This is a genomic window from Paracoccus alkanivorans (assembly GCF_003697785.1).
In the GTDB taxonomy this organism is placed as follows: Bacteria; Pseudomonadota; Alphaproteobacteria; order Rhodobacterales; family Rhodobacteraceae; genus Paracoccus; species Paracoccus alkanivorans.
In genome coordinates, this window is record NZ_QOKZ01000005.1 from 1 (window position 1) to 113,912 (window position 113,912).

Annotated in this window: 106 protein-coding genes, 2 tRNA genes, 1 other RNA gene and 2 pseudogenes (1 of these 111 running past the window's edge); 33 read left to right on the forward strand and 78 right to left on the reverse strand. The window is 62.6% G+C overall.

The annotated features are described in order from the left end of the window. From C9E81_RS13350 to C9E81_RS13400, 9 genes and pseudogenes are all read right to left on the reverse strand, one after another. Positions 1–98, reverse strand: a 98-nt coding sequence (locus C9E81_RS13350) for a helix-turn-helix domain-containing protein (RefSeq protein WP_147457598.1), incomplete at its 3' end; no start/stop codon positions are given. Positions 99–379: 281 nt separating this feature from the next. Continuing rightward, a complete protein-coding gene (gene bioB, locus C9E81_RS13360; protein ID WP_122112872.1) occupies positions 380–1,390 on the reverse strand; it encodes a biotin synthase BioB in 1,011 nt (336 codons plus the stop codon). Next, positions 1,387–1,962, reverse strand: a complete 576-nt coding sequence (locus tag C9E81_RS13365) for a biotin transporter BioY (RefSeq protein WP_122112873.1) — start codon at positions 1,960–1,962, stop codon at positions 1,387–1,389. Before C9E81_RS13365 ends, bioB begins: the two co-directional genes overlap by 4 nt. A 137-nt stretch (positions 1,963–2,099) precedes the next feature. Further along, positions 2,100–2,726, reverse strand: a complete 627-nt coding sequence (locus C9E81_RS13370) for a GntR family transcriptional regulator (protein WP_122112874.1) — start codon at positions 2,724–2,726, stop codon at positions 2,100–2,102. A 297-nt stretch (positions 2,727–3,023) separates the two neighbouring features. Further along, positions 3,024–3,256 (reverse strand): annotated as a pseudogene (locus C9E81_RS13375) (IS5/IS1182 family transposase); the annotation flags it as partial. Positions 3,257–3,423: 167 nt separating this feature from the next. Further along, complete coding sequence (locus C9E81_RS23680) at positions 3,424–3,606, reverse strand: M81 family metallopeptidase (protein ID WP_122112875.1); 183 nt, start codon at positions 3,604–3,606, stop codon at positions 3,424–3,426. A gap of 73 nt (positions 3,607–3,679) precedes the next feature. Beyond that, positions 3,680–3,874, reverse strand: a pseudogene (locus C9E81_RS23685) (M81 family metallopeptidase); the annotation flags it as partial. Between the two features lie 441 nt (positions 3,875–4,315). Continuing rightward, positions 4,316–4,392, reverse strand: a tRNA-Arg gene (locus C9E81_RS13395). Positions 4,393–4,492: 100 nt separating this feature from the next. Continuing rightward, a complete protein-coding gene (locus C9E81_RS13400; RefSeq protein ID WP_122112878.1) occupies positions 4,493–4,960 on the reverse strand; it encodes a MarR family winged helix-turn-helix transcriptional regulator in 468 nt (155 codons plus the stop codon). 173 nt (positions 4,961–5,133) lie between these two features. On the opposite strand from C9E81_RS13400, the gene C9E81_RS13405 reads away from it, so the two are divergent. Together C9E81_RS13405 and C9E81_RS13410 are read left to right on the forward strand one after the other, a co-directional pair. Beyond that, positions 5,134–6,744: an FAD-dependent oxidoreductase gene (locus C9E81_RS13405; protein ID WP_122112879.1), complete on the forward strand. Its 1,611-nt coding sequence runs from the start codon at positions 5,134–5,136 to the stop codon at positions 6,742–6,744. A gap of 3 nt (positions 6,745–6,747) precedes the next feature. Continuing rightward, a complete protein-coding gene (locus tag C9E81_RS13410) occupies positions 6,748–6,942 on the forward strand; it encodes a DUF2783 domain-containing protein (protein WP_122112880.1) in 195 nt (64 codons plus the stop codon). A gap of 114 nt (positions 6,943–7,056) precedes the next feature. On the opposite strand, the gene C9E81_RS13415 is transcribed toward C9E81_RS13410, so the two are convergent. From C9E81_RS13415 to C9E81_RS13440, 6 genes are all read right to left on the reverse strand, one after another. Then, positions 7,057–7,743: an ABC transporter ATP-binding protein gene (locus C9E81_RS13415; RefSeq protein WP_106691666.1), complete on the reverse strand. Its 687-nt coding sequence runs from the start codon at positions 7,741–7,743 to the stop codon at positions 7,057–7,059. Then, positions 7,743–8,501, reverse strand: a complete 759-nt coding sequence (locus tag C9E81_RS13420; RefSeq protein ID WP_122112881.1) for an ABC transporter ATP-binding protein — start codon at positions 8,499–8,501, stop codon at positions 7,743–7,745. The genes C9E81_RS13415 and C9E81_RS13420 overlap by 1 nt, the downstream gene beginning before the upstream one ends. Beyond that, entirely contained in the window at positions 8,498–9,442 is a 945-nt protein-coding gene (locus C9E81_RS13425; protein WP_122112882.1) for a branched-chain amino acid ABC transporter permease, read from the reverse strand. The genes C9E81_RS13420 and C9E81_RS13425 overlap by 4 nt, the downstream gene beginning before the upstream one ends. Further along, positions 9,439–10,356 (reverse strand): branched-chain amino acid ABC transporter permease, encoded by a 918-nt coding sequence (locus C9E81_RS13430; protein ID WP_122112883.1) that lies wholly within the window; start codon positions 10,354–10,356, stop codon positions 9,439–9,441. Before C9E81_RS13430 ends, C9E81_RS13425 begins: the two co-directional genes overlap by 4 nt. Positions 10,357–10,687: 331 nt before the next feature. After that, the gene (locus C9E81_RS13435) at positions 10,688–11,413 is read right to left on the reverse strand and encodes a MipA/OmpV family protein (RefSeq protein ID WP_122112884.1); all 726 of its coding nucleotides are present in this window, start codon (positions 11,411–11,413) and stop codon (positions 10,688–10,690) included. A 128-nt stretch (positions 11,414–11,541) separates the two neighbouring features. After that, positions 11,542–13,395: an ABC-F family ATP-binding cassette domain-containing protein gene (locus C9E81_RS13440; RefSeq protein ID WP_122113153.1), complete on the reverse strand. Its 1,854-nt coding sequence runs from the start codon at positions 13,393–13,395 to the stop codon at positions 11,542–11,544. Positions 13,396–13,542: 147 nt separating this feature from the next. On the opposite strand from C9E81_RS13440, the gene C9E81_RS13445 reads away from it, so the two are divergent. Genes C9E81_RS13445 through C9E81_RS13455 form a run of 3 tightly spaced genes read left to right on the forward strand, consistent with a single transcriptional unit; the run spans position 13,543 to position 15,655 of the window. Next, entirely contained in the window at positions 13,543–14,766 is a 1,224-nt protein-coding gene (locus C9E81_RS13445; protein ID WP_122112885.1) for a GTP-binding protein, read from the forward strand. Next, the gene (locus tag C9E81_RS13450; protein ID WP_122112886.1) at positions 14,763–15,383 is read left to right on the forward strand and encodes a DUF1826 domain-containing protein; all 621 of its coding nucleotides are present in this window, start codon (positions 14,763–14,765) and stop codon (positions 15,381–15,383) included. The genes C9E81_RS13445 and C9E81_RS13450 overlap by 4 nt, the downstream gene beginning before the upstream one ends. Then, positions 15,377–15,655, forward strand: coding sequence for a DUF6525 family protein (locus C9E81_RS13455; protein ID WP_243698653.1), 279 nt, complete (start codon positions 15,377–15,379; stop codon positions 15,653–15,655). The genes C9E81_RS13450 and C9E81_RS13455 overlap by 7 nt, the downstream gene beginning before the upstream one ends. 202 nt (positions 15,656–15,857) lie before the next feature. On the opposite strand, the gene C9E81_RS13460 is transcribed toward C9E81_RS13455, so the two are convergent. The 5 genes from C9E81_RS13460 to C9E81_RS13480 all read right to left on the reverse strand — a co-directional run bounded on the left by C9E81_RS13460 (position 15,858) and on the right by C9E81_RS13480 (position 23,267). Further along, entirely contained in the window at positions 15,858–19,505 is a 3,648-nt protein-coding gene (locus C9E81_RS13460) for a vitamin B12-dependent ribonucleotide reductase (RefSeq protein ID WP_122112887.1), read from the reverse strand. Positions 19,506–19,978: 473 nt separating this feature from the next. Then, the gene (locus C9E81_RS13465; RefSeq protein ID WP_122112888.1) at positions 19,979–20,539 is read right to left on the reverse strand and encodes a 5-formyltetrahydrofolate cyclo-ligase; all 561 of its coding nucleotides are present in this window, start codon (positions 20,537–20,539) and stop codon (positions 19,979–19,981) included. Further along, the gene (gene mgtE / locus C9E81_RS13470) at positions 20,536–21,948 is read right to left on the reverse strand and encodes a magnesium transporter (RefSeq protein ID WP_122112889.1); all 1,413 of its coding nucleotides are present in this window, start codon (positions 21,946–21,948) and stop codon (positions 20,536–20,538) included. Before mgtE ends, C9E81_RS13465 begins: the two co-directional genes overlap by 4 nt. Before the next feature lie 55 nt (positions 21,949–22,003). Further along, on the reverse strand, positions 22,004–22,789 hold the full coding sequence (gene hisN, locus C9E81_RS13475) for a histidinol-phosphatase (protein WP_122112890.1): 786 nt from the start codon (positions 22,787–22,789) through the stop codon (positions 22,004–22,006). A gap of 121 nt (positions 22,790–22,910) precedes the next feature. Next, on the reverse strand, positions 22,911–23,267 hold the full coding sequence (locus C9E81_RS13480; RefSeq protein ID WP_122112891.1) for a helix-turn-helix domain-containing protein: 357 nt from the start codon (positions 23,265–23,267) through the stop codon (positions 22,911–22,913). A gap of 177 nt (positions 23,268–23,444) precedes the next feature. On the opposite strand from C9E81_RS13480, the gene C9E81_RS13485 reads away from it, so the two are divergent. Together C9E81_RS13485 and C9E81_RS13490 are read left to right on the forward strand one after the other, a co-directional pair. Continuing rightward, complete coding sequence (locus C9E81_RS13485) at positions 23,445–24,413, forward strand: NADPH:quinone oxidoreductase family protein (protein WP_122112892.1); 969 nt, start codon at positions 23,445–23,447, stop codon at positions 24,411–24,413. A 97-nt stretch (positions 24,414–24,510) separates the two neighbouring features. Beyond that, the gene (locus tag C9E81_RS13490; protein WP_122112893.1) at positions 24,511–25,257 is read left to right on the forward strand and encodes a Bax inhibitor-1/YccA family protein; all 747 of its coding nucleotides are present in this window, start codon (positions 24,511–24,513) and stop codon (positions 25,255–25,257) included. Between the two features lie 197 nt (positions 25,258–25,454). On the opposite strand, the gene lpdA is transcribed toward C9E81_RS13490, so the two are convergent. The 3 genes from lpdA to queA all read right to left on the reverse strand — a co-directional run bounded on the left by lpdA (position 25,455) and on the right by queA (position 29,373). Continuing rightward, on the reverse strand, positions 25,455–26,846 hold the full coding sequence (gene lpdA / locus C9E81_RS13495) for a dihydrolipoyl dehydrogenase (RefSeq protein WP_122112894.1): 1,392 nt from the start codon (positions 26,844–26,846) through the stop codon (positions 25,455–25,457). A gap of 81 nt (positions 26,847–26,927) precedes the next feature. After that, a complete protein-coding gene (locus C9E81_RS13500) occupies positions 26,928–28,238 on the reverse strand; it encodes an MFS transporter (protein WP_122112895.1) in 1,311 nt (436 codons plus the stop codon). A gap of 88 nt (positions 28,239–28,326) precedes the next feature. Beyond that, positions 28,327–29,373 (reverse strand): tRNA preQ1(34) S-adenosylmethionine ribosyltransferase-isomerase QueA, encoded by a 1,047-nt coding sequence (queA, locus tag C9E81_RS13505; protein WP_122112896.1) that lies wholly within the window; start codon positions 29,371–29,373, stop codon positions 28,327–28,329. A gap of 148 nt (positions 29,374–29,521) precedes the next feature. On the opposite strand from queA, the gene C9E81_RS13510 reads away from it, so the two are divergent. Together C9E81_RS13510 and bfr are read left to right on the forward strand one after the other, a co-directional pair. After that, a complete protein-coding gene (locus C9E81_RS13510; protein WP_122112897.1) occupies positions 29,522–29,815 on the forward strand; it encodes a (2Fe-2S)-binding protein in 294 nt (97 codons plus the stop codon). After that, positions 29,763–30,248 carry a bacterioferritin gene (bfr, locus tag C9E81_RS13515; protein ID WP_122112898.1) on the forward strand — a complete coding sequence of 162 codons (486 nt, stop codon included), beginning with the start codon at positions 29,763–29,765 and terminating at the stop codon, positions 30,246–30,248. Before C9E81_RS13510 ends, bfr begins: the two co-directional genes overlap by 53 nt. An 85-nt stretch (positions 30,249–30,333) precedes the next feature. Here the strand turns inward: bfr and C9E81_RS13520 are convergent, their stop codons facing one another. Together C9E81_RS13520 and C9E81_RS13525 are read right to left on the reverse strand one after the other, a co-directional pair. Beyond that, positions 30,334–30,660, reverse strand: a complete 327-nt coding sequence (locus C9E81_RS13520; RefSeq protein WP_122112899.1) for a hypothetical protein — start codon at positions 30,658–30,660, stop codon at positions 30,334–30,336. A gap of 122 nt (positions 30,661–30,782) precedes the next feature. Further along, on the reverse strand, positions 30,783–31,793 hold the full coding sequence (locus tag C9E81_RS13525; protein WP_122112900.1) for a TRAP transporter substrate-binding protein: 1,011 nt from the start codon (positions 31,791–31,793) through the stop codon (positions 30,783–30,785). Between the two features lie 104 nt (positions 31,794–31,897). Between C9E81_RS13525 and C9E81_RS13530 the strand changes: the two genes are divergently transcribed. Together C9E81_RS13530 and C9E81_RS13535 are read left to right on the forward strand one after the other, a co-directional pair. Beyond that, the gene (locus tag C9E81_RS13530) at positions 31,898–33,904 is read left to right on the forward strand and encodes a sensor histidine kinase (RefSeq protein ID WP_243698656.1); all 2,007 of its coding nucleotides are present in this window, start codon (positions 31,898–31,900) and stop codon (positions 33,902–33,904) included. Beyond that, positions 33,892–34,494, forward strand: a complete 603-nt coding sequence (locus C9E81_RS13535; protein WP_122112901.1) for a response regulator transcription factor — start codon at positions 33,892–33,894, stop codon at positions 34,492–34,494. Before C9E81_RS13530 ends, C9E81_RS13535 begins: the two co-directional genes overlap by 13 nt. Before the next feature lie 207 nt (positions 34,495–34,701). Here C9E81_RS13535 and C9E81_RS13540 read toward each other — a convergent pair whose 3' ends face one another. From C9E81_RS13540 to C9E81_RS13595, 12 genes are all read right to left on the reverse strand, one after another. Continuing rightward, positions 34,702–35,802, reverse strand: a complete 1,101-nt coding sequence (locus tag C9E81_RS13540; protein WP_122112902.1) for a flagellar basal body P-ring protein FlgI — start codon at positions 35,800–35,802, stop codon at positions 34,702–34,704. Then, positions 35,799–36,800, reverse strand: a complete 1,002-nt coding sequence (locus C9E81_RS13545) for a flagellin (protein ID WP_122112903.1) — start codon at positions 36,798–36,800, stop codon at positions 35,799–35,801. The genes C9E81_RS13540 and C9E81_RS13545 overlap by 4 nt, the downstream gene beginning before the upstream one ends. A gap of 2 nt (positions 36,801–36,802) precedes the next feature. Continuing rightward, complete coding sequence (gene flgK, locus C9E81_RS13550; RefSeq protein WP_122112904.1) at positions 36,803–38,248, reverse strand: flagellar hook-associated protein FlgK; 1,446 nt, start codon at positions 38,246–38,248, stop codon at positions 36,803–36,805. Positions 38,249–38,286: 38 nt separating this feature from the next. Further along, on the reverse strand, positions 38,287–39,612 hold the full coding sequence (locus tag C9E81_RS13555; RefSeq protein ID WP_122112905.1) for a flagellar hook protein FlgE: 1,326 nt from the start codon (positions 39,610–39,612) through the stop codon (positions 38,287–38,289). An 83-nt stretch (positions 39,613–39,695) separates the two neighbouring features. Beyond that, entirely contained in the window at positions 39,696–40,457 is a 762-nt protein-coding gene (locus C9E81_RS13560) for a flagellar motor protein MotB (RefSeq protein ID WP_122112906.1), read from the reverse strand. 96 nt (positions 40,458–40,553) lie between these two features. Further along, the gene (locus tag C9E81_RS13565) at positions 40,554–41,774 is read right to left on the reverse strand and encodes a phenylacetate--CoA ligase family protein (protein ID WP_122112907.1); all 1,221 of its coding nucleotides are present in this window, start codon (positions 41,772–41,774) and stop codon (positions 40,554–40,556) included. 9 nt (positions 41,775–41,783) lie between these two features. Next, a complete protein-coding gene (locus C9E81_RS13570; RefSeq protein ID WP_122112908.1) occupies positions 41,784–42,605 on the reverse strand; it encodes an ABC transporter ATP-binding protein in 822 nt (273 codons plus the stop codon). A gap of 56 nt (positions 42,606–42,661) precedes the next feature. Beyond that, the gene (locus tag C9E81_RS13575; RefSeq protein ID WP_122112909.1) at positions 42,662–43,945 is read right to left on the reverse strand and encodes an ABC transporter substrate-binding protein; all 1,284 of its coding nucleotides are present in this window, start codon (positions 43,943–43,945) and stop codon (positions 42,662–42,664) included. Positions 43,946–44,000: 55 nt separating this feature from the next. Continuing rightward, positions 44,001–45,077 (reverse strand): branched-chain amino acid ABC transporter permease, encoded by a 1,077-nt coding sequence (locus tag C9E81_RS13580; RefSeq protein WP_122112910.1) that lies wholly within the window; start codon positions 45,075–45,077, stop codon positions 44,001–44,003. A 107-nt stretch (positions 45,078–45,184) separates the two neighbouring features. Next, on the reverse strand, positions 45,185–46,168 hold the full coding sequence (locus tag C9E81_RS13585; RefSeq protein WP_122113156.1) for a branched-chain amino acid ABC transporter permease: 984 nt from the start codon (positions 46,166–46,168) through the stop codon (positions 45,185–45,187). Positions 46,169–46,192: 24 nt separating this feature from the next. After that, complete coding sequence (locus C9E81_RS13590; RefSeq protein ID WP_122112911.1) at positions 46,193–47,005, reverse strand: ABC transporter ATP-binding protein; 813 nt, start codon at positions 47,003–47,005, stop codon at positions 46,193–46,195. After that, a complete protein-coding gene (locus tag C9E81_RS13595; protein ID WP_122112912.1) occupies positions 47,002–48,978 on the reverse strand; it encodes an AMP-binding protein in 1,977 nt (658 codons plus the stop codon). The genes C9E81_RS13590 and C9E81_RS13595 overlap by 4 nt, the downstream gene beginning before the upstream one ends. A gap of 208 nt (positions 48,979–49,186) precedes the next feature. On the opposite strand from C9E81_RS13595, the gene C9E81_RS13600 reads away from it, so the two are divergent. The 4 genes from C9E81_RS13600 to C9E81_RS13615 all read left to right on the forward strand — a co-directional run bounded on the left by C9E81_RS13600 (position 49,187) and on the right by C9E81_RS13615 (position 53,141). After that, positions 49,187–51,058 carry a PAS-domain containing protein gene (locus C9E81_RS13600; RefSeq protein WP_122112913.1) on the forward strand — a complete coding sequence of 624 codons (1,872 nt, stop codon included), beginning with the start codon at positions 49,187–49,189 and terminating at the stop codon, positions 51,056–51,058. Then, positions 51,055–51,756, forward strand: a complete 702-nt coding sequence (locus C9E81_RS13605) for a response regulator transcription factor (RefSeq protein ID WP_122112914.1) — start codon at positions 51,055–51,057, stop codon at positions 51,754–51,756. The genes C9E81_RS13600 and C9E81_RS13605 overlap by 4 nt, the downstream gene beginning before the upstream one ends. Before the next feature lie 139 nt (positions 51,757–51,895). Further along, positions 51,896–52,300, forward strand: a complete 405-nt coding sequence (locus C9E81_RS13610; protein WP_208021175.1) for a PaaI family thioesterase — start codon at positions 51,896–51,898, stop codon at positions 52,298–52,300. Between the two features lie 184 nt (positions 52,301–52,484). Then, positions 52,485–53,141, forward strand: a complete 657-nt coding sequence (locus tag C9E81_RS13615; RefSeq protein WP_122112916.1) for a peroxiredoxin — start codon at positions 52,485–52,487, stop codon at positions 53,139–53,141. A gap of 38 nt (positions 53,142–53,179) precedes the next feature. Here C9E81_RS13615 and C9E81_RS13620 read toward each other — a convergent pair whose 3' ends face one another. The 6 genes from C9E81_RS13620 to rpsO form a co-directional block, all read right to left on the reverse strand. Continuing rightward, the gene (locus C9E81_RS13620) at positions 53,180–54,007 is read right to left on the reverse strand and encodes a glycosyltransferase family 2 protein (RefSeq protein WP_122112917.1); all 828 of its coding nucleotides are present in this window, start codon (positions 54,005–54,007) and stop codon (positions 53,180–53,182) included. Beyond that, positions 54,004–54,783, reverse strand: coding sequence for a hypothetical protein (locus tag C9E81_RS13625; RefSeq protein ID WP_122112918.1), 780 nt, complete (start codon positions 54,781–54,783; stop codon positions 54,004–54,006). The genes C9E81_RS13620 and C9E81_RS13625 overlap by 4 nt, the downstream gene beginning before the upstream one ends. 61 nt (positions 54,784–54,844) lie before the next feature. Further along, positions 54,845–55,609, reverse strand: coding sequence for a hypothetical protein (locus C9E81_RS13630; RefSeq protein WP_122112919.1), 765 nt, complete (start codon positions 55,607–55,609; stop codon positions 54,845–54,847). An 81-nt stretch (positions 55,610–55,690) separates the two neighbouring features. Next, complete coding sequence (locus C9E81_RS13635; protein ID WP_122112920.1) at positions 55,691–56,440, reverse strand: glycosyltransferase family 25 protein; 750 nt, start codon at positions 56,438–56,440, stop codon at positions 55,691–55,693. 75 nt (positions 56,441–56,515) lie between these two features. Continuing rightward, on the reverse strand, positions 56,516–58,660 hold the full coding sequence (pnp, locus tag C9E81_RS13640; RefSeq protein ID WP_122113157.1) for a polyribonucleotide nucleotidyltransferase: 2,145 nt from the start codon (positions 58,658–58,660) through the stop codon (positions 56,516–56,518). A gap of 110 nt (positions 58,661–58,770) precedes the next feature. Then, the gene (gene rpsO / locus C9E81_RS13645; RefSeq protein ID WP_122112921.1) at positions 58,771–59,040 is read right to left on the reverse strand and encodes a 30S ribosomal protein S15; all 270 of its coding nucleotides are present in this window, start codon (positions 59,038–59,040) and stop codon (positions 58,771–58,773) included. 342 nt (positions 59,041–59,382) lie between these two features. On the opposite strand from rpsO, the gene C9E81_RS13650 reads away from it, so the two are divergent. After that, a complete protein-coding gene (locus C9E81_RS13650) occupies positions 59,383–59,682 on the forward strand; it encodes an I78 family peptidase inhibitor (RefSeq protein WP_122112922.1) in 300 nt (99 codons plus the stop codon). Positions 59,683–59,768: 86 nt separating this feature from the next. On the opposite strand, the gene C9E81_RS13655 is transcribed toward C9E81_RS13650, so the two are convergent. Beyond that, positions 59,769–60,461: a GntR family transcriptional regulator gene (locus tag C9E81_RS13655; RefSeq protein ID WP_166461911.1), complete on the reverse strand. Its 693-nt coding sequence runs from the start codon at positions 60,459–60,461 to the stop codon at positions 59,769–59,771. A gap of 157 nt (positions 60,462–60,618) precedes the next feature. Between C9E81_RS13655 and C9E81_RS13660 the strand changes: the two genes are divergently transcribed. Continuing rightward, complete coding sequence (locus tag C9E81_RS13660) at positions 60,619–61,263, forward strand: flavin reductase family protein (RefSeq protein WP_122112924.1); 645 nt, start codon at positions 60,619–60,621, stop codon at positions 61,261–61,263. A gap of 75 nt (positions 61,264–61,338) precedes the next feature. On the opposite strand, the gene selD is transcribed toward C9E81_RS13660, so the two are convergent. The 3 genes from selD to rpsA all read right to left on the reverse strand — a co-directional run bounded on the left by selD (position 61,339) and on the right by rpsA (position 64,927). Beyond that, positions 61,339–62,394 carry a selenide, water dikinase SelD gene (selD, locus tag C9E81_RS13665; RefSeq protein ID WP_122112925.1) on the reverse strand — a complete coding sequence of 352 codons (1,056 nt, stop codon included), beginning with the start codon at positions 62,392–62,394 and terminating at the stop codon, positions 61,339–61,341. 78 nt (positions 62,395–62,472) lie between these two features. Further along, a complete protein-coding gene (locus C9E81_RS13670; RefSeq protein ID WP_208021176.1) occupies positions 62,473–63,117 on the reverse strand; it encodes a LysE family translocator in 645 nt (214 codons plus the stop codon). Positions 63,118–63,247: 130 nt separating this feature from the next. After that, positions 63,248–64,927, reverse strand: coding sequence for a 30S ribosomal protein S1 (gene rpsA, locus C9E81_RS13675; protein ID WP_122112926.1), 1,680 nt, complete (start codon positions 64,925–64,927; stop codon positions 63,248–63,250). Positions 64,928–65,214: 287 nt separating this feature from the next. On the opposite strand from rpsA, the gene modA reads away from it, so the two are divergent. The 3 genes from modA to modC are packed head-to-tail and all read left to right on the forward strand — an operon-like array spanning position 65,215 to position 67,778. Further along, positions 65,215–65,979, forward strand: a complete 765-nt coding sequence (modA, locus tag C9E81_RS13680) for a molybdate ABC transporter substrate-binding protein (RefSeq protein WP_166461912.1) — start codon at positions 65,215–65,217, stop codon at positions 65,977–65,979. 3 nt (positions 65,980–65,982) lie between these two features. Next, positions 65,983–66,678, forward strand: coding sequence for a molybdate ABC transporter permease subunit (gene modB / locus C9E81_RS13685; protein WP_122112927.1), 696 nt, complete (start codon positions 65,983–65,985; stop codon positions 66,676–66,678). After that, entirely contained in the window at positions 66,675–67,778 is a 1,104-nt protein-coding gene (gene modC / locus C9E81_RS13690) for a molybdenum ABC transporter ATP-binding protein (RefSeq protein WP_122113160.1), read from the forward strand. Before modB ends, modC begins: the two co-directional genes overlap by 4 nt. Before the next feature lie 88 nt (positions 67,779–67,866). On the opposite strand, the gene C9E81_RS13695 is transcribed toward modC, so the two are convergent. The 6 genes from C9E81_RS13695 to xseA all read right to left on the reverse strand — a co-directional run bounded on the left by C9E81_RS13695 (position 67,867) and on the right by xseA (position 76,838). Continuing rightward, a complete protein-coding gene (locus C9E81_RS13695) occupies positions 67,867–68,652 on the reverse strand; it encodes a metallophosphoesterase family protein (RefSeq protein ID WP_122112928.1) in 786 nt (261 codons plus the stop codon). Further along, on the reverse strand, positions 68,649–69,596 hold the full coding sequence (locus C9E81_RS13700) for a diacylglycerol/lipid kinase family protein (protein WP_122112929.1): 948 nt from the start codon (positions 69,594–69,596) through the stop codon (positions 68,649–68,651). Before C9E81_RS13700 ends, C9E81_RS13695 begins: the two co-directional genes overlap by 4 nt. Before the next feature lie 120 nt (positions 69,597–69,716). Then, entirely contained in the window at positions 69,717–70,604 is an 888-nt protein-coding gene (locus tag C9E81_RS13705; RefSeq protein ID WP_122112930.1) for a LysR family transcriptional regulator, read from the reverse strand. A gap of 70 nt (positions 70,605–70,674) precedes the next feature. Further along, on the reverse strand, positions 70,675–73,803 hold the full coding sequence (locus tag C9E81_RS13710; protein ID WP_122112931.1) for an efflux RND transporter permease subunit: 3,129 nt from the start codon (positions 73,801–73,803) through the stop codon (positions 70,675–70,677). Positions 73,804–73,828: 25 nt separating this feature from the next. After that, positions 73,829–75,028 carry an efflux RND transporter periplasmic adaptor subunit gene (locus C9E81_RS13715; RefSeq protein WP_341802642.1) on the reverse strand — a complete coding sequence of 400 codons (1,200 nt, stop codon included), beginning with the start codon at positions 75,026–75,028 and terminating at the stop codon, positions 73,829–73,831. A gap of 247 nt (positions 75,029–75,275) precedes the next feature. Beyond that, the gene (gene xseA / locus C9E81_RS13720) at positions 75,276–76,838 is read right to left on the reverse strand and encodes an exodeoxyribonuclease VII large subunit (RefSeq protein ID WP_122112933.1); all 1,563 of its coding nucleotides are present in this window, start codon (positions 76,836–76,838) and stop codon (positions 75,276–75,278) included. A 62-nt stretch (positions 76,839–76,900) separates the two neighbouring features. Here xseA and purD point away from each other — a divergent pair, with 62 nt between their 5' ends. From purD to C9E81_RS13755, 7 genes are all read left to right on the forward strand, one after another. Next, positions 76,901–78,160, forward strand: a complete 1,260-nt coding sequence (gene purD, locus C9E81_RS13725) for a phosphoribosylamine--glycine ligase (protein ID WP_122112934.1) — start codon at positions 76,901–76,903, stop codon at positions 78,158–78,160. Between the two features lie 127 nt (positions 78,161–78,287). After that, on the forward strand, positions 78,288–80,102 hold the full coding sequence (locus C9E81_RS13730) for a M3 family oligoendopeptidase (protein WP_122112935.1): 1,815 nt from the start codon (positions 78,288–78,290) through the stop codon (positions 80,100–80,102). Continuing rightward, complete coding sequence (locus C9E81_RS13735) at positions 80,099–80,572, forward strand: GNAT family N-acetyltransferase (protein WP_122112936.1); 474 nt, start codon at positions 80,099–80,101, stop codon at positions 80,570–80,572. The genes C9E81_RS13730 and C9E81_RS13735 overlap by 4 nt, the downstream gene beginning before the upstream one ends. A gap of 313 nt (positions 80,573–80,885) precedes the next feature. Beyond that, positions 80,886–82,079, forward strand: coding sequence for a hypothetical protein (locus C9E81_RS13740; protein WP_122112937.1), 1,194 nt, complete (start codon positions 80,886–80,888; stop codon positions 82,077–82,079). Beyond that, positions 82,076–83,422, forward strand: a complete 1,347-nt coding sequence (locus C9E81_RS13745) for a cytochrome P450 (RefSeq protein ID WP_122112938.1) — start codon at positions 82,076–82,078, stop codon at positions 83,420–83,422. The genes C9E81_RS13740 and C9E81_RS13745 overlap by 4 nt, the downstream gene beginning before the upstream one ends. Next, on the forward strand, positions 83,419–83,754 hold the full coding sequence (locus tag C9E81_RS13750; RefSeq protein WP_122112939.1) for an MmcQ/YjbR family DNA-binding protein: 336 nt from the start codon (positions 83,419–83,421) through the stop codon (positions 83,752–83,754). The genes C9E81_RS13745 and C9E81_RS13750 overlap by 4 nt, the downstream gene beginning before the upstream one ends. Before the next feature lie 462 nt (positions 83,755–84,216). Next, on the forward strand, positions 84,217–85,191 hold the full coding sequence (locus tag C9E81_RS13755) for an invasion associated locus B family protein (protein WP_243698657.1): 975 nt from the start codon (positions 84,217–84,219) through the stop codon (positions 85,189–85,191). 83 nt (positions 85,192–85,274) lie between these two features. On the opposite strand, the gene C9E81_RS13760 is transcribed toward C9E81_RS13755, so the two are convergent. Genes C9E81_RS13760 through C9E81_RS13775 form a run of 4 tightly spaced genes read right to left on the reverse strand, consistent with a single transcriptional unit; the run spans position 85,275 to position 89,589 of the window. Next, positions 85,275–86,564, reverse strand: coding sequence for a beta-ketoacyl-[acyl-carrier-protein] synthase family protein (locus C9E81_RS13760; protein ID WP_122112940.1), 1,290 nt, complete (start codon positions 86,562–86,564; stop codon positions 85,275–85,277). Beyond that, positions 86,561–86,827, reverse strand: a complete 267-nt coding sequence (locus C9E81_RS13765) for an acyl carrier protein (protein ID WP_122112941.1) — start codon at positions 86,825–86,827, stop codon at positions 86,561–86,563. The genes C9E81_RS13760 and C9E81_RS13765 overlap by 4 nt, the downstream gene beginning before the upstream one ends. Positions 86,828–86,839: 12 nt before the next feature. Then, the gene (locus tag C9E81_RS13770; protein ID WP_122112942.1) at positions 86,840–87,940 is read right to left on the reverse strand and encodes a UDP-3-O-(3-hydroxymyristoyl)glucosamine N-acyltransferase; all 1,101 of its coding nucleotides are present in this window, start codon (positions 87,938–87,940) and stop codon (positions 86,840–86,842) included. A gap of 32 nt (positions 87,941–87,972) precedes the next feature. Continuing rightward, positions 87,973–89,589 carry a L,D-transpeptidase family protein gene (locus C9E81_RS13775; protein WP_166461913.1) on the reverse strand — a complete coding sequence of 539 codons (1,617 nt, stop codon included), beginning with the start codon at positions 89,587–89,589 and terminating at the stop codon, positions 87,973–87,975. A gap of 298 nt (positions 89,590–89,887) precedes the next feature. Between C9E81_RS13775 and mepK the strand changes: the two genes are divergently transcribed. Then, positions 89,888–90,448 carry a peptidoglycan L,D-endopeptidase MepK gene (mepK, locus tag C9E81_RS13780; RefSeq protein ID WP_122112944.1) on the forward strand — a complete coding sequence of 187 codons (561 nt, stop codon included), beginning with the start codon at positions 89,888–89,890 and terminating at the stop codon, positions 90,446–90,448. A gap of 195 nt (positions 90,449–90,643) precedes the next feature. Continuing rightward, the gene (locus C9E81_RS13785; protein ID WP_122112945.1) at positions 90,644–91,228 is read left to right on the forward strand and encodes a TetR/AcrR family transcriptional regulator; all 585 of its coding nucleotides are present in this window, start codon (positions 90,644–90,646) and stop codon (positions 91,226–91,228) included. Positions 91,229–91,256: 28 nt separating this feature from the next. On the opposite strand, the gene C9E81_RS13790 is transcribed toward C9E81_RS13785, so the two are convergent. From C9E81_RS13790 to gatC, 13 genes are all read right to left on the reverse strand, one after another. Beyond that, the gene (locus C9E81_RS13790; protein WP_122112946.1) at positions 91,257–91,763 is read right to left on the reverse strand and encodes an RNA pyrophosphohydrolase; all 507 of its coding nucleotides are present in this window, start codon (positions 91,761–91,763) and stop codon (positions 91,257–91,259) included. Beyond that, on the reverse strand, positions 91,760–93,184 hold the full coding sequence (locus C9E81_RS13795) for a S41 family peptidase (protein WP_122112947.1): 1,425 nt from the start codon (positions 93,182–93,184) through the stop codon (positions 91,760–91,762). Before C9E81_RS13795 ends, C9E81_RS13790 begins: the two co-directional genes overlap by 4 nt. Positions 93,185–93,200: 16 nt before the next feature. Then, complete coding sequence (locus tag C9E81_RS13800) at positions 93,201–94,379, reverse strand: murein hydrolase activator EnvC family protein (RefSeq protein ID WP_122112948.1); 1,179 nt, start codon at positions 94,377–94,379, stop codon at positions 93,201–93,203. Next, complete coding sequence (gene gpmI / locus C9E81_RS13805; protein ID WP_122112949.1) at positions 94,376–95,893, reverse strand: 2,3-bisphosphoglycerate-independent phosphoglycerate mutase; 1,518 nt, start codon at positions 95,891–95,893, stop codon at positions 94,376–94,378. Before gpmI ends, C9E81_RS13800 begins: the two co-directional genes overlap by 4 nt. A 127-nt stretch (positions 95,894–96,020) precedes the next feature. After that, positions 96,021–96,578: a nucleotidyltransferase family protein gene (locus C9E81_RS13810; protein WP_122112950.1), complete on the reverse strand. Its 558-nt coding sequence runs from the start codon at positions 96,576–96,578 to the stop codon at positions 96,021–96,023. Beyond that, entirely contained in the window at positions 96,575–97,426 is an 852-nt protein-coding gene (locus C9E81_RS13815; RefSeq protein ID WP_166461914.1) for an XdhC family protein, read from the reverse strand. Before C9E81_RS13815 ends, C9E81_RS13810 begins: the two co-directional genes overlap by 4 nt. 123 nt (positions 97,427–97,549) lie before the next feature. Beyond that, the gene (gene rpmG, locus C9E81_RS13820; RefSeq protein WP_122112952.1) at positions 97,550–97,717 is read right to left on the reverse strand and encodes a 50S ribosomal protein L33; all 168 of its coding nucleotides are present in this window, start codon (positions 97,715–97,717) and stop codon (positions 97,550–97,552) included. Between the two features lie 163 nt (positions 97,718–97,880). Next, positions 97,881–98,273, reverse strand: an RNA gene (rnpB, locus tag C9E81_RS13825) — RNase P RNA component class A. Positions 98,274–98,373: 100 nt separating this feature from the next. Further along, positions 98,374–98,799: a GFA family protein gene (locus tag C9E81_RS13830; protein WP_122112953.1), complete on the reverse strand. Its 426-nt coding sequence runs from the start codon at positions 98,797–98,799 to the stop codon at positions 98,374–98,376. Next, positions 98,789–99,454 carry an N-acetylmuramoyl-L-alanine amidase gene (locus C9E81_RS13835; RefSeq protein ID WP_279432716.1) on the reverse strand — a complete coding sequence of 222 codons (666 nt, stop codon included), beginning with the start codon at positions 99,452–99,454 and terminating at the stop codon, positions 98,789–98,791. Before C9E81_RS13835 ends, C9E81_RS13830 begins: the two co-directional genes overlap by 11 nt. After that, positions 99,451–100,032, reverse strand: a complete 582-nt coding sequence (locus tag C9E81_RS13840; protein ID WP_122112954.1) for a hypothetical protein — start codon at positions 100,030–100,032, stop codon at positions 99,451–99,453. The genes C9E81_RS13835 and C9E81_RS13840 overlap by 4 nt, the downstream gene beginning before the upstream one ends. 35 nt (positions 100,033–100,067) lie before the next feature. Beyond that, complete coding sequence (gene gatA / locus C9E81_RS13845) at positions 100,068–101,552, reverse strand: Asp-tRNA(Asn)/Glu-tRNA(Gln) amidotransferase subunit GatA (RefSeq protein WP_122112955.1); 1,485 nt, start codon at positions 101,550–101,552, stop codon at positions 100,068–100,070. Then, on the reverse strand, positions 101,549–101,836 hold the full coding sequence (gatC, locus tag C9E81_RS13850) for an Asp-tRNA(Asn)/Glu-tRNA(Gln) amidotransferase subunit GatC (protein WP_122112956.1): 288 nt from the start codon (positions 101,834–101,836) through the stop codon (positions 101,549–101,551). The genes gatA and gatC overlap by 4 nt, the downstream gene beginning before the upstream one ends. An 85-nt stretch (positions 101,837–101,921) precedes the next feature. Between gatC and C9E81_RS13855 the strand changes: the two genes are divergently transcribed. After that, positions 101,922–102,872 carry an AEC family transporter gene (locus tag C9E81_RS13855; protein ID WP_166461915.1) on the forward strand — a complete coding sequence of 317 codons (951 nt, stop codon included), beginning with the start codon at positions 101,922–101,924 and terminating at the stop codon, positions 102,870–102,872. A 113-nt stretch (positions 102,873–102,985) separates the two neighbouring features. Continuing rightward, positions 102,986–103,060, forward strand: a tRNA-Glu gene (locus tag C9E81_RS13860). A gap of 134 nt (positions 103,061–103,194) precedes the next feature. Here C9E81_RS13860 and C9E81_RS13865 read toward each other — a convergent pair. The 8 genes from C9E81_RS13865 to pyrH form a co-directional block, all read right to left on the reverse strand. Then, positions 103,195–103,878, reverse strand: coding sequence for an OmpH/Skp family outer membrane protein (locus C9E81_RS13865; protein WP_122112958.1), 684 nt, complete (start codon positions 103,876–103,878; stop codon positions 103,195–103,197). After that, positions 103,878–106,178: an outer membrane protein assembly factor BamA gene (gene bamA, locus C9E81_RS13870; protein ID WP_122112959.1), complete on the reverse strand. Its 2,301-nt coding sequence runs from the start codon at positions 106,176–106,178 to the stop codon at positions 103,878–103,880. The genes C9E81_RS13865 and bamA overlap by 1 nt, the downstream gene beginning before the upstream one ends. Positions 106,179–106,280: 102 nt before the next feature. After that, positions 106,281–107,612, reverse strand: coding sequence for an RIP metalloprotease RseP (rseP, locus tag C9E81_RS13875; RefSeq protein WP_122112960.1), 1,332 nt, complete (start codon positions 107,610–107,612; stop codon positions 106,281–106,283). Continuing rightward, positions 107,609–108,766 (reverse strand): 1-deoxy-D-xylulose-5-phosphate reductoisomerase, encoded by a 1,158-nt coding sequence (dxr, locus tag C9E81_RS13880; RefSeq protein WP_122112961.1) that lies wholly within the window; start codon positions 108,764–108,766, stop codon positions 107,609–107,611. The genes rseP and dxr overlap by 4 nt, the downstream gene beginning before the upstream one ends. Before the next feature lie 3 nt (positions 108,767–108,769). Beyond that, complete coding sequence (locus C9E81_RS13885; RefSeq protein ID WP_122112962.1) at positions 108,770–109,621, reverse strand: phosphatidate cytidylyltransferase; 852 nt, start codon at positions 109,619–109,621, stop codon at positions 108,770–108,772. Beyond that, positions 109,618–110,352: a polyprenyl diphosphate synthase gene (gene uppS / locus C9E81_RS13890; RefSeq protein WP_122112963.1), complete on the reverse strand. Its 735-nt coding sequence runs from the start codon at positions 110,350–110,352 to the stop codon at positions 109,618–109,620. The genes C9E81_RS13885 and uppS overlap by 4 nt, the downstream gene beginning before the upstream one ends. Positions 110,353–110,358: 6 nt before the next feature. Beyond that, positions 110,359–110,922 (reverse strand): ribosome recycling factor, encoded by a 564-nt coding sequence (gene frr, locus C9E81_RS13895; RefSeq protein WP_122112964.1) that lies wholly within the window; start codon positions 110,920–110,922, stop codon positions 110,359–110,361. Positions 110,923–111,043: 121 nt separating this feature from the next. Continuing rightward, complete coding sequence (gene pyrH / locus C9E81_RS13900) at positions 111,044–111,778, reverse strand: UMP kinase (protein ID WP_122112965.1); 735 nt, start codon at positions 111,776–111,778, stop codon at positions 111,044–111,046. A gap of 89 nt (positions 111,779–111,867) precedes the next feature. Between pyrH and miaA the strand changes: the two genes are divergently transcribed. Together miaA and C9E81_RS13910 are read left to right on the forward strand one after the other, a co-directional pair. Then, a complete protein-coding gene (gene miaA, locus C9E81_RS13905; RefSeq protein ID WP_122112966.1) occupies positions 111,868–112,767 on the forward strand; it encodes a tRNA (adenosine(37)-N6)-dimethylallyltransferase MiaA in 900 nt (299 codons plus the stop codon). A 106-nt stretch (positions 112,768–112,873) separates the two neighbouring features. Then, on the forward strand, positions 112,874–113,912 hold the 5' portion of the coding sequence (locus C9E81_RS13910) for a helix-turn-helix domain-containing protein (RefSeq protein ID WP_166461916.1). It continues 38 nt past the right edge of the window; 1,039 of the gene's 1,077 nt are visible here — the first part of the coding sequence; it begins with the start codon at positions 112,874–112,876; the stop codon falls past the right edge of the window.

Here is a 113,912-nt window from a genome sequence, read left to right on the forward strand (position 1 = left end):
TTCGCAACCGTATCGCGGGAGATGTTGAATTCCTTCGCCGCCTGACGCTGGCTCATGCCCGCCGCGCAGGCCTGACGCACCTTCAGATATAGTTCCACGCTGTAGATCCTCCCGCCCTCCCTGCAACCACAGAAAGGGAAAAGGTGGACGACTTTTACACCGCCCGCAGCAGCACCAAGCCGCCGCTTCCGTGGACTAATTTCGCACCGCCGTTCTCACGCTCCCTGCTCGAGGGAGCATCGGGTGTGGTCGAACACGGTGGCCGGAACAGGCCCGGGATCGACGAGGAGCAGGTGAAGGAGCTCATCAACCGAAATCGCTTGGATGTCCGGTGAAGCAGGGGCCAACTCACGTTCGGAGTTTCAGAAATTGTCATTCCTTATTTACCCTGTGACACGCGGCGGCTTGGTAGGCATGCGGGCACGCTGATGCGTTCCGGTTCACCTATTGCAGCGAACAATTCGGCATCCTCGCCGAGGCCGGCATTGGGCGTGGTCAGCAGCGTATCGCCGTAGAAGACCGAATTTGCGCCACCCACGAGACAAAGGATTTGTGCCTCGCGGTTGAGAGCGGAGCGTCCTGCCGAAAGGCGCACGGTCGAACCCGGCATCACGAGACGCGCGGTTGCCACCATTCGCACCAACTCCAGCGGATCGATGCGTGGCCGATCCGCCAGTGGCGTGCCTGCGACCGGGACAAGCGCATTGATGGGCACGCTTTCGGGATGGGGGGTCATCCCCGCCAGAACGTGCAGCATGGAGGCCCGGTCCCGGACAGTCTCGCCCATACCGATGATGCCGCCGCAGCACAGGTCGATGCCGAATGCGCGCACCGTGGCCAGCGTATCCAGCCGATCCTCATAGGTGCGGGTGGTGATGATCTGCCCGTAAAACTCCGGACTGGTGTCGAGATTGTGGTTGTAGGCCGTGAGGCCGGCGGCTGCGAGGCGTTCGGCCTGATGCGGTTTCAGCATGCCGAGCGTGACACAGGCTTCCATGTCAAGGGCGCGAACGCCCTTGACCATCTCGATCACCGCGTCGAATTCCCGACCGTCGCGGACCTGACGCCATGCCGCACCCATGCAGAAGCGTTCCGCCCCCGCCGCCTTCGCGGTCGCTGCCATGGCAATAACCTTTGTGGGGTCCATCAACCGATCACGGGTCAGATCGACCTCGCGGTGATGGGCCGACTGCGGACAATAGGCGCAGTTCTCCGGGCATCCGCCCGTCTTGATGGACAGTAGGCTCGCCTTCTGGACCTTGTTCGGATCGTGACGCTGGCGATGGACGGCATTGGCCCGCCCAACCAGCTCAAGCAACGGCAGCTCATACAGAGTGACGATCTCGTCGACTGTCCAGTCGTGCCGGATTTCCCCATCGGCCACCGTCATTCGACTTCGCCCCGAAGCCGGGCGAAGAAAGCCGGAAGAACTGAGCTACCCGCCGCCACGACGCCGATCTTGACCAGATCGCCCAGGAGGAAGGGCAGGACGCCGACGGCAAGAAGTTGACCGACAGGAACATAGACGGCGAGCCATGCCGTGCCGATTGCATAGATCGGCACCATTCCCGCCAGCATCGCGCCGACACGTCCGGGCGTGCCTTTGCCGGTCGCGAGCACGCCGACCAACCATGAGGCGATGAGATAGCCCAAGAGATAGCCCCCCGTTGGCCCGGCCAGGTAGACAAGGCCGATGCCGCGCTCCGGGGAGCCGGAGAAGACCGGGAGGCCCATGGCACCGGTCGCCAGATAGGCAAGGAAGATCGAGACGGCCATGCGTGGCCCGAACGCCACGGCGAAGCCCATGACAGCCAGGGTGTGCAGCGTCATCGGAACCGGCCAGAACGGAATCTGGATCTTGGCGGCAAGCGTCATCAGCGCCGTTCTGGCGATGATGGTCAACGTCATTCGCGCCAACATTGCGAATCGGGTTTCAATCGGTCTTGCGGCGACATCGTCCATGCTGTCTCTCCTTTAGCGCAGAATTATAGATAATTTCGTTATTCTATCGCCAAAGAAATCCACAAAAATACAATCATGGCAATAGCCAGATGCGCGACGACCACTTTGGGTCGGAGGTGAGGCAAACCAATGCTCTTCTATTGGGGGCTTTTTTGACCGATTGTCTGGACGTGCCGCGCGAGCACCGATGCCGCCGTCTCGGCCTGCCCAGCCCTCAACGCATCGAGGATTGCACGGTGATCCCGATCGGTCGGGGTCTCCCATTCGGTCCGCCAGCCCGAGAACAGGAACCGGGCACTGGCGGTATGCAGATCGTCGATCGCCTTAAGCAAGCGCGGCATCCCGCAAGGGGTCAGGATGATGCGGTGGAAGGTGCGATTGGCTTCTTCCCACGCCTGAACGTCACCCGCGCGATCTCCCGTCCGATTCGCTTCCTCTGCCTGATCAAGAATGGCCCTGGTCAGATGCGGAGCGGCATGGCGCAGCGCGAGAGCTTCGAGCGCAGCGCGCATCTCCGCGACCTCGCGCACCTCGTCGAGACTGAAGCCGGCGACGCGCACACCCCGACGCGGTTCACTGACCACTAACCCCTGCGACTCCAAACGTCGGAAAGCCTCGCGCACGGGGACATGGCTCGCGCCGAACTCCTCGGCGATGTGATCCTGCCGCAACTTCGCGCCAGCCTCGATCTCGCCCGCGATTATGCGATTGGCGAGCGTTCTACTGATCTGTGCTGCGATGGTGTCTGATCTGGCCGTCGTCATGATTTTATAGATAATTCGGATTGCGGGCGCTGTCGATCTGCGAAGTAGACATCACAGAAATCCCAAAATGGCGAGGAATCGGTCGCCCCTGAAACCCACGGCGAGCTTCTGTCGCAAGGGTCGGGGGGGCAAAGGTAGCTGAGATCCGAAGAGCTTTTGCGGCACCTGAAGACGGCTATGTAGTTCACGCTGAACAGGTATTTGCTATTGGGTCATAAGGTCGGTGGTTGGCCTTCATTGGATCGACAAGTGTTATAACGCACAGCATTGTGGCGCAGATTCCAGCCCAGAGAGCCCTATATGAGCGAGGATCTTGCGGATGTTGTAACCGCATCCGCACAGGACAGCGACGATGGCATCGCCGATCAGCCCCTTGAGCGGGCAACGCGCCAGGCGACCATCGGTTTTCATGTGCGCGATTTCCGGCTTGATGGCGCTATGTCGCCGGAGCAACCTGGCCAGTGTCTACGTCAGGCCCGGCGCATGCCGCTGATCAGCACGCGGGTGTTTGTGACATCGTGGCCCCGATAACTCCCGTTTCGCGCAGCGCAGTCAGTGTGAAGATACTGTCCCCGGTTCACCGCCGCCGGGGTTGTCGGCCAAATCCGCGATGACAATCAGTTGTTGTGCCTGTTGCCCCGCGAACAACGGCTTCAGCCAACGAAAAGTGTGTAATGCATGCACCTTCCCGTATATCCTAGAAACGTCTGACGATCCGGCGGGCCATAGTCTCGGCAAGTGCGGGATCGCCGTCAGAAATGCACCATGCACTTGCAGTCGCGCCGGCGACGTCGCCCCACGGGAACGCGTGCGCCAGCGACACTGACAGGACACCCGGTTCCTGCTTCAGCGCCCGCATATCCAGCACGAGCTGTCGCATGGGTCGTAATCCACAGACCCATGATCGGACAGGGTACGAAGCGCATGACCGGTCTGATCTCCGCTTCCAGCATTTTCTGGATCAGCGTGGAAACTTCGTACAGCCGAAGAATCAGATCAACATATGGGTATTCCTTGCAAGCAATCATGACATCGGCATTCGCCAGCATCAGATCGGTGATGTGACAATGCGAATCAAGTGTTACGCCGATAGGAACGGATGGGCCGACAACCTCACGGACGGCCGCAAGAAGATCGGGGCCTGCTATATCGTCGCGGAGAGGGCCAGAGGCGCACGAAGAAGCTGCAACCGGCTGCGCGCCTGCCGTCTCCGCCTACTTGCCCATTTGAAGCGCTGGCGGCGCATGGGGGCTGTGTGGGCCGTGGAATACCAGGGCGGACGATGCGGAGACATCAAGACAGCGTGGAAAGCGATATGCGAGGATGCCGGTCTGGATGACGTGACGCCCCACACCCTTCGGCATACGGCGATCACATGGGCGCTACAGCGTGGCGCGAGGACATGGGATGTCGCCGGCTATTTCGGGGTCAGCGTGAAGGTCATCGAGGAAGTCTACGGGCATCATTCGCCGGATCACCAAGAATCAGCGCGGGCCGCAATGGACACCAGATAGGGCGCAACTTGTGCCAGAACCTGTGCCGAAAGGCTCGCAAGCTCAGAGAAATGAAAGGCAAGTGATTGATATGATTGGCGCACCCGAGAGGATTCGAACCTCTGGCCTCTGCCTTCGGAGGGCAGCGCTCTATCCAGCTGAGCTACGGGTGCCTTGCCGGCTGAATAGCTCGCATGACCGGGTTGTGCAATGCCGAAATCAGCCCTGGCGCAACGGCCGCTACAATGGTGCCGCTGCATTCCGGTCCGGGGATCAGTCCTCCTCCGCGGCTCCGGTGCCCTGTGCGATCAGTGCTTTCAGCGTCGCATCGAGCTGCCCGGCCAAATCGGGGCCCAACCGGCTGCGAAGCGTCTGGTCATAGGTGATCGCGCGGCGGCCCAGCTTGCTGTAGGTCTCGGCGCCCTTGTCTGTCAGAGACAGTATCCCGGCGCGGCGATCCCGCGGATTGACCTCTCTGCTGAGATACCCTCCGGCCTCGAGCGCGGCAACGGCACGGCTGACCTTTGTCTTTTCGATATGGGAAATCCGGCAGATATCCCGCGCCGTCATCCTGCCGAACTTCCCCAGATTGGCCAGCACCCGCCATTGCGGGCGCGTGATACCGTAATCTTCCCTGTAAGTGGCATGAAAATTTCTGGAGGTGATCTCGGCCGCCTGATTGAGCAGGTAGGGCAGAAACTGCTCCAGATCGAACCCTTCCGAAACCGGCCTCGTATTCATGTCTGACTTTTGTCGCATCCGAATGCACCTGCCCCTTTCACGGGTCGCGACAATGGCACAGGCGCCGAATGCTGTCACGGGGCCGGTATCGTCCTCCTGCCTGACCGGGGCAAATCTTTCGGGGTTGATTTGGTTGCGATTGCAACTAAAATTGCAGATCAGGGGAGGGTGACATGACAGATCGCGACCAACAGGCATTCCGGCTTTACCCTTATGCCAGATCCCCCGATCAGGACCGCATGCCGCCCGCGCGCCATCCCGTGGTCGTGGCGGGGGCAGGTCCGGTCGGGCTTGCCGTAGCATTGGATCTTGGCCGACAGGGCATTCCGGTCCTGTTGCTGGACGAGTCCGAAGGCCCCGGCATCGGCAGCCGCGCCCTGTGCTTTGCCAAGCGCACGCTGGAGATCTGCGATCGGCTCGGCGCCGCCAAGGCGATGGTCGCCAAGGGGGTCGAGTGGAATCTCGGCAAGGTCTTCCATGACGACCGGCTGCTCTATGAATTCAACCTGCTGCCCGAAAGCGGCCATGCCTTTCCCGCCTTCATCAACCTGCAACAGCCCTGGTTCGAGAAATTCCTGCATGACGCCATCCGCGCCGCCCAGGCCGATGGCGCCCCGATCCGGATACGGGGCCGGAACCGGGTGGAGGCCGTTACCCCGGCCGGGGATCATGTTTCGGTAGAGATCTCCACCCCCGACGGCCCCTATCATGTCGAGGCGGATTGGCTGATCGCCTGCGACGGCGCGCGCAGCCCTGTCCGCCACATGCTTGGTCTCGGTTTCGAGGGAAGGGTATTCGAGGACAATTTCCTCATCGCCGACGTAAGGATGAAAGGCGATTTCCCGACCGAACGCTGGTTCTGGTTCGAGCCGCATTTCAAATCCGGCGACAGCGCCCTGCTGCACAGGCAGCCCGACGACATATGGCGCATCGATTTTCAACTGGGCTGGAATATCGACCGCGACAAGGAACTTGAGCCCGCCAATATCCGCGCCCGCGTCGATGCCATGCTGGGGCCGGATGTCGATTACGAGCTGGACTGGTGCTCGATCTATACGTTCCAATGCCGCCGGATGGAGAAATTCCGCCATGACCGGGTGATCTTCGCCGGAGATTCGGCGCATCAGCTCAGCCCATTCGGCGCGCGCGGCGCCAATTCCGGTATCCAGGACGCGGACAACCTGTGCTGGAAACTGAAACTGGTGCTGGAGGGCATCGCGCCCGAAACCCTGCTGGACAGCTACGAGGCCGAACGGATCCAGGCCGCTGATGAGAATATCCTGCACTCGACGCGATCGACCGATTTCATCACTCCGAAATCATCCGTCTCCAGGCTGTTCCGCAACGCGGTGCTGGATCTGGCCGAACACCTGCCCTTCGCCCGGGGCATGGTGAACTCGGGCCGGCTCTCGACCCCCTGCATCCATGACGGTTCCGCACTGAACGGGCCTGACCACCCTGCCATGCCGCCACGCAGCCGCCCCGGCAGCCCCTGCCCGGATGCTCCTGTCGAGACGGGCTGGCTGCTGCGGCAACTCGGCCCGGGCTTTACCCTCATGACCATCGATGCGGACGCGCCCGAAACCCTGTCCGCCCATGGATTGACATTTGCGCGGCTTGCGCTGACGGCCCGGGATAACGAGGCCCTGCGGGAACGTTATCTCGGCGAGGCCGCGTCTGCGGTCTACCTGATCCGCCCCGACCGGCATATCGCCGCCCGCTGGAAGAGTTTCGACGAATCCGCCATCGGCGCCGCGCTGGCCCGCGCCATCGCCAGGGAGTAAGAGATGCTGAACACCGATCCGAACCTGCCCGATCCCGACGAAGCCTATGCACGCCTCATCGCCGCCCATGACGGGCTGAGCGAGGCCGAGAGCCATGCGATGAACGCGCGGCTGGTGCTGATCCTGATGAACCATATCGGCGACAGGGCGGTGCTGGACGAGGCATTGCGGCTCGCGCGCGAAGGGCCCGGAAACTGAACCGAAAATCCCGCAAATTCAAGGGATAGCAGCTTCTTCTTTGTCTAAACACCTCCGGGGGGTCCGGGGGCAGGCAGCCCCCGGCCATCGCGGGACGCTGAAGCCTCCCCCCGTTCAGACATGCAGGAACCGCTCCTTCACCTCCGGCGCGGCGCGCAATTCGTCGCTGCTTCCGGTCCAGACCGTGCGTCCTTTCTCGATCACCACGTGGCGATCCGCGATCCGGGTCAGCGCGTCCACGTTCTTGTCGATGATCAGGATCGATTCGCCCGCCGCCTTCAACTGCGCAAGACAGTTCCAGATCTCGTCGCGGATCAGCGGGGCGAGGCCCTCCGTCGCCTCGTCCAGCACCAGCAGCCGCGGATTGGTCATCAGCGCACGGCCGATCGCCAGCATCTGCTGTTCGCCGCCCGAAAGCTGGTTGCCCATATGCCCCATCCGCTCGGCCAGGCGCGGGAACAGCGACAGCACCCGCTCCAGCACCCACTGGCCGGGCCGGGCCATGGCCACAAGGTTCTCGCGCACGCTCAGCGTCGGAAAGACCTGCCGCCCCTCGGGAACCAGCCCGAGACCCGCGCGGGCAATGCGATGCGGGGCGGCATTGGTCAGGTCTGCGCCATCGACGATCACCCTGCCCGCCCGCGCCTTCAGCAGCCCGAAGACCGTGTTCACCGTCGTCGTCTTGCCCATGCCGTTGCGGCCCAGAAGCGTGACCACCTCGCCCTCGCCGACCTCGAAGCCGATATCGTGCAGCACCTGGCTTTCGCCATAAGCGGCCTGGAGCGCCTCGACCTGCAGCATCACGCGCCCTCCTCTGCCGTCTCTTCGCCCAGATAGGCGGCGCGCACCTTGGGATCGGTCCGAACCTCGTCGGGCCTGCCGGTGGCGATGATCCGGCCATAGACCAGCACGCTGATCCGGTCCGCCAGCGAAAAGACCGCGTCCATGTCATGCTCGATCAGCACCAGCGTGACCTCGCCCTTGAGGCTGCGCATGACCTCGACCAGGCGCTCGGCCTCCTGCCCGCTGGTGCCGGCAAGGGGCTCGTCCAGCAGCAGGAGTTTCGGCGCGGTGGCCAGCGCGATGGCCAGTTCCAATTGCCGCTTTTCGCCATGGCTGAGACTGCCTGCGCGCATCGCCGCGCGCTCGGCGATACCAACGCGGGCCAGCGCCTCCATCGCGGTGTCGTTCAGCGCCCGCTCACCGGCCACCGGGGCAAAGAAGCGAAAACTGCTGCCCCGCCGCGCCTGCACCGCCGCCGCGACATTTTCCAGCACCGTGAAGCCCGGCAAGATCGAGGTGATCTGGAAACTGCGCGACATGCCTGCCCGCACCCGCGCATGCATCGGCTGGCCCATCATCTCGGCGCCATCGAAGCGCACCGAACCGGCATCCGATCCCGCCTGCCCGGAAAGCTGCGCGATCAGCGTGGATTTGCCCGCGCCATTGGGGCCGATGATGGCATGCAGTTCTCCCTTCTCGACGCTCAGGTTCAGGTCGTCGGTGACGTTCAGCGCCCCGTAGGCCTTGCGCAATCCCCGGACATCCAGAAGGCTCATGACCTGTTCCTCCGGAAAAACCCGCTCAGACCGTCGCGGGAATAAAGCACGACCAGCACCAGGATCAGGCCGAACAGGATCGGCCAATGCTTGGTCAGCAGCGCCAGCCATTCCTCCAGCAGCAGCGCGATGGTCGCCCCCGCCACCGCCCCCAGCAGGTTGCCGATACCGCCAAAGACCACCATCACCACCAACTCCCCCGAGCGGTGCCAGTCCATGTAGCTGGGCGAGACATAGCTGGCCTGGTTGGCCAGCATCACCCCGGCGATGGAGGCCATGCAGCCCGAGATCACATAGGCCGTCAATTGGTAGCGGAAGGGCGAAAAGCCGATAGCCTGCATCCGCAGCGGATTTTCGCGCGCGCCCGTCAGCACCCGGCCGAAACGCGAGCGGGTGATCGCCACGGCCAGCAGGTAAAGCCCGATCAGCAGCGCCAGCGCAGTATAGTAAAGCGCCGTGTTGTTCTCCAGCAGCGGCTGGCCGAAGACGGTCGAACGGGCGTTCAGCGTCACCCCGTCATCGCCGCCATAGGCCGAGAGCGAGACGAAGAAGAAATATCCCATCTGCGCGAAGGCGAGCGTGATCATGATGAAATAGATCCCCCGCGTCCGCAGCGAGATCGCCCCGGTGATCAGCGCGAAGACCGCCGCCACCGCGATGGCCGCCAGCATATGCGCGCCCAGGTCGGTGATGCCCGCACGGCCGAGGATCGCCACCGCATAGGCGCCGATCCCCAGATAGGCGGCATGGCCGAAGCTGACCATGCCGCCATAGCCAAGGATCAGGTCCAGCGCCAATGCGGCGATGGCATAGGCGAGGATCCGGGTTGCGATCACGATCAGATAGCTGTCGCCCAGGGCCTGCGCGATCATCGGCAAGATGGCAAAGGCGGCAAACAGGATCGTTGCGGCCCATGCCCGCGTAAGCGTCAGCCGGGTCATGTTTTCGCTCCGAACAGGCCGGAGGGCCGGACCGCGAGGATCACCGCCATCAGGATATAGACCAGCATCGGGGCCAGCACCCTGCCCGCCTGCCCCGCCGCGGCCGGCTCCATGACCGCGCGCAGCAGGATCGGGCCAAAGCTGCGCCCGAGCGTATCGACCAGCCCGACCAGCAGGGCGCCCGCGAAAGCGCCCCGGACCGAGCCGATGCCGCCGATCACGATCACGACGAAGGCGAGGATCAGCACCTGCTCTCCCATCCCCGGATCGACGGTCAGGACCGGCGCGACCATGGCGCCGGCGAATCCGGCCAACATCGCGCCGAAGGCAAAGATGACGGTGAACAGCTTGCCGATATCGACGCCGAGCGCCGCGACCATGGCCCGGTTGCTGGCCCCGGCCCGCAGCCGCATCCCGATCCGGGTATGGCCGATGACCAGGTAAAGCCCGAGCGCCGTCAGCAATCCGGCGGCGATGATTACCAGCCGAAAGACGGGATAGCGCATGGCGCCGATCAGCGGGACGGAACCCGACAGCAATTCCGGCATCGGCACCGACAAGGGCGCCGCGCCCCAGATGACCTGCACCCCTTCGGTGATGATCATCACCAGCCCGAAAGTCGCCAGCACCTGGTCCAGATGCGGCCGCTCATAGAGGCGCCGGAAGACCGACAGTTCCAGCACCAGCCCGACAAGCAGCGTGGCGGGCAGCGTAAGCAGCAGCCCAAGCCCATAGCTGCCGGTCAGCGAAGTGAAAGTCACTACCAGATAGGCCCCGACCATATAGACCACGCCATGGGCGAGATTGACGAAATCCATGATTCCGAAAACCAGCGTCAGGCCGGCGGCAATCAGGAACAAGAGGATGCCGAACTGCATCCCGTTGAGAAGCTGAAGGAGAAACAGATTGGTCATGAGCGGGGGCCTCGGCAGCGGGGCGCAGCCGGGGCCACGCCTTGCCTGCCCGATTCATACGGCATTCGGGGCTATCGGCCGGGACCCGTCCCACAGCCACTCTTCCGCAAAAGCGGCGAGACCGGAATGTGCAGGGGCCGGAACGATGATTTTCCGTGGATGGGTCATGGCTGTCTTCCTGTTGAAAAAGCCGCGTTGATCGCGGCGCGTTCTGTTCCACGCCAGAACGCCTCAACAAAAGGGCCAAAGTCAAGAAATTATTTCATGCTTGAAATAATCTTGCCGGTAACAAGAGCCAAGAGAACCCTGATTTACGGCATTAATCGGAAAATCAGAAGCCGAAGGAAAAGCGGCGGACGACACCCAACCGCAAGGATGGCTGCCACTCTTCCTGAACAACGGGCGAATCCCCGGCATCACCGATCAGCTTGCCGTATTCGACCTCGCCCAGGATCGCGGTCTTGTCATTGATAGCGTAACGAGCCTGGAACTTGACTGCCGCGGAAGTGAATCCCCCGCTCGGGTCATATTCGCGGTATTTGCTGGCGATCGCCTCTTCGGGCGAGACGCCGAAATAGGTGTCGGTATAGTCGGAATCGCCATAACCCAGTTCCAGCCCCGACCACAGGGTGACACGGTCGCTCAGATCGGTGCGGTATTTCGCCCCGATCTCGCCTGTCACGCCCTCATGCCCGTCGAAGCCCTTGCGCACCGAGCCATAAGCGGTCACCGGCCCGGCGCCATAGCTGACCTTGGCGCCGAGTTCATAGGCGCGGTCGATATCCTTCATGCCCGTCAGCGCGGCGTCATCCTCCGCCTTGCGCTCTCCGACAATATTGAAGGAGGGCGATACGGAAAAGCCCTGCTTGTCGCCCTCTCCCGCGGCGCCGAAACGGGCGTTGCGCCAGATCAGCCATGGCGTCGCCTCGGCATCCTCTGCGCCCGGATAGACCGGCTTGCCCGTCACGCCCAGCCCCAGATCGACCGAGAAATCCTGCGCAGCGGCGGCAGTAGCCAGCGGCATGGCAAGAAGAGCAATGGCAAGAAGTCGTTTCATGGGCGAATCCGGGGTTCGGGTAAAAGCGGCACTGGGCCCTCCTAGCGGCGAATCGGCGCGGCGCACAAGCCGTTGATGCGCCCCTTCATATCACAGTTTTGCGCGATGCGCATTTCGGCAACAGTTGCTCAGCCCTTTTCGGCCAGTTCAAGATTTTCCAGCGCCTCCATCCAGATAGCCTCGGCCCGCGCCATCGCTCCGACCGCCTCGGCATGCTTGCGTCCCCATTTCCGGGACTCCACCGGGTTCTCGTACACGTCCGGGTCAGCCAGTTTCTTGTCCAGCTTCTCCAGCATCTCGGTCAGTTTCTGCACCCGTTCCTCGGCCCGGCGCACCTCTGCGCGCAGATTCTGCAACTCGTCGCGGGACGGACGTTTCGGCGCGGGTTTCGGGGTCTCGGCCGGTTTCGGCTTTTGCGGCTGGTCGCCGTTCAGCAGAAAACGCCGGTAATCGTCCAGATCGCCCTCGTAGCCCGTCACAGCGCCGTCATTGACCAGCCATAACCGCTCGGCCACCAGCCCCAGAAGATGCATGTCATGGCTGACCAGAACCACGGCGCCGGTATAGTCGTTCAGCGCCTCGGACAGCGCCTCGCGGCTTTCGATGTCAAGGTGGTTGGTCGGCTCGTCCAGCACCAGCAGATGCGGCGCGTCGATGGTCGCGATCAACAGCGACAGCCGCGCCTTCTGACCGCCTGAAAGCCGCGCGACCCTGGTTTCGGCCTGCGCCTCCATCAGCCCGAAACCGGCCAGCCGGGCGCGCAGCCTTGCCGGCGCCTCGTCGGGACGCAGGCGGCGGACGTGATCCAGCGGGGTTTCGTTCAGCGACAGCTCGTCGACCTGATGCTGGGCAAAGTAACCGACGCGCAGCTTGCCCGCGGTGGTGACTTTGCCCTCCATTTCCGACAGCCGATTCGCCAACAGCTTGGAGAGCGTCGATTTCCCCTGCCCGTTCCGGCCCAGCAACGCAATCCGGTCGTCCTGATCGATGCGCAGGTTCAGCCGCCGCAGCACCGCCCGGTCGCCATAGCCCACCGCGACATTCTCCATGGCAATGATCGGCGGCGACAACTCTTCGGGCTGTGGAAAGCCGAAGCGATGGAACCTGGCCTCTTCCGGCGCGGTGATCGGCTCCATCTTGGCCAGCATCTTGATGCGCGCCTGCGCCTGCCGCGCCTTGGAGGCCTTGGCGCGGAACCGGTCCACGAAGCTTTGCAGATGCGCCCGCCGGTCCGCCTGTTTCTTGGCCTCGGCGGCTTGCAGCGCCCGCTTTTCAGCGCGCAGCCGGGCGAAATCGTCGTAGCCGCCGGTATAGAGCGTCAGCTTGCGGTGTTCGAGATGCAGGATATGGCCCACCGCCCGGTTCAGCAGCCCCCGGTCATGGCTGATGATGATGACCGTATGCGGATAGCGGGCCAGATAGGTCTCCAGCCACAATGCGCCTTCGAGGTCGAGATAGTTGGTCGGCTCGTCCAGCAGCAGCAGGTCGGGCTGCGAGAACAGAACCCCGGCCAGCGCCACGCGCATCCGCCAGCCGCCCGAGAAATCGCTGGTCGGGCGGGCCTGGTCCGCCGTCGAGAATCCCAGCCCGTCAAGGATCGAGGCGGCCCGCGCCTCGGCCGACCATGCGTCGATATCGGCCAGCCGCGTCTGGATCTCGGCGATCCGGTGCGCATCGGTGGCACTCTGGCTCTCGGCCATCAGCGCCGCGCGTTCCTTGTCCTCGGCCAGCACCGTGTCCAGCACGGAAACCGAGGTGCCCGGCGCCTCCTGCGCCACGCCGCCGATACGGGCGCGCGACGGCAGGGTGATCTCGCCGCCGTCCAGCGCAAGCTCGCCCCGGATCAGCCGGAACAATGTGGTCTTGCCCGCCCCGTTGGGTCCGACAAGGCCAACCTTGTGGCCCTCGGGAATGGTGGCCGAGGTGTGCTCGAACAGCGGGCGGCCCTGAATGGCGAAGTATATGTCATCGATACGCAGCATGTGCAGCGGCATGGCCCAAGCTGCATCCCGCGTCAATGGCCCGACCGAAGTCGCAGCAACACCGCAAGCCGGTTGCATTGTGTTATGTAATATTATAACAGTATTTACCGCAACGACTCCGACCCACAGCAAATGCAGGATGACGCCATGACCCAAGCCAACCGCCTTCCCGTGACCGTGCTTTCCGGCTTTCTGGGTGCGGGCAAGACCACGCTTCTGAACAATGTGCTGAACAACCGCGAGGGGCTGCGCGTCGCGGTGATCGTCAACGACATGTCCGAAGTGAATATCGATGCCGATCTCGTCCATTCCAACCTGGGCGGAACCGGCCTTGCCCGCACCGAGGAAACACTGGTCGAGATGACCAATGGCTGCATCTGCTGCACGCTGCGCGAGGACCTGCTGACCGAGGTGCGCAAGCTGGCCGAGGCTGGGCGCTTCGACTATCTGCTGATCGAATCCTCGGGGATTTCCGAACCCCTGCCGGTCGCCACCACTTTCGAATTCGCCGATCAGGACGGGCAGAGCCTGTCAGATGTGGCGCGGCTTGACACAATGGTCACGGTCGTGGACGCGGCGAACCTGCTGGCCGATTACTCCAGCCACGATTTCCTCGCCGACCGGGGAGAGGTGGCCGGTCCCGGCGATGATCGCAGCCTTGTCACCCTGCTGACCGAGCAGATCGAATTCGCCGATGTGGTAGTCCTGAACAAGATCACCGATGCCGGGCCCGAGCGCGTCGATGCCGCGCGCAAGATCATCCGCAGCCTGAATGCCGATGCCCGCATCATCGAGACCGATCATGCCCGCATCGCGCCCGGCGATATCCTGAATACCGGGCTGTTCGATTTCGACCGTGCGCATGAACACCCGATGTGGATGAAGGAGCTTTATGGTTTCGCCGAGCACACGCCCGAGACCGAGGAATACGGCGTCACCTCCTTTGTTTACCGTGCCCGCCGCCCCTTCGAGCCACGCAAGATATACGAGGTGCTCAACAGCCCCCTGCCCGGGGTGATCCGCGCCAAGGGGCATTTCTGGATCGCCACGCGCCCCGATTGGGTGGCCGAATTCTCGCTTGCCGGGGCGATGTCCAGTATCCGCCCGCTCGGGACATGGTGGGCCTCGGTTCCACACGACCGTTGGCCTGGACATGAGCAGGCGCGGGACTATCTGGCCCGGCACTGGGCCGAGCCATGGGGGGACCGGCGGCAGGAACTGGTCTTCATCGGCTCCGGCATGGACGAGGACCGTATTCGCCTGCGCCTCGAGGCCTGCCTGATCGGCGAAGAGGCCGGCGACGACCCGGCGCGATGGCGGGCCATGCCCGACCCTTTCCCCGCATGGCGCCGGGCCGAAGAGGCAGCATGACGATGTTGGTCAACCGTCCGGCAACCGCCATGAATACCTCATCCGATCCGCGCATATTGGGCTCGGTGGCCATGAGCGGCGTCGCGGTGGCGATCTGGCAACGGCAACCTTCCTGCGAGTTTCAGGAATGGCTGGACGGGCTGGACGCCGTGCGGTTGCCCCGCCTGCGTTGCCGCGCAACCCCGCCGCAGGTGCCTGACGCGATAATGCGGGCCTGCGTGGAGGCAGGCACTCCGCCCGGCCTGCAACGTGATCTGTTGATCGCCGATATCGCCGAACTGGCTCGCCATGCCGCCAATATCACCGAATCGCTGATGATCGATCTGCGACTGGACGTCAGCGACGGCCAGCCCTGCCCGAAATGGCATCTGGATGCGGTCCCGGCCCGGCTGTTATGCACGCTGCGCGGTGCGGGAACGCAATTCGGCCCGGCCCGCCCGGATGGCGAACCCGTCAATATTCAGCAAATGCACCCTGGCGATGTCGGCATGTTTCGCGGGCGGCTTTGGCCCGGAAACGAGATCTCGGGTATATTGCACCGCTCTCCTCCCGCCCGGGGCGGGCCAACCCGATTGCTGCTGGTGATCGACCCTGTCAGCGAGGCCGGCTCGTGCTGAACCGGCCTGACAGTTCCAAAAGCGGCAATCTTGGTGCGACCGCGCAGCGGATACGCCGCAGATCGGGCGATCCGATGGCCGGTTTCGATGCCCTGCCGCCGCCGCTCAGGCGATGGCTGACCGAAGCGGCCCTCCCCTGGTCTCCGATCTCCTGCCGGCGGCTATGGATGCGCAGGCGGCAGGCCGGCGCTTCGGTCGAAGAGGTACTGGCGGCGCTGGACCGGGCGGAGCGGCGGGCCTTGGAGCGCGAAACTGGCAACCCCGCCATCTGAGCGGGGCCGCCCGCCCGGGAGCCACTTTCCCTCGAAACAGAAACGCCCCCCGCATCGCCTGAACGCAACGCGGGGGGCTTTTGTCAGGCTGCGCCTCTTGCCGGGCGGCTGGCTGCTTCGATAGGGGCGCGGGCAACCCTGGAACCCGCGGCCTTCGCCTGACGTAGCACAGGGGGCCGGTTTGCCCGGCCCCGCCCATTCATCAACTGCAGCCGCTGGTGCCGCCGCAGGTGTTGCACTTCATGCAGGTGCCGTTGCGCACCAGCGTGTAATTGCCGCATTCGCCGCAAGGATCGCCCTCGTATCCCTGCATCCTGGCCTTGGTGCGGATATCGGGCTCACTCGCCGCAATCGCGACCGGGGCCACCTGATAGGATGCCGCGGTCTCGGCCATGCCGCTGGCGACCGCCCGGGGCGAGGCTCCGCCCTGCAGCACCATCAGTTCTTGCGGCAGGCGCTTGCGCAAGTAGCCCGCGCTGCTGATCTGTTTCAGCATGGTCAGTGACTTCAACTCGCTCTGGTCGCTGACCGGGGCGACATTGGCCTTGCCCTCGCCCTCACCGCCGCCAAGGTCGTCAAAGCTCGCGCCCTCGGGTTTCACATGCGCCAGATCCGTGCGGTCGAGATAGGAGACCGCCAGTTCCCGGAACACGTAATCGAGGATCGAGGTCGCGTTCTTGATGCTGTCATTGCCTTGCACCATGCCCGCCGGTTCAAAGCGGGTGAAGGTGAAGGCGTCCACGAACTCTTCCAGCGGCACGCCATATTGCAGGCCCACGGACACGGCGATGGCGAAATTGTTCATCATCGCCCGGAAGCCAGCCCCTTCCTTGTGCATGTCGATGAAGATCTCGCCCAAGGCACCGTCGTCATATTCGCCGGTGCGCAGATAGACCTTGTGCCCGCCGACGATGGCCTTTTGGGTATAGCCCTTGCGGCGCTGCGGCAGTTTCTCGCGATGGCTGCGCACGGCTTCCTTGACGATGATCTTCTCGACGATCTTCTCGGCGATGACCGTGGCCTTTTCCTGCGCGCTGCCGGTGGCCAGCACCTCTTCGGCCTCCTCGTCATCCTCGACCAGAGCCGAGGCCAGCGGCTGCGACAGTTTCGAGCCGTCGCGGTAAAGCGCATTGGCCTTGATGCCAAGCGACCATGACAGCTCATAGGCGGCCAGCGCGTCGGCGATGGTGGCGGTGTTGGGCATATTGATCGTCTTGCTGATCGCACCGGAGATGAAGCCCTGCGCCGCCGCCATCATCCTGATATGGCTTTCCACCGAGAGGTAACGCTTGCCCTTCTTGCCGCAGGCATTGGCGCAATCGAAGACCGACAGATGCTCGTCCTTCAGGAATGGCGCGCCCTCCAGCGTCATGGTGCCGCAGACATGGTCATTGGCGGCCTCGATCTGCGCGCGGGTAAAGCCCAGATGGCGCAGCAGGTCGAATGCCGGATCGTTCAGCTTGTCGGCGGGGATGCCAAGGGTCTCGCGGCAGAATTCCTCGCCGAGCGTCCACTGGTTGAAGACGAAACGGATATCGAATGCCGTGGCCAACGCGGCTTCGAGTTTCTCGATCTCGCGCGGGCCGAAACCATGGCCGGTCAGCGCGGTGTGGTTGATGCCGGGGCAATTGCCAAGCGAGCCGTGGCCGACCGCATAGGCGATGATCTCCTCGATCTGCGAAGAGGGATAGCCCAGCATTTCCAGCGCCGCCGGAACCGACTGGTTGATGATCTTGAAATAGCCGCCGCCGGCCAGTTTCTTGAACTTGACCAGGGCGAAGTCGGGCTCGATCCCGGTGGTGTCGCAATCCATGACCAGCCCGATGGTGCCGGTCGGTGCGATCACCGTGGCCTGCGCGTTGCGGAAACCGTGATCCTCGCCCAGGGTCAGCGCCTCGTCCCAGGCCTCGCGGGCAACGGCGACCAGCCGCTGATCGGGGCAGTTGTCGGCGTCGAGCGCGACCGGCTTGACGTTGACCCCGTGATAGGCGTCGGTGCCGAAGGCTGCGGCGCGGTGATTGCGGATCACCCGCAGCATATGCTCGGCATTGCGCTTGTAGCCGGGGAAGGCACCCAGTTCCGAGGCCATCTCGGCCGAGGTGGCATAGCCCACGCCGGTCATGATCGCGGTCAGCGCACCGCAAAGCGCCCGACCCTCATCGCTGTCATAGCCGAGCCCCATATTCATCAGCAGGCCGCCGATATTGGCATAGCCCAGCCCGAGCGTGCGGTAATCATAGGACCGCTGCGCGATCTCCCTGGAGGGGAACTGCGCCATCAGCACGCTGATCTCCAGCGTCACTGTCCACAGCCGGGTGGCATGGACATAGGCGTCGGCGTCGAAACGGCCGTCATAGTAGAATTTCAGCAGGTTCATCGACGCCAGGTTGCAGGCGGTATCGTCGAGGAACATGTATTCGCTGCACGGGTTGCTGCCCCGGATCGGGCCATCTGCCGGGCAGGTATGCCAGGAATTCACCGTATCATGAAACTGGATACCCGGATCGGCACAGGCCCACGCGGCATGACCGACCTGGTCCCAGAGTTCGCGGGCCGAGACGGTCTTGGCAATCTTGCCATCGGTGCGTCGCAGCAATTCCCACGGGGCATCGTCGCGCACCGCCTGCAGGAAGGCATCCGTCACCCGCACCGAGTTGTTCGAATTCTGACCCGAGACGCTGATATAGGCCTCGGAGTCCCAATCGGTGTCATAGGTCGGAAATTCGATGCTGTCGAAGCCCTGCCGCGCATATTGCAGCACGCGGTTGATATAGGTTTCCGGGATCATCGCCTTCTTGGCGCCGCGGATCGCGGATTTCAGCCCGTCGTTCTTCGCCGGGTCGGTCGCGTCCTCGATGCTGCCGTCCCATTCGCCGATAGCGGCGAAGATCTCGTTCAGCTTCGCCTCATGCGCCTTGGAGCCGGCGACGAGGCTGGCGACCTTCTGTTCCTCGATCACCTTCCAGTTGATGAACTGCTCGATATCGGGGTGATCCATGTCGCAGATCACCATCTTGGCGGCGCGGCGCGTGGTGCCGCCCGACTTGATCGCGCCCGCCGCACGGTCGCCGATCTTCAGGAACCCCATCAGCCCGCTGGATTTGCCGCCGCCCGAGAGGTTCTCTCCCTCGCCGCGAAGCGAGCTGAAATTGGTGCCGGTGCCCGAGCCGTATTTGAACAGCCGCGCCTCGCGCACCCACAGATCCATGATACCGCCGTCATTCACCAGATCGTCGGCGACGGATTGAATGAAACAGGCATGCGGCTGCGGATGCTCATAGGCGCTGTCGGACTTGACCAGCTTGCCGGTTTTGTAATCGACATAGAAATGCCCCTGCGACGGCCCATCGATGCCGTAAGCCCAGTGCAGCCCGGTATTGAACCATTGCGGGGAATTCGGCGCGGCCATCTGCCGGGCCAGCATGTGGCGCATCTCGTCGTAATAGGCGCGGGCATCCGATTCATCGGTGAAATAGCCGCCCTTCCAGCCCCAATAGGCCCAGGCACCCGCCAACCGGTCAAAGACCTGCCGGGCGCTGGTCTCGCCGGTATAGCGCGCCTCTTCGGGCAGGCCCTCCAGCGCCTTTTCGTCGGCCACGCTGCGCCACAGGAATTCGGGCACGCCCTTTTCCTTCACCCGCTTCAGCGCCGCGGGAACGCCGGCCTTGCGGAAATATTTCTGGGCGATCACGTCGCTTGCGACCTGGCTCCAGCCCTTCGGGATCTCGACGCTGTCATTGCGAAAGACGATCTTGCCATCCGGGTTGCGGATCTCGCTGACCGTCGTGGTGAATTCGATCTCGCCATATGCGCCACTCTTCTCGGTGGTAAAGCGCCGTTCGATCTTCATGTCCTGCCCCTTTTTGGTGCTTTATTGCCGTTACTGTCCCTCGTCCGGAACTGCGCCCTTCTCACGACAGGCAAACCGATACCGCCACCCGGTCGCACAACCGGGCCCGGCAGGCAGATCGCCGCCATATCAAGATGAACCAAATTCCGAGCCTGGCCGCGATGCTGCTTCGGGCTACCCCACCACATCTTGTGCCGCCATGGCCACATCACACAAAGTGACGCGTTATTGTCATCGTTTCAACTTCTTTTTTTGAGAATCTGGGGACAGATTGCCGTTGACATCCGCGTGAACCCGTTTGGCGGGATTCGCACACAATCCGGCACCCTAAAGGGCCAAAACCGCAGCCGCATAGGAATTTATGTCAATGAATACAGCAAGAAATGGGCGAAAGTTCAGTCTTCTTCCACAGGGTTATCCCCGGATCATCCCCAGGTTGTGCACAGCTGGTGCAGACAAGCCACAATCCCGGATTATCGAGGTGATGATAAAACCGGCCGGATGATTTCGCGGCATGTCACGATCATATCCAGCTGCTGATCGAAGCTTTCCACCGGAATCGAGGGCAGTTCCTGACTTGCGAAAGCCAGCCCGATGGCCGTCACGGGCCCTTGCCCGCGCAGCAATTCCAGCGTTCTGTCGTAATAGCCACCGCCATAGCCGATGCGATTTCCCGCCCGGTCGAACGCCGCGAGGGGCACGATCAATATCTGGGGTTGCAGCACCGGGGATGATTCGGGCGGATGCGAAGTTCCGAATGGTCCCGGTTCCAGAGTATCGCCCTGCCATTCCCGAAAGACCAGCGGCACGGCCTTGCCGGTCACGACAGGAAGGCAAAGCGGGCCGCGATGCGCGCGCATTACGGGAATCGGATCGGCCTCCCCCCGCATCGGCCAATACCCCGAAAGGATCTTTCCGGTGTGAGGTTCCAGGGCTGTGGAAAGATGCCGGGTGATCCCAGCCTGATCACCCCCCTGCTTTTCCCGGGCGGCGAGGGCCTGCCGCCGTAATGCCGATTTCTCGATGGCACTCATAGCAGCACCGCCGAGGCGAGACCCAGAAAGGCGAAGAAACCGACAACATCAGTCATGGTCGTCACGAAAGTCCCCGAAGCGAGCGCCGGATCCGCGCCCAGTTTCTCCAATGTCAGCGGCACCAGAATGCCAGCAAGCGCCGCGACGGCAAGATTCACGGTCATGGCGACGGCAATGACCAGCGGCAAATGGCTTACGTCGAACCAGAACCACGCGATCATTCCCATCACCAGCGCAAAGGTCAGTCCGTTCATCAGCCCGACCAGCGCCTCGCGGCGAACGACGCGCCAGACATTCCCCCCGGTCAGGCTCTTGGTCGCCAGTGCACGGACTGCGACTGCCAGTGTCTGGGTTCCGGCATTGCCGCCCATGGATGCGACAATGGGCATCAGCACGGCCAATGCCACGATCTGCTGGATCGACGCTTCGAAAATCGAGATCACATAGGCGGCAAGATTCGCCGCGGCGAGATTGACCATCAGCCAGGGCAAGCGCTGGCGCAGGGTCTCGATCACGGTATCGGTGATTGCCGATTCCTCGCCGACACCGGCGAGACGCAGGATATCCTCTTCGTGCTCCTCGTCCAGAACCGCCATCGCATCGTCGATGGTAATTACCCCTACAAGCCTATCATCCCTGTCCACGACCGGAGCGGAAATCAGGTGATACTGGTTGAATGCATAGGCGACGTCACCCTCGTCGGCATAGGCGCTGATGGTGCGGAAACTTTCTTCCGACAGTTCGCTCAGGGCGACATCGCGGCGCGATGCCAGCATCCGTCCAAGCTGGACATAGCCGATCGGGTGACGGCGCGGATCGACGAGGATGACGTGGTAGAACTGTTCGGGCAGCCATTCCTCGGCCCTCAAAAAGTCGATCATGTCGCCCACGGTCCAGTGCTCGGGCGCCGTCACGACCTCGGACTGCATCAGGCGGCCGGCCGAATATTCGGGATAGGTCAGTGATTGCTGAACGGCAGCGCGGTCGGAATCATCCAGCGCGGCAAGGATCTCGGCGCGGCCTGACTCGTCCAGATCCTCGACCAGATCGACGACATCGTCGCTGTCCATCTCGCGGACGGCTTCGGCCAGCACCTCGGGCGGGAGTTGCTCAAGCACCTCTTCCCGGATCGATTCGTCGATCTCTGACAGGATTTCGCCATCGATTTCGCCGGAATAAAGCCCCAGGAAGTCCCGCCGCCCGGAGGTATCGAGCCGCTCGATGATGTCGGCGATGTCGGCGGCGTGCATCGGTTCGAGCAACTCGTTCAGCCGTGCCGGATCCCCCGCCTCGATGGCCATGTCGATCTGTTCCAGCAACTCGCGCCGCGGAAGGAATTCATCCTCCTCGCGATCCGATGGCGTCTCGGCAAGCTGATCCACGGCCTCGGGGCGCTCGTCGTCACTCATCCGGGATCTCCTGTCCTGCGATACTGGTTATGATGGGCTGAATAGACCGCGCCGGTCAGTCGTTCAACAAGTCAAGCGCCTGCCGGTGAAGAAGTTCCGAAGCAGCCGCGACAATCTGTCCGCCCTGTGCAGCAGAGCCGCCCTGCCAATCGCTCACGATCCCCCCCGCCGCCTCGATCACCGCCAATGGCCCGGCAATGTCATACGCCTGCAATCCGGCCTCGATCACCAGGTCCACCTGCCCCATGGCCAGTAGCGCATAGGCGTAGCAATCCAGGCCATAGCGCGTCAGCCGCACCTTCTCCGCCACACGCCGGAAGGCTTCGGCCTCGGCCGGGGTGCCGATCTCGGGGAAGGTCGTCATCAGCGTCGCCTGTTCCAGAGCCACGTCACGGCGCACCGCAAGGGGATGTTCACCATCCGGCCCGGTCAGCCGCGACAGGCCAAGCCCGCCCTCGAAGCGCTCACCGATATAGGGCTGATCGATCAGGCCATAGCGGATCCCCTGGCCGTCGCTGAGACCTATCAGCACGCCCCAACTGGGCGCGCCGCAGATGAAGGCGCGAGTGCCGTCGATGGGATCGAGGATCCATGTCAGCCCGCTGCTGCCCTCGCGATGGCCGTATTCCTCGCCAAAGACCGCGTCTTCGGGGCGGCGGCGCGCCAGAACTTCGCGCATCGCCTTTTCGGCGGCGCGATCGGCCTCGGTCACCGGGTCGAAATCCGTGGGTCGCTTGTTGTCGGTTGCCAGCGCGGCACTGCGGAACAATGGCAGAATCGCCCGCCGGGCGGCATCCGCCATCTCATGTGCCGTATCGATAATGTCCTGTGCATCCTGCATGGCCGCCCCTGCCCTGTCCGCCTGCGGCAGGTCTACAGCATTCTCGGGAAAAGTGGATCCCGTTTTACCCCGAATGTCCCGATATGCCTGGTCCCCGACAAGAGATTGCCGGGATCACCGTTCAGGCAACATTCGACAGGACGCGCGCAAGCTCGAAGATCTGGCGGCGCTGCGTTTCCGGAATGGAATAATAGGCCCGCACCAGTTGCAGCGCCTCCTTGTCAGCGAGGATATCACCCTCGACCTCCTCCATGGCCTGTTCGTGAAGGCCCTCGAAGAAGAAATTCACCGGCACATCAAGCGCATGGGCAATATCCCACAGGCGCGACGCCGAAACCCGGTTCATGCCGGTTTCGTATTTCTGAATCTGCTGAAACTTGATTCCGACTTTGTCGGCAAGCTGCTGCTGCGTCATGCCGATCATCCAGCGACGATGGCGGATCCGTTTGCCTACATGTACATCCACTGTGTGTTTCATATCAATCCTCATTACAATTCCAGATTGAACCATCGCCCGCTTCGCAATCAACGGATGTTGCCGCCGCAAGAATAGCAAAGGTTTAACAAAAATACAGATAAAGTTGTAAGTATGGCGCTGACTTGAGAATTACACTACAAACAGCTGACTTGATTTAACATTTACAGGGGACCGCGGATGCCTGACAGGTACAGCATCGCAAAAGTGAACGCGTTCGGCGAGGATCCTATCATAGAACACACCCCCGCGCCTCGCCGGGCGCAGGGCGAAGTTTTGCTGCGGGTACGCTGCGCAGCGCTGAATTTCGCAGATTTGCTGAAGGCGAAAGGCCAGTATCAGGAACGCGCGGAACCGCCGTTCATCCCCGGCCTCGAAGGCGCGGGCGAAGTGCTCGAGGCGCCGGAGAACAGCGAGTTTGCGCCCGGCGACAGGGTCGCTATCTGCCACCCCGGCACGATGGCAGAGGTCATCTCGGCACCACAGACCGCCTGCCTGAAGATGCCCGGCCGGATGAGTTTCGAGCAGGCGGCGGGGTTTCAGATCGCCTATGGCACCAGCCACCTGGCGCTTACCATGCGGGCGGACCTGAAAGAAGGAGAGACCCTCGCCGTCCTCGGCGCGGCAGGCGGTGTCGGATTGACCGCGGTGGAGATCGGGCGGGCCCTGGGCGCCCGCGTGATAGGCATCGCCCGGGGTGCCGGGAAATTGCAGGCGATCCGCGATGCCGGGGCAGAGCAGGTCATCGACAGCGCCGAATGCGCCGACCTGAAGGCGGCATTGCGGGAACTGGGCGGAGTTGACGTGGTATACGACCCGGTCGGCGGCGCCCCGGGCGAGGCCGCATTCGGTGCCTTGCGCAGGGGAGGACGCTTTTTGGTCATCGGCTTTGCCGGCGGCCGCACGCCCGACCTGCCGCTTAACCACGCACTGGTCAAGAATATCGCCATTCACGGGCTTTACTGGGGAGGCTATGACAGCCTGAATCCGGCTGCGCGGCGCAACAGCCTGTCACAGCTTTTCCAGCTGTTCGACGCAGGCAAACTCTTTCCGGTTGCGGACGAAGCCCTGCCGCTGTCGCGGATCGCCGAGGGTTACGAGATGCTGCGCAGCCGCCGCGCCATCGGAAAGATCCTCATTTACCCCTGATCCACGCGCATTTGACCTTTCCGACAGTTGAAACATGGCCGGATCTCGCCAATATAATGGCCATGACAGCAACGCCATTCCTACAGGGGAGACATTGATGGCAGAATACAACTCGTACCGTACCGCGCAGGGCGTCGGCACCCGCTCGGCGGTGATCGATGAAGGGCTGCGGACCCATATGAACCGCGTATATGGGCTGATGTCGGTCGGAATGCTTGTGACCGCCGTCTTTGCCTGGGGTATCAGCACGCTCGCCGTCGATGCCAGCGGTCAGCTGACCGCGCTTGGTTCGGCGATCTACATGTCGCCGCTGAAATGGGTGATCATGTTCGCCCCGCTGCTGGTGGTCTTCGGCTTTGGCGCCATGCTGAACCGCATGTCGGTTCAGACGGCCACCATGGTCTTTTATGGCTTTGCCGCCCTGATGGGGCTGTCGATCAGTTCGATATTCCTGGTCTACACGTCCCTGTCGATCGTGCAGACATTCCTGGTGACGGCCATCGCCTTCGCGGGCCTGTCGCTGTGGGGTTACACGACCAAGAAAGACATCTCGGGCTGGGGCAGCTTCCTGATCATGGGGGTGATCGGCCTGATCGTCGCTTCGATCGTGAACATCTTCCTGCAGTCCAGCGGCCTGCAGTTCGCGATCTCGTTGCTCGGTGTCCTGATCTTCGCGGGCCTGACCGCCTACGACACGCAGAACATCAAGAATACCTACCTGCGTCTTGCCGGCTCGGACAGCGAATTCCTGGGCAAGACCGCGATCATGGGTGCGCTGCAACTGTATCTGGATTTCCTGAACCTGTTCATGTTCCTGCTGCAGTTCCTGGGCAACCGCGAGTAATCGCGCCCCATCCGCAAACAGATGAAGGCCGGGCAAATGCCCGGCCTTTCTTCTTGCCCCGAAAGGCCGAGCCTGCCCGGCTCGCACCGCATCGCGGCCATGTCATCAGATCAATATCCTGCGGCGGAGAGAATCGCTGCAAAACCGACGGCGGGAGCACAAAGCCTGCCGCCAGTTTCCATCACGCCAAGGCGCTATCAGAAGTGGATGGCCCGGCCGTAGGCGTCCAGAACCGCCTCATGCATCATCTCGGACAGGGTCGGATGCGGGAAGACGGTTTCCATCAGTTCCGCCTCGGTCGTTTCCAGCGTGCGGCCCACGACATAGCCCTGGATAAGTTCGGTCACCTCGGCACCGACCATATGCGCACCCAGCAATTCGCCGGTCCTGGCATCAAACACGGTCTTGACCATCCCCTCGGCCTCGCCAAGGGCAATTGCCTTGCCATTGCCGATGAAGGGGAAACGCCCGACCTTGATCTCGTATCCCTTCTCCTTGGCCTGCGCCTCGGTATAGCCGACGCTGGCGATCTGCGGCTGGCAATAGGTGCAGCCCGCGATCGAGTTCGGCTTGACCGGATGCGGATGCTGGCCCGCGATCAGTTCGGCCACCATGACGCCCTCGTGACTGGCCTTGTGCGCCAGCCACGGCGCCCCGGCCAGATCGCCGATGGCGTAAAGCCCCTCGATTCCGGTGCGGCAATATTCATCGGTCACGACATGGGTGCGATCGATCTTGACGCCCTGCTCCTCCAGCCCCAGCCCCTCGACATTGCCGACGATGCCGACCGCCGAGATCACCGTGTCGAATTCCATCTTCTCGGTCTTGCCGCCGGACTCGATATGGGCGGTCACCTTGGAGGCGGCGCGATCCAGCTTCTTGACCGTCGCCTTTTCCATGATCTTCATGCCCTGCTTGACGAATTGCTTCCTGGCAAAGGCGCTGATCTCGGCATCCTCGACAGGCAGCACGCGGTCCATCACCTCGACCACCGTGGTATCGGCGCCGAGCGTGTTGAAGAAGCTGGCAAATTCGATACCGATCGCACCCGAGCCGATCACCAGCAGCTTCTTGGGCATATGCGGTGGTTTCAGCGCGTGCTTGTAGTTCCAGACCAGCTTGCCGTCCGGCTCCAGCCCCGGCAATTCCCGCGCCCGCGCGCCGGTGGCCAGCACGATGGATTTCGCGGTGACCTCCTCGGTTCCCTTGTCGGTCTTGACGCTCAGCTTGCCCTTTCCGGTCAGCTTCGCCTCGCCCATGATGACGGTGACCTTGTTCTTCTTGAACAAATGGCCGATGCCGCCCGACAATTGCTTGGCCACCCCGCGGGAACGGTCAACCACCTTGTCCAAGTCAAAACCCACCTTGTCGGCGGAAAGGCCGAAATCCTTCGCCCGCTCCATCAGGTGGAACACCTCTGCGCTGCGCAACAGCGCCTTGGTGGGAATACAGCCCCAGTTGAGACAGATGCCGCCCAGATGTTCGCGCTCGACACAGGCCACTTTCAGGCCAAGCTGCGCCCCCCGGATCGCAGCCACATAACCGCCAGGTCCTGCGCCGACCACCACCATATCGAAATTCTGAGCCATCCGGTCCCCCGATTGCTGAAGATAGTTCAGCGTTAAACCATTATCCGGAGGTCAGCAAGGACCGGGGGTAACAACCCGCGTTCAGCCGGTCGGCGACGCCTTTTCGTCGTCATCGCCAAGCCCGGGCTCGTCCCCGTTTTCTTCTCCTGTCGGAGAGGTATCGTCGGCCTGCGCCTCATCCAGCGCGGTCTCAAGCACCAGCGCCGTGACATTGGTCCCGATGGCGGCATAGCTGCCCTGCTCCTCCGGGGACAATGCGGGACGGCGTGTCATCCGCCAACCGGCGTAAATCGCCACCGATATCAGCAGTGCTCCCATGTAGATCCAGTAACCATCCGGGCCGACCACGCCCATCAGCCAGCCGGTGATCAGCGGGCCACCAAGCGAGCCGACGCCATAGATGAACAGCAGCCCCGCCGAGGCAGCCGCCATGTCCGACTGGTCCAGGTAATCATTGGTATAGGCCAGCAGCATCGCATAGATCGGATGCGATACGCCGCCCAGCATCGCACCGGCAAGCGCCAGCCCGAGCGCACCGGGTTGCACCACCACCACGATCAATGTGGTCAGCGCTCCGATCGCGGCCAGCAGCAGCACCAGTTTGCGCCGGTCTATACGGTCCGACACCCAGCCAAGCGGGTATTGCAGCACCAGCCCTCCGGTATAGATCGCCGCCACGAAAAACGAGATCTGGGCTACGGACAACCCGATCTCGGCCCCCCAGACCGAGGACATTCCTGACAGCGCAGCGAACACGCCGCCCATCAGGAAGATACCCACGCAGCCCAGCGGCGACGCGACGTAGAGTTGCCGGAAGGACATCCGCTTGATCGTCTCGAATGACGGAGCAGGACGTGCCGACAAAAGGATAGGCGTGAAGGCCAGCGACACCAGCACCGAGGGAATGGCGAACAGCAGGAATCCCGCCGGATCGCCGACATTCAACAGGGCCTGCGCGGAAACGATTCCCAGAAGCTGCACCACCATGTAGGCCGCCAGCGTCTTGCCCCGGTTCTCATTGGTCGAAGCCTCGTTCAGCCAGCTTTCCGCCGTCACGTAGACGCCGCAGAAACAAAAGCCGATCAGGAAACGCAGGATAGTCCAGGAAATCCAGTTCGGCCCGATGGCGAACAGCACCAGGATTGCCGAGATCATCGAGCCGAGTGCCGCAAAGACACGGACATGACCGACATTGTGAATGATGCCCGGCACGGTCAGGCTGCCCAGCAGGAAGCCGCCATAATACCCAGCCATGACGACCGACATCTGGAAGGTTGCGATATGCTCGATCCCGCCACGAATACCCAGCAACGTCCCATGCATCCCGTTGCCGACCATCAGCAACAGAACGCCAAGCAACAGCGGCCATGTGCTGCGCATCACCGAACTCATCTCGAAACCCGTCCTTCGTCCTGCACCCGATCGGTCAAGCACTCTGCCCTAATCCCGATCGCGCGCGCTTTCCAGCGTGGAACCGATTTCAGGGTAACAGAAGCGATGCGTCTCCATAACTGAAGAATCGATATTCTGCCGCGACGGCATGCGCGTAAATTCGCTGGATTTCTTCCATTCCCATAAGCGCCGAGACCAGCATGAGCAGGGTCGATTTCGGCAGGTGGAAATTGGTCATCAGCCCGTCGCTCACCCGGAAGTGATAGCCTGGATAGATGAAGATCTCTGTCGTGCCGGAAAAGGGCGCTATCCGATCCTCTCCGCACGCGGCCGATTCGATCAGCCGCAGCGCCGTGGTGCCGACCGGAATAACCCGCCGTCCCTGTTCCTTCGCGGCGTTGATCCGGGCGGCGGCGGCCCCGCTGACCTCACCCCACTCGGCATGCATCCTGTGGGTGGCCACGTCCTCGACCTTGACGGGCAAGAAGGTTCCCGCGCCGACATGCAGGGTGACATGGACGAACTCGACGCCGCGCGCCTCCAGCGCCTCCAGCAGGGGCGTATCGAAATGCAGGCTGGCTGTCGGGGCGGCGACCGCGCCCCGCCGCGCGGCCCAGATGGTCTGGTAGTCCTCGTGATCCTGTTCGTCGGGCGCCCGCAACGACGCGATATAGGGCGGCAGCGGCATCGCCCCCACCCGGGCCAGCGCCGCATCAAAGGCGTCGCCCTCGGCATCGAAGCGCAACCGCAAGCCGCCTCCCGCGATCTCAACGACCTCGGCGGACAGCGCCTCGCCGAAACGGATCACCTCGCCCTCGCGCAGCTTGCGCAATGGCTTGGCCAGCGCCTGCCAACCATCCACGGCGGGCTCCAGCAGCGTCACCTCGATCTTCGCCGCAACCTCGCCCTGCCCGGTCCGCCGCGTCCGGGTTCCGGTCAGGCGCGCGGGGATGACCTTGGTGTCGTTCAGCACCAGAACATCGCCGGGGCGCAAGATCTGCGGCAGATCGTAAACATGCCGGTCCGCGATCCCCCGCCCCTCTGCCAGAAGCAGGCGCGCCGAACTGCGCGGTCGCGCGGGACGCGTCGCGATCAGGTGCTCGGGCAGGTCGAAATCGAAATCAGAAAGTTTCATGACAGCGCTTGTGCGCCGGCCCGCCTGCCCGGTCAAGTTGACGTCAATCAAATCACGAGAGATTTCACCGCCATAAAGACAAAGTGAAAAACTTGGTCTTTACATGACTGACAATTTTGGTAGGAGTTCGGGTGACAGGAGCTTGCCAATGATCGTCTGCCACTGCATGCAAATCTCGGATCACGACATCCATGCCGCGATCGACTGGATGCGTGCGGCGGATCCGCAGACGATCATCACGCCGGGCAAGATCTATCACGCCCTCGGGAAACGTGCAGATTGCGGCAGTTGCATGCCGCTGTTTCTGGACACCATGCGCCACTGCGATAGTGTGGGGGTAGCCCCGCCGATTTTGCGGGCAAGAACAGGCAGCATGGAGGGCTCCCGAAATGAAGGGCGACAAAAAGGTCATCGAATATCTCAACGCCGCACTGCGGTCTGAATTGACGGCTGTCAGCCAGTATTGGCTGCATTATCGCCTGCAGGAAGACTGGGGTTACGGGCGGATCGCGAACAAATCGCGCGCCGAATCGATCGAGGAAATGCATCACGCCGATCGGCTGATCCAGCGAATCATCTTTCTCGAAGGCCATCCGAATCTGCAAAAGCTCGACCCGCTGCGGATCGGCCAGAATCTCAAGGAAACTCTCGAATCGGATCTGGCTGGCGAACATGACGCGCGCACGCTTTATATCGAGGCGCGCGATCATTGCGAGAAGGTCGGCGATTATGTCAGCAAGCAACTGTTCGAGGATCTGATTGCCGACGAGGAAGGCCATATCGACTTCCTCGAAACCCAGATCGAGCTGCATACCACCATCGGTGCCGAGAAATATGGCCTGCTCAATGCCAAACCCGCGGATGAAGCGGAATAAGCAGCGGCCCTGACAGGATGATATCGGCGGGTGCGTGATCCATTATCACGCGCCCGCTTTTTTGGGGAAGCGGACGCGACGGCGGTCAGCCAGCAGCGAAGTTGCAGCCTTTGCGCTGCCCCAGCCCCGCCAGAACCGCCTCACGCGCATGTGCGGCCTCAAGCGCTTCCTGTCCGTTCATGTAATTGCCGACTGCAGCCGGCCAGAACAGCACAACAGCGGCGACATTTTGCGCCGACATGCCTGTTCCTTTCTTGGCCTCTTTCTTCAATCGCTCGATCTGCGCCGATTCCTGGGCGATCTGCTGGCAGGTCATGTTGGCGTCGGTGATGCGGGTCTTTGCAACCTTCTCGGGGTTGACGCAGGCAGCCAGAATCAGTGGAGCAGCGAATGCGAGTGCGATTTTCTTCATGGGGAATCCTTTCAATCTTCGCATTCGTGTTTTGTCATCCACTCCTGAACAAAAGGTTAACTTACTCCCTGCAAGGGTTTGAAAAATAGCTCTATCTGGCTCCTTCCCGATATCCAGGCGCCTCAGCGATCAAGTTCAAGTTCGTCGTAGACCTGCTGGATAAGATCAGGACCGATCCGGTCGGCCATCTGCTCGTGCACGGGCTTCAGCGCCGCCAGCCACGCGGCGCGTTCCTCACCGGTCAACTCGTGGAACCTGGTCGTGCCAAGGGCCTTCATCGCCTCCAGCGCTTCATCATTCACCTGTTCCGCGATCGAATTGCCGTATTCAGTCGCCTCAAGCACGGCCCTGTCCAACTCGGTACGGATATCGCCCGGCAAATTCTTCCAATATGCCTGGTTCACAATCAGCGCATAGCCGATATAGCCATGCCGCGAAATCGTGGCATGTTTCTGAACCTCATGCATGTTCTGCGTGAACATGTTCGATGGCGGATTTTCGGTTCCATCGACGATACCGGTCGCAAGCGCCTGATAAACCTCTGAAAAAGCAAGAACCTGAGGCATCGCGCCAAGCGCAAGCATCTGCGCTTCCAGGGTTTTCGACGCCTGTATGCGCATCTTGAGCCCCTTGAAATCACCGGGCCAGTGCAGGGGTGAATTGGCTGACATGATCTTGAAGCCGTTGTCCCAGAATGCCAGCCCTTCAATTCCCCTGGGCTCCAGCATCTTCAGCAGCTCTTCGCCGATCTCGCCTTCGGTGATCTTGCGCAGGCTCTCGCGCCCATCGAACAGCACCGGCAGGTCGAACAGCTCGAATTGCTGCGCCCCGAGCGGGCTGAACTTGGCCAACGAAGGCGCCAGCATCTGCACGGCCCCCAGTTGCAAGGCCTCAAGCTCCACCTTGTCCTTGTATAGCTGGCTGCCGGGATAAATCTCGACATTGACCGCCCCTTCGGTATATTTCTCCGCCAGTTCCCTGAATCTGTCGGCAGCCTTGCCCTTGGGCGTGTCGGGGGCGACAACATGGCTGAACTTGATGGTGATCCTGGCCTCGGCCCGTGCCGGGTGCAAAGCAGGCAGGCCGATCACGGCAGCTCCCGCCAGCCGGGTGAAGTTGCGCCGATTCAGCATCATGGTTCCTCCCCCTTCTCCGCACTTCCGGCGGTCTGCGATTTCTTGCCACGATTGTCATCCTGTCGTTATTGTGGGTTTCCGCAATAGAAAGAGGAAATGGCGTGAACAGGAGGGAGGCAGCATCGGCCAGAACAGGCGGTTCGGCGCTGGACGATCCCTGGACCGTCGGCGCCAAGACCACTCCACGGCGGCTGGACATGCTGGCCCTGGTTCCGCTGGTGGCGATCATCGCCCTTGTGGCCCTGGTCGCCGCCGTGGTCTGGATCGTCAGCCGCAACGAGGCCGAGCAGGCGCGGGTCAAGCTGGCAACTGATGCACTGTGGGTCGAACAGACGCTGCGCCTGCAGATGTCCGTCGATGAGGACATGCTCGTGCGGCAGGCGCTCGAAGCGGCCTCGGGCACCTCCTCCGCCGTGCTGGACACCCGGACGCGCCTGCATATCGCGTCGAATCCCGAGATCCTTTCGGTCGTCTGGCATGACGGCAGCGGTCGCCGCACGCGCGCCCTGCCGAATGCCGGCGCGCCAGGCGATGACGAACTGGTGGCGTTGTTGGCGAAACCCGGCGCCAGGGGGGCTCGGCCGGTCTATGGCGATGTCGCCGACGACGGGCGGGTGACGATGGGGCTGGCGCTGCCGGACGAGGCGGGCTTCGTCACCGCCACCGTGTCGCTGCCGCTTCTGTTGCAACGACATGTTCCGTGGTGGATCGCGGAACAATATGGCGTGCGTATCCGGGACACGGGAGGTCAGGATTTCGCGGCAAGGCAGTTGCTGACACCCGATCCCGGCAATCCCAGCCACACGATCAGCTTCGATCCTCCGTTGCGTGGAACGTTATTGCAGATCACCGCCTATGATGCGCCACAGGCTATTCGCTCGGCGCTGCTTTTCGGGGTCATCGCAGCATTGGCGGCATTCGCCATTCTCGCCCTCGCGGTGTTGTTCGGCAGCGCCAAGCGTCGCCGCGCGGCCGAAGCCCAGCTTCGCGGTGAAACCGCCTTTCGCCGGGCAATGGAAGAAAGCCTGACCGTGGGCCTGCGGGCCAGGGATCACGACGGACGGATTCTTTATGTCAACTCGGCTTTCTGCAATCTCGTGGGAAGGGAATCATCGGAACTGATCGGGCATAGCCCGCCAATGCCCTATTGGGACCCGGCATGGCTGGAAGAGATAGAGGCGCGGCATCGCCACCTCGAAAACTCGAAGGCCGTGCCGCAAAGTTTCGAAACCCATTTCCGCCACAAGGACGGCCACGAGATCGAGGTGCAGGTTTACGAGGCGCCGCTGATCGATGCAACCGGAGTGCATCGCGGCTGGATGGGCTCGGTCATCGATATCACCGACCAGAAGCGCGCCGCCCGGCTGGCCCGTGAACAGGATGAGACCATGGCTCGCACGGGACGGCTGGTCACATTGGGTGAAATGGCCTCGACACTGGCACATGAGCTTAATCAGCCGCTCTCGGCGATCGCTTCTTACGCGGCGGGAATGACCAACCTGCTGGGGCATAAGGAGCTCGATCCCGTCATGCTGCGCGACGCCACCGGCAAGCTGAGCCGTCAGGCGGATCGGGCCGGGCAGATCATCCGCCATATCCAGGATCTGGTCAAGAAACGCGAACCCCGCTTTCTGGATGTCCATCTTGATGAGGTGATCGTGGAAACCGTTGCTTTCCTGAACGCGGATGCCCGCGCGCATCGCGTCTTGCTCGAAACCGATATCCAGCCGGTGCCGCCATTGTCGGCCGATAGAATTTTGCTGGAACAGGTGCTCATCAACCTGATCCGCAACGGCATGGAAGCAATGGCGGACAAACGTCACGGCGATATGCTGCGCATTCGTCTCCATGCGCAGGGCGAACATGCAATGATCGAAGTCGTGGATCAGGGAGGCGGGATTTCCGACGAGATGACGGGGCGGCTTTTCGACGCATTCGCCTCGACCAAGGCACAAGGGATGGGGATGGGATTGAAAATCTGCCGCTCGATCGTCGAACTGCATCGCGGCCAGCTCAATCACCGCCCCGTCCCGGACGGGGGCACCGCGTTCCTGATCAGCCTGCCACTCGCCAGTCGAGAACAGGGGAATGACGCATGGGCGGCATGATCCATATCGTCGATGACGAGGAACCGATACGCGACGCGCTGAGCTTTCTGTTCGCCTCGCGCGGATTGGCAGCCCGATGCTGGCCCTCGGGAGAGGCGTTTCTTGCTGCCCTGCCGCTCGAGGACTGTTCCTGCATCATCCTTGACGTGCGCATGGGTGACCTGAACGGTCCGGAGGTTTACGAGCGTCTGCGCGCGCAAGGCATCCAGGTGCCGGTGATTTTCCTGACCGGCCATGCAGATGTTCCGGTCGCGGTTCAGACGCTCAAGGCCGGTGCCTTCGACTTTCTCGAGAAACCCTTCAACGACAACCAGATCGTCGATCTCGCCCTGCGTGCCATTGAAAGCTTTGAAGCGTCCGAGGCCGAGGAAGCCGCCCGCCGCGACATTGCCGCACGCCTTGCCACCCTGTCGCCCCGCGAGGAAGAGGTCATGCGGCTGATGCTGTCGGGTGCCCTGAACAAGCAGATCGCCGATACGCTCGACATCGCCATGCGAACGGTAGAGGTCCATCGCGGCCGCATCCTGTCGAAAATGGGGGCACGGAACGGGATCGAACTCGCAATGATGATGGGGACGGACGGCAAGTGACGGGTGCTGTTTAGGCGAATGCAGCCTGGCCACAAAACTGATCCGTTCCGGCACATTGCCTTGCCCGTCATGAATGTGCCGTTCCAACCCGAGCACCCCCCATTTTCGACAATGTTTCCGGCAAGCTCGGACATGGTTTCGTCAGGGCAATAGTCTCAGCGCCGCCCTGTTCGTCCCCTGGTCCGATATCCGGCATGCGGGAACGGGTTATTCGATGATCAGCTCCGCGTGCAGGGCACCGGCTGCATGTATGGATTTCAGGATATCGATCATATCTCGCGGCGGCACTCCGAGAGCGTTGAGACCGGCAATCAAATCGCTGAGAGAAGTTTCATCGGCCAGTTCCGCAAAACCAATGCCAGGCTCTTCCTCCAACTCGGCGAATGACCTCGGAACAGTCACCGTTTCTCCATCCGCGAAAGGATTGGGCTGGGACACCAGCGGAGCCTCGCTGACACGCAGCGTCAGGTTCCCCTGCGACACCGCCACGCGCGAGATGCGGACATGTTCACCCACGACAATCGTTCCCGCCTTGTGATCTATCACCACTTTCGCCCGGTCTTCCGGCTCGATGGTCAGGTTTTCGATCCGCCCCAGAACACGTGCAGGGCTGACATTGCCGAGTTTCCGAAATTCGACAATTACAGTGCCGCTGTCCCGAGCCTCTGCGATACGGCGGTTGAAGTCCCGGTTGATAACATCCTCGATCCGGGTTGCGGTAGTAAAATCGGTGTTACGCAAAGCGATGCGAATATTCTGGAGTTGAGAGAAATCAAAGGCCACCTCGCGCTCCACCCGCGCGCCCGCCGGAATTGCCCCTGCTGTTGGGACACCTTCGACCACACGTGCCGCCTCCCCCGCGACTACCGCGCCCCCCGAGATAAGCGATCCTTGCGCAACCGCGTAGATATTGCCGTCCGCAGCTTTCAACGGGGTCATGACAAGGGTACCGCCCAACAAGCTTTTCGCATCGCCAATCGTGGAAACGCCGACATCGATGCGGCTGCCTGATCGCGCGAAAGGCGGCAATACGGCGGTCACCACGACAGCCGCGACGTTTTTGGACCTCAGCGCATCGTCGGTTACGTTGATCCCCAACCGCTCCAACAGGCCGGCCAGCATTTCCTCTGTAAAGGGGGCGTTGCGAAAACTGTCGCCGGTACCGTCCAGGCCAACGACGAGACCATAGCCGACCAGATCATTGCCACGAACACCGTCGAAATCCGCCATGTCCTTGATACGGACCGGTGCCGCAACGGATGCCGATGACAACGCTATGAGAACCAGTAAAGCCCAGAGCTGCCTCACCGCAGATATTCCGTCAGTTTCAGCTTCGACAGGATATTCGTCAGAAGATAAATAGCCTCCAACTGGGTTTTGACCTCATCAAGCGCCGTTTTGGCCTTTGCCAGATCGACCTGCCTGATATCATTTCTGGCCGTCTTCAATGCGCTGAGAATCGCGCCATTTTCAACCTTGCGCGCATCGATGCTTGCCTGCCTCGACCCGATATTCGCGATGTAGGCGATATAATCGGGCTGATTATCGATAAGAAACTGACCGCCTTTGCGCATCAGATCGATCTGGTCACTGCTCTGGTCGGCGGCAGCGTCCCGTCCCGCCAGGGCAATCAGGGCGAGGCCTTTCATCTGGTTGCGGACTACCTGATCGGCGGCATTTGCATCCAGTTCGATGAAGTGCTTCTCGGATATCTTGGTCAGACGCGTTTGCCCCGTTGTTCCGCCATATGCGACATTCAGGAACTCATCATCGAACCAATCCGACACCGCTTGAAAAATATCGTCAGTCGAGGTCAGACCCGATACGGCATCCTCCAACTTTCCAAGTATTTCTTTGCCAGAGATAAGTGGGGGGCGATCAACGGCCAGGCCCGAGAATATATATTGTCCACCGATGTCGCTATTCAATTCGGATACGAACGAGACAAAAGCCTGTTTAGCTTCCACCGGAAGTGTCCTGATAGCTTCTGATGCAAGAAGTGTCGGCGAAACCAGAACCTCAGAAGCCAGCTCTTTCGTCGTCTCATGCCCAGCATTGAGAACTCGATACTGCTCCTTAAGCAGCAATGCGGTATCTTTCACGTTCTCCTGATACTGCCCGATCAATGTCAGACGAGTTTCGACACTGTTCAGAATCCGTGTATTCCCCCGCAGATGCAGCCCAAGATCCGCCGCCTCACCGCTCGCGTTTTCCTGTGTCAGGGTATGCAGGTTTTTCGTGACGCGCGCGGTATTGGTTTGCAAGGTGAAAGCTCGGGCCTGGTTCCCTATCGCATTGGTCAGCATGTTTACCACCTTAATATCTGATCCATCATCTCGTCGATTGCCTGGATAACCCGGGCGTTGGCCGCATAGGCTTGCGTATGTTCAAGCAGGCGTTGCAGTTCGACATCGCCGTTTACCCCGTCGGACAGAAAACGAACGGATATCGCGTCTGCCCGGCTGTTTTTGGCCGTGCTATCTGCCTCGGCTTCGACACGCCGCGAACTCGTGCGTGCCTCGAGGATCGCCAACCGAGCAGCCAGAGACCCTCTTTCCTGAAACGCACTTTCGCCGTGAGGAGACCGTATCCGCTGTATCGCCTCCTCCAGCCCGATAAGCATTGCCGGGTTTCCGACGGGGCCCGGATCGACCGCGCCCAACCCGTCCCGCAGCCGCCACACCGTCCCGTCACCTGCCGGATCGACGATCGAATTCAGCGCAATGCGGCCAGCCAATCCGGTTGCGGCCGCAGGTTCCGCACGCCCTCCTTCGTCGGTGAATAGACCGGGGGTATCCGGGCCGATCGTGGGATCGACTGTCGGATCGGCGAACAGATCATGCAGCTCCAGCGCGAGTGAATCCAGTTCATGCTGGAACTGGGGCCCCAAGCCATCACGGATCTCGAAGTTGGACGAGAGCCTGCCCCCCGCAAAGAAGCGCATCCGGGAGAGCGGCAATTCTTTCCCGTCCACGAACAGGTGTTGAACGGATTTGTCTTTCACCGACAACTCGGCCGAAAATTGCGGAGCAGGCTGGAAATCGATCTGGCTCGGTGCCGTGCCATCCAGCAACGGCATCCCCTCTTTCGTGAAGAGCGCGACAGTGCCCGCATCCCTTGGAACTTCCTGCACCGGGACGATACTGTTGATTCCATCGATCGCCTGTTGGCGCGCATCGACCAGGGGCGAAGGATCCTTGCCCTGGGCCTTGATGACGAAGATCCGGCGGTTCAGATCGGCAACACGCGCGAGGCCAACGTTCAGGGCTCTGACATCCGCAGCAATGGCAGTATCCGCCTCGGCTCTGGCGGTCTGCACGGTATCCGAGGCGACATTGAGGGCAAACGCCAGATCCTTCGCGGCATGGGCGGCCTGCTCCAGCCGGACATTATCGTCAGGGCGATCGCTGGCATCGAGAAGCTTTTCCCGAAACCTTGTCAGCATGTTGCTGAGACCACCCGGGGCACCCGGGAGCCCAATGGTATCCTCCATCTTCTTCAGGAAATCCAGTCGCGTCGAGGCTTCGATTTTGGCCGCATCGGCAAGGCGGTATTCAGCGAGCAATCCGGCGTTCACCACCCGGGCGATGCCGTCAATCCGCACGCCGCCACTTGCCCGCGAATTCAGCGTCATCTCGCGACGCGCAAATCCTACCGTTTGCGCATTCGCGAGATTGTCGGCAACCACCTCGGTTCCGCGAGCTGTCGCGGCCAAGCCGGTTACCGCATTGGAGAGCGCCTTGGCGATACCCATGCCGTCAATTCCTTCCTGTCTGTATCAATGCACCTGCATCAGCGCTTGATATTGGTGGTTTCCTGCAGCATCTCGTCCACCGTCTGGATCACTTTCGCATTCGTGGCATAGGCGCGCTGCGTCTGGATCATTTCCGTCAGTTCCTCGGCAATGTCGGTGGTCGAACCCTCACGGGCATAACCCCGAATTTTCCCCGTCGGTCCGTCGCCGGCATCCCAGAGAAAGAAGCCGCCCGATGTTTGCGAAATACTGTATGTCTGGGCACTTCCGGCCTGCAGGCCATTCACATTGGGCACGGACACGACCGGAACCTGATAAAGCGTCCTCACGATACCGGTATCATAACTTGCCTTGAGAAATCCGCGTTCGTCGATCTCGACCGAGGTCAGCCTACCGACCCGTGCGCCATCCTTCGTGACACTCGTGGGGGCGTAAGTATTGCCCATCTGCCTCAGCAATCCGTTCGGATCGTTCGGCTTTCCGATCACGATCTCCACCTCGCCATCGGCCACCCCTATGGTGAACGACCCGGTTTCCGCGTCATATTCCCCACCCTCCAGTGTCTCCACTGCCTTGATCATTCCGGCATAATCGGCGCTGCCATCGAACTCGACCCTGTAGGAGCCAATCACCCTGTCGGGTTCATTGGATGCCCGGTCACGTATATCCACCTGCCATTTCAGCGACATCCCATCCGGGTTGGAGGTATCCGGGGTATAGGTGACCTCCAGCCGTTCGCTGGTGCCGAGATTGCCGAAATATTCGATACTATGCAGGATCGGGTCGCCCGTGGGATCACCTGATTTGGACGGAAGCGTATCCGTCGCAGGCAGGGTGACCCCCAGGTTGATCCGGGTCGTCGCGGCACTTTTCGCCTGATCATAGGGAATCCGGATCGGCTCAAGACCGGCAGAGGTATCGCGTGCCAAGGATGGGATCTGGCCATTGGGAAGCGCTGCCCAGCCCAGCAGCACAAAGCCCGAGTCGGTACGTAAGTAGCCGCTCTCATCAGCACTGAAACCTCCTGTCCGCGTCATCAGCAGCTGTGGCTGCGGCGCATTTCCATAGACATCCGTGACAGGCGTAACGGGCAACATGCCGGGGCCGACAATCGCAATATCCGTGGACGTGGATGTTGGAATGATCGGGCCTTCCTCGGCAACATTCCTGCTGGTTGACGCGAGAACACCGCCCGCCGTGTAGGTGCCTCCGGAACTGGCCAGAACCAGGGCATCGAATCCGGTTTCGGTTCGTTTGTAACCATGAGTGGCTGAGTTCGCGATATTGTCCGAGATCGTCGCAATCTTCGTCGAATTCGCCCGCAAGCCGGAGACGCCTGCCCCCATCGCTGATCCCAAAGTCATGATATGGTCCCTTCTTCTGGACATGTTGCCGTCAGCATCCAGGAGACGGTTTAAGATTAGCCTAATGAGAATGGTTTTTCGGCCTACCGGAGCAAAATCACTTCGATCCGGTTATTCGCCGGCGACATCGGGTTGCCCTCTCGGTGCTTCCGGTCTGCAAAGCCGGTGACGCGCTGCACGCGCTTGTCCGGCAGCCCCCCCTGATCAAGAAGGTTGCGCACCGCATGGGCCCGCGCGTCCGACAATGCCCAGACCGGCGAAGACTGAAGGATATCCGGATAGGAGCGGACGTGACCGGTTACGGCCAGATCATTCCGGGTCTGTCCCAGAACCCGTGCAAGCAGCCTGGCCAATTCGTTCAGAACCGGCTGCGGTTGAGCCGTGTCGTCGACGAAAAGCGGCTCATCGGTCAGATCCGCCAGTTCAATCACCAGGCCTTCATCGGTCATCCGGGTCACGACATGACGCAGGAGATTTGTCATCTGCATCGATTCGGCGCCGGAGCCGGTCAATTGATCCTGAACCTGTTTCGCGACTTCCTCGAAATCCCCGGCAAGATGCGTGTCGGGCAGACTGTCCTCAATGGAATGCAGGATCCCTTCTTCGACATCCTCGCCATCGGCACCCGATCTCTGGACAATGGTCGGATTGAAGTAATCTGCCAGCCCCGCCCGTTGCTGTTCGGTCGTAGCGTTGAGCAGCCACATCAGAAGGAAGAATGCCATCATCGCGGTTACGAAATCCGCATATGCCACCTTCCAGGCGCCCCCGTGATGCCCCGCCTCCTCGCCGCCGCCACCGCGCTTTATGATAACCACCGCAGCAGAGTTCTTGTTCGCCGCCATCTCGTCACCCGTACCAATGTTTCGCTGACGGGAACATCCGGGCAACATGGGTTCAAAACAAGTTAACCTTTCAAATACCACTCATTAAGAAGCGCTTCATTCATAGCGTCGCCTGTCCTCGATCACCTTGCCATCGTTGGGCAGGCTGCCGGGCGGCACGATTTCCACCCGGCCCTTCAGCTTCAACATATGCGCAACCGAATCGGCATAGGCTTCGGCCGACCCGGCCCGCGACTCGATCTGCACGGTCATCACATCCATCTCTCCGTCGCGTTCGGCGATCACCCGGGCGCGGGAAATCTCGGGATGGCGGGCTATCAACGCGGCCACCTGTTCGGGACGCACGAACATACCCTTGATCTTGGCTGTCTGATCGGCACGGCCCAGCCAGCCCCTGATGCGCATATTGGTTCGGCCGCATGGCGAGGCTCCGGGCAGCACTGCCGACAGATCCCCGGTGGCAAAGCGCAACAGCGGATAATCGGGATTCAGCGTCGTCACCAGGACTTCGCCCACCTCACCTTCGGGCAGCGGGTCTCCAGTGCCCGGGCGGACGATCTCGACGATCACGCCCTCATCGACGATCATGCCGTCAAGGGCGTCGCTCTCATAGGCGATATTCCCGATATCGGCCGTGGCATAACATTGCCGAGTGACGATACCGCGGTCAGCATATTCCTGCCGCAGAGACGGGAACAATGCCCCCCCACCCACAACCGCCCTGGAGATCGACAGTCGCTTGCCCATCTCGTCGGCGCGGTCGAGAATGACCTTCAGGAAATCCGGCGTTCCCGCGTAGCAGGTCGTGCCGATATCGGCGGCGGCGGATACCTGCAGATCGGTCTGGCCGGTCCCGGCGGGCAGCACGGCGGCATCGACGGCCCGGGCGGCAGATTCGAACATCATTCCAGCGGGCGTCAGATGATAACCGAAGCAGTTCTGCACGATATCGCCGCGCCCCACGCCGGAAGCATGCAGAAACCGGCCCAACCGCCACCAGTCCCCCTCGCGCCGGCCCGGCTCATAGATCGGACCGGGGCTTTGGAAAATCTGATCGAACTCATTCGCGGGGCGGGTCGTGTAGCCCCCGAAGGGAGGCGATCTCCGCTGCGCTTCGGAAAGTTCAGACTTGCGGATCACCGGCAGCCGGGGCAGCGTCGCGCGGTCGGTGACATCCTCTGGTTCGATATCGCGCAACAGGCGCGCCAGGGCAGGTGCGGTCTTGGCCCGCGCGATCGCAATCGGCAGAGCCCTGGCCAGAGCCTCTTCCCGCGCCTGCATGTCGCGGATCTCCAGGTCGTCGTAATAGCCGGTCATGATTGCTCCTCAGGCCAGCCAGCGCTTGCGGCGGCGATAGCTGCGTACGTCGCGGAAGGATTTGCGGCCCTCGTCCGACATGCCCAGGTAGAACTCCTTCACATCGGGGTTTTCCCGCAGCGCGGCGGCAGGGCCGTCCATCACTACCCGGCCATTTTCAAGGATATAGCCGTAATGCGCATATCGCAGGGCGACATTGGTGTTCTGCTCGGCCAGAAGGAAGGTCACCCCCTCGCCCTCGTTCACCGCCTTCACGATCTGGAAAATTTGCTCGACCAGTTGCGGCGCCAACCCCATCGAGGGTTCGTCCAGCAGGATCATCTCGGGGCGCGACATCAGCGCACGCCCCATCGCCGTCATCTGCTGTTCCCCGCCCGAGGTATAACCGGCCTGCGATTTTCGCCGCTCGCGCAGGCGGGGGAAATATTCATAGACCATCTCGAGATCGCGCCTGATCGCCGCCGCCCCGTCGCGGCGCGTATAGGCACCGGTAAGAAGATTCTCCTCGACGGTCAGATGCTCGAAGCAATGCCGCCCCTCCATCACCTGGATGACGCCCTTGGTCACCAGGTCGGCAGGATTGCGGGCCGCGACCTTTTCGCCGCGATAAAGGATGCTGCCCTTGGTGACCTCGCCCCGCTCGCTGGCGAGCAGGTTCGAGATCGCCTTCAGCGTCGTGGTCTTTCCGGCCCCGTTGCCGCCAAGAAGCGCAGTGATCCCACCCTTGGGCACCGACAGGCTGACGCCCTTCAGCACCAGGATGACATGGTTGTAGATCACCTCGATATTATTGACTTCCAGCAAGGTCTCGCTGTTTTCGGCGTCAAGCATGGCGGTTCTCCGGGCGGGTATCGGCCCGGCGGCGATGACCGCCGCCGGGACTGGTATCAGCAATCACGCGGGGTGATCCCGGCTTCCTTGGCATAGGCATCGCTGTCCTCGGCGATCAGCGGAGCCAGAATCTCCTGATCGGGCTCGGTGAATTCCGAAATCAGGCTCCACTTGCCCCCCTCGGCGTCCCACTGCTGCATGCGCGCCATGCCGCTGCCGCCATGGTTGTCACAGCTCAGCTTGATCTCGGGTCCGAAATCGGGAAGCCCCAGCTCCTCCAGCCGCTCGGGGGTTATATCGAGTTGTTCGAAACCTTCGCGCAGCTGTTCGGGGCTGATCGCCGATACCCCGGCGATCTCCTGCGCCTTGCGGATCGCCTCGGAAATCACCAGCGCGGCATACATCCCCCGCGAATACAGCACCGAGCCGACATGCTCGCCACCCTGCGAGGCCTTGCCCGGCTCGATCACATATTCCTGCAGATCGTCGTAAACCGGGTAGTCCTGGCCCACCCCGTGGAAAGTCAGCGCCTTGTAGCCATTGGCCTTCGCGCCCACCGGGACAACATCCACCTCGGAACCCGACCACCAGATGCCGATGAAGTTCTCCATCGGAAAGCGGATATTCGCGGCCTCCTGGATCGCGACCTGATTCATCACGCCCCAGCCCCACATGATCACGTAATCGGGCTGTTCGCGGCGGATTTGCAGCCATTGGCTTTTCTGTTCCTGCCCCGGCGCGTCGACCGGCAGTTCGGACAGGGTAAAGCCGTGCTTCTCGGCCAGATCCTGCAAGGTCCGGACCGGTTCCTTGCCATAGGCGGAATTATGATACACCAGCGCGATCTTCTTGCCGTTCAGGTCGCCGCCGTTCTGGTCCAGCAGATACTTGATCGCAACCGACGCGCCATCCCAGTAATTCGCGGGAGCATTGAAGACCCACTCGAACACCTTGCCGTTCTTGGCCGAGGTGCGCCCGTAGCCCGGCGTATAAAGCACCTTCTTGTCGACCGCGACCTTCGGAATCAACTGATAGGTGATGCCGGTCGAGAGCGGGTTATAGACCAGCGCGCCGGTGTCCTTGGTTGCCTCGTAACACTCGACGCCCTTCTCGGTGTTATATGCCGTCTCGCATTCGGGCACCTTGATCTTTTCACCGCCGATGCCCCCGTCGCGTTCGTTCAGCAATGTGAAGTAATCGTTGAAGCCGTCCGCATACTGGGTGCCGTTCGCGCCATAGGCCCCGGTGCGATAGGACAGGTTCGGCACGACCAGATCGGCCATCGCGGGCGCGGTTGCCATCAGCGTGGCCGCGGCAAATGCGGTGAATGTCAGTTTCATTCGGGTCTCCTCCCCAAAGTTGAACATTGCCGGTTACCCGGTCTTTAGGTTTAAATCAGTGCGGAAACGGCCAGAGGCGCAGCTTTTCCTTGGTCAGCGCCCAAAGCCGCGCCAGGCCATGCGGCTCGGCGATCAGGAAGAACACGATCAGCGCGCCGACAATCATCAGCTCGATATGGGCGGCCAGATCAGTCGGCCAGCCAAAACCACCCACCAGCAGGTTTTTCAGCAGGACCGGCATCAGCACCATGAAGGCCGCCCCCGCGAAACTGCCGAATATGCTGCCCAGTCCACCGATGATGATCATGAACAGGACCAGGAAGCTCTTGTTGATCCCGAAGGCCTCGCCCACCTCGGCAGCGCCCAGGTAGACCGAGAACAGCAATGCGCCCGCGATTCCCACGAAAAAGCTGGACACGGCAAAGGCCGACAGCTTGGCCGCCAGCGGGTTCACCCCGATGATCTCGGCCGCGATATCCATGTCACGGATCGCCATCCATTTACGCCCCGAAGTGCCGCGCGTCAGGTTTCGCGCCACCCATGCAAGGACAAAGGCAAAGACCAGGCAGACCAGATATTTCGTCGAAGCGCTGGCCGCCGGACCGCTGACCGCGAAACCGAGAATCGTGCGTTCGGGCGCGTTGATCTGGCCCGAGGCCGAATAGTTGTAGAACCACGGCACCTTGTTGAAGAGCCAGACAAGGAAAAACTGCGCCGCCAGCGTGGCGACCGCCAGGTAGAACCCCTTGATCCGCAACGAGGGCAGTCCGAACAGCATTCCGACGATGGCGGTGATGCCTCCGGCCAGCAGAATGTGGATGACGATGCTGATCTCGGGGAAGGCTGTCATCAGCTTGTAGACGGCATAGGCGCCCACCGCCATGAAACCCCCGGTTCCCAGACTGACCTGCCCGGCATATCCGGTCAGGATGTTCAGCCCCAAGGCCGCGATGGCATAGATCAGGAACGGCACGAAAACCGCGCTCGCCCAATAGTCGTTAATGATGAACGGCACGATCAGGAAGGCCACCGCGATCGCGGCGTAATAGGCCCACCGGTCCAGCCGGATCGGAAAGGTCTGCCCGTCGGCGCGGTAGCTGGTCTTGAAATCACCTGCCTCACGATACAGCATCTGTTGCTCCTGCCTGCCCGGTCATGCCATCAGGTATTTGTGCAAAGAAGAAATCGGCTTCTTCTTTGTCCAAATACCCGTTCCACACATTGCCACCCGCTCCATCATCAGACCCTTTCGATGATCCGCTCGCCGAACAGCCCCTGCGGGCGGAACACCAGAAAGAGCAGCGCCAGAACATAGGCGAACCAGTTCTCGGTCGCGCCGCCGACCATCGGGCCGATGAAGAACTCGAACAGCTTCTCGCCCACGCCGATGATCAGGCCGCCGACGATTGCTCCGGGAATCGAGGTGAAGCCGCCCAGCATCAGCACCGGCAGCGCCTTGAGCGCGATCAGCGAGAGGCTGAACTGCACACCCGACTTGGTGCCCCACATGATGCCCGCGACCAGCGCCACGAAACCCGCAATCGACCAGACCATGACCCAGATGAAGCGCAGCGAGATGCCCACCGACAGCGCCGCCTGATGGTCGTCGGCCACCGCCCGCATGGCGCGGCCCTGTTTTGTATATTGCGCGAAGGCGACAAGGGCGGCAACCAGAAGCGCGGCGATCACCGTTGCCCAGATATCGAGCCGGTCGATGAAGAACCCGTAACCGAACCAGTTCGCCGTGACCCCTTCGATGCTTTCGGAAATACCCTGCGGCAGCCCGACATCAAGATTCTTGATATTCGCGCCCCACATCACGTCGCCCAGTCCTTCGAGGAAATAGGCCAGCCCTATGGTCGCCATGAACAGGATGATCGGCGCCTGCCCGACCAGGTGCTGAAGCACCAGCTTTTCGATCAGGAAGGCCAGCAGAACCATGACCGCCCCGGTCAGGATGATCGCGAGAACGGACGGGACGGTCCAGCCGAAATGCTCGACATGGGTGCCGAAGACCGCGTTGATCATATGAGCGAAGGGCACCTGCCCCTGCTGGATACCGACCAATGTCAGCGCCGCGAACAGCGCCAGCACGCCCTGCGCATAGTTGAACACGCCCGAAGCCTTGAAGATCAGCACGAAGCCGAGCGCCACCAAGGCATACATGACCCCGGTCATCAGCCCGTTCAGGAAGATCTCGGCGGCGAAAATCATCTGGTCCATCAGATTGTCTCCCACGGGCACAGGTCAGTCATGCGCCACCCCCAGATAGGCATCGATGACCTCCTGGTTGTTGCGCACCTCGTCAGGGGTGCCGTCACCGATCTTGCGGCCGTAATCCATCACCACCACCCGGTCGGACAGGTCCATGACCACGCCCATGTCATGTTCGATCAGCGCGATGGTGGTGCCGAACTCGTCATTGACGTCTAGGACGAAGCGGGACATGTCCTCCTTTTCCTCGACATTCATCCCCGCCATCGGCTCGTCCAGAAGCAGGATCTGCGGCTCGGCGGCCAGAGCCCGGGCCAGTTCGACGCGTTTTTTCAGCCCGTAAGGCAATCGCCCTACCGGTGTCTTGCGGATATTCTGGATTTCGAGAAAGTCGATCACGCGCTCGACCCGTTCACGGTTCTCGATCTCCTCGCGCTCCGCCGCGCCCCACCACAGGGCCTGCGACAGGAATCCGGCCCGCATCCGGTTCAGCCGCCCGGTCATGATATTGTCCAGCACTGTCATGCCATCGAACAGGGCGATGTTCTGGAAAGTCCGGGCGATGCCGAGACGTGCGACTTCATAGGGTTTCATCGGTCCGCGGCGCGCGCCTTTGAACCAGATTTCGCCTTCCTGCGGAACGTAGAAACCCGAGATCACGTTCAGCATCGAGGATTTTCCCGCGCCATTGGGTCCGATGATCGCCCGGATCTCGCCTTCGCGAATGTCGAAGCTGATATTCTTGATCGCCTCGACGCCGCCGAAACGCAGGGTGATGTTCTTCATCTCCATCAGCGTGCCGCCGATCTGGCGGCCATCGGCGGTGATTTCCGTCTGCTGATTCATTGCGCCGCCACCTTCTGCGCTTGCGCCGCGCCGAAGACTTGCACATCCTCGATCTTCAGCGTCGCCTTGATCCTGCCCTTGCGGCCATCCTCATAGGTAACCTCGGTCTGGGTATGGATGCTGTCCGAACCGTCATAGAGCGCGTCCACCAGATCGGCGAATTTCTCGCCGATGACGGCACGGCGGACCTTGCGGGTGCGGGTCATCTCGCCATCGTCGGGGTCCAGTTCCTTGTGCAGCACAAGGAAGCGATGGATCTGGCAGTTCGACAGCATCTCGTCTTCGGCGACCGAGCGGTTGACCTCTTCGACATGGGCCTTGATGGTCGCGTAGACCTGCGGATGGCCGGCCAGTTCCTGATAGGAGGCATAGGCGATATTGTTCCGCTCGGCCCAGTTTCCGACGGCGTTCAGGTCGATATTGATCATCGCGGTGCAATAGTCGCGCCCGTTCCCCAGCACGACGGCTTCAAGGATATTGGGATAGAATTTCAGCTTGTTCTCGACATATTTGGGCGCGAACATGCTGCCGTCGGCCATCCTGCCGACATCCTTGGCTCGGTCGATGATCCGCAGATGACCGGTGGATTCCTCGAAGAACCCGGCATCGCCCGTGGCCACCCAACCTGCCGCGTCCTTGGTCGAGGCGGTGCTGCCGGGATTCTTGTAATATTCGACGAAGGTGCCGGGGCTGCGATAGAAGACCTCGCCATTGTCGCCGATCTTCACCTCCACGCCGGGGGAAGGCACGCCGACCGTATCGGAACGCACCTGCCCGTCCGGCTGCTGGGTGATGAAGACCGAGGCCTCGGTCTGGCCGTAAAGCTGTTTCAGGTTGATCCCCAGCGAGCGGTAGAAATCGAAAATCTCGGGACCGATCGCCTCACCGGCAGTATAGCCCACACGGATACGGCTGTAGCCGAGGGTGTTTTTCAGTGGCCCGTAGACCAGCAGACGGCCCAGCCCATAGGCCAGCCGATCGACAAATCCGACCTGCTGGCCGTCAAGGATCGCCGGGCCGACGCGCCTTGCCACCGCCACGAAGCGATGGAACAGCCAGCGCTTGAACCGGCCGGCATCCTCCATCCGGATCATCACGGTGGTCAACTGGCCCTCGAACACCCGGGGCGGGGCGAAGAAATAGCTTGGCCCGATCTCGCGCATGTCGGTCATCATGGTATGGGCGCCCTCGGGACAGTTCACGGTAAAGCCCGCCCAGAGCGCCTGCCCCATCGAGAAGATGAAATCACCGACCCAGGCCATCGGCAGGTAGGCGACGATCTCCTCGCGTTCTGTCAGGTGATCGAATTCGCAGCTGTTCTTCGCCGTCTCGATGATGTTGCGGTTCGACAGCACCACTCCCTTGGGCTTGCCGGTCGTGCCCGAGGTATACAGCATGACGCAGGTGCTGTCGTAATCCAGCCCGGCAATCCGTCTGTCCAGTTCCGGTCCCAACCGGGTTGCAGCCGCCCGTCCCGTTTCCTGCACATCAGCCAGAGCGTTCATGCGGGAATGATCGTATTTCCGCATGCCCCTCTTGTCGGTGTAGACGATCCGCTCGATCCCCTTCACCGTCTCCTCGACCTCGAGAATCTTGTCGACCTGTTCCTGATCTCCACAGATGACGAAGCGCGCGCCGCAATGCTCCAGCACATAGGTCATCTCTTCGGCCACCGCGTCCTGATAAAGCGGCACCGGCACCGCACCGCACATCTGCGCCGCGATCATGCCCCAGTAATGGGCAGGGCGGTTGCGCCCGATGATCGCGACGTAATCGCCGGGTTTCAGGTCCAGAACCAGAAGCCCGAGCGCCAAGGCACGAATTTCTTCGGCAGCCTCGACCCAGCTCCAGCTTTGCCAGATTCCGAATTCCTTTTCGCGATAGGCGGGCCTGTCCCCGAAACGGGCCGCATTCCGCGCCAGCAGCGCGGGAATGGAATGCAACTCACCCGTGGGCGCGTGCTGCTCCGTCATGCTTCCTCCCCGATGCGCGCGGTTCTTTTGCGCGTCACCCGGAACCTCCTCCGTCCCGGATGGCGATCACATTTGCCGCCAATCCTTACGGCAGTTTTGCGCGAATCCTACGAAATGTTACAGCACTTCCGCGAATTGCAAAGCGGTGCTATCCGAGGGTGGAGGACGGAGGAACGCATATGACCGATCACCCGCGCGGGTGGGCGCGATGACACCCGAGGAACTCCGCGCCGACCTGACCCATTCGGGGTTGAACCTGATCGGACAGGCCCTGTCGATCTTCGATGCCGATCTGCGCCTTGCCGTCTCGAACCGTCAATACCAGGCGATGTTCGACCTGCCCGACGACCTGGTGCAGCCCGGCACCAGCTTCGAGGAAACCATCCGGCAACTCGTCTATCGCGGCGAATACGGACCACAGGACAATCCCGAGGCCGCCGTAGCCTCGCGCGTTGAACAGGCCCGCACCTTCCAGCCGCATTACTTCGAGCGTCAGCGCGCAAATGGCAGATGGATCGCCGTCGAGGGCGCGCCGCTGTCACAGGGCGGCTGGATCACCGTCTATACCGACATCACCGATATCAAGCAGCAGGAAGCATTGCTGCGTGCCCGTTCCGAAGAGCTGTCCGAACAGGTTCTTGAGCATGCCGAGCGCCTTGCAGCCGCCAACCGCGAACTCGCCGCGACCAATGCCGCGCTGCAAGAGGCGCAACGCGTTCTGACCCGGACCGAGGCGCGCACCCGGCAGGTGACCGAGATGGTTCCCGCGCATATCGCCCATCTGGATACCGATTACCGTTATACCTTCTCGAACCGGCAGCAACCGATGGTCTTTCCCGGCAGCACAGGCAAGGTGATCGGCGCCACCGTCGAAGAGGCCCTGGGGGCCGAGACCTTTGCCACGCTGCGCCCGTGGATCGATCGCGCATTTACCGGAGAATCGCAGGTCTTCGAGATGACGCACAAGCCCTCGGGCAGGCGTATCCGCATCGCCCTGACCCCGGATCGAATCGGCAAGGGCGTCTACGTGCTCTCGACCGATGTCAGCGCCGAGGTGCAGGCCCGAGAAGCGCTCAGCCATGCCAGCAAGCGCAGCCTCGCCGCGCAGCTCACCTCGGGCATGGCGCATGATTTCGGTAATCTGCTGACCATCATCCTTGGCCTGCAAGGTCGGTTGGCGGCAATGCCCCTGCCAGCGCGGGCCGCGGATGACGTACAGGCCACGCTGGCCGCCGCCCGCCGCGGCGCCGCCCTGCTGGAGCGGCTGGCCAAGATCAGCGGCCCGCGCGAGATGTCGCTGCAACCCGTCGATCTGCCCCCGCTCCTGCGCGAGGTGGCGACATTGGCACGCCCGTCGCTTGGCGAAGGTGTCACGCTCGGGCTCTCGGTCGATCTGCCGGAAAAGCCGTTACTGCTCGACCCCGGAGCCTTGCAGGATTCGCTGCTGAACCTGATCCTGAATGCCAATGCCGCCATTGCCGGACCGGGGCATATCGCGCTGGCCGCCCGCAGCGAAGGCGAATGGATCGAGATCACCGCAACCGATACCGGCCCCGGTTTCTCGGACGAGGCGCTGAAACGTGCCACCGAGCCCTTCTTCAGCACCAAGAAGAATCAGGGTTCGGGTCTTGGCCTGTCGATGGTCTATGACCAGACCAAGCTGGTCGGCGGAACCATGCGGCTGGACAATACCGGCAGCGGCGCACGGGTGACACTGCGCCTGCCATTGCGCCCTGTCACGCGCCAGATGATTCTGCTGGTCGAGGATGACGACCTGATCCGCACCGATATCCGCGGCCAGTTGACCGGATTGGGCCACGCGGTGATCGAAGCCGCCAGCCTGAATGAGGCCCGCGCCATGACCGACTTGCCGGGCCTGACCATGATCCTGTCCGACCTGCAACTTGGCGACGGACTGGGGCTGGAACTGGTGACGGACAGGCTGCCCATTGTGCTGATGACATCGATACTACCGGGAGATCCGCTGCGCGGCCGGGCACCCGGCCCGGTGCTGACCAAGCCGTTCACCGCCGCCCGACTCGCCGCCGCACTGGCCGAAGCAACAAGGAAAACCGCATGACCCATGCGCCGCTGATCGCCATCCTCGACGACGAGCCCGAGATTCGACGCCTGTTATCCTCGGCGCTGGAGGAGGCCGGGTTTCGCACCCAAAGCTTTGCCCGCGCGATAGAGTTCGAGGCGGCGCTGCGCCGCATCACGCCCGATGCCTGCCTGATCGACCTGGGCCTGCCCGATCGCGACGGTCTTGCCCTGGTTCATCGCCTCGCCACCGAATCGGGTGCCGCGATCATCATCATCTCGGGCCGGACACAGGTGCAGGACAAGGTGACGGGGCTGGAGCTGGGCGCCGACGACTACATCATCAAGCCATTCGAGCCCGTCGAGGTTGTCGCGCGTATCCGCGCCCGCCTGCGCCGTCCCGCCGTCGCGCAGGATCGCAGTGGCCAGACGGCTCGCTTCGCCGGGTGGAGCGCCGATTTCGACCGCTACATGCTGACCGCTCCCGACGGCTCCGAGACCCCTCTCAGCCATGCCGAGGCCGAGGTCCTGCGCATGTTCACCGACAGTCCCCGCCGCCTGATCACCCGCAGCCAGATGCTCGACACATTGGGCGGCGCGGCGGGTGACAGCTTTGACCGCGCCATGGATGTCCGTATCTCGCGCCTGCGCACCAAGCTGGGCGAAGACCCGAAGAACCCGCGCCTGATCAAGACGATCTACGGCGCGGGCTACATCTTCCTCGCGGAAGTCACCTGACCTTCCTTCACTTTGCCCGGCTCGCCAACATGCCGGCCTCGCAAAGCGCGACGCGACGTCATGCTGGCTTGTTCATCCGGAGCTTTCATTATCTTGGCCACAAGGATTTTTTCGGGAGGCCGACATGGAACCGGATGCGATGCTCGACCTGGCGCGATCGATTTTCGCGAAGCAACCTTTTACCCGGTATCTGGGCGCAGAACTGCTGGAGCTTTCTGATACCGGCGCGATCATACAGCTTCGCCTGCGCGAAGAGCTTCGGCAGCAACACGGCTTCGCCCATGGAGGGGTGCTGTCATATCTCGCCGACAATGCGATCACCTTTGCCGGGGGCATGGCGTTGAAGTCGGATGCCCTGACATCTGAGTTCAAGATAAACTACCTGCGCCCGGCGCAAGCGACCCTGCTGAGAGCCGAGGCCGGCGCGGTATCGGTCTCCGGACGCCAGGCGGTCTGCCAATGCAGCATCTACGCGATTGACGATGCGGACAAAACGCTCTGCGCGCTGGCCCAGGGAACCGTGGTAAGAATATCGAAAGGGTGAACGGGCCGGTGCGCCGAGGCTCCGGAGGGACCGGAAAGCAACCCGGCCAAGGCTGCTTTTCCTGATCGAAAGACAATCCGGCCTCTCCTGCACGGTCGCGTCGATTGGCGGCACCACGGCGGGCTGGCAATCCCCGGCAACGCGCCTATGTTGATGGCAATGCAACCAACCGAAAGGACGGCCCATGTCCCTGCGCATCAATGACACCGCTCCGGATTTCACCGCCAACTCGACCAAGGGAGAGATTCGCTTTCACGAATGGCTGGGCGACAGCTATGCGATCGTCTTCAGCCATCCACGCGATTTCACCCCGGTCTGCACGACCGAGTTCGGCGTCGTCGCACAATTGGCCAGCGAGTTCGAAAAGCGCAACACCAAGGTCATCGGCGTATCGGTCGATTCCGTCGAGGACCACGAGAAATGGCAGCATGACATCGAGCAGGTCGCCGGAACGCCTGCGAATTTCGCCATCATCGACGACAGCACGCTGACCGTCGCCAAGGCCTACGACATGCTCCCCGCCGATTACTACCTGCCCACCGAGGGGCGCACACCGCAGCATTCGGCCACCGTCCGCACCGTCTTCATCATCGGCCCGGACAAGAAAGTGCGCCTGACCATGACCTACCCGATGTCGGTCGGCCGCAACTTCGCCGAGATCCTGCGGGCGCTGGACGCTGTGCAGAAAACCGATGGAGCGCCGCTGGCGACCCCCGCCAATTGGGTGCCGGGTCAGGACGTGATCGTCGCGCTGGCGCTGGACGACAAGGCCGCCGAAGAAAAATACGGCAAGCTGGATTTCAAGCTGCCCTATCTGCGCTTTGCCAAGGATCCGGCGTAAGGCACTATGACAGGTCCCGGCGACGCTGCCGGGGCCTGTCAGCTCGGCCAGCCATACCTGCCCAGCATCGCCTGTATCGCGCGGTCATTGCCGCTGCCCGCCACATTCTCGGTGCGCAGGCTTTGCGCCTGACTTCCTCCCCATTCGAGGATCCTCGCGCGGCCGCCGATCTTTTGCGCCTCCACCCCTGCCAGGCGATGCATCCAGTATAGCCATACATCGTCGCTGCCGGGACTCAGCCGGGTGAACAGGTCGTCGCGCGTGATCTCTTCGTGAAACGCGCCGGGCGCATATATCACCCCCATCACGCCGGTCAGGAAGACCCGGGCCGATTGTTCGGGCTCGGCGATGTTATGCTGCCATTCCCCGTAAGGCCGAGGCGTCTGATCTGCGTTCAGGCTGATCCTGTGCGCACGGTGACAGATGACCCGCGCCCCCCCGGACATCGCCCGCACAAGACCGGCCAGCCAGTCCCGGGGATAGTAGACGTCGTCATCGGCGGTGACGATATTGGCCTCGGGCCAGGCCAACAGCGTCGGGACGATCTTCTTGTAGGATCGCCAGGCCGGACAGGCCGCAATCTCCAGCCCTTCGGCTTTGAGCTCGGTTACTTCCACGGGAAGACTGTCCTCGTCCCCCTCGTCCAGCCACAGGATCACCCTGTCGGCCCGGATCGACTGGCGCAAAATCGCCTTCAATGTCAGGGCCAGCGTGCCGAAACGGGCCGGATAGCTGGTCAGCGAAACGATCAGCGGCGCGGCCAGACCATGCCCGGCGCCTTCCCCGATGGGACGGGCGGCAATTTCTGCGATCGCACGTGCCTGGCGCCGGCGATGTTTCAGACGGCGGAATGCCCCCGAGATCATGATTCCGCCCAGGCCCTGCGCAGCCAGTCGATATTGCCGATGCGCCGATACCAGCGATGCCCGCGTCCGGCAAAGACATCGGCCATCTTGGGCTCGCCTGCGAACAGAACGATCCTTGCACCCTCTGGCAGGCTTGGAGGCTTGAAATAGCTGAGCAGGTTTCGCGGCACGCAGTCATTCTTGAAACTGACGCACCAGCCACGCGGCCAATAGTTCAGATACCCGTGGCTCGCCAGTTGCGCCGACTGGAATTGCTGGCTGATCTCGTATTGCGCGGTCGCGGCCGCGGGATCGGCAAGATAAGCATCCAGGATATAGGCATGCGCGCCGATCTCGAAACGGAAGACGCTGGAATTTCCGACACTGTGCAGGAAGCTGTCGCGCTCGGGATTGAGCTTTCGCAGCGGCTTGGCACGGAACAGGTCGTCGTCGCGGATAATGAAGAACTCTCCCGGCAACTCGAAGAACGGCGACAGATCATCGACCACCACCAAGTCGATATCCAGAAACAGCGCGGTTCCCACCAGCCCGCCCAGATCGCGGCGGAACAGGGCCAGCTTGCGCCAGCGGGTATCCCCATGTCCCTCGGGCAGGCCGAGTTCGGGCAGTGGCTGCGCCTCGATCCCGGCATCGAGGCCAGCGGCGTCATCGGTGAAACAGACGAACCGATGCGGTCGGGACAGGTGGCGCCGGACCTGCCGGTAAAGCCGGTTCACATCGTCGGAGCTGTAGAGCGTGCCCCATTTCATGGTAAGGATCAGAACCGGTTCCTGCATTCCCAATGCCGCCTTCCATTCATGCCGGGAAACCAGAGGATGCCCTGCAGCCTTGCCGAATTCAATCCATCATGCCCGCGATTCTGGCCGCATCGATCGCACGCGCCAGAAAGCTGCCTTGCGGAGCCTTGCCGCCATGAGTCCGGCAAAGGCAATCGCGGATATGCTTTCCCCACAGATGAACGCAGCAGGTTTGCGGGCCGAAATCGGCTTCCGTCCAGCGACCGGGCTCCAGCAGGGCTGCATGATCTTTCACCGAGACCGGATAGAAGACCTCGACCGGCTTGGCATGATGCATCTCGTCATTGCGCCTCAGGAAGGTCGTCAGCCCCTTTGGACCGATGCTTCCCCAAGGCCAGCAATCTATGGAATAGCCACGCCCGAATGTCTTGAGCCAGTATTTGTATCGCCTGAAGCCGGTGATCTGTGGCGGCACCCCTCTGGTATCCGGCTTGAACTGCAGCAGATCATGCAATGTTCCGGAGGCCGCAGGCAATCGCAATACCGCGCCGTTAACCAGACCGGCCTCCTCGAAGCCGAACAGGAACTCGTCATCCGGAAATGGCTTCAGCGCGATGATGTCCAGGTCGACCCATATCGCCGTTGTTTTTTTCAGCATGGCATAACGGAACAGATCCGAATGCAGCGCCGGACTCGGATGCTCACGGTCCCTGAACGTCAGAATTTTTTCCGCCGGCAGGATTTCCGCGGCGTCTCTCGCCTCTACCCCGCGCGGCAGGTTCGCGATCGGCGTATAGCTATATACACGGACATCATGGCCGACCGCCAAAAAGGAGTGAATGCTTGCAAGCTCGATCTCGCTCAACCGAGCGCCGGCCCAAAAACTAGAAAGAACCCGCAAAGCCTACACTCCAAATCGCACTCGACCTCAACCCTACGATCACTCCTACCGTTGTCCTTTGCCGCGATCAACGCGGACAGACAGGCGGCGGCGTAACCGTGCCTTCCAATCACGTATGGTTGCGGATTTGCAGGAATTTCCGGCGCATTCGACAAGCGCAGCCCTTTCGCGCTCAAGATGGGAAAACCGGTTCGCAGCCGGAGGTTCATGCCGGACCAGTCGCGGCACCAACAGCCAGGCACCCAATGCATGAAGCGAGCAGGGCCAGTCGGCGGGATGCTCGACCGGACTGGTCGCATCCAACAGGCGCCGCGCGGTTTCGTTCGAAATGCTATAGGCTGTCGTCGTCGTCGCCTGAACCGCAGCACGCCGCAACTCCCCCTGCCGAAGCGCGATCCGGCGAAACCTCACGGCGCGGCCGAATGCGTGATCGATCAGGACCATCGGCACATGCCGGAAATCACCCGAACGAATGAAATCCGCAAAGCCCTGTTGCAGGATGCCATCATCCTCCAGAATGACCGCGCCCGGCAAGTTCGACGTGACAACATGTTGATAAATCTGGCGATGCGACAAGGCACAGGCCAATTCGCCATCGCACATCGAGCGACCGAGCCGGACCAGTGCCGCCCGCCGATCGACCAGCGCCTCGAACTCCCCGGGGAGTCCGGAACGCCCGTCAACACCCATGAAAAGCTGATAAGACAAACCCGCGCCGTCCAAAGCGTCCAGCAACGGTTGCCTGCGATCATCGTCCCCCGGCAAGGTCAGGACAAAGATGGGCCATTCTGACATCGCACCACCACACCATGAAAACAAGCAACAGGTGCCCGGCCCCGATGGTTCCACCGGGGCCGGATAACAAAGGGTTTACCCTTCGGTCGTTTCTTCCTTCTTCTCGGCGATTTCCTCGCCGGTCTCCTGATCGACCATCTTCATGCCAAGGCGCACCTTGCCGCGATCGTCGAAACCCAGGAGCTTCACTTTTACTTCCTGACCTTCCTGCAGGACCTCGGACGGATGGCCGAGGCGGCGGTTGGCGATCTGGCTGACATGCACCAGCCCGTCGCGCTTGCCGAAGAAGTTCACGAAAGCGCCGAAATCGACCAGCTTCACCACCTTGCCGGTATAGATCTGGCCCTCTTCGGGCTCTGCCACGATCGAGTGGATCATGTCATAGGCCTTCTTGATCGAATCGGCATTGGCCGAAGCGATCTTGATCACGCCGTCGTCGTTGATATCGACCTTGGCGCCGGAAACCTCGACGATCTCGCGGATGACCTTGCCGCCCGAGCCGATCACTTCGCGGATCTTGTCGGTCGGGATGTTCATCGTCTCGATGCGCGGGGCATGGGCACTGAATTCGCGGCGGCCTTCGGTCAGGGCCTTGCCCATCTCGCCCAGGATATGCATCCGGCCGTCACGCGCCTGCGCCAGCGCCTGCTCCATGATCTCGGGCGTGATGCCCGCGACCTTGATATCCATTTGCAGCGAGGTGATCCCCTGATCGGTCCCGGCAACCTTGAAGTCCATGTCGCCGAGATGATCCTCGTCACCCAGGATATCGGTCAGGACGGCGAAACGCCCATCATCCTCGAGGATCAGCCCCATGGCGACGCCCGCGACCGGAGCCTTGAGCGGCACGCCCGCATCCATCATCGACAGGGACGACCCGCAGACCGTCGCCATCGAGCTCGAGCCGTTCGACTCGGTGATCTCGGAGACCAGGCGGATGGTATAGGGGAAGTCCGTCTGCGCCGGCAGCACCGCCTGAAGCGCGCGCCATGCCAGCTTGCCATGACCGATCTCGCGGCGGCCCGGAGCACCGAAACGTCCGACCTCGCCGACCGAATAGGGCGGGAAGTTGTAATGCAACAGGAAGTTGGAGCGGAAATTGCCGTGCAGCGCATCGATGATCTGCTCGTCATCGCCGGTGCCGAGCGTGGTCACGATCAGGCCCTGCGTCTCGCCGCGGGTGAACAGCGCCGAGCCATGGGTCCGCGGCAACAGGCCCACTTCGCAATCGATCGGGCGGACGGTCTTGTTGTCGCGGCCGTCGATACGTGCGCCGCCATTGATGATGTCGCCACGCAGGATACCCGATTCCAGCTTTTTCAGCGCCGAGCCGAGGTTCTCGTCCTCAAGCTCTTCCTCGGACAGGCTTTCCTTGATCTTCGCCTTGGCGGCGGCAATGGCGTCCTGGCGCTCGCTCTTGTCGCGGATCGCATAGGCGGCGCGCATATCGGCTTCGCCCAGTTCCTTGACGCGGGCGTAAAGCGCCGAGTAATCCGGCGACTGGAAGTCGAACGGTTCCTTGGCGGCGGCCTCGGCAAGCTGGATGATCAGGTCGATGACCGGCTGCATCTGCTCATGGCCGAATTTCACGGCACCCAGCATCTCTGCCTCGGAAAGCTCATAGGCTTCCGACTCGACCATCATCACGGCGTCCTTGGTGCCGGCAACGACCAGGTCCAGGCGCTGCTCGGGGTTCTGGCGCAGGTTGTCCATGTCCGAAACCTCGGGGTTCAGGACATATTCGCCATCGACAAAGCCCACGCGGGCGGCACCGATCGGGCCCATGAAGGGCACACCCGAGATCGTCAGCGCAGCCGAGGCGGCGATCATGGCAACGATATCGGGGTCGTTGACCAGATCGTGGCTCAGCACCGTGCAGATCACCAGCACTTCATTCTTGAAGCCCGGTGCGAAGAGCGGACGGATCGGGCGGTCGATCAGGCGCGAGGTCAGCGTCTCTTTTTCCGAGGGACGGGCTTCGCGCTTGAAAAAGCCGCCGGGCACCTTGCCCGCAGCATAGAATTTCTCCTGGTAATGCACCGTCAGCGGGAAGAAGTCCTGACCGGGCTTCGGTTCCTTTGCGAAGGTGACATTGGCCATGACGCTGGTTTCGCCCAGGGTGGCGATAACCGAGCCATCGGCCTGACGGGCGATCTTGCCCGTTTCCAGCGTCAGGGTTTCCTGGCCCCACTGGATCGATTTCTTCACTTCATCAAACATCGTTTTCCTTACCGGCACGGCCCCTGCCGCGCCTTCATCATGCCGGCGCCCGGCCCCATTGCCCGGCACCATAAGAAAACGCGCCCGTCCGGCGGGCGCGTTTCAGTGGATCAGCGGCGCAGGCCCAACTTGCCGATCAGGGCAGTATAGCGCGCTTCATCCTTGCGCTTGAGATAGTCGAGCAGCTTCCGGCGCTGCGCGACCAGCTTAAGCAAACCACGACGCGAGTGGTTGTCTTTCTTATGCGTCTTGAAATGCTCGGTCAGCGTCGCGATACGCGACGTCAGAATCGCCACCTGCACCTCGGGCGAGCCGGTATCGCCTTCCTTGGTGCCGTAATCCTTGATGACCTTTGCCTTTTCCTCAACAGTAATCGACATCGGGGTCTCCTTTCATATCAGAGCGTTATGGCGCAGGCCGGGATGTCGTCCAGCACTGGCCCATGGAGTATCGCCGCCAGGCCGGAAGCCGGGCGGATGAGGGCGTATAAAAGGTTTCGTGACAAAAGAAAAGCATTCTGTAGAGGGGGCATTGCGGAAAGCGGCAGCTCTGTGTTCAACGTCATGGCTGGGGCCATCACCGGACCGTTCACTATCCAGATTTTCCAAAACTCGCAAACACGACGCGAAATCGGCATTGCCTCGCCTAAATCGGACAGGGATGGAACCCGGCATCCGGGATATACGTATATTTATCACCTGCAGTTGACCAAGGAGTTTCCAATGAAACCCGGATTACCGCTTGCCGCGTTTGCCATCCCCCTGATCGTCTCTGCCTGTGTCCCGACTCCGGAGCAGGAAGTCGAGGTCACGCCGCCCGCCTCCGAGATGGGTGAGGACGCCTGCGGTGCGTCCCGATATGCCGGGCTGGTCGGTGAAACCTCACCTTCGATCACGCTTCCGGCAGGCACGATCTTCAGACATTACAGGACCGGCGATCCGGTCACGATGGATCTGAACCCGATGCGGCTGAACTTCGAATATGATGCCAGCGGAAAACTTGTCTCGGTAAGCTGCGGCTGAGGCACAGTCCCGCGACTACCAGCAGCGATCAGAAAATCCCGGGAGGTTCGGTGTCGAGGCTCCTGAGTGATCGGGCTTTTGCCGGCTTACGGGAAAATCGCGTTGAGATCGTTCGACTTCCTGACTGATTGACGCAGGTCCAGCTCGCTTTCCAACAGGTCGATATGCTCGACCATCAGTTCGACGGCGCGCCCGGAATCCCGTGCCGCCAGCGCATCCAGCAGCTTGACGTGATCCGCGGGGCCGCAATGCACATCATGCTGCGGGCGATAGATTGCCGTGACCAGCGAACTGCGCGCGATCAGTTCACGCATGATGCAGGCCAGGAAATCGCTGTTAAGCAACTCGGCCATGCGCAGGTGAAACGCACCGGACAGCCGGATGATCTCGGATTTGTCCCCGGCCGCCACCGCCTCGGCCTCCGCCTGCACCAGCGCTCGCAACTCCTCCACGCCCTCGGGAGAGATGGTTTCGGCCAGCCGCCGGATGATCCGGGTTTCGGCGACCCGGCGCAGGTGAAATATATCGGCGGCATCCTCGGCAGTTGGCGCGGCCACGAACGCGCCCCGGTTGGCCTGCAGGATCACCAGCCCCTCCCGTCCCAGTTCCTTGAGAACAAGCCGAATGCGCCCGCGCGAGACGTTGAACACGCCCGCGAGTTCCTCCTCTTTCAGCCGGGTTCCCGGAGACAGCCGACGCGAGGCGATAGCCAGCCATATGCGGTCGCGGATTTCCTCGACCGAAAGCGGGCTTGCCCCGCCAGCCTTGCCGCTATCCATGCCATCTCCCATGTTCATGCCAAATCCATCTCTTGCAAGCCAGCCATGTTAACAATATTGTTTACAATAACCGGTTCCAGTTTACATTCAATCGGCGCTTTTTGCAGACCCTGCCGCTCTGCCGCAACGCCACATCCATCACTCAGAGGCCCCGATAGTGGATTTCGACTTTACAAAGCTTGACAAGGATGTCCGTTATCGCCTGCTTTCGAATTTCGTCGGCCCGCGCCCCATCGCGCTGGTTTCGACCAATGGCAGCTCGGGGGGCAGGAACGCCGCGCCGATGTCGTTCTTCAACGTCTTCTCGCACGAGCCCCCCATCGTCGTTCTCGGCATTCAAACCCGGCCCGACGGCGCAATCAAGGACACGGTGGCCAATATCCGCGAAACCGGTGAATTCGTCGTCAACATGGTGGATATGAGCATCGCGGAAGGAATGCTGATCTGCGGCCTGTCCTTCGACAGCGATGTGGATGAAATCCTCACCGCGGGACTGACACCTGTTCCGGGAACCCTGGTCTCGGCCCCACGGATTGCCGAGAGCCCCTGCGCGATGGAATGCCGCGTCGAGCGGGTGATCGATTTCGACCGGCGCGTGCTGGTGCTGGGAGAGGTGGTCTACATGCATGTCGCCGACAAATGCCTCGATCCGGCAAAGCGCTATGTCGACCCAGAGCATTACCAGCCCATCGCCCGGCTGCATGCCGATAACTATATCACCTCGGACCGGCAATTCGTGCTGAAGGCACCCCCGCTCGACAGCATTCGTCCAATCCGCATCGGGGAAACCACCAAAGGCTGAAATCCAGGCAGTCGCGCCCTTCGGCTTCATGCCGAAGAAGGGCCGGAATGCCGGGGTTACGGATCATGTTGCCGGTTACGTGACCGTAAGCCGCCCTGCCCCCTCATGTGCCTCGGCAATCACCGTCGCATCCGCGAATCCGTGATCGCGAAAGACGGCCAGCACCTCGTCGGCGCTTTGTGCGGCGCAGGATACCAGCAGGCCGCCGCTGGTTTGCGGATCGGACAGCAGCGCGCGATCCACATCCGCGAAATCACCGGGCAGGCTGACATCATCGCCATAGCTTGCCCAGTTGCGTCCCGACGCCCCGGTGACAAAGCCGTCCGAAGCAAGCGCGCGCGCGCCCGGCAGCAGCGGCACCGCCTTCCAGTCCAGCCGCAATTCGCAATTCGAGCCCCGTGCCATCTCGAGCATATGCCCGGCGAGGCCAAAGCCGGTGACATCGGTCATCGCGTGGACGCCCGGCAATCGTGCAAGATCCGGGCCGGGCGTGTTGAGGCGCGTTGTTGCCGCAATCATCCTTGCATAGCCTTCCGCCTCCAGCGCCTCTTTCTTCAGTGCGGCGGACATGACGCCGACACCAAGCGGCTTGCCCAAAACCAACAGATCACCGGGACGCGCCCCGGCATTGCGCTTGACATGAGCCGGATCGACAAGACCCATCGCGACCAGCCCATAGATCGCCTCGACCGAGTCGATGGTATGGCCGCCTGCGATCGGGATGCCTGCGTCGCGGCAGGCCATTGCCCCGCCCTCGAGGATACGGGCGATGGTGTCGGAAGACAGCGTGTTGATCGGCATACCCACCAGCGACAACGCCATGATCGGCTTGGCACCCATCGCATAGACATCGCTGATCGCGTTGGTTGCGGCAATCCGGCCGAAATCCAGCGGATCATCTACGATTGGCATGAAGAAATCCGTCGTCGCGACCAGCGCTTGGCTGTCGTTCAGCCGGTAGACGGCGGCATCGTCCGAGGTTTCGATCCCGACCAGAAGCGCCTCGGGAACCGGCAGCATCGCGGTGCCGCGCAGCAGCCCCGTCAGGACACCGGGGGCAATCTTGCAACCGCAACCGCCTCCGTGGGAAAGCGAGGTCAGCCGGGGTTCGGATAGGGTCTGGGCGGTCATTGTCGATCCTTGGGACAGGGCAATTTGCGAGAGCGCAAGGATAAGGAAGGCGTCACCGGCGGGCAAGCGGCCCACCGGTCAGACCGGGGCACGCCAGCTTGCCAGCTTGGCGCCGAAGCCGATGAAAACAACCCCGGTCACGCCCTTCAGCCAGCGCTGGATACGATCACTGCGCGCCAGTCCGGTCAGGCGCGAGAACAGCAGGACCATCGCGCCGAACCAGACCACGTTGATCGCCGAATGCACGAAGACCAGCAGGAAGGCCGAGGTTGCCGGATGCTCACCGGCAGGAATGAATTGTGGAAACACCGCAAGGTAGAACATCGACACTTTGGGATTTAGCCCGTTGGTCAGCAACCCCTCGACATAGGCTCGCCACAGGTTTCGTTTGCGTCGCGCCGGTGTGACGCTGCCGGGCATGGGCATATTGCCCCGAAGGGCCTGACGCAGCGATTTGATCCCGATCCAGCACAGATAGGCCGCACCCATATACTTGACGATCGTGAAGGCCGTCGCCGATTGCAGCAGGATGATCGAGATGCCCAGGATCGACAGGGCCCCATGAATATAGAAAGCGGTGAAGAAACCGGCGATATTGGCAAAGCCTGCGGCGGACCCGGAAGTCGGCACAGTGCGGGCGATCAGCACACCATTCGGCCCCGGCGAAGCGACCAGCAAAGCTGTTGCCAGTGCGAATGTCACGATCTCGGCCCAGCTCATCATCCCGGTTCCCTGTCCGCTTGAGTCAGCGACACATTGAACCCGGCGAAGGGCAGAGGCAATCCGAAATCCGCAAATGGAAAGCCCGCCCCCTGACCGGGGACGGGCCATTGATGCCGGGCTTGCGCCGCGATCAGTTGTCGCGCTTCAGCGCCGCACCAAGGATATCGCCAAGCGAGGCGCCCGAATCCGAGCTGCCATACTGGTCGATCGCCTCTTTTTCCTCGGCGATCTCGCGCGCCTTGATCGAAAGACCGAGACGACGGGTCTTGGTGTCGACATTGGTGACGCGGGCATCGACCTTGTCGCCGACCTGGAAGCGCTCGGGGCGCTGGTCCTGACGGTCGCGGGCAAGGTCGCTGCGGCGGATGAACGACTTGACGCCGTTATACTCCACCTCGACGCCGCCATCCTCGATTGCCGTCACCTCGACGGTGACGACCGAGCCGCGCTTCACGCCATCGACGGCCTCGGCCATATGCTCGTTTTCGAGCGCCTTGATCGACAGCGAGATACGCTCTTTCTCGATATCCACATCCTGGACGACGGCCTTGACGACATCGCCCTTGCGGAAGTCCTGGATGGCATCCTCGCCACGGGCATCCCAGCTGATATCCGACAGGTGAACCATGCCGTCGATATCGCCTTCGAGACCGATGAACAGACCGAATTCGGTGATGTTCTTGACTTCGCCCTCGATGACGGTGCCCGAGGGATGGGTCTCGGCAAAGACTTCCCAGGGGTTGCGCATGGTCTGTTTCAGGCCGAGGCTGACGCGGCGCTTGGCCTCGTCGATCTCGAGAACCATGACGTCCACCTCCTGCGAGGTCGAGACGATCTTGCCCGGATGGACGTTCTTCTTGGTCCAGCTCATTTCCGAGACATGGACCAGACCCTCGACACCGGCTTCCAGCTCCACGAAGGCGCCGTAATCGGTGATGTTGGTCACGCGGCCATGATGCACCGAACCGAGCGGGAACTTGTCGGCCACGGTATCCCAGGGATCGTCCTGCAACTGCTTCATGCCGAGGCTGATGCGGTGGCTGTCCTTGTTGATCTTGATGACCTGAACCTTGACGGTCTCGCCGATCGACAGGATTTCCGAGGGGTGGTTCACGCGCCGCCATGCCATGTCGGTGACATGCAGCAGACCGTCAACACCGCCCAGATCGACGAAGGCGCCGTATTCGGTGATGTTCTTCACCACACCGTCCACGCTCTGACCTTCGGTCAGGTTGGCGATGACCTCGGCGCGCTGTTCGGCGCGGCTCTCTTCCAGGATGGCGCGGCGCGAGACGACGATATTGCCGCGGCGACGGTCCATTTTCAGGATCTGGAAGGGCTGCTTCAGGCCCATCAGCGGGCCGGCGTCGCGCACCGGGCGGACATCGACCTGGCTGCCCGGCAGGAAGGCCACGGCACCGCCCAGATCGACGGTGAAGCCGCCCTTGACGCGGCCGAAGATGGCGCCTTCGACGCGCTCTTCATCGGCATAGGCTTTTTCCAGACGGTCCCAGGCTTCTTCGCGGCGGGCCTTCTCACGGCTGATCGAGGCTTCGCCACGGGCGTTCTCGACGCGGTCGAGATAGACCTCGACCTCGTCGCCAACCGACAGGTTGGCATCCTCGCCGGGATTTGCGAATTCCTTCAGATCGACGCGGCCTTCCATCTTGTAGCCGACATCGATGATGGCCTGTCCCGCCTCTATGGCGATGACGCGGCCCTTGACGACGCTGCCCTCGTCAGGCGTGTCCATATCGAGGCTTTCATTCAGGAGGGCCTCGAATTCCTCCATGGTCGCTTTAGCGCACATGCGTATCCAGTTTCCTTTACATCGGTTTATCTGGCCAGACGGTTGGCTCCGCCGGTCTGTTGAATGCCCTTCAGTAACGACAAAGGGTCGCGGCAAAGCGCCCGACCCGTCTTTTTTCGGCCTGTTATGACCATGTCGCCCGATTGACTGGGGCCGAAATAATCCTTGACGAGGCAAAGATCAACCGTAAAGCGCATCTCCGCAAGGTTATGTCCGGCAGGAGATATCGCTTGCACCCCTTGTCCGGACAGGCGATATATTCTTTCAAACATATCGAGACAAGGGACATGCCGATGCGATTCATCCGCGCCATGCTTTTGCCCGCGATGCTGCTGGCCGCCACGCCCGTCCTCGCAGAAGAGGTCGTCGTCTTCGCCGCCGCTTCGCTGAAGAACGCGCTGGACGAGGTGGCCGCCGGTTTCACTGCCGATACCGGACATGAGGTTACGATATCCTATGCGGGCTCGGGCAAGCTGGCCCAGCAGATCCTTGCGGGCGCCCCGGCTGACCTGTTCGTTTCGGCCAATGCCCAGTGGATGGACGAGATCGAAAAGGCCGGGCTTCTGGCCGATGAGGGGCGCCGCGATCTTCTGGGCAACGAACTTGTCCTGATCGCCCATGGCAAGGATGCATCAGCCGTCGGGATCAGCCCTGAAACGGACCTGCCGGGATTGCTGAACGGGGGCAAGCTGGCCATGGCGCTGGTGGATTCGGTACCTGCGGGTCAATATGGCAAGGCCGCGCTGCAGAATCTCGGGCTATGGGACGCGGTCGCGAAAGACGTCGCGCAGGCGGATAACGTCCGCGCGGCCATGGCGTTGGTATCGACGGGCGAAGCCCCCTACGGCATCGTCTATGCAAGCGATGCGGCCGCCGATGACAACGTGACCATCTTCGGCAGCTTTCCCGGCGAAAGCCACCCGCCGATCACCTACCCTGCGGGATTGCTGTCCCAAGCCGGGGACAGGGCCGACCGCGATTTCTACGATGCACTTTCGGGCGCGGCAGCGGCAGAGACCTTCGCGCGTCATGGCTTCGCTTTGCTCAACTGACCCATGAACGACTGGTTGTCCCCCGAGGAATGGCAGGCCGTGGCCCTTTCGCTGCAAGTCTCGACCGTGGCAGTGTTGGCCAGCCTGCCTTTCGGGGTGCTGGTGGCCCATGCGCTGGCGCGCTGGCGCTTTCCGGGGCGAGGGCTGCTGAACGTGCTCGTGCATCTGCCGCTGGTGCTGCCGCCCGTCGTCACCGGCTACCTCCTGTTGCTGACCTTCGGGCGGCGCGGCGCGGTCGGACAGTTCCTCGACCAGTTCGGCATCGTCTTCGCCTTTCACTGGACGGGCGCAGCCCTTGCGGCAGCGATCATGGGGTTTCCGTTGATGGTGCGCGCCATCCGGCTGGCGATCGAGGCGGTGGATCCAAAGCTGGAGCAGGCCGCCTCGACGCTTGGGGCATCCCGCATCTGGATCTTCGCGACGATCACCCTGCCCCTGATCCTACCCGGTATCCTGGCAGGGATGGTGCTGGGTTTCGCCAAGGCATTCGGGGAGTTCGGCGCGACCATCACCTTCGTCTCGAATATCCCGGGCCAGACCCAGACCCTGCCCTCGGCCATCTACGCCTTCCTGCAAGTGCCGGGAGGCGAGGCCTCGGCACTGCGTCTCGTGCTGGTCGCCGTCATCATCGCCATGGGGGCCCTGTTCCTGTCGGAATGGCTGGCCCGGGCGGTGGCGCGCAGGATAGCGGGGCACTGATGCTGTCCGTCTCGATCCGCCACCAGTTTCCCGGCTTCACCCTGGACGCCACATTCGAGGCGCCACCCGGTGTGACCGCGCTGTTCGGACGCTCGGGGTCGGGCAAGACCAGCATCGTCAATGCCGTTGCCGGTCTGATGCGCCCCGATGCGGGCCGGATCGAAGTGGACGGGCGGCTGTTATCTGACAGCGAAAGCGGGCACTTTCTGCCTCCCCATCGGCGTGGCATGGGTTATGTCTTTCAGGAGGCCCGGCTTTTTCCCCATCTGACGGTCCGGCAGAACCTGCTTTACGGTGGCTGGTTCTCGGGCCGCCGTGACCGCGCCGGTTTCGCGCGCATCGTCGAGATGCTCGGGATCGGCCAGTTGCTGAACCGCCGCCCCCTGGCCCTGTCGGGCGGCGAGCGGCAGCGGGTGGCGCTTGGGCGGGCGATCCTGTCCAATCCGCGCCTGCTGCTGATGGACGAGCCGCTGGCCGCGCTGGACGAGGCGCGCAAGGCCGAGATCCTGCCCTATCTGGAGCGCTTGCGCGACGAGACCGGGCTGCCGATCCTTTATGTAAGCCATGCCCCCGCCGAGATCGCCCGGCTGGCCAGCAGCATCGTTCTGCTCGAAGCCGGGCAAGTGATCGCCGCGGGGCCCGCCACCCGCATCCTGTCAGACCCGGCGACCGTTCCGGCACTGGGCCTGCGCGAAGCGGGCGCCATCATTACCGCCCGGGTCGAGGCCCATGAGGCGGATGGCCTGACCCGGCTTGGCACCTCCTCGGGGACAGTTTTCCTGCCCCGTATCGACGCGGAACCGCAATCCACCCTGCGCCTGCGCATTCTTGCCCAGGACGTGATGATCGCGCTGGAACGCCCCGCGGGAATATCCGCGCTGAACCTGCTTCCCGCGGTGGTCCGCGATCTGACCGAGACCGAAAGCGGCATGCTCGTCCGGCTGGACGCGGGCGGCGAGACCATTCTCGCGCGGATCACCCGGCGCTCTGCCTACGCATTGGCACTCGAACCGGGCAAGCCGGTTTACGCGATCCTGAAGGCGGTTTCAGTCGCACCGGGCAGTGTCGGGAACATGAAACGTCATTTCCATTCCACCTGACTCGGACATTGCGGCTCATAATTCTGCCTCACAGAGATCCGGAGCCTCGCGGAAGGCAATACCATCCGCAACCCGCCAGTGAACGATCTCAGCCCCGCCAAACTCCCGAAGAGCGGGAAAAGCGCAAAGGCTCTCCGGTGGGACGAAAGCCGGTATCGTCACCGACATGCCTTTCGATCAGCAAGTCGGGGCCGTCGATGTCCAGCACCGCGAATTCATTCGGCGGATCTTCCGGGCGAGCGCATAACGCGCTGCCCGCCTGCACCTGCAAGACCCGCTCATGCGGGCCGAGTCTCAGCAAGGTGCCTGCGTCCCATATATGCAGATGCCCGGACAGGACGAGATACGCTCCGGCCTCTTCCAGACGCGCCAATGCGCTTGAAGCATGCAGGGCGGGTTCTTTCGGCGATTGCGGCAGTTGTTGCAAAGGGTGATGCAGTGCCACGATATTGACGGCCTGGGGATCGATTTGACGGATCACCCGCGCCACTTCATTTCCGCGCAGCCTGCCGCGCCGCCACGAGAAAGGATCGACGCTGTTCAGCCCCAGCACCTGTATGCCGCCCTTGTTCCAGACTGGCGACAGATCGCAACCGACCGCCCTGCGATAGTCCGACCATGGCCGGAAAAACCGTGCCCCGATATTGTAAAGCGGGATGTCGTGATTGCCCGGCACGACCATCAGCGCGGTATCGATCCGGCCCAGGAACGCCGCTGCCCGCCGAAACTCATCGGGGCGGGCACGATGGGTGACATCGCCGGTCACAACAACCAGATCGGCCTGCTGGCGGTTGACCTGTGCCAGCAGTGGTTCGGCCAGTTCACCGCGCTCGAAACCGAAATGCAGGTCGGACAGGTGCAGTATCCGCGTCACGACGCGGCACCATCGGTCTTGTTCCGCCCGTCGGCTGGCAGCAGGACACGCAGTGCAGCCCTGCGGACCCGCAGACGGAACGGGCTGTCCATCGGGGTTTTCTCGCCATCATGCGCAACCAGTTGGCGCTTGCCCGTCTCGATGGTCAACTCGTCGGTCACGATCAGGTCGAAATCATCATCCTGCGCAGAGAAGCCAACCGCCAGCCGCAATGCCGAGCGGATCAGCGGCAATGGTTTTCGCGCCCGGGCGATCAGCACCGCGAACTTGCCCTGCCGGATCGCGTCCGCGCCATCGAGGCCGAAACTGTCCAGTTGAAAGGCACTGCGGGCGACAAAGACCAGCGCGGTAGTAAAATTCCGGCTTTCACCATCGACACGGGCGATCAGAGTCATCGGATGGCGCAAACGGCGCAGCGCGACCAGCACCGACCAATAGGCCGCGAGGCGCGAGCGTCCCCATCTGCGATAGATGCTTTCCCGGGTCTTGAGAATATGCGGATAGACACCAAGGCTGACATTGTTCAGAAACACCAGATCACCGATTTCACCAATATCGATCGAGACGATGCGGGCATTCTGCAGCGTCTCCAATGCGTCGTCCAGTGTCTCCCCCACGCCCAGATCCCGGGCAAAATAGTTGAAGGTGCCCCCCGGCAACACTCCCATCACCGCATCCGTCCCGGCCAGCACCCCCGCCACCGCGGATTGCGTGCCGTCGCCCCCCGCCGCGATAATGATATCGAATCCCTCGGCAACGGCTCTTTTCGTCATTCGCGACAGATCGTCGCCGCGCCGGGTCTGATACAGGGCGAAGGAGGCACAGAACGGTTTCAATGCGCGGCTCACCTGATCCGCGAACTCCCGGTCGTCCTTGCGGCCGGAGCCGAGATTCATGATGACGCAGACACGGCTTTGAGACAGGTCGATGGGATTGTCCTGCATGGCGTTTCGGGGGCTAACGATCCGATGAACAACCCGGCAGGGGTCGTCCCGGTTTCATGACAAACTCGCGTTCCATTCGATGGAAAAACCGGGGACATGCCGATATTTCGCGGGTAACGTTCATCGACGCTTTCCCATCCGGCGTGCTTCCGCCAGAAGCGCTTCAAGCACCGGCGTATGCGGTTCGCGCCACGGGGCAACCAGCCCCACCGCGTGAACGCTTTCCTCGCCCTCCATCGGAACCAGCCGAAGCGCCTTGCCCTGCGCCAGGAACTGCGCGACATCCTCGGGCAGGATGGTCAGCCAGCCACCGGCCACCACATGCGCGACCAGCACCACGGTCGAGCTTGATTCGACCGTGGCCAATGGCCTCACGCCGGCATTGGCGAGGTTACGGTTGATGATCCGCCGGTTCTGCATGTCCGAGGTCAGCAGGCACAGCCGTTGTCCGTCCAGATCGGACCAGGCCACGCTGGAGCGTTTTGCAAAACCCGTATCCGCACCGCAGATCAGCATGTAACGCTCATTATACAGCGGAACCGTGCTGACCTTTCCCAGGGGCTCGTTGTCGAGATAGGAGATCCCCGCATCGACATCGAGATCGTCGATCATCTGCAGGATATCGATCGAGGTGCGCGACAGGATGGTGAAACCTACATTCGGATGCGTGGCGCTGAAGCGGGCGCTGAGCTTGGCCGCCCATGTCAGCGCGGTAGGGATCACCGCGATCCTCAACCGTCCCGCCAGACCATGCCGCGTTGCCCGCATCTCTTCGCGCAACTGCCGGGTGTCGCTGACGATCCGGCGCGCCCAGACCAGGGCGCTCTGCCCTTCGGGCGTCAATCCGCCATAGCGCGAGCCACGAAAGATCAGCAGGACGCCAAGCTGTTCCTCAAGCTGCTTGATCCCGGCGGAAAGGGTCGGCTGAGTGATCCCCAGGCTCGCCGCCGCGCGGCCGAAATGACCCTCCTTGGTTACAGCCAGAAACATCTCGAGCTTGTCGATCACCTTGACCTCCCCTGATCCCTGTCATCAAGCGCGATCGGAGAAGGCGGGTCAAGCGGATGTCCCCGGCTCGCTATGCGGTCCCGGCCTCGGCCGAACTGTCTTCCCATTTGTCCTTGCGGCCCAGCAACCTGCGCATCAGCACGAAGAAGAGAGGAGCAAACAGGATACCCAGAGCCGTCGCGGCCAGGGTTCCGCCCATCACCGTCGCACCGATGGCGTTGCGGCCATTCGCACCCGCTCCGGTGGACAGCACCAGCGGCAGAACCCCGAGAGAGAAGGCGATCGAGGTCATGATGATCGGGCGGAAGCGCTGGCGGGCCGCCTCGACCACCGCGTTGAAGAGCGGCACCCCTGCCTGCGACTGCTCGCGCGCGAATTCGACGATCAGGATGGCGTTCTTGCCGGTCAGGCCGATCACCGTCAGCAGTCCGACCTGGAAGAACACGCCATTGTCGAACTTGCCCAGATATGCGCCGACCAGCGCGCCCAGGACACCGATGGGCATGACCAGGATCACCGCCAGCGGGATGGCCCAGCTTTCGTAAAGCGCGGCAAGGCACAGGAACACCGCCGCAAGGGACAGTGCGTAAAGCAATGTCGTCTGGTCGCCGGATTCGCGTTCCTCCAGCGACAGGCCGGTCCAGGAGATGTTGAAGCCCGCAGGAAGCTGCCCGGCCAGCCGCTCCATCTCGGCCATCGCATCGCCCGAGCTGACGCCCGGGACCGGGCTGCCCTGGATCTGCATCGACGGGACGCCGTTATAGCGGCTCAGCCCCTGCGGCCCGAAGGTCCATTCGCCCTCTGCAAAATTCGAGAACGGCACCAGGTCGCCATTCGCGTTGCGGACCCGCCACTTGTCGAAATCGCTTGGCACCGAGCGGGAATCCGCCTCGCCCTGGACATAGACCTTCTTGATCCGTCCGCGGTCGATGAAGTCGTTCACGTAATCCCCGGTCCAGGCGATCTGCATAAGGTTGGCGACATCGGTGGCCGTCACCCCCATCGCGCCCGCCTTGCGCCAATCGATATTCAGCCGGTACTGGGCCGCATCCTCCAGCCCCGAGGGCCGGACCTGTGCGATCATCGGGCTTTCGGCGGCCATGCCAAGCAACTGGTTGCGCGCCTCCAGCAACTGTTCATGCGATTGTCCGCCACGCGCCTGCAGGTAGAAATCAAAGCCCGAGACGTTGCCCAGTTCGATCACCGCTGGCGGCACGACCGGGAAGACCATCGCGTCGCGGATCTGGCTCAGCGCCCCATAGGCGCGGCCCGCGATGGCCTGTACCGATTGCTCTGGCGACAGTCTTTCATCCCAGTCCTTGAGCCGCACGAAGGCCATGCCGACATTCTGTCCCGACCCGGCAAAGCTGAAGCCCGCCACGCCGAACATCGAATCGACGGATTCGGACTCCTCGTTCAGGAAGTAATCCTCGACCTGGTCGATAACCGCCTCGGTCCGCTCGACGGTGGCGCCGGTCGGCCCCTGCACCAGCACGAACATGATGCCCTGGTCCTCGTCGGGCAGGAAGCCTTCCGGGGTGCGCAGGAACAGCAGCGCCATCACCGTGCCAAGCCCGGCATAGATCAGCAGCATCCGCAGCGGCCGGCGCACGATCCAGCCCACGAGGCCGGTATATCCCCGCGAGGTGTGGTCGAAACCACGATTGAACAGGCCGAAGAAACCGCGTTTCTCGCCGTGATGGGCCGGCCGCAGGATCGAGGCGCAAAGCGCCGGGGTCAATGTCAGTGCGACGACCACCGAAAGCGCCATGGCGGACACGATGGTAATCGCGAATTGCTGATAGATCACCCCGGTCGAGCCGCCGAAAAAGGCCATCGGCACGAACACCGCCGAAAGCACCAGCGCAATCCCGATCAGGGCGCCGGTGATCTGGCCCATGGATTTACGGGTTGCCTCTCGCGGAGGCAGCCCCTCCTCTTCCATGATTCGCTCGACATTTTCCACCACGACGATGGCGTCATCGACCAGAAGGCCGATGGCCAGCACCATGGCCAGCATGGTCAGCGTGTTGATGGTAAAGCCGAAGGCCGCCATGATCCCGAATGTCCCCAGCAGCACGATGGGAACCGCAAGCGTCGGGATCAGTGTCGCCCGCCAGCTTTGCAGGAAGATATACATCACGATGAAGACCAGAACGATGGCCTCGATCAGCGTGTGAACCACCTCTTCGATCGAGATCTCGACGAAGGGCGCGGTGTCGAAGGGGATCACGTATTCGACGCCCTCGGGGAAGAATTGCGCGAACTCCTCCATCCGCTCCTTCACGCGTTCGGCGGTGTCCAGCGCGTTGGCCCCCGGCGCGAGGCTGAGCGCCATGCCCGAGGCGGGGCGGCCGTTATAGGTCGGATCGCCGCCATAGGTTTCGGCCCCGATCTCGACCCGGGCGACATCCTGCAGCAACACCAGCCCGCCGTTTTCCTCGGCCCGCAGCACGATCTGGCGAAAGTCCTCGGGCGTGGACAACAGCGACTGCGCCGTGACGGTGGCATTCAGCATCTGGCCTTCGACGGTGGGAAGCCCGCCGAACGCACCCGCCGATATCTGGGTATTCTGCGCCGAGACCGCCGCGACCACATCCGATGGCGCGAGTTCATAGGCAGCAAGCTTGGCGGGGTCGAGCCAGATGCGCATGGCATATTGCGCCCCGAAAACCTGCACGCTGCCGATCCCCTCGACCCGGCTGAGATCGTCCACAAGGTTGGTGACCATGTAGTCGCTCAGGTCGGTCGCGTCGAAATTCTCGTCGCCGATCAGGCCGACGACCATCAGAAAGCCCGATGCGGCCTTCTCGACCCTGACGCCCTGCCGCTGCACCGGCTCGGGCAATAGCGGGGTGGCCTGCGACAGCTTGTTCTGGACCTGCACCTGCGCGATATCGACATCGGTGCCGGTCTCGAAGGTCAGCGTCGTCGAGGAGGAGCCGTCCGAAGTCGAACTGGACGACATGTAGCGCATCCCGTCCAGCCCGGTCATCTGCTGTTCTATGACCTGGGTGACCGTGTTGGCGACGGTATCGGCCGAGGCGCCGGGATAGGTCGCACGGATCGTCACCGAAGGCGGCGCGATCTGCGGATATTGCGCCACCGGCAGCGTCATGATCGCCAGGATGCCGACTCCCATGATGATGATCGAGATCACCCAGGCAAATACCGGTCGGTCGATAAAGAAACGGGCCATGATATCTCTCGCGCTGATCCGGCGGTCAGTTGCCGGTGTCGTCGTCCTCGGTCGCCTCTTGTGCAGGGGCGGGTTCCTCGTCCCGCCCGGCTGCTGCGGCCTCACCGCCCGCCGTTTCCGCGGGTGCGGCGTCGCCTTGCGCTGCGGCTTTTTCACCATCGGCGCCTTGCGCGGTATTCTCGGCCGGTGCTGCTCCGCGCTCTTCCGGTGTTACGGGCATGCCCTCGCCAATGAACTGGAGCCCGGCCACGATCAGCCGGTCGCCATCCTCCAGGCCTTCGCGCACCACCCAGGCATTGCCGCGATCCTGCACGATCTCCAGTTGCCGCGTCTCGACGATGTTCTCGTCATTGACGACCATCGCGACGGGGCGGCCACGGCGGTCGCGCGTCACGCCTTCCTGCGGCGCCAGGATCACGTCCTGCAATTGCGCCTGCGGGATTTCGGCCAGAACATACATGCCCGGCAAGAGCAGGCTCTCGGGATTGGCGAACTCCATCCGCAGCGTGACGACACCGGTGGTTTCGTCCACATGCGGTTCCGCGCCGGTCAACGAGCCGGTATGTTCGTATTCCGTGCCGTCCGCCAGATGCAGGGTCACGGTGCGGTCCACGCCCTCGGGCAGTGCCGCCTGCGCGTCCTGGCGCTGCCACCGGATGATCTCGGCGGCAGATTGGGTCACGTCCACGCGGACCGGATCGATCCGCCGGATGACCGCCAGAGGCTCGGCCTGCGATGCCGTTACCAGCGCCCCCTGCGATGCCTGCGCCAGGCCAATGGCACCGCCGATCGGCGCCGTGATCACCGTCCGGTCCAGATCGATCTGCGCCGCCTGCAACTGCGCCTCGGCAGATTTCACCGCCGCTTCGGCAGCGTCGCGGGCCGCGATCGCACTGTCCTGTGTCTGCTCGCTGGCCACCCGCCGGTCACGCAGCGCCGCCACCCGCTCGGCCTCGCGCCGGGCTGATTCCGCCTGCGCCTTCGCCTGTGCCAGCGCCGCCTCGGCCTGCGCCACGGCAGCCTCGTAACTGCGCGGATCGATCCGGTAGAGCGGATCGCCCTGCTCGACGACAGTGCCCTCGTCGAACATCCGCTCGGTAATCAGGCCGTTGACCTGCGGGCGCAGTTCCGCCTCGGCCGAGGCCACCACGCGCCCCGGCAATGTCGATGTCAGAGTCACGTCCTGGGCCTTCAGCGTGACCACGGTCACGGCGGGCGGAGGCATCTCGCCCCCCTGCTGAGCCATTCCTGCCCCAGCCCACAGCATCGCGCCAACCGCAGACGCGGCAACGAGAATTCGAGTATGTGTGATCATGCCCGCGGCCCGTATTAAAAAATCAATTCGTCAGATCAGCGCGTGGGAAGCCGTAGCGGCAAAGCCTAGGCGCTAACAGGCAACCTAGGGCGATCAAGCGCCGGACACAACCTCTTGAATTAACGTCGGCACCTCCCAGTTAATTGGGTTGATCGCATCAGAAGAGCGAGCCCTGTTCAGGCCCCGCCCGACCCTTCGAACTGCTGTCGGGGCGTGTCCCACCCGGCCCTGCCCCGATCCGCCCGTCGGCGAACTCGATCTCGAAATGCGTAAGCTTGCCCGCCACCGCCGCCGAGGTCACGACACCGCCGCCGCCATGCACGACGGCAAAGCCGCGCTTCAACGTCTGCTCGTAACCCAATGTCTGCCGCATCCGGTCCAGCCGCATCAGCGCCTCGCGACGCTGATCGATGGCGCGCCGGCCGCCCTTGTCCAGCCGCGCGCCCAGACCGGCGAGACGCTCCGATTGCGTCTCGACCGCCCGCCGCGTGACGGCCACGGCTCGCCGCAACGAGCTGTCCAGCCGCTCTTGCAATTGCGCCAGACGATCCTTGCGGCGTTCCATCCGGCGCTCGCGGCTGCTTTCCAGCCGGGTGGCGACCCGTTCAAGGCCGTGGCGCTTGGCAGAGGTGAATTGCCGCAACGTCGCCGCAGGCATCGGCCGCGAGGCCAGTTGCTGCCGCCTTGCCCGCACCAGCCCGCGCAGCGCGGGCTCCAGCCGGCTGCCCCACAGGTCGAACCGCTGCCTTGCCCCTTCGGTCAGTGCAGCGGGGCGCCCCATCGCGCGGGCCAGATCGCGCAGGCGTTGGCGGGGACGGTCGATCCGCTGCCCGCTGGCGCGGGACATACGCGCGCCAGCCTCGGCCAGGCGGGCGGCAAGATCGGCGCGCACCGGAACCGCAAGCTCGGCCGCCGCCGTGGGAGTCGGCGCCCGCCTGTCAGAGGCAAAATCGATCAGCGTGGTATCCGTCTCGTGCCCCACGGCAGAGATCAGGGGAATGTCGCTGGCAGCCGCCGCGCGCACCACCTCTTCCTCGTTGAACCCCCACAGGTCCTCCAGACTGCCGCCACCTCGCGCCACGATGATCAGGTCCGGTCGCGGGATCGCTCCGCCCTCCGGCAGAGCATTGAAACCGCGAATGGCCGCCGCGACCTGCGGTGCGCATGCCTCGCCCTGCACCGCGACCGGCCAGATCAGCACATGGGCCGGGAAACGGTCGCGCAGCCGGTGCAGGATATCCCGGATCACGGCGCCAGACGGCGAGGTGACCACCCCGATCACCCGAGGCAGGAACGGCAGGGGACGCTTGCGCTCCTGATCGAACAATCCTTCGGCAGCCAGGGCCTTGCGGCGCTTTTCCAGCATCGCCATCAGCGCGCCCATCCCGGCAGGCTCGATCTGTTCGACGATCAACTGGTATTTCGACTGCCCGGGGAAGGTGGTCATCCGCCCGGTCGCCACCACCTCCATCCCCTCTTCCGGCCGCTGCGCCAACCGCGCCGCCTGCCCTTTCCAGCTGACCGCCGCCAGCACCGAGCGGTCATCCTTGAGATCGAAATAGACATGCCCCGAAGAGGGGCGCGATACCCGTCCGATCTCGCCGCGCACGCGGACCCGGCCGAACCGGTCCTCGATATTGCGCTTCACCGCCCCCGACAGTTCCGAGACGGTGAATTCATGGGCATTGTCGCCCGGTGGCGTGTCCTCGATCAGATCCATGCGGCTTGTTCCCCTTCGCCGCGCAGATTAGAACGCCGCGAGAGCAAGCGAAAGGGCGGCAGATGAATATCCTCATCCTCGGCGGCGGCGGGCGCGAACATGCGCTTGCATGGGCGATCCGGCAGAATCCGAAATGCGACCGGCTGATCGTCGCGCCGGGTAATGCGGGCATTGCAGGGGTGGCGGATTGCGCCGATCTTAACATCAATTCACGCGCAGAAGTGCTTGAATTCGCAGAAGACAATGCCATAGATTTCGTGGTGATCGGCCCCGAGGCCCCGTTGGCGGCAGGCGTATCCGATGCCCTGCGCGGCGCGGGGTTCCTGGTCTTTGGCCCCAGTCAGGCTGCCGCCCAGCTTGAAGCCTCGAAAACCTTCACCAAGGAGATCTGCGACGCCTGCGGCGCCCCCACTGCTGCCTGGGCGCGCTTTACCGATGCCGCCTCGGCCCGCGATCATGTCACCGCCCAGGGAGCGCCGATCGTGATCAAGGCCGACGGTCTGGCCGCCGGCAAGGGCGTCACCGTCGCCGAGACCATCGAGCAGGCGCATCAGGCCATCGACCTGATCTTCGAGGGGGAATTCGGCGACACCTCGGTTGTTGTCGAGGAGTTCATGGCCGGCGCGGAGGCCAGTTTCTTCGTGCTTTGCGACGGCACGGATTGCCTGCCCATCGGAACCGCGCAGGATCACAAGCGCGCCGGTGAGGGCGACACCGGTCCCAACACGGGCGGCATGGGCGCCTACAGCCCCGCACCGGTATTGACCGAGGCCTTGCAGGCACAGGTGATGGAGCGGATCATTCGCCCCACGGTCGCAGAAATGTCCCGCAGGAACAATCCGTTTCAAGGTGTTCTTTATGCCGGACTGATGATCGCCGAAGGCCACGCCCGACTGGTCGAATACAATGTCCGTTTCGGCGACCCGGAATGCCAGGCATTGATGATCCGGCTTGGAGCGCAAGCTCTGGATTTGCTGCTGGCCTGCGCCACGGGACGGCTGGCGGAAACCTCGGTCAACTGGGCCGATGACCATGCGCTGACCGTTGTCATGGCGGCGAAAGGCTATCCGGGAAGCTACAAGAAAGGTAGCGAAATCAATGGCCTTGACGACATAACGGAATCAAGTTTCGAGATGGTGTTCCACGCCGGAACTACCGAGGTGGACGGGCGGATCACAGCGACGGGTGGGCGCGTTCTTGCCTGCACCGGGCGCGGCGCGACCCTGGCCGAAGCGCATGAGCGTGCCTATCGCCTCATTGACGCGATCGACTGGCCCGAGGGTTTCCATCGCCGCGATATCGGCTGGCGGGCCTTGTCATAGCTGAGGTCCGGGGAAATTCCCGCACCGGGATCACAGCAGCGCGCGGGGCAAGTATCCGCGGTATATCCGCAATTCAACTGATCGCCGAAATGCCGCAAGGCAAGGGACGATAGAGAAAGGACCCAGGATGGCAGGACAAGCGACATTCGACTCGAAGGACGCGGTGAAAGGCAATGAATTCGGGCAGCTTCCCGAATGGGACCTGAGCGATCTCTACCCCGCCCCGGACTCTCCGGAACTGAAAGCGGATATCGAACGCCTCACATCCGAAGCGCAGGAATTCGCCGCGCGCTACCAGGGCAAGCTGGCCGACCTGTCCGCATCCGAGATGCTGACCTGCATTCAGGCCTATGAGCGGATCGACATCACCGCCGGGCGGATCATGTCCTATGCCGGGCTGCGCTATTACCAGAACACCACCGACGCGGAACGCGCCAAGCTGATGGGCGATTTGCAGGGACGGATCACCGATATCACCACGCCGCTGGTGTTCTTCAGCCTCGAATTCAACCGCATTCCCGACGAGACCTACGAGGCGGTCTTCGCCGCCGCTGACGGCCCGGCCCGCTACAAGCCGGTTTTCGACCGGATGCGGGCCATGCGCCCGCACCAGCTTTCCGACGAGTTGGAACAGTTCCTGCACGACAATTCCGTCGTGGGCGCGGCGGCATGGAACCGGCTGTTCGACGAAACCACGGCGGCGCTGGAATTCGACGTGGATGGCGAGCGGTTGGGGATGGAGTCCACGCTGAACCTGCTGACCGAGCATGATCGTAGCAAGCGAGAGACCGCCGCCCATGCACTGGCCAAGGTCTTTGGCGACAACGTCAAGCTGTTCGCACGCATCCACAACACGCTGGCCAAGGAAAAGGCCATCGAGGACAAGTGGCGCAAGATGCCCACGCCGCAATATGGCCGGCACCTGTCGAACCATGTCGAACCCGAGGTTGTCGAGGCATTGCGCAATGCCGTGACCCGTGCCTATCCGCGCCTGTCGCATCGCTATTACGCGCTCAAGGCGCGCTGGCTGGGGCTGGACAAGCTGCAGGTCTGGGACCGCAACGCGCCCTTGCCGACCGAGGCGCCCCGGACCATCGGTTGGGACGAGGCCCGCAGCACTGTGCTGGACGCCTATGCCGGTTTCTCTCCGCGGCTGGCCGAACTGGCAGAGCCGTTCTTCGACAAGGGCTGGATCGACGCGGGGGTCAAGCCCGGCAAGGCTCCGGGCGCATTCGCGCATCCGACGGTGACGACCGTGCATCCCTATGTGCTGCTTAACTACCTGGGCAAGCCGCGCGACGTGATGACGCTGGCGCATGAGCTGGGCCATGGCGTCCACCAGCGGCTGGCGGCGGATCAGGGCGAACTGCTGGCCTCGACGCCGCTGACACTGGCCGAGACGGCCTCGGTCTTCGGCGAGATGCTGACCTTCCGGGCGCTGCTGGCCAAGACCACCGATCCGGCGCAGAAAAAGACCCTGCTGGCGGGCAAGGTCGAGGACATGATCAACACGGTGGTCCGCCAGATCGCCTTCTACGATTTCGAATGCAAGCTGCATGCCGCCCGCGCCGAGGGCGAACTGACCCCCGATGACATCAACGCGCTGTGGATGTCGGTGCAGGCGGAATCGCTTGGGCCGGTATTCGAGTTCATGCCGGGCTACGAGACCTTCTGGACCTATGTGCCGCATTTCGTCCATTCGCCCTTCTATGTCTATGCCTATGCGTTCGGCGACGGGCTGGTGAACGCGCTTTATGCCGCCTATGAGGATGGCCTGCCGGATTTCCAGGGGAAATATTTCGATATGCTGGCCGCAGGCGGCTCGAAGCATCACAAGGAGTTGCTGGCTCCCTTCGGATTGGATGCGTCGGATCCGGCCTTCTGGGACAAGGGGTTGTCGATGATCGAAGGGTTCATCGACGAGTTGGAAGCGCTGGAGTGACGGTCTCGCTGCATCCGCTGGACCGGCGGGATGCGGGCCGGGTCGCGCATATCGCAGTCCGGCCGGATCAGGAGCGTTTCGCGGGGACCGTCGATGCGGCGCTGGCCGAGCCCGAGGCAACGGTCGATCTGCACGAGATCCGGGAGGGTGACAGGGCGGTCGGACTGTTCAAGATCGACCGTGCCTATCATCAGCGCCATGAATTCGCGCAAGCGGATGATCTGGGCCTGCGCGGTGTGATACTGAGCCACAGCCAGCAGGGGCGTGGCGTTGGAACAGCCGCCATGGCAGCGCTGAAGGGCTATCTTCCGCCGGTCTACCCCGGCAAGGCGCAACTCTGGCTGACGGTCAACATCGCCAACCCCGCGGCCATTGCCGCCTATCGCAAGGCGGGATTTGCCGAAACGGGGGATATCTGGCCGCATGGGAATGCCGGGCCGCAACTGATCATGTTCATGCGGTTGGGGTAAGGGGCTGCCGCCCCCGGCCGCGCCATTCGGCGCGCCCTCCCCCGCAGGTATTTGAACAAAGAAGAAGAAGATCAGTGCGTGCTGCGTCAATCTTGATCCAGAGTCTTTGGATGACCCTGGCATGATTCCGTCGGTTTGGGCTGCGCCCCCGGCAATAGCCTCGCCCTGCCGGGGTTCCATGATATCGCGGCCAGCAGAAAGGCAGCGTCAGGCATCTGGCCGCGTATCGTCCGCGTCGGCGGAAATTTGCCCGCATACGGGTTGCTGCGCAGCAGAATTTGCTTATTCTGCGCTGACTTAACAAGGCCCGAACATGCCCCGAGAATTCCGTCGCAAAGTTCTTTATATTCCGGGTTTTGATCCTGTCCCGCCACGCCGCTACCGCGAGCTGTTTCGCAGGGAATCAGCGGTGCAGGCGGCAATCTCCGGTTACGGGATCGAGATCGTACCGCAAGCGCGCAGAACCGGGTTCGGCTGGAAATCCCGGGGCCAGTTTCCGGAAGGACAGGCGGAGGCCCAATTCGAGGTCCTGGTCTGGGCCGATCTGGTTCAGAACTCGATGCGCCGGGGCATTCCGGGAACCTATGGTCAGCTTTTCACCACCGCATGGGCCTATATCGGCACCGGTGCGCTCTTTCGGCTGATGCGGTTGCGGCGTGGGCCGGTGCTGGCGGCGCTCTATCCGATCGTGCTGCTGCTGCTGCAGGCATTTCTGGCCATCCTGATCGGGATGGCTGCTGGCTGGCTGGCCTCGCATCTGCTGGGATGGTGGGGAGGGCTGCCGTTTGGGCTGGCGGTAACATGGGGTATCCTGCTGGGGTTCCGACGGCTCGATAATCGCCTTTTCGCCTATTACCTGATGCATGACTATGCCTTCACCGCCCAGCATCGCGGCGCCTATCCGGCCGCGCTGGAGGCGCGGCTGACGGAATTCGGCGACCGGCTGGCCGCGGCCTTGAACGAGGATGTGGACGAGGTCCTGGTCGTCGGCCATTCCTCGGGCGCCTATCTGGCCGTGTCGCTGCTGGCCGATGTCATCCGGGCCGGGCGCTTGCCTGCGGATGGTCCGGATCTGGCGCTGCTCAGCCTTGGCCATGTCGTGCCGATGGCCTCCTTCCTGCCCCGGGCAGAGCGCTTGCATGACGATCTGGCCTATCTATCGGAAAGGCCCGAGATTTTCTGGCTCGATGTCAGCGCGCCCGGTGACGCCTGCTGCTTTGGCCTTTGTGATCCCGTCGCGGTGACCGGAGTCGCGGGACCAGAGCAGCGCTGGCCGCTGGTGATTTCCGCCGCCTTCACCCAGACCCTTTCTCCACTAAGGCTCAAGGCGATGCGCTGGCGTTGGTTCAGGCGGCATTTCCAGTATCTCTGTGCTTTCGACCGTCCGCATGATTACGATTATTTCGCGATCACCGGGGGGCCGCTGCCACTGTCGGAACGTTTCGCGGGCCGGGCTCCGTCCCCGGGCAGGATCACTCTTGCGGCCGGCCCGGGTATTCGAAGATGAAAGCCCCGAAACCGGACAGCACGAGGGGGCGCGGCAGCCTTATCCGCCTTGTCCGCGGGTTTCGGCGAGACCTGCTCTCTGCCCTGCCCGAGCGGTTCTACCGGGCCTGGATGGCCGAGTATCGCAACCCGCTGATCCACAGCTTCGTTTGCAACGATCCCGGTCTGGTCAAGCTGATCCTGCAAGAGCGTCCCGATGATTTCCCAAAATCCGACCGGCTGCGCGAGGGTCTGGCCCCACTGTTGGGAGAGTCCATCTTCGTCACCAATGGTGAGCAGTGGAAGCACCAGCGGCGCATCATCGACCCTGCTTTCGAGGGCGGACGGCTGCGCGAAACCTTCCCCGCCATATGGTCCGCCGCGGACGCCACGCTGACGCGGCTGACCGAAGGCGAAATGGATATCGAACCCGAGGCCAGCCACGCCGCCGCCGATGTGATCTTTCGCGCGTTGTTTTCCCTGCCGATCGAGCATGAAATCGCGTCGCGCGTCTTTCGCGCTTTCAGGGCGCATCAGGACGCCCAGCCCATCGTGAACCTTGCGGCTCTCGTGCCTCTGCCCCGCTGGCTGCCGCGCCTTCACTCTGCACGGACCAGGCGAACGGCTGCGGAGATTCGCGGGTTGATCGAAAGTCTGGTTGCCCAGAGGATGGAGACGATCGAGGCCGGAACCGCCCCTGACGATCTGGCGACCAAGATCATGACCACGCCCGACCCGCAAACGGGACAATGTTTCAGCGCCTCGGAAATGGTCGATCAGGTGGCGATCTTCTTTCTGGCCGGGCACGAGACCAGCGCCTCGACCCTTGGCTGGGCGTTATGGCTGCTTGCAGCCAATCCGGACTGGCAGGAGCGCGTTGCCAGGGAGGGGCGCGGGCTGACCAAGGATTTCAGCGCGATCTCGACGCTCAAGGTAACGCGGGCCGTATTTCGCGAGGCGCTGCGCCTTTATCCGCCGGTTCCCATGATGGTGCGTGAAGCAACCCGACCCGAGGTTTTCCGCGAGCGCCCGGTTCCCAGAGGGGCGCAGCTCGTGCTGTCACCATGGCATCTGCATCGCCATGAGCGGCTTTGGCAGAGGCCTGACGACTTCGACCCCGGCAGATGGGAAACGCCCGAGGGCAAGGCCAGCGCCCGCGATGCGTTCATTCCGTTCTCGGCGGGTCAGCGGGTTTGCCCCGGTGCGGGCTTCGCGATGCTAGAAGGGGTGATCATGCTGGCCCGGATCGTCGCGGCATTCCGCCTGTCGCCGGGGTGCGTGCCCCCCGTTCCCGTCGCCCGCTTGACCGTTCGTGGCCGCGACGGCATCCTGATCCGGCTGGAGCGCCGCAAGGACAGCGAATGAGCCGCGACACCGTCAACCGCATCTGCGCCGCCCTGCCTGGGGCCGAGCACTCCGACCCCTGGGGCGGCGGGCATGATTGCTGGAAGGTCGGTGGCAAGATGTTCGCGGTGACTGGCGCTGTCGATCCTTCCGTTTCGGTCAAGACCGATGGTGTCGAAACGGCTGAAATGCTGATCGAAGCCGGAGTGGCCGAACGCGCGCGCTATCTGCACCGAAGCTGGGTCGCCCTGCCACTGGACAGCCCCGAGGATGAACTGCGCCATCGGATCGAATCCAGTTATCATATCATTCGCAATGCGTTACCAAAGAAAATTCGAGACAGCTTGAACTGATCCGGAAGTTCAATTCCGGCTTGCGATGGGCCGGACTCACATCGAAGCGGACTGGCTGGAAGTCAGCGACTTGCTTTCAATCGCGGACAGTAAAAGAGGCCATGACATCCGCCATGGCCCCGCGCGTATGGAACGCTGTCTCCCTGCCGGACTGGCCGGTCATCATTGCGTGCACGCTAGTCGCGCGCTTGTGATACGTCAACAGTGTAAGCGTTCACTTTTAAGCGGATTTCACGGGTTTCATGCTTCAAAGCGGCAGTATCGCACAACCCGTCTGTCCGGCACCGTTGCCAAGGCCTTGCTGTTCCGAGTTTGAAACCGGAGTATTCAGGGCTTTTCGCGGCTGTCCCGAACAGGATTGCGGTCAAGCCATGGTGAAGCCCCGGGCGTTCTTCTACGCTGACAAGCCAGCAAAGACGTGTTACGCGACTGCAAAGCATCGAGCAAAGGAAAGAAACGATCATGTCCATCAAACCTTCGCACTCGCTTCTGGCGGCCATGGCCCTGATAGCGGCCCCTGCTTTCGCTCAGGACACCGCGACTCCCGAAGCGGACGCGCCGACCAATGACAGCACGGTTCAACTGCCTGCGGATGCGGAAAAAGCGGTCGAGGAGGCCGGGGATGCGGCGGCCGAGGCCGCGGCAGAAGAGACCGGGGACGCTGAAACCGGGGCAGAGACGGCTCCGACCGACGACGGTGCCGAGGCAGAGAGTGGCGAATCAGCACAGGAGGAAGCCACGGACACACCCGCTGACGCAGCCGCAGGTGAGACGGCGGGAGAGGATACCGCTCCGGAAGAAGGCGCCACTCCTGCGGAAGAACCCGCAGAGACGGATACCGGTGAGGCTGCCCCGGCTACGGAAGAGGCCGAGCCTACTGCAGATGCGGCGGCGGAGGAATCCGGTGAACCGAAGGTTGGCTCCTATTATGCCAAATCAACCCATCAGGACTGGACCATTCGCTGCATCAAGGCCGATCAGGGAACCGATCCCTGCGAACTTTACCAATTGCTGAAGGATGGCGAAGGCAATTCGGTCGCCGAAATGACCCTGATTCCGCTGAGCAATGGCGATGTCGCGGCCGGCGCCACAATGGTGGTTCCGCTGGAAACAGATTTGACCCGTGGGCTGAGCCTTTCGGTAGATGGCGGCGAAGCGCGCGGCTATCCATTCAGCTTCTGCGCCCCGGTCGGTTGCGTGTCCCGCATGGGCTTCACCAACTCGGAACTGAGCGGATTGAAGCGCGGCGGAAAGGCCAGTATCTCGCTGCTGCCCTTCGGTGCCGATCCCGAGAGGCCAGTTGAACTGGAGCTGTCGCTTGCCGGCTTTACCGCCGCATTCGACGAGCTGTCGGCCCTTGCCGCCGAGGCTCGGGCAGCGGCGGAGGCTCAAGCGCAGGAATCCGGGGCAGCCGAAGAGGAAGCTCCTGCGGAGTAATCACGCCGCCCTGCCAGTTAGTTGCCAGAAAAGAAAACCGCGCCGGATTGGCGCGGTTTTTTCGTGGCACTCCATCCCGGCGATCAAACGCGTTGCAGCGCAATCACCGCGTTCAACCCGCCAAAGGCAAAGGCATTCGACAGAACTGCATCGACCTGCGCCTCGCGCGCCTCGTTCGGCACGACATCCAGCGCGCATTCGGGATCGGCTTCCTGATAACCGATGGTCGGCGCGATCACCCCATCGCGCAGCGCCATGATGCAGGCGAGCAGTTCCACCGCGCCGGTTCCACCGATCAGATGCCCATGCATGGACTTGGTCGAAGAGATCATCAACCGGTCGGCATGGTGGCCGAAGGCATGGGCGACCGCGGCACATTCCGTCTTGTCATTGGCAGCCGTGCCGGTGCCGTGGGCATTGATATAGCCGATCTGGTCGGCATTCAGCCCGGCATCCTGCAGGGCGCCGCTGATGGCGCGCTCGGCCCCCTGTGCCGATGGCATAACGATATCCTGGGCATCCGAGGACATCGCGAAACCCACCACCTCGGCCAGGATATCGGCACCGCGGGAACGGGCGGATTCGTAATCCTCGAAAACGAATACCCCCGCGCCCTCGCCCTGCACCATGCCGTTGCGATTGGCGCTGAACGGTCGGCATGCGTCCTTGGACATGACCCGCAGCCCCTCCCATGCCTTCACGCCGCCAAAGCATAGCATCGCCTCGGATCCGCCGGTCAGCATGACCTGCGCCCCGCCCGAGCGGATCATCTGGAAGGCCAGGCCCATCGCGTGATTGGAACTGGCGCAGGCCGTGGCGACGGTAAAGGATGGGCCGCGCAGACCGAATTCCATCGAGACATGGCTGGCGGCAGCGTTGTTCATCAGCTTGGGAACGACAAAGGGATGAACGCGGTTCTTGCCCTCTTCATAGACGGCCCGGTAGTTGTCGTCCCAGGTATTCAGCCCACCACCGGCGGTTCCAAGCACCACGCCAGCGCGCAACCCCAGCTTACCCTGAAAATTCAGCCCCGCCTGCGCAACCGCCTGCTTGGCCGCCAACAAGGTGAACTGGGTGAACTTGTCATAAAGCAATATCTGCTGGCGGTTGAAGTAGTTTTGGGGCTGCCAGTCATGGATCTGCGCGCCGATCTGGATCGACAGCCGGTCCACATCCCGAAATTCAAGCTGGGTAATGCCGCATCTACCCTCGCGAAACGCCTCCAGGGTAGATGCGACATCGTGACCAAGCGCGTTTATCGTGCCTGCCCCGGTAATCACCACCCTGCGCTGACCATCGCGGGTCAGCGGATCAAAGGGTGGTGCAGGACGGGAAGTGTCGGCCTTCTTCTTGCCGGCTCTTTTCGCGTTCATGCAACCTTTTCCGCCACCAGCCGCTGCACCGCGGCGATGATCGTGCCCATGTTCGAAATATCGAAATCCGATTTATCGGGCTCGTTGGCGTTGAAGGGGATGGTGATGTCGAATTCCTCTTCCAATGCGAAGATCGAATCGACAAGGCCAAGGCTGTCGATGCCCAGATCCTCGGGGGTGGCATCGTCGTCCACCTGATCTGGCTCCAGCATCGCTTGCTCGGCAATGATTTCCTTGATTCGGGATTTTATGGTGTCAGTCATGTCGCCTCCTGTTCATCCCTTTTCCAACAGGCGTGTAACGGTTTCCTGAAGCTTTGCAATTTGGTTTGCGAGCCGCGGCAAACGACGCGTCGCCTTCTGGATTTCCATCTGGGTTTCCATCTTCACCGCCGGATGTCCCAGTATCACGCGCCCCGCAGGCACACGGGTAAATATCTTGCTGGCGCCTCCCGCGATCACGTCATCGCCAATCTCGATATTGTCCGAGACCCCGACCTGTCCCGCCAGCACCACACGATTACCAATCCTTGACGAACCGGCCACGCCAACAAGACCGCAGAGCAGGCAGTCCTCACCGACAACGACATTGTGGCCAATCTGCACCAGGCTGTCGATCTTGGTGCCCGAGCCGATACGGGTGGCGCGAATGGTGCCACGATCGATCGTGGCATTCGCGCCGATTTCGACATCGTCGCCGATCTCGACCCCGCCAAGCGAATGGATGCGTGTCCAGTGCTGCGCCTTGATCTCATCGCGGGAGCCAAGCGTGCGGCGAATTTCCTCGATCCCGGATTCCTCGGGTGTCACGAAGGAAAACCCATCGCCACCGATGGATGCGCCGGGTTGAACGATCAGCCGGTCACCCGCCGTCACGCCGTGGGCAATCCGCGCACCGGGATGGATCAATGCATCACCGCCGAGACGAGAGCCTCGCCCGATCGAGACATGCGCCCCGATCCGTCCCCCCGGCCCGATATGCACATCGGCACCGATCACCGCGAATGCACCGATGGCCGCCCCATCGCCGATGACGGCGCCTTCCCCGATAACGGCGGTAGGGTGGATTCCCGGCGCTATATCGGGACCGGGATCGAAGGCACGGGTCAGCCCGGCCATGACCAGACGCGGGCGCGGCGCGAAAATCGCGGCCTTCAGCGCGTAGTCCTGTGGATCCATCCCCTCTGCCAGGATGGCCATGCTGCCCGGCTGCAGATTCTCCGCATATTTCGGAGCCATTGCCAGCGCGATCACCCCGCCATCCGGGCCGACCGGCCCGGTTCCGGATGGCTCGGCCGCTCCGGTCACGGGCAGAGACAGATCGCCCCAAGCCTGCGCATCCAATGCGCGCGCAAGTTCGCCAATGGTCACCGACATGATCGCACCCTTTCTGGGGCGACTTAATCCCTTTACGCGCCCAAATCCAGACCGGCTTTTTCCATCAGCGACCAGATCGTCGCATCACGCCCATATATATCGTTGAAATATTGAATATTCCCCGCATCGTCGGGGAAGGCGGTGAAATAAACCAGATGAACCGGCACATTCGGCTTGAGATGCAGCCACGTCTCGCGCCCGGAATCCAGCGCGCGGTGAAACACGCCGCGCGGATCGTCGCTTTGCTGGGATAGCAGTTGATAGGCGAGATCGAAGGGATCACCTATCCGGATGCAGCCGTGGGAATAAGCGCGCTGACGTTCGGCAAACAGGTATTTCGTCGGCGTGTCGTGCAGATAGATGTTCCAGTTGTTCGGGAAAATGAACTTCACCAGCCCCAGGGCGTTGTCGCCACTGGGTTTCTGCCGCATCCGATAGGGAAAATTCGCCGCCGTGTAACGAGCGAAATCGATATTGTCGCGCGGCACGACATTGCCATTGCCGTCAACCACGTCGAGATGCGAAACCGCGTAGCGGTTCGCTTTAAGCTTGGGCAGGTATTCCTTGACGGTGATCGAGCGCGGCACGTTCCAGCGCGGGTTGACCACCACATATTCCATCTGATCCGAGAATTCCGGCGTCTGCATATCCGCCTCGGTCTTGCCGACGACGACCCGTGTGCGAAAGACCTCCTCGCCACCTTCCAGGATTCGGGCAGTGAATTCAGGGATATTGACCCAGACCAGCCGCTTCTCCAGATCCTCGTCACCCATCCAGCGCATCCGCTCCAGCGCGATGAGAACGGCGCGGCTACGCGCATCCACGCCATCCGAATTCAGCCGCCTGATCGTATTCGGGCCGGCGACACCGTCGGGATCGAGTCCCACCGCCTGCTGGTAGCGCGCAACCGCTTGTGACAAGGCTTCGTCATAAAGCCGGGGATCGGAGGAATCGGCGGCGAAGCCGATGCTTGCGAGGCGTTCGCGCAGCGGCAAGACACCATCGCCTCGCATCCCCAAGCGCCAGACGGCTTCCGGCGCGCGCGGCAAATCCGTGGGCGGGGACAGGGCGGACATTTCCTGCAAAGCCGTCTGCAGGGCCCCGTAAGCCCTGTTCTGCGGAGCCAGCCCCGAAAGAAGGGCGGCGGGATCATCGCTCAGCACGAATTTCCCCATCAACCTTGCAGCCGATGGCCGCGAAACCTTGCGATGGACACCCGGAACCGCCTTGGCGGGATCGATCACACCTCCGGTCAGGTCGTGAATCAGTCGCGCGAGCATGCGGGCATGCATCATCTCGGCCGCCAAATCCTCGCCGGCCGCGGCAAGCGCCTGCGGACGGTAACGCGATACCGAAATGCCATGTGCAGGCATATTGGTGATCGCCTCGCGCAGCGCCTGCCGCCGAACCTTCCCTTCCGGTCCCGTGAAAACCGGTTTCAGCCCATTCGCGCCATAAAATGCCGCCAGGGCCGGATCGCTCGCCGCCGCCTTGGCCAACCGCATCTCTTCCGGAGAAAAATGCAGGCGTGGCGCAATGGCCACCGTCGCCGCACTGCCCTGCATCGCAGGGGATTGCGCGACAGCAACATGCCCGCCACCAAGCGCCATGGCCAGAACAGCAAATACCTTAACCCAGAAATGGCGCATCGAAACCTCATCAATCGGCCGCCATTTTCGCATTGCTCAGGTAAACGGTCCATGAATTGTCACAGGCTGGAGCCGACATCTTTTAGAAAAGTTGCAGAATCAGCACAGGAAGCGGCCCAAGAGCAACTATCGGCAGAATAGGCGGATTATTGCCGATATCAGTGGCATCACAATCACTCGGGAACAAACCTGTTCCTAGATCCACGGGATTTTGACATATTGTTAATCATCTGGGGATATCCCCCTAAGAAGCCGCAGAAACGCGGTCGGTAGAACGAAGCAGGACAGGCGATCTGACATGACAATGGACTTCATTTCCCGGCGCGGAATACTGGGAGTGTTTGCCGCGACCACCGTGGCAGCAGCACCGGTGATGGCCAATGCTTTTGGCTTTCTGCGTGGATCGGGCGACATCCGGCGAGTCCGGATGTATAATGGGCGCACGGGCGAAAGCATCGATACCGTCTACTGGATCGATGGAAAATATATCCGCGAGGCGCTAAACGAAATCAATATCTTCATGCGCGACTGGCGCACCGGCACGGCGATCGGGATCGATCCGCGGGCAATCGACGTTGCGGCGGCTTCTCATCGGTTGTTGCAGACCAACGAACCCTACATGATGCTGTCGGGCTATCGCTCGCCGCAAACCAACGCGATGTTGCGCAGCCGCTCTTCCGGCGTGGCGAGAAACTCGCTGCACATGTATGGCAAGGCTGCCGACCTGCGGCTGAAGTCGCGCTCGGTCAACCAGATGTATCAGGCGGCGCTGGCCTGCAAGGCGGGTGGTGTAGGCAAATATACCCGTTCGAACTTCGTTCATATGGATTGCGGGCCGGTTCGCAGCTGGGGCGCTTGATCGACCGGGCATCATCGCCCAGCATGCCTGTCCTGTTGCCCTGCCGCCATGCAGGGCGCATTTTTCGGGCTGCGAATCAGCACCCTGCATTTTCTTGTTTGAGAATCTCTTACGTTGACAGCGCTTGCGCAGTCTGTGACCTTGAAAGGGTCGCGGTTTCAGATCGGCGGCGTTGGTAAATACTAGAGAACGTGAATGATTTCATCAGCAAGCCGCCGCTATCACACCGCCAAGAAACTTCAGGCAGCAGCGATTGAGCTTGCAGTCAGGGATGGGCTGACCAACATCACCACCGAGGCGATCTCTTGCGCGGCCGGTGTCAGCGCCCGAACCTTCTTCAATTATTATCCCTACAAGGAAGCTGCCCTGATGGGGCCTCCGCCGGATTACCCGGAAGACGCCGCCGAAACCTTCGTGAACAGCCGGGGCGATCTGCTTAGCGATCTGGAAAAACTCATTACCGCGCATATTTCGCGCTATCTGGATGAGCGCGAGATGCTTGGCCATCTGCTGCGGCTCAGCGAGACCGACCCAAAGCTGATGGCGCTGCGCAACAATGCCGTTCTGGCACGGCGCGGCAAGATGGCCGATCTGCTGCGGCGCAGGCTGCCCGAGGCGGATTCACGACTGATCTATATCCTGTCATCCGCAATCATCGCCGCCACGAATGACGCGACGCAAAGATGGGCGTCGGGCGAAGCCGAGGACTTCGTCCAGACCGCGCTGGAAAACCTTGCCCTTATCCTGCCCGCGGCTCAATTGCTTCAGAAACAGCACTGACATCGCGCCCTATCGCCGGGAAACTGACCTATCCGCCGAGCTTCCCGCCTTCGGCAAGATGATCACCGAAAGCCGCGAAAACCTGACGATAGACATCGCGCTTGAAGGGCACGATATGGGTAATCAGTTCCTTGGCCCGCATCCAGCGCCATTTATCGAACTCCGGATGCTCGGTATCGATGCGGATATCGGCATCCTCGCCCAGGAAGCGCAGCAAGAACCATTTCTGTTTTTGCCCGCCATATCTTCCCTTCCAGACCTTGCCCAGCAGTTCCGGCGGCAGATCGTAAAAGACCCAGTCCGGGGTTTCGCCCAGCATCTCGACATGATTGGCGCTGACCCCGGTCTCCTCGGTCAGTTCACGTAACGCCGCCTGCGCGGCTGTCTCTCCTTCGTCGATCCCGCCCTGCGGCATCTGCCAGGCGCCCGGCGAATCGATGCGCTGGCCAGCAAAGACCAGCCCATCGGCATTCACCAACACCACGCCCGCGCAGGGACGATAAGGCAAGCCGCCCGGCGCCTGTCGATCTGTCATTCGCTGGCGGCCCCCTCGTCCGGGATCGCCGCGCCCTCGCCGGTCATCGCGGGGGTTGCGTCAGCGGAGACCTGGCCTGCCGTGAAATTGACGGCGGCAAGCCCCTTGAGAACATCGACGGCATAGGCAAGCTGATAGTCCTCTTCACGCAATTTCGCGGTTGCTTCGACTTCGGCGGCCTCCTCTTCGATCTGCTTGCGCTCCTCTTCGCTGATCGAATCGTTGTTCAGCGCACCACGCAGATCGGCTTCGGAACGACCGAAATTGGACTGCGTGCGGGGACCCTCCTCGTTTTCGTTCTCGTCAACCGGGCGCTTGGGCTGCGCGACGATGATGTCCGGCTGTATTCCCAGGGACTGGATCGAGCGGCCCGACGGCGTGTAATAGCGCGCTGTGGTCAGCCTGATCGCACTGTCCGAAGTCACCGGCATCACCGTCTGGACGGAGCCTTTGCCGAAAGTCTTTTCCCCCACCACGATGGCGCGGCGATGATCCTTCAGCGCCCCGGTCACGATTTCGGAGGCACTTGCGGAGCCGCCGTTGATCAGCACCACCATCGGCTTGCCCTGTGCCAGATCGCCCTCCTCGGCATTCCAGCGCTCGCTCTCCTCGGGCTTGCGGCCGCGGGTCGAGACAATCTCTCCCGCATCCAGGAAAGCGTCCGAGACGCTGATCGCCTGATTGAGCAATCCGCCCGGATTGTTCCGCAGATCCAGCACGAAACCCGTCACCTTGTCGATGCCGCCAACCTCTTGCACGGACTTCTCGAGTTCGGCTTTCAGCGTATCGTAGGTCTCGTCATTGAAGGTCGAGACGCGCAGCACGATCGCATGCCCCTCGATCCGGGTCTTGACCACGGTCAGCTTGATGGTGTCGCGGGTGATGGTGATGTCAAAGGGCTCGTTCTCACCCTCGCGCAATATCGTGATGGTGATATCGCTTCCGACCGGACCACGCATCATGTCGACCGCTTCGTCCAAGGTGAGCCCCATCAGCGGCTCGCCGTCCACATGGGTAATGAAATCGCCCGATCTCACCCCGGCTTCGGCAGCGGGCGTGTCGTCGATGGGCGAGACGACCTTGACCAGCCCATCCTCCTGGCTGACCTCTATCCCCAGCCCACCGAAGCTGCCGCGGGTCTGGGTCTGCATCTCTTCGTAATCATTGGCCGAAAGGAACGAACTGTGCGGATCGAGCGAGGTCAGCATGCCGTTGATCGCCGCCTCGATCAGTTTCTTGTCGTCAGGAGCCTCGACGTAGTCGGACCGCACCCGCTCGAACACATTGCCGAACAGTTCCAGCTGTTCATAGATCGACGCGTTCTTGTCTGCTTCCTGCGCGACCAGGGGGCCGGCGATCTGGGTGGTGAACAATGCCCCGGCCAGAACGCCGCCCAGACCTGCGATCAGATAATGTTTCATAATGGCCTTTCTTGCCTCAGTCCTGTCCTGGATCGACAACCGGATTCAGCACGAACCAGTCCGCCGGGTCCAGCGTTTCCGTCCCCTTGCGCAATTCCAGATACAGGGTCTCGGTATATCCTGCATCCCCTCCGCGTGCCGCATCAGCAACGAACTGCGCTCCGAATTCCTGTGCCGGCGCCTCGGAGCCGCCCATCAGCCCCACCGGATCGCCCGCACCCAACACATCGCCGACCTCGCCAAAGACCTGCGACATGCCTGCAAATATCAGAAGATAGTCCCGTGCGGGCTCGACAATCATCACATTGCCGTAATCGAGCAAGGGGCCGCGATAACGGATGGTGGCCGGCCAGGGAGTCGTGACCAGCGCGGCAGGCGGTGTCGCGATGATCCAGCCGGGCCGGCTTACCCCCGCCGCATCCGGCTCGTTATAAGGCCGCCGGACCGAACCGACGACCGGCAGCCGCAAACTGCCCTGAGCGCCTTCGAAATCTTCCATCGGGGCGCCGATATCGGTTTCCAGCGAATCGATACCATCGGCAAATTCATCAAGGCTCCGTGCCGCATCCCTGAGCTGCTGCAATTCCTCGGGGGCTTCGCCGAAGCGCACCGGCATGGTCGAACGATCCGTCACCGCGCTGGCCAGAAGCCGCCGCGCCTCCTGCACCGAAGCCAGCCCGTTGCCCAGCATATCCGCCGCATTGGCCTGCAATTCCCGCACGGTGGCGATCTCGTCCAGATCGGCCTGTAACCGTTCGGCCTCGGCGCGCAGGCCGGGTGTCACATCCGACAGGATCATTCCCGATTGCGCGCTGGCCAAAGCACCGGCCGGATGAAGAAGCATCGCCGTCTCGGGCGATTGCTGCAACGAGGTCATCGCGCCCAGAACCCGCGCCAGCCTGCTGCGCTGTGCCTCGAACTGCGAACGCAATTCGGTTTCGCGGGCCGTGGCCTGACGCAGGCCGGCGCGGAGGGAGGCCAGCCCCTGCTCGTATCCCCGGATCACCTCGGTCAGGGCAACGACCTGGTCATCGGCGGTCACCGCCTCGCTCAGCTTGCCCATCGCCTCGCGCAATTGCGCCGCCGCATCCTGGGCCTCGGCCACGGCTTGCGCGGCGGGTGTCGCGGCCGCGGTCCCGAAGGCGGAAAGGGCAAACAGCCCGCAAATGGCTATCACACAGGAAGAACGGTTCATTCGATCACGATCAGGCTTTCGCCGGTCATCTCGGGGGGCTGTTCCAGCCCCATCAGCTCCAGCACGGTCGGAGCAAGGTCGGCAAGGCGTCCATCGCGCAGACGCGCGGATGCAGGGCCATTATAAACAATCACCGGAACCGGATTCAACGTATGGGCAGTATGGGGTCCACCGGTTTCGGGGTCGATCATCGTCTCGCAATTGCCGTGATCGGCACATATCACCGCCGCACCACCCGCCGCATCCAGCGCCTTCAGCATGCGGCCAAGCCCCTTGTCGACAGCGGCACAGGCACGCTTGGCGGCTTCGAGACTGCCGGTATGACCGACCATATCGGGATTGGCGTAATTCACCACGATCAGATCGTAACCCGCCCCGATCGCCTCGACCAGCCTGTCGCTGACCTCTTCGGCGGCCATCTCGGGCGCCAGGTCATAGGTCGCCACCTTGGGGCTTTGCGGCATGAAACGGTCTTCGCCCGGCTCGGGCTCTTCCTTGCCGCCATTGAGGAAAAAGGTCACATGCGGGTATTTCTCGGTCTCGGCCAGCCGGAATTGCCGCAGCCCCTTCGAGGCAACCCATGCGCCCAGCGTATTGACGACCTGCTGCTTGGGATAGGCGGCGGTCATGAAATCATTGTGCCGGTCGCTGTAATCGACCATGCCCAGCAGGGCCGACCATTCCGGCCTTTCGCCGATATCGAATTCGGCAAATTCCGGATCGGCCAGCGCCGAGAGGATCTCTCGCGCCCGGTCGGCGCGGAAATTGAGGCAGAAGAACCCGTCGCCATCCAGGGCACCATTATAGCCATCGATCACAAAGGGCTGGATGAATTCGTCGCTCTCTCCCCTTGCATAGGCCGCGGCCACCGCCTCGGCAGCACCTGCCGCATCCTCACCCTGCCCGGCAACGATCGCGCGGAAGGCCCGCTCCACCCGGTCCCAACGCTTGTCGCGGTCCATGGCGAAATAGCGCCCGATCACGGTGCCTATGCGCGCGCCCTCGGGCAGTCCCTCTTGCAATTCGGCGATGAATTCCCCTGCCGAGCGTGGCGGCACGTCGCGCCCGTCGGTGATCGCGTGAATCACCACCGGCACCCCCGAAGCCGCAATCGTCCGCGTCGCAGCCAAAACATGGGCCATATGGCCATGCACCCCGCCATCCGAGATCACCCCCATCAGATGGGCTGTGCCGGCGGTCTGTTTCAACCGGGCGATGAAATCGGTCAGCGCCTGGTTCCGGAAGAAGCTGCCATCCTCGATCGCCAGGTCGATCTGTCCCAAATCCATCGCCACGACCCGGCCCGCGCCGATATTGGTATGCCCGACCTCGGAATTGCCCATTTGCCCCGAGGGCAGCCCCACATCGGGCCCGAAGGTCGTCAGCCGTGCATGCGGGCAATCACGCATCAGCCGGTCGAAATTGGGGGTGTCGGCTTGATCGGGTGCGCTTTGCTCGGGGCGGTCCGATATTCCCCAACCGTCGAGAATGCACAGGATCACGGGTTTCGTCATTTGGGCCTCGTCATGATTTGTGCCTTGTTACGCCCGCGCGGGTGTGGCGGCAACCGGGAAGGCCGGTGCCCCTGTCCCGGCACCCGTCCCGAACGCTCCCCCGAGATGTCCGGACAGGAAAGAAGGACTATCCTGCCGTCCTCTGCATGCCGGCGAGATCGGACACGGTATCTATATCAGCGAGCAGGCCCGGCGCCCTGACCAGCGCCTCGGGAGGGAGGTCACGGATGAGGCGCCCCGCCCCCTGATCGCCCGTCAGATCCGCAAGCCGGGTGAGCCAGGAGCCCGGAAAGCAGACGGGCGGCATCGGCGGGCCGTCATCATGACTTGCTGCCGGGCAGTCGCCGGTCGCAGCATCCGTGACCCGGCAAAGCAGATCGGATGTGACTCTCGGCATATCCGCCAGCGCGATCAGCAGGCGGTCGGTTTCGCCCATCGCCTGCAAACCGGCACGCAGACTGTCGGATTGCGCGGTGGATACCGCTTCCACGATCTCGAAACCGGCCAGACAGGGCCGCAGAGCGGGATTGGCGATCACCGCTATGCAGCGATCAAGGCCCGCGCGGCGCATGGTCTCGGCCGCATAGGTGATGAGCGGGCGACCATGGAGAGGGGCGAGCAGTTTGTCCTCTGTTCCGAAACGGCGGGATGCGCCGGCCGCCAACAGCAGGCCGGTGCGAATCATCCGAATGCCTGGTCGTAAGCGGCAAGGATCTCGGTCAGGACCGAGGCGGCGAGCAGGCGCGGCTCTCGCACCGGGGCGATCACGCCGATGGGGCCACGGAGCCTTGCGAGCGCCCCGTCGCCGAAACCGGCCTCCCGCAGGGCGGCGACACGCGCCATCTGGGCACGGCGGGATCCCAGGGCACCGATATAGAAGGCCGGCGAATCGAGCGCCATGCGCAGGGCCGGCAATTCGCGGTCATGGTCATGGAACAGCGTGACCACCGCTGTCTGCGCATCGGCTGCGGGGACCTCCGGACCGGAATGACAATCAAGCCCGGCAGCCCGCGCCATCGCCATCAGGGCCGCGGCCTCGTCTCCTTCGCCGTGAATATGCAGGGCGCAGCGGGGATTTATCTTCAGATCGAAGTAATCGCCCTCCAACCCGGTTTCGGAAATATCAACCTGGCGGGCCGCTCCGGTCGCGAGTTCCAGCCGCCAGCAGGCCGTCCGCCGATCCCGTTGGGTATCGGAGATTTCTTGCAGCCATGCCGGGTCGGGACGGTGCAGCAGGGCAATCTCGACCGTGCCGCCGCAAGGCAGGGGCAGATCGACCGGCCCGCCCACGCCATAGATCAACCGCGTCACCGGGCCGGGTCGGTCCAGATGCGCGGCGATATCGGCATCGATGCAGCCAGCACCGAGACGTCCTACCCGGCCGCCATCAGGCCACAGGGCCATTGCAGCGCCAGGACGGCGTGGAAAGCCGCCTTCCGCACGGATGAGCAGCGCCAAGGCGCCATCGGGACGGGCCTGAATGGCGGCGAGCGGATCGATCATCATGTCGGACATATATGGATGGGTCTCCATTCTCATGCTGCTTACATGTATCGCCGCAGCGCCGGCTGCAAGACCCGGCAGCCCATGTCAAAAGCGAAAAGGCCGCCGCCCGGACGGGCGCGGCCTGACCGCAATACAGTCGAAAAGCAGATCTTACTTGATCTTGCCTTCCTTGTATTCGACATGCTGACGCGCAACCGGATCGTATTTCCGGACGGTCATTTTTTCCGTCATGGTGCGGGCGTTTTTCTTGGTCACGTAGAAATGCCCGGTCCCGGCCGAGGAATTGAGCCGGATCTTGATAGTCGTCGGCTTCGCCATAATCGTCGCTCCTGCTTCGGGGCAAGCCGCTTGACGCAAACCCCGTGGAATTCGTTTGAAGCCGCCTTGTAGTCGGGCCGCGCATGAAGTCAACCGGGAATCGCCCAAATTCCCGGCATTTTCGGGTTTGAAAGGCAGCTATGCAAAAATCGCGAGGATAAACATGCGCGGAGGGCCTGTAAGCCGGATTCTGTCCTCCGGGTTGCCCCGGATGGATGACCATTCCTCTGGCCCGGCCGTTGCCGGCCGGATCTAGCTGCCTACCCGGATCTGCTGGGGCAAGGCGGCCCTGCGGGTTTCCCCGCGCGCGATCCCTATTCGGCATTGCTCCCGGTGGGGCTTGCCATGCGGGAACTGTTGCCAGCCCCCCGGTGGGCTCTTACCCCACCGTTTCACCCTTGCCGCCCACAAGCAGGCGGCGGTCTGTTCTCTGTGGCGCTTTCCCTGGGGTTGCCCCCGCCGGGCGTTACCCGGCACCGTTGCCTCATGGAGTCCGGACTTTCCTCGCGGCCCCTTCCCTCGCGGCAAGCGACCACGCGGCCATCCGGCCCTCCGCGCATGACTGATATGGCGGGGATCGGGCGGGTGGTCAATGGGGCGCTGCCCCCGCACCCGTTCCGGGCGCTCCCCCGGGATATTGACATGAAGAAGAAGCTCTACCGGGCCGGGCGGTAGGTCAGCGTGCCGGCGACACCGCCGCCGCCGTCCTCGGGATGGTTGCGACCGTCCAGGACCTCGACGGAGGTGAAGTCGAAAGGGCTCACCCCTTCGATGCAGGCGGCATTCACACCGTATTCATTGGGGTTGGAGCGGCGGCGGTGATGGGTGTAAATGCCGCAATGACGGCAGAAGTAATGCTCTGCCACACGGGTGCCGAACTGGTAAAGGCCGAGCGCATCCTTGCCCGATAGCACGGTCAGCCCGTCAAGCGGCACACTGACGGCAACCGCACCGCGCATCCGGCAAAGGCTACAATCGCAGCGCCGGGCACTATGCAGCCCGTCCGTGAAGCGCAGATGCAGCCGGACGGCGCCGCAATGGCAGGCGGCCCCTGCCTCGGTCATGTCGAAATCAACCGGCATCCTGTCGTTCCCTTTCGTAGAGTTCAGCCGCCCCGGCGGCACGGCAACGATCCTCTGCCGTCTCGGGTCCCTGCCCCCATGGGCGGAAACGCAGGCGGAAGGCGGCAAGGCGGGTTTGCGGATCACCCTCGGGATAGCCGATGGCGTCGAGACTTTCGGCCAGGGGGCGGTCGGGGCCGTCATCGGGCCAGAGAGCGAGCCCCGTGCGGGCGAGACGTTGCCAGTCGAAACGCGGGCCGGGATCGATCTTGCGCCCCGGCGCCAGGTCGGAATGGCCGATCACCGCTTCGGGGCCGATCCGCCAGCGCGCCATGATCCCGCGCAGCAAATCAATCAGCGCATCCATCTGGCGGGCGGTAAAGGGGCGGTCTCCGGGATTTGCGATCTCGATCCCGATACTACGGGAATTGACATCCGCGCGCCCCTGCCACGCCCCCGCACCGGCATGCCATGCGCGGCGGTCTTCGGGCACCAGCGCCTCGATGCTCCCATCCTCGCCAACCAGCCAATGCGCACTGACCTCGGCCCGCGCGTCGCAAAGGCGGGCACGGGCCGAATGTGTATCATCCATGCCGGTATAATGCAGCACGATCAGTTCAGGGCGATAGCCGCGCCTGTCGCCGTGATTGGGGCTTGGATAGGGACTGCCCGTCAAAGCTGCGATTTACGGAAGGGCGCGGGATCCCATCCGCAGACAAAACCGTCGCCATCAGGATCCATGCCGCGCGGATCGCTCTGCGGTCCTCCGGCGGCAAGGAAGGCGGTCTGGGCGGCATCCGCCGATTCGTAGCTGGCGCAGACGCGGGCTGCCTGCGCTTGCGAACCCGCATTGCGGGGATAGGCCGCAGTGCCGGGCTGGTGGTCTGCCTCGAATGCGTAGCGCACCAGGACCGGGGTCGAGCCCGGATAAGGTCCGGTGGTGGTCTTTGGCAGCATGTCATCGGGAACGATCTGGACCGGCGCGTTCCCGCTGGCCCGGGATCCCGAGCGAACCCCCATCGTCGCCGGTGCCGGCACCGGCGAGCGTCCGGCAATCGCCTCGGCCGTCGGCGCCTTGGCGGGACGGGCGACGGGGATCACCTGCGGCGATTCATCGCCCGAGACCAACGCGACCTCTCTCTCGGCACGATACTTGCCGTAACTGCCAGCACCAAACTGGTAATTCGGGTTCCAGCCCCGATGCTCGCCACAGCCGGCAAGCGCCAGCACCGAAATCATCAACCAGCCGCGCATTTCGCCTCCGTCAGATATCCGTTGTCGTCCGCAACCTACCACCAGCGTTCGGGCTTGGCCACAAATCCCGCCGCCCGTTCCAGAACCAATGCCTGATTGAGCAATTCGCCCTCTTCGAAGGCCCGCCCGATCAGTTGCAATCCGAGCGGCAGACCCTGTTTGTCCAGCCCCACCGGAACCGAGATCCCCGGCAGACCGGCAAGGTTCAGCGTCACGGTGAATACATCGTTGAGATACATCTGCACCGGATCGGCCTGGTCCATCGCCCCCAGGGGGAAAGCCGCCGAGGGCGTGGCGGGCGCGAGGATCGAGTCGATTCCCTGCGCATAGGCCTCGTCGAAATCGCGTTTGATCAATGCACGCACCTTGCGGGCGCGGTTGTAATAGGCATCGTAAAAACCCGCCGAGAGGACATAGGTGCCGATCATGATCCGGCGCTGCACCTCGGGGCCGAAACCCTCGGCGCGGGTCTTCTCGTACATCTCGGTAATGCCGTCGCCCTGCCCCAGTTTCGCGCGCCGCCCGTAGCGCACGCCATCGTAGCGGGCGAGATTCGAGGACGCCTCGGCGGGCGCGATCACGTAATAGGCAGGCAGCGCGTATTTCGTATGCGGCAGGCTGATATCGACGATCTCGGCCCCGGCGTCACGCAGCATGTCGGCACCTTTCTGCCACAGCAAGTCGATCTCGGCGGGCATGCCATCCACGCGGTATTCGCGCGGAATGCCGATCTTCTTGCCGCGGATATCGCCGGTCAGAGCCGCCTCGAAGTCGGGAACCGGGATATCGGCGCTGGTCGAATCCTTATCATCGACCGAGGCCATCACGCCCAGCATGATCGCCGCGTCGCGGACGGTCTTGGTCATCGGCCCGGCCTGATCGAGGCTGGAGGCATAGGCGATCACCCCCCAACGGCTGACCCGGCCATAGGTGGGGCGCAGGCCGACCGTGCCGGTGAAAGCCGCGGGCTGGCGGATCGAGCCGCCGGTATCCGTGCCGGTCGCCGCGATGCACAGATCGGCCGCAACCGCCGCAGCCGAGCCGCCCGATGACCCGCCCGGCGTCAATTCACGCCCATCCGCCGCCTTCCACGGGTTCACCGCGCGGCCATAGCAGCTGTTCTCATTGGCCGAGCCCATGGCGAATTCATCCATGTTCAGCTTGCCCAGCATGACCGCGCCCGCGTCCCACAAGTTCTGGGTCACGGTCGATTCATATTCGGGCCTGAACCCTTCGAGAATCCGGCTGGCAGCCTGAGACGGCACCCCCTTCACGCAGAACACGTCCTTGATGCCAATCGGGATCCCGGTCATCGGGGTGGCGTCACCCGACTTGATTCGCGTATCCGCTGCCCGCGCCATCTCGCGCGCCTTGTCGGGGGTGCCATGGACAACCGCATTCAGCGCCCCTGCCCCCTCGATCGCGGCGAGGCAGGCATCGGTCAGCTCAAGCGAGGTCACCTCGCCCTTGCGCAACGCGGCACCGGCCTCGGCAATGGTCAGCCTGTTCAGATCGCTCATTCCACCACCTTCGGCACAGCAAAGAAACCCTCGCGCGCATCGGGCGCATTCGACAGGATTTGTTCGGGCATACCGCCCGTGGTCACGACATCCTCGTGCCGCTTCAATCGCATCGGGGTGACGCCGGTCATCGGCTCTACGCCCTCGACATCGACCTCGTTCAACTGCTCCATGAATTGCAGAATGCCGCTCAGCTCTCGTGCAAGGGCCGGCAGCGCCTCGTCCTCGACCGCGATCCGCGCCAGATGCGCGACCTTGCGGGCCTCGTTTTCGGTGATCGACATGGCTTTCCCTTTCGTTGTCAGGCGGTTTACAAGCCTGCGCGCGGGGCTGCAAGAAGTCGCCGCAAAGCTATACACGGAGAACCGCATGCAAGCCGCCCTTGCGATCCTACCGGTTATCGCCCTTGTCGCATTGGGGCATCTCGCGCGCCGCTTCCGGATCATTGCGCCAGAAAACTGGCCGGGGGTCGAGCAGCTCGGCTTCAGGCTGCTGTTTCCCGCCATCCTGCTGACTTCGATCTATCGCTCGGAATTATCCCTTGGCGCGCTCGGCCCCTACGTTCTTGGGCTGTCGGTGGCCTTTGCCGCGACCGGACTTGTCGCGATCCTTACCCGCCGCCCGCTGCGATTGAGGAACCCGCGCTTTACATCAATGTTCCAGGGCTCGATGAGGTTCAACTCACTGCTGGTGCTGGCGGTCGCGGCAAACGGTCTGGGCCCTGCAGCGCTGAGCGATCTGGCCGTGGCCATGGCCTTTCTGATCCCGGTCTTCAACATCTCGTCGATCATCATGTTGGCATTGTTTCCTCCCGAAAACGATCATGCCCGGTTAACATCCAGCCGCCGCCAGACCTGGCGCCGGATCACCACCGAGATCGCACGCAACCCGCTGGTCCTCGGCTGCCTGGCCGGGCTGGTCCTGAATGTTACAGGGGTGACGTTACCCGATTGGGTACTGGCACCGCTCGACTGGCTGGGCCAGGGGGCCCTGGCGGTCGGGCTGCTGTCGGTCGGCGCCGGGATCGAGATCAGACGCCTGTGGCAAAGCGATCCCGCCATGTGGATCGGCGTTGCGATGAGGCTGGCGATGTGCCCGGCGCTGTTCCTGCTGATCGCGATGATGCTTGGCCTGCCATCGGACCAGATCGCCTCGGGGGTGCTGCTGACCGCGGCGCCCGCGGCCTCGGTCGGTTTCATCCTGGCTCGGCAGATGGGAGGCGATGCCGATTTTTACGCCGATATGTTCACCTGGCAAACGGTTCTTTCGGCTCTGACACTGTCGCTGTGGCTGATCCTGGTCGGCCATTCGGCGACATGAGCGGAGGCCGCGAAAAATTTGTCGATCGGCTGAACTTTTCCCCTTGCACCCGGCAGGATGCTCGCCTAAACACCGCTCCACGCCGCCGGGCAGCCTCGGCAGCGACAAAAGGTGGCCCGTTCGTCTATCGGTTAGGACGCCAGGTTTTCAACCTGGAAAGAGGGGTTCGATTCCCCTACGGGCTGCCATTCGTGCACGAAACCTCAGGCAAACCGAATCTCGGAAAATTACCGCCGGGTTTTGCGGTTTGCGGCTCTCTCTGTGTTCTGCGCAAGATCTGGTTATGCCAACCGGGCAACCGCTCGGCTTAACTAGAAGTGATCTAATTACCGCCGCGGTCTTGCTGCTGCCCCGCCGCTTCCTCGCCAGGTTGCGCTGCAGGGCCATCGCCGATGCGCGCATTCAGTTCGGCGATCAGTTCATCGGTGATGTCGATCGCATCGAGCGAGACGAACACCGTTCGACGGTCCAGCACTGCAACCGCACCACGGCGCTGCATGACCTCTCCCATGACCGGCAATGCCGCCTGATAGAAGGCATTGCGGTCCGCCTCGGCCTGAGCGTTGAGATCCTGCACGACCTGTGCCCGCTCCCTCCGGATCCTGGTGGCACGAGTGTCGAATGCCTCGGCAAGTTTCCGGAATTCGGCCGGATCTATCGTCTCGCGCTTGCGGGTCAGCTCCGTCTCTTCGTCGGATAGCTGCTTGGCAAGCCGTTCATTCTCGGCCTCGATCCTGCTGCCTTTTTCATCCAGTTCCGCAGCGGCCCGCTGTCCCCATGCCGATTCGGCGAACAGCCGGTCCTGGTCGACTGTCAGGACCGGCGCGGTCAGGTAATCCGGACCGTTTTCATCCGTCTGGATGGTCCGGTTGGGCAGTTGTTCGGCATTCGGCGCCTCGGGTGGCGCGAGTTCTTCGGTCAGTTCCTGCGCCTGCACCGCCGACCCGGCAAGCAGGCAGGCGCAAGCCAGCCAGATTGCCATAATCATGCGAAGCCAATGCAGCATCAGAACCTTGTCGAAATGGTCAGGTCGAAGCTCTGTTCCTCGTCATAGTCTTCCTTGCGCAGCGCCTTGGAAAAGTTGAAGCGCAAAGGTCCGATCGGGGTCGTCCAGAAGATCGAGGCACCGACAGAGGCACGGATATACATATCGTCATCCACCTCGCCTGCGGTCCCCGCCGTATTGTCGAGCCCCCAGATCGAGCCCACATCGGCAAACAGACCGCCGGTAATGCCGTATTCCTCTGGCAGGCCGAGGGGGAACTGCGCCTCGGCGCGGGCAGCCCAGAAATAGTTGCCGCCCAGACCGTCCTCGTTGTCCGAGGTCAGGTCACGCGGCCCGATCCCGTTGGGTTCGAAGCCACGGATCTTGCTGCCACCACGGAAACGGTCGAGAATCCAGGTCTCGTAATCGCCATAGGCATGCACGGCCCCCGCTTCGATCTCGGCCCGCAGGGTGACTTCCTCGCGCCAGGCATTGCTTTCGATTCCCGCCAGCGCGGTCGTCGTAATGCTTTTCACATCACCGCCCAGCCCGGCGAAATCTTGTGAAAACTCCAGCTTGTAGCTGGTCAGCGGGTCAAGCCCGGTTCTCCGGGTGTCCCAGCTATAAGTATAGCCAAGCCCCGAGCTCAGGCGCGTTCCCGACTCATCCTGCAGGATCTGGGAGCTTGCCTCGTCGATATTCTCAAGCTTGTCTTCCGCGATACGGTAGCGCAGCTCCAACCGCCCATTCGCCGAAACCGGGAACTCGATCGAAGGGGAGATCCCGATCGAGCGGGTATCGTAATCGGAATTGAGGCTTTCGGTCTCATTATACCAGGTATTGAACCGGAAGCGCAGATCGCGTCCCAGGAAATAGGGCTCGACGAAATTGAGCGATGCCTGCCTGTCATCCTCGCCCGTCGCGACGGTTACGCCGACCGTTTGCCCGCGTCCCAGGAAATTGGTCTCGTTCAGCGATACATTGACGCCCACGCCCGAGTTGACGCCATAAGACGCTCCGAAAGAAAGCGAACCGGTCGGCTGTTCCTCGACATTGACGTCGACGATGACCTGCTCCGAGCTGGTGCCGGGACGGCTGTCCACCTGCGCATCCGAGAAGTAACCCAGTGCCCGGATACGCTCTGCCGCATTGCGGATCTCGCGCGGGTTGAACGGGTCGCCCTCGACCACGGTGAATTCGCGGCGGATCACTTCGTCCCGCGTCGTGGTGTTACCCTCGATATCGATCCGCTCGACGAAGACGCGCGGACCACGGGTCAGCGCAAAGACCAGGTCCAGCGTCTGGTTCGAGGGGTTGCGTGTCACCCTCGGCTCGATATTGACGAAATTCAGCCCCTGCTGGATCGCCACGGTCTCCATCCGGCGGATGGTGTTGTCGATGGCGGCCGGGTTGTAGTAATCGCCGCGCCCGACGCGGTTCTGCGCCGCGAATGCCGAGGCATCGACACCCGGGATCTCGGACACGGTGTTGATGCTGGCAAAACGGTAGCGGGGGCCTTCCTGGATATTGAAGGTGATATAGAAAGCATCGCGTTCGCGGGCGATTTCAGGAGCGATCCCCTGCACCCTGAAATCGGCATAACCGCGCGAACGGTAGAAATCGGTCAGCAGCTTCTCGTCCAGCGGGATCCGCTCGGGCGAGAAGGTATCGCGGCGGATGAGAGTCCGCAGAAGACCGGCCTGCTTCGATTCCAGGACCTGGCGCAGGCGGCGATCGGAATAGGCGCGGTTGCCGGAAAAGCTGATCCGCTCGACTTCGGTCAGGTCGCCTTCGCGGATCTCGAAGACCAGATCGACACGATTGTCGCTGCGCCGGATGATCTTGGGATCGACGCGGGCGGCCAGACGCCCTTCCGCCGCATAGGCCTGCGCGATATGCGAGGCATCGGCCAGGGCCTGCGACGGCTCATAGACCCGGCGCGACTGGCTTTGCACGACCTGGGCCAGTTGATCGTCCTTGATCCGGCGGTTGCCTTCAAAGCTGATCTGGTTGATGGTCGGGTATTCGCTGACCCTGATGACCAGCAGCCCCCCCTGCGGAACGATCTCGACCGTTTCGAACAGGCCGGAATTCTGCAAACGCTGCAACGCGTCGTTCAGCTCTCCGGCCGAAATGTCCTGCCCGCGCGGAATATTGGCATAGGAAAGAACCGTGGCCGGATCGACCCTTTGCGTCCCTTCGATCTGCACATCGTTGAAGACATAGGCCGCAGCGGGTTGCGGCATCAACAGCCCCGCCGGGACCGAGATCGTCAGAGCCGCCACCAGCGCGACCGCGCCCTTGCCCAGTTTCCGTGTCATTGCCGCCCCTTTTGTCCAGCCTGCATTGGCGCCCTGTCGACGCATTCTTTTGGTCCTTTCTCTATCCTTAACCGGGGTGGCCTGTCAAAAGCGCATCGCGTCTCAGGGGCAGAAAAGATCGTTTGTGAGACCAAAAATCATCAAACCAAGCACCGCAGCCATGCCAATCGCAGTCAAAAGATTAAGCGCACGGTCCGAGGGCGGCCGCCCGGTCACGGCCTCGAACGCGTAGAACATCAGATGACCGCCATCGAGAACCGGGATCGGCAGCAGATTCAGGAACCCGATCGCCGCCGACAGCACCGCAATCCACCACAGGAAGCTGTCCGCCCCTGCACTGGCGGCATGTCCGGTGCTTTCGGCGATGGAAATCGCGCCACCCAGGTTGCAGCTGCCGATCTGGCCGGAGATCATCGCCCACAGCCCCGAAAGCGAAGATGCGATAATGTCCCAGGTCTGGACGATACCCAGCCACAGCGCCTCGAACGGTCCGGCATGCCTTGTCGCGGGCTCGAAATAGCTGGCGCCGCCGGTGATTCCGATCAGCCAGCGCCTTTCGAAACCGCCATCCGCCGAGGGGATATCCTGCTCCTTGGGCACAAGGCTGTAGCTGGCCGTACCGCCGTCCTGCCGCCATACTTCCAGCAAAAGCGGCTGACCCTGCGCCGCGGACACGATTTCCGGCATCTGCGAAAAGCGAGAGATCGGCTGACCGTCTATGCTGACGATCACATCCCCTGCCTTCAGTCCAGCATCGGCGGCAGCGCTGCGCGGTGCGACACCCGTGATCCTGGCGGGCATCGGGTCGGGGCCGGTTACGGTGATCTCAGAACCGTCACGTTCCACCCGCCAGTCATGCTGTTGCGCGATGGGCAGTTCCTCGGCCGCGCGCGAGATGTCCTGCCAGTTCTCGACCGGCAGGCCACCGATCGCCAGCACCCGGTCACCGGAGTGTAATTCGTTTACCACCTGCAGGGGGGCGGATGCGATCTCTCCCAGCCTGACATCCTGCGTGGGCAGCCCCTGCACGATCGCAAAGCCCGCAAAAATCAGGATCGACAGGATGAAGTTGAAGACCGGCCCGGCCAGCAATGTCGAGAACCGCGCCCAGAGCGGGGCGCCGGTCAGCGTCTGCCGTCGCAGGGCGGGGTCGACCTTCAGCCCGGGTCCGGCGCTTGCGGCATTGGCGTCGCCCAGAAAACGGACATAGCCGCCAAGGGGAATGGCCGCGATCTGCCAGACGGTTCCCCGCCGATCCCGGCGCGCCAACAGCCGCGGCCCGAACCCGACCGAGAAAACCTCGGCCCGGATGCCAGACCACCGGCCAACGATGTAATGCCCATATTCATGCACGGTGACGATGATGGCCAGAACGATGACAAAGGCGGCCAGCGTCCACAGGGTTCCCCCGAATTGTGGGATCAGTTCACTCATGCTGCGGCCTCCTGCCGGGCAATGCGGTCCCAGTGCAGGACCGTCTCCAGATCGGCGGGCGCATCGGCAAAGCCCGCCCGTCCCGACAGCGTCGACAGCGCCGCCTCGACCCGGGGCGCCATCTGTGCAAAGCCGATCCGCTGCGCAATGAAATCGTCAAGCGCCTGTTCCTTGGCCGCGTTGAACACCGCCCCGGCCATGCCCCCCGCTGCCATCACCTCGCGCGCCAGCCGCAGAGCGGGCCAGCGGATCTCGTCCGGTTCGCGGAAACTCAGGCTGCCGATCCGGGCGAGATCCAGCGCGGCCACCGGAAGCGGTGCGCGTTCGGGCCAGTTAAGCGCATAGCCGATGGCATGGCGCATGTCCGGCACCCCCAGATGGGCGATGGTTCCGCCATCGACATGGGTCACCATCGCATGAATGATCGATTCCGGATGGACAAGCACCTTGATCCGTTCGGGTTCCAGCCCGAAAAATTCATGCGTTTCTATGACTTCCATGGCCTTGTTGAACATCGAGGCGCTGTCGATGGTAATCCGTTGACCCATCGCCCAATTGGGATGGGTCGATGCCTCGGCCACCGTTGCAGCCTCCAGCCGTTCCAGGGGCCAGTCGCGAAACGCCCCGCCCGAGGCGGTGATGGTCACATGTTTGACACTATCGCGGGTTTCCGAGCCAAGCGCCTGAAATATGGCGGAATGTTCGGAATCCACCGGCAGGATTTTCGCGCTGCTTCGTGCCGCCGCTGCGCGCATCAGTGGGCCGGCACAAACCAGCGATTCCTTGTTCGCCAGCGCCAGCACGCCGCCCTGGGCCAGCGCGGTCAGGCCCGGTGCCAGCCCCGCCGCTCCGACGATCGCCGACAGGACCCAATCCGCCGGGCGCGCCGCTGCCTCGATCAATGCCGAAGGTCCGGCAGCCGCCTCGACGCCACTTCCCTCCAGCCTTGCACGCAGATCGCCCAGTAATGCCTCATCTGCAGTAACCGCGATCTCGGCCCGCAATTCCCGCGCCATGCGGGCCAGCCGGTCGATATTCCGCCCGGCGGTCAGCGCGACGACATGGAATGCCTCCGCCCCGCCCGCACGGCGGATCAGGTCGACCCCGTTGGTCCCGACCGATCCGGTCGCTCCGAAAATCGAAATTCGTCGCATATCTCAGTTAACCGCCGGTAGACTGATCAGAATTCCCAGCACCATTGCCGCAAGCACCGCCCCTGTCACCGCGTCGAACCGGTCCATGAATCCGCCATGTCCCGGAATCAGGTTCGAGCTGTCCTTGACCCCTGCCCGCCTCTTGAGCCAGCTTTCGGCGATGTCACCCATCTGACCGGCAAGACAGACCAGCGGCGAACACCAGATCAACGCCATATCGCCCCATTCCGCAAGCCATAGAACCGTGCCAAAAATCAGTGCGCCGATCCAGCCGGAAATCGTGCCCGACCAGGTTTTCTTGGGGCTGAGCGATGGCCAGAATTTCGGCCCGCCAATAATCCGGCCAAAGAAATATCCCGCCGTGTCCGAAATGATCACGATCCCCATCAGCCACAGCACGAAGCCCAGCCCGAATTCCTCACGAAAACCGACAAGGCCGTAAGCGACCAGCAGGATCGCGATGCCGAAAAGCGCATAGGTCCAGCGGTCGCGCGCCGCCGCGCCGGGCAGACCGGCAATGATCGGCAGCAACAGCAGCAGCCATGCGAAGGGATAGGAAATCATGAGTGCGGCAAATTGCGCCAGCCCCGCGATCAGCGCCAGCGCCATCGGGCGCGAGCGTCCGAAGGGACCAGCATGAAGGCGCGGGTAGCGCCAGCCGGTCATCGCCGCGAGCTCCCAGAACGTGATCGCCGAGATCACCGCCATACCCAATCGCAACCAGACGCCCGATGCGGCCGCCAGCAGCACGCCGAGGGCCAACAGAACCAGTGTGGAGGCGATCCGCCGCGAGAGATCGGCCCATCTACCCGGGGGAACCGGCGTTTTCGGTGCTATCGGCCCCTTTTCGTTCATACGCCCCCAAAGCGGCGCTCGCGCATGCCGTAGCGGTCCAGAATGGTTCCCAGATGCTCGGGCGTGAAATCGGGCCACATCGTCGGCGTGAACTCGTATTCGGCATAGGCGGCCTGCCAGGGCAGGAAATTCGAGGTCCGCGTCTCGCCCGAGGTCCGGATCACCAGGTCCGGATCGGGATGACCTGCGGTATCCAGGCAATCCGCCAGATCGTTCTCGCCCGGATCGGAAACCTCGCCCCGCGCGATCTTCTGCGCCAGCCGCCCGGCCGCGCGGGTCAGTTCGTCCCGGCCGCCGTAATTGATCGCCACCGTCAGGTTCAGCCGGGTATTGCCCGAGGTGCGCGTCTCGATAGAGGACATCAGCGCCCGCAGCTTGGGATCAAGCCGATCCCGCCCGCCGATGAACCGCAGCCGCACGCCCTCTGCGGACATACCCTCGGCCTCGCGCTCGATATAGCGGCGAAAAATCTTCATCAGGCCAAGCACTTCCTCGGTCGAGCGTTTCCAGTTCTCGGTCGAGAAGGCGTAAACCGTCAGCCAGTCCACCCCCAGCTCGGGGCAGGCGCGAACGATCTGCTTGACGCGCTCGGCGCCCCGGCGATGGCCAACCAGGCGCGGCCAGCCGCGCTCGGTCGCCCAACGGCCATTTCCATCCATGATGATGGCAACGTGACGCGGACGCCGATCCGCGCCCCCCGAAGTCATGGCCTGTGCGGCTTCAGCGGCCATGATCCCTCAAACCTGCATGATTTCGGCCTGCTTGGCCTCAAGCGCCTCGTCGACCCCGGCAATCATCTTGTCGGTCAGTTCCTGAACGGCCGTTTCCCAGAATTTCTGGTCATCCTCGGGCATGCCACTGGCCTTGCCCTTCTTGACCTGATCCATCCCGTCACGGCGCACATTGCGGATCGCGACCCGGGCGCTTTCGGCATATTGGGCGGCAACCTTGGTCAATTCGCGGCGCCGTTCCTCGTTCAGTTCCGGGATCGGCAGCATGATGATGGTGCCGTTGGTCTGCGGGTTGATGCCGAGGCCGCTTTCGCGGATCGCCTTCTCGACTTTGCCGACCATCGACTTGTCCCAGATGTTGATGGTGACCATGCGCGGCTCGGGCACGTTCACGGTGCCCAGCTGGTTGATCGGCGTCATCTGGCCATAGGCCTCGACCTGGACCGGCTCGACCATCGAGGCCGAAGCGCGGCCGGTGCGAAGCGACGCGAATTCATGGCGCAGGCTTTCCATCGCGCCCTTCATCCGCCGTTCCAGATCGTCTATGTCGATTTCGATGTCCTCTGCCATATTCGGACTGCCTCTGAATTGGATTTTCACCGCTTGTAACCGCAATATACAGGCTTGGCAAAGGCTTTACCCGCCGATCGGCGGGCATTTGACCGTCAGGAGATCATGGCGAAGGGCGGCCTCAGTTATGCACGCGCGTATAGGTGCCGTCGCCTTCCAGGATGGTGCGGAAACCGCCCGGTTCGTCCAGCGAAAAGACGATGATCGGAAGCCGGTTGTCACGCGCCAGCGCGATGGCCGAGGCATCCATCACCCCCAGATGTTTCTGCAGCACCTCGTCATAGGTCACGCTGGTATAGCGCTGCGCGTCGTCGTGTTTCTTGGGATCCTTGTCATAGACGCCATCGACCTTGGTTCCCTTGAAGATTGCCTCGCAGTTCATTTCGTTGGCGCGCAGCGTGGCGGCGGTATCGGTGGTGAAATAGGGATTGCCCGTTCCGGCGGCAAAGATCACGATCCGCTTCTTTTCCAGGTGCCGGATGGCGCGGCGGCGGATATATGGCTCGCAGACCTCATCCATCCGGATGGCGCTGATGACGCGGCAATGCAGACCCTTGGCCTCCAACGATGATTGCATCGCCAGCGCGTTCATTACCGTGGCCAGCATTCCCATATAGTCGGCCGTGGTGCGCTCCATCCCCTGGGCGCTGCCCTGCAATCCGCGGAAGATATTGCCGCCGCCGATGACCATGCAGACCTCGACGCCCATCTTGGCAACCGATTCGACCTCGTCTGCAATGCGGGCCACGGTGGGCGGATGCAGGCCATATCCCTGATCGCCCATCAGCGCCTCGCCCGAGATCTTCAGCATCACCCGGCCATATTGGGTGGGCGCAGAGCCCTCTCGATCAGTCATGTCCTGTCCTTCTCCTCGCCGGGCCGCCGCTTTCATTGCCGCGCAAAATGTCGCAAAAAGCAGGCAGGATCAACTACCCGGAACCATGCATGCAAGTCTCTGATCTCGCACAGATCGACCCGGGGCGCCACCTGCTGATCGCAGGACCGACCGCCAGCGGCAAATCGGCGCTGGCGCTGGCGGTCGCGCAGGCGCAGGGCGGGCTGATCGTGAATGCCGACGCGCTGCAAATCTGGTCCTGCTGGCGGGTTCTGACGGCACGCCCCTCCGAGACCGAGGCGGCGGCGGCCCCGCATGCGCTTTACGGGCATGTCACGCCGGATCGCGGCTATTCCGTCGGGGATTGGCTGCGCGAACTGGGCGGATTGCTGGACGGGCAACCGGAGCGCCGGCTGATCGTCGTGGGCGGCACCGGGCTTTACCTGACGGCATTGACGCGGGGACTGGCCTATGTGCCCCCCGTTCCCGCCGAGATTCGCGCGGCCGGCGACGCAATGCTGATTGACAAGGATGGACTGGCGCAAATGGTAAGCGAACTCGACCCGGCCAGCCGGCAGCGCCTCGACCTGCACAACCCGGCGCGTGTCCAACGCGCGTGGGAGGTCTTGCAGGCGACGGGGCGCGGGCTGGCATCGTGGCAGGCCGAAACGCCGCCGCCGCTGATCCCCGCCGCCGACTGCCAGCGGCTGGTGATGGAGGCCGACCGGGACTGGCTGGCCGACCGCATCGCCCGGCGCTTTCACATGATGATGGCCGGGGGCGCATTGGCGGAAGTGGAGGCAATGTTGCCCGAGTGGCAGCCCGGCAAGCAATGGGCACGGGCCATCGGAGCACCGGAACTGGTCGCGTATCTGCGGGGAGAAATGGATCTGCAGACCGCGACCGAGCGCGCCATCATTGCGACCCGGCAATATGCCAAATCGCAGCGGATATGGTTCAGGAACCGGATGAAAGATTGGCAAAGCTGGCCGGTCAAGCCCGACCGGTAACACGGGCAATCATGCGACATGGATGAATATTTTTTGGTTTCCCAGTTGTCGAGTGGCCAGAGTTAGGCGACAATTTACCCGGACAGTATATGAGTTCACGGTTAGTATGGCGTCTTATGGTCGAACAGATTGGGAGGGCGGCTTTCCCTTCTCGCCCAGCCCCTTCGCGGAACGGAGCCCGACAAGCCGGCACCGTCTGACCGGAGACAGCCTGTCGAAGACCGGGATCAACGACGCGCATATTCCCGAAGGACGTGCCGTCAACCTATCTGCCCATCGCCATGACATGCCCCGGCACGAGCCTCTCTACCCGCCCATGGCGCCCAATGCGCTGCCGGTGGCGAGCCGTCCTTTCGCTCAACGTCCGGTGGTGCGGCAATCGGGATTGCGGCTGCTGCCCCTCGCAAGCTTCGTATGGGGCAGCCGCGCGAAACCTCCGCGCCCCCGGACGCGGGCCGATCACCTCCTGCTCTGGGTGATCGCGGGGCATTTGCAACTGGATTTCCCGCGCCAGCAGCATGTCATGGGTAAGGATGCGGTCCGCTATATTCCCGCCGGCACCGCCTTTGCGGCGCTGCCGATGACCGGAACCGAGGGCTACGCCCTGCTGCTGGCACCGGGATTGCTGCATGAAACCGACCCGCCCTTTCCCCGGCATGCGCTGAGCGGCTCTGTCGGGGAAGCAGCGGAGGCCCTGCTTGCGACTCTCAAGGAACTGGCCGCGGAAAGCGCGAAACCGAACAGCGGCAAGGCCATTCACTGCCTGCTCGGAGTTCTGGCACTGCGCCTTGCCCGGCTGGAGCCGCCACGGGCTAACGCGGCGCGCCCTCCCCTCCCGGGCGAGGCGCAGCGCCCGCTCGTCGAACGCTTTATCGCGCTGGCCATGGCGAATTTGCATCAGGGGCGCACGATCGCCGATCTCGCGGATGAACTGGGAACAGGCACGGCAGCGCTTGACGATGCCTGCCGGAACGCGCGAGGCAAGCGCGCAATCGAACTGATGCATGAGCTGCGGCTGCAGCGGGCAGTCGAAATGCTGCGCGAGACCACCCGTGACCCGGCGCAGATCGCAAGGGAGCTTGGCTATACCAGCCATGCCCATTTCACCCGCAGCTTTGTCGCAGCCACCGGCCGGCTTCCCGAGA

Bases quoted from the DNA above. Each gene is read 5' to 3' on its own strand.
- bioB (WP_122112872.1), bottom strand. From the start codon at position 1,390: ATGACGGTGGCCGATGGGGAAATCCGGCACGACTGGACAGTCGACGAG.
- C9E81_RS13365 (WP_122112873.1), bottom strand. From the start codon at position 1,962: ATGGACGATGTCGCCGCAAGACCGATTGAAACCCGATTCGCAATGTTG.
- C9E81_RS13370 (WP_122112874.1), bottom strand. From the start codon at position 2,726: ATGACGACGGCCAGATCAGACACCATCGCAGCACAGATCAGTAGAACG.
- C9E81_RS23680 (WP_122112875.1), bottom strand. From the start codon at position 3,606: ATGCGACAGCTCGTGCTGGATATGCGGGCGCTGAAGCAGGAACCGGGT.
- C9E81_RS13400 (WP_122112878.1), bottom strand. From the start codon at position 4,960: ATGAATACGAGGCCGGTTTCGGAAGGGTTCGATCTGGAGCAGTTTCTG.
- C9E81_RS13405 (WP_122112879.1), top strand. From the start codon at position 5,134: ATGACAGATCGCGACCAACAGGCATTCCGGCTTTACCCTTATGCCAGA.
- C9E81_RS13410 (WP_122112880.1), top strand. From the start codon at position 6,748: ATGCTGAACACCGATCCGAACCTGCCCGATCCCGACGAAGCCTATGCA.
- C9E81_RS13415 (WP_106691666.1), bottom strand. From the start codon at position 7,743: ATGCTGCAGGTCGAGGCGCTCCAGGCCGCTTATGGCGAAAGCCAGGTG.
- C9E81_RS13420 (WP_122112881.1), bottom strand. From the start codon at position 8,501: ATGAGCCTTCTGGATGTCCGGGGATTGCGCAAGGCCTACGGGGCGCTG.
- C9E81_RS13425 (WP_122112882.1), bottom strand. From the start codon at position 9,442: ATGACCCGGCTGACGCTTACGCGGGCATGGGCCGCAACGATCCTGTTT.
- C9E81_RS13430 (WP_122112883.1), bottom strand. From the start codon at position 10,356: ATGACCAATCTGTTTCTCCTTCAGCTTCTCAACGGGATGCAGTTCGGC.
- C9E81_RS13435 (WP_122112884.1), bottom strand. From the start codon at position 11,413: ATGAAACGACTTCTTGCCATTGCTCTTCTTGCCATGCCGCTGGCTACT.
- C9E81_RS13440 (WP_122113153.1), bottom strand. From the start codon at position 13,395: ATGCTGCGTATCGATGACATATACTTCGCCATTCAGGGCCGCCCGCTG.
- C9E81_RS13445 (WP_122112885.1), top strand. From the start codon at position 13,543: ATGACCCAAGCCAACCGCCTTCCCGTGACCGTGCTTTCCGGCTTTCTG.
- C9E81_RS13450 (WP_122112886.1), top strand. From the start codon at position 14,763: ATGACGATGTTGGTCAACCGTCCGGCAACCGCCATGAATACCTCATCC.
- C9E81_RS13460 (WP_122112887.1), bottom strand. From the start codon at position 19,505: ATGAAGATCGAACGGCGCTTTACCACCGAGAAGAGTGGCGCATATGGC.
- C9E81_RS13465 (WP_122112888.1), bottom strand. From the start codon at position 20,539: ATGAGTGCCATCGAGAAATCGGCATTACGGCGGCAGGCCCTCGCCGCC.
- mgtE (WP_122112889.1), bottom strand. From the start codon at position 21,948: ATGAGTGACGACGAGCGCCCCGAGGCCGTGGATCAGCTTGCCGAGACG.
- hisN (WP_122112890.1), bottom strand. From the start codon at position 22,789: ATGCAGGATGCACAGGACATTATCGATACGGCACATGAGATGGCGGAT.
- C9E81_RS13480 (WP_122112891.1), bottom strand. From the start codon at position 23,267: ATGAAACACACAGTGGATGTACATGTAGGCAAACGGATCCGCCATCGT.
- C9E81_RS13485 (WP_122112892.1), top strand. From the start codon at position 23,445: ATGCCTGACAGGTACAGCATCGCAAAAGTGAACGCGTTCGGCGAGGAT.
- C9E81_RS13490 (WP_122112893.1), top strand. From the start codon at position 24,511: ATGGCAGAATACAACTCGTACCGTACCGCGCAGGGCGTCGGCACCCGC.
- lpdA (WP_122112894.1), bottom strand. From the start codon at position 26,846: ATGGCTCAGAATTTCGATATGGTGGTGGTCGGCGCAGGACCTGGCGGT.
- C9E81_RS13500 (WP_122112895.1), bottom strand. From the start codon at position 28,238: ATGAGTTCGGTGATGCGCAGCACATGGCCGCTGTTGCTTGGCGTTCTG.
- queA (WP_122112896.1), bottom strand. From the start codon at position 29,373: ATGAAACTTTCTGATTTCGATTTCGACCTGCCCGAGCACCTGATCGCG.
- C9E81_RS13510 (WP_122112897.1), top strand. From the start codon at position 29,522: ATGATCGTCTGCCACTGCATGCAAATCTCGGATCACGACATCCATGCC.
- bfr (WP_122112898.1), top strand. From the start codon at position 29,763: ATGAAGGGCGACAAAAAGGTCATCGAATATCTCAACGCCGCACTGCGG.
- C9E81_RS13520 (WP_122112899.1), bottom strand. From the start codon at position 30,660: ATGAAGAAAATCGCACTCGCATTCGCTGCTCCACTGATTCTGGCTGCC.
- C9E81_RS13525 (WP_122112900.1), bottom strand. From the start codon at position 31,793: ATGCTGAATCGGCGCAACTTCACCCGGCTGGCGGGAGCTGCCGTGATC.
- C9E81_RS13535 (WP_122112901.1), top strand. From the start codon at position 33,892: ATGGGCGGCATGATCCATATCGTCGATGACGAGGAACCGATACGCGAC.
- C9E81_RS13545 (WP_122112903.1), bottom strand. From the start codon at position 36,800: ATGCTGACCAATGCGATAGGGAACCAGGCCCGAGCTTTCACCTTGCAA.
- flgK (WP_122112904.1), bottom strand. From the start codon at position 38,248: ATGGGTATCGCCAAGGCGCTCTCCAATGCGGTAACCGGCTTGGCCGCG.
- C9E81_RS13555 (WP_122112905.1), bottom strand. From the start codon at position 39,612: ATGACTTTGGGATCAGCGATGGGGGCAGGCGTCTCCGGCTTGCGGGCG.
- C9E81_RS13560 (WP_122112906.1), bottom strand. From the start codon at position 40,457: ATGGCGGCGAACAAGAACTCTGCTGCGGTGGTTATCATAAAGCGCGGT.
- C9E81_RS13565 (WP_122112907.1), bottom strand. From the start codon at position 41,774: ATGACCGGCTATTACGACGACCTGGAGATCCGCGACATGCAGGCGCGG.
- C9E81_RS13570 (WP_122112908.1), bottom strand. From the start codon at position 42,605: ATGCTTGACGCCGAAAACAGCGAGACCTTGCTGGAAGTCAATAATATC.
- C9E81_RS13575 (WP_122112909.1), bottom strand. From the start codon at position 43,945: ATGAAACTGACATTCACCGCATTTGCCGCGGCCACGCTGATGGCAACC.
- C9E81_RS13580 (WP_122112910.1), bottom strand. From the start codon at position 45,077: ATGCTGTATCGTGAGGCAGGTGATTTCAAGACCAGCTACCGCGCCGAC.
- C9E81_RS13585 (WP_122113156.1), bottom strand. From the start codon at position 46,168: ATGGACCAGATGATTTTCGCCGCCGAGATCTTCCTGAACGGGCTGATG.
- C9E81_RS13590 (WP_122112911.1), bottom strand. From the start codon at position 47,005: ATGAATCAGCAGACGGAAATCACCGCCGATGGCCGCCAGATCGGCGGC.
- C9E81_RS13595 (WP_122112912.1), bottom strand. From the start codon at position 48,978: ATGACGGAGCAGCACGCGCCCACGGGTGAGTTGCATTCCATTCCCGCG.
- C9E81_RS13600 (WP_122112913.1), top strand. From the start codon at position 49,187: ATGACACCCGAGGAACTCCGCGCCGACCTGACCCATTCGGGGTTGAAC.
- C9E81_RS13605 (WP_122112914.1), top strand. From the start codon at position 51,055: ATGACCCATGCGCCGCTGATCGCCATCCTCGACGACGAGCCCGAGATT.
- C9E81_RS13610 (WP_208021175.1), top strand. From the start codon at position 51,896: ATGCTCGACCTGGCGCGATCGATTTTCGCGAAGCAACCTTTTACCCGG.
- C9E81_RS13615 (WP_122112916.1), top strand. From the start codon at position 52,485: ATGTCCCTGCGCATCAATGACACCGCTCCGGATTTCACCGCCAACTCG.
- C9E81_RS13620 (WP_122112917.1), bottom strand. From the start codon at position 54,007: ATGATCTCGGGGGCATTCCGCCGTCTGAAACATCGCCGGCGCCAGGCA.
- C9E81_RS13625 (WP_122112918.1), bottom strand. From the start codon at position 54,783: ATGCAGGAACCGGTTCTGATCCTTACCATGAAATGGGGCACGCTCTAC.
- C9E81_RS13635 (WP_122112920.1), bottom strand. From the start codon at position 56,440: ATGTCAGAATGGCCCATCTTTGTCCTGACCTTGCCGGGGGACGATGAT.
- pnp (WP_122113157.1), bottom strand. From the start codon at position 58,660: ATGTTTGATGAAGTGAAGAAATCGATCCAGTGGGGCCAGGAAACCCTG.
- rpsO (WP_122112921.1), bottom strand. From the start codon at position 59,040: ATGTCGATTACTGTTGAGGAAAAGGCAAAGGTCATCAAGGATTACGGC.
- C9E81_RS13650 (WP_122112922.1), top strand. From the start codon at position 59,383: ATGAAACCCGGATTACCGCTTGCCGCGTTTGCCATCCCCCTGATCGTC.
- C9E81_RS13655 (WP_166461911.1), bottom strand. From the start codon at position 60,461: ATGGATAGCGGCAAGGCTGGCGGGGCAAGCCCGCTTTCGGTCGAGGAA.
- selD (WP_122112925.1), bottom strand. From the start codon at position 62,394: ATGACCGCCCAGACCCTATCCGAACCCCGGCTGACCTCGCTTTCCCAC.
- C9E81_RS13670 (WP_208021176.1), bottom strand. From the start codon at position 63,117: ATGATGAGCTGGGCCGAGATCGTGACATTCGCACTGGCAACAGCTTTG.
- rpsA (WP_122112926.1), bottom strand. From the start codon at position 64,927: ATGTGCGCTAAAGCGACCATGGAGGAATTCGAGGCCCTCCTGAATGAA.
- modA (WP_166461912.1), top strand. From the start codon at position 65,215: ATGCCGATGCGATTCATCCGCGCCATGCTTTTGCCCGCGATGCTGCTG.
- modB (WP_122112927.1), top strand. From the start codon at position 65,983: ATGAACGACTGGTTGTCCCCCGAGGAATGGCAGGCCGTGGCCCTTTCG.
- C9E81_RS13700 (WP_122112929.1), bottom strand. From the start codon at position 69,596: ATGCAGGACAATCCCATCGACCTGTCTCAAAGCCGTGTCTGCGTCATC.
- C9E81_RS13710 (WP_122112931.1), bottom strand. From the start codon at position 73,803: ATGGCCCGTTTCTTTATCGACCGACCGGTATTTGCCTGGGTGATCTCG.
- C9E81_RS13715 (WP_341802642.1), bottom strand. From the start codon at position 75,028: ATGCCTCCGCCCGCCGTGACCGTGGTCACGCTGAAGGCCCAGGACGTG.
- xseA (WP_122112933.1), bottom strand. From the start codon at position 76,838: ATGGATCTGATCGAGGACACGCCACCGGGCGACAATGCCCATGAATTC.
- purD (WP_122112934.1), top strand. From the start codon at position 76,901: ATGAATATCCTCATCCTCGGCGGCGGCGGGCGCGAACATGCGCTTGCA.
- C9E81_RS13730 (WP_122112935.1), top strand. From the start codon at position 78,288: ATGGCAGGACAAGCGACATTCGACTCGAAGGACGCGGTGAAAGGCAAT.
- C9E81_RS13740 (WP_122112937.1), top strand. From the start codon at position 80,886: ATGCCCCGAGAATTCCGTCGCAAAGTTCTTTATATTCCGGGTTTTGAT.
- C9E81_RS13745 (WP_122112938.1), top strand. From the start codon at position 82,076: ATGAAAGCCCCGAAACCGGACAGCACGAGGGGGCGCGGCAGCCTTATC.
- C9E81_RS13750 (WP_122112939.1), top strand. From the start codon at position 83,419: ATGAGCCGCGACACCGTCAACCGCATCTGCGCCGCCCTGCCTGGGGCC.
- C9E81_RS13755 (WP_243698657.1), top strand. From the start codon at position 84,217: ATGTCCATCAAACCTTCGCACTCGCTTCTGGCGGCCATGGCCCTGATA.
- C9E81_RS13760 (WP_122112940.1), bottom strand. From the start codon at position 86,564: ATGAACGCGAAAAGAGCCGGCAAGAAGAAGGCCGACACTTCCCGTCCT.
- C9E81_RS13765 (WP_122112941.1), bottom strand. From the start codon at position 86,827: ATGACTGACACCATAAAATCCCGAATCAAGGAAATCATTGCCGAGCAA.
- C9E81_RS13770 (WP_122112942.1), bottom strand. From the start codon at position 87,940: ATGTCGGTGACCATTGGCGAACTTGCGCGCGCATTGGATGCGCAGGCT.
- C9E81_RS13775 (WP_166461913.1), bottom strand. From the start codon at position 89,589: ATGCGCCATTTCTGGGTTAAGGTATTTGCTGTTCTGGCCATGGCGCTT.
- mepK (WP_122112944.1), top strand. From the start codon at position 89,888: ATGACAATGGACTTCATTTCCCGGCGCGGAATACTGGGAGTGTTTGCC.
- C9E81_RS13785 (WP_122112945.1), top strand. From the start codon at position 90,644: ATGATTTCATCAGCAAGCCGCCGCTATCACACCGCCAAGAAACTTCAG.
- C9E81_RS13790 (WP_122112946.1), bottom strand. From the start codon at position 91,763: ATGACAGATCGACAGGCGCCGGGCGGCTTGCCTTATCGTCCCTGCGCG.
- C9E81_RS13795 (WP_122112947.1), bottom strand. From the start codon at position 93,184: ATGAAACATTATCTGATCGCAGGTCTGGGCGGCGTTCTGGCCGGGGCA.
- C9E81_RS13800 (WP_122112948.1), bottom strand. From the start codon at position 94,379: ATGAACCGTTCTTCCTGTGTGATAGCCATTTGCGGGCTGTTTGCCCTT.
- gpmI (WP_122112949.1), bottom strand. From the start codon at position 95,893: ATGACGAAACCCGTGATCCTGTGCATTCTCGACGGTTGGGGAATATCG.
- C9E81_RS13810 (WP_122112950.1), bottom strand. From the start codon at position 96,578: ATGATTCGCACCGGCCTGCTGTTGGCGGCCGGCGCATCCCGCCGTTTC.
- C9E81_RS13815 (WP_166461914.1), bottom strand. From the start codon at position 97,426: ATGGAGACCCATCCATATATGTCCGACATGATGATCGATCCGCTCGCC.
- rpmG (WP_122112952.1), bottom strand. From the start codon at position 97,717: ATGGCGAAGCCGACGACTATCAAGATCCGGCTCAATTCCTCGGCCGGG.
- C9E81_RS13830 (WP_122112953.1), bottom strand. From the start codon at position 98,799: ATGCCGGTTGATTTCGACATGACCGAGGCAGGGGCCGCCTGCCATTGC.
- C9E81_RS13840 (WP_122112954.1), bottom strand. From the start codon at position 100,032: ATGCGCGGCTGGTTGATGATTTCGGTGCTGGCGCTTGCCGGCTGTGGC.
- gatA (WP_122112955.1), bottom strand. From the start codon at position 101,552: ATGAGCGATCTGAACAGGCTGACCATTGCCGAGGCCGGTGCCGCGTTG.
- gatC (WP_122112956.1), bottom strand. From the start codon at position 101,836: ATGTCGATCACCGAAAACGAGGCCCGCAAGGTCGCGCATCTGGCGCGG.
- C9E81_RS13855 (WP_166461915.1), top strand. From the start codon at position 101,922: ATGCAAGCCGCCCTTGCGATCCTACCGGTTATCGCCCTTGTCGCATTG.
- C9E81_RS13865 (WP_122112958.1), bottom strand. From the start codon at position 103,878: ATGCTGCATTGGCTTCGCATGATTATGGCAATCTGGCTGGCTTGCGCC.
- bamA (WP_122112959.1), bottom strand. From the start codon at position 106,178: ATGACACGGAAACTGGGCAAGGGCGCGGTCGCGCTGGTGGCGGCTCTG.
- rseP (WP_122112960.1), bottom strand. From the start codon at position 107,612: ATGAGTGAACTGATCCCACAATTCGGGGGAACCCTGTGGACGCTGGCC.
- dxr (WP_122112961.1), bottom strand. From the start codon at position 108,766: ATGCGACGAATTTCGATTTTCGGAGCGACCGGATCGGTCGGGACCAAC.
- C9E81_RS13885 (WP_122112962.1), bottom strand. From the start codon at position 109,621: ATGAACGAAAAGGGGCCGATAGCACCGAAAACGCCGGTTCCCCCGGGT.
- uppS (WP_122112963.1), bottom strand. From the start codon at position 110,352: ATGGCCGCTGAAGCCGCACAGGCCATGACTTCGGGGGGCGCGGATCGG.
- frr (WP_122112964.1), bottom strand. From the start codon at position 110,922: ATGGCAGAGGACATCGAAATCGACATAGACGATCTGGAACGGCGGATG.
- pyrH (WP_122112965.1), bottom strand. From the start codon at position 111,778: ATGACTGATCGAGAGGGCTCTGCGCCCACCCAATATGGCCGGGTGATG.
- miaA (WP_122112966.1), top strand. From the start codon at position 111,868: ATGCAAGTCTCTGATCTCGCACAGATCGACCCGGGGCGCCACCTGCTG.